Origin of the sequence: Klebsiella quasivariicola (assembly GCF_002269255.1) — a bacterium.
GTDB classification, from domain to species: Bacteria; Pseudomonadota; Gammaproteobacteria; order Enterobacterales; family Enterobacteriaceae; genus Klebsiella; species Klebsiella quasivariicola.
Map to the genome: position 1 here is coordinate 1,032,283 of NZ_CP022823.1, position 114,895 is coordinate 1,147,177.

General features: G+C 58.3%; 102 protein-coding genes, 3 tRNA genes and 4 pseudogenes (2 of these 109 running past the window's edge). 60 read left to right on the forward strand and 49 right to left on the reverse strand.

Annotation, left to right across the window (positions count from 1 at the left end):
- From tssL to B8P98_RS05245, 6 genes are all read right to left on the reverse strand, one after another.
- A protein-coding gene (tssL, locus tag B8P98_RS05220) for a type VI secretion system protein TssL, short form (protein WP_025713296.1) crosses the window boundary here: on the reverse strand, positions 1–621 show its 5' portion. It extends 45 nt beyond the left edge of the window; 621 of the gene's 666 nt are visible here — the first part of the coding sequence; its start codon is at positions 619–621; its stop codon lies beyond the left edge, outside the window.
- The gene (gene tssK / locus B8P98_RS05225) at positions 618–1,958 is read right to left on the reverse strand and encodes a type VI secretion system baseplate subunit TssK (protein WP_080897079.1); all 1,341 of its coding nucleotides are present in this window, start codon (positions 1,956–1,958) and stop codon (positions 618–620) included. Before tssK ends, tssL begins: the two co-directional genes overlap by 4 nt.
- Before the next feature lies 1 nt (position 1,959).
- Positions 1,960–2,208 carry a hypothetical protein gene (locus tag B8P98_RS05230; RefSeq protein WP_080897080.1) on the reverse strand — a complete coding sequence of 83 codons (249 nt, stop codon included), beginning with the start codon at positions 2,206–2,208 and terminating at the stop codon, positions 1,960–1,962.
- A gap of 1,246 nt (positions 2,209–3,454) precedes the next feature.
- Positions 3,455–3,531: transfer RNA gene (locus B8P98_RS05235), tRNA-Met, on the reverse strand.
- Positions 3,532–3,563: 32 nt separating this feature from the next.
- Positions 3,564–3,640 (reverse strand) — tRNA-Met (locus B8P98_RS05240).
- Between the two features lie 32 nt (positions 3,641–3,672).
- Positions 3,673–3,749, reverse strand: a tRNA-Met gene (locus B8P98_RS05245).
- Between the two features lie 210 nt (positions 3,750–3,959).
- Here B8P98_RS05245 and mltA point away from each other — a divergent pair.
- Positions 3,960–5,057 carry a murein transglycosylase A gene (gene mltA / locus B8P98_RS05250; RefSeq protein ID WP_008806279.1) on the forward strand — a complete coding sequence of 366 codons (1,098 nt, stop codon included), beginning with the start codon at positions 3,960–3,962 and terminating at the stop codon, positions 5,055–5,057.
- 87 nt (positions 5,058–5,144) lie between these two features.
- Positions 5,145–5,954: a tRNA cyclic N6-threonylcarbamoyladenosine(37) synthase TcdA gene (tcdA, locus tag B8P98_RS05255; RefSeq protein WP_025713293.1), complete on the forward strand. Its 810-nt coding sequence runs from the start codon at positions 5,145–5,147 to the stop codon at positions 5,952–5,954.
- Positions 5,955–6,095: 141 nt separating this feature from the next.
- Here the strand turns inward: tcdA and csdE are convergent, their stop codons facing one another.
- Positions 6,096–6,533 (reverse strand): cysteine desulfurase sulfur acceptor subunit CsdE, encoded by a 438-nt coding sequence (csdE, locus tag B8P98_RS05260; protein WP_095032801.1) that lies wholly within the window; start codon positions 6,531–6,533, stop codon positions 6,096–6,098.
- Positions 6,533–7,738, reverse strand: coding sequence for a cysteine desulfurase CsdA (csdA, locus tag B8P98_RS05265; protein WP_095032802.1), 1,206 nt, complete (start codon positions 7,736–7,738; stop codon positions 6,533–6,535). The genes csdE and csdA overlap by 1 nt, the downstream gene beginning before the upstream one ends.
- Before the next feature lie 197 nt (positions 7,739–7,935).
- Here csdA and B8P98_RS05270 point away from each other — a divergent pair, with 197 nt between their 5' ends.
- The 4 genes from B8P98_RS05270 (at position 7,936) to rlmM (ending at position 10,937) form a co-directional block, all read left to right on the forward strand.
- A complete protein-coding gene (locus B8P98_RS05270; RefSeq protein WP_002915549.1) occupies positions 7,936–8,160 on the forward strand; it encodes a YgdI/YgdR family lipoprotein in 225 nt (74 codons plus the stop codon).
- A 351-nt stretch (positions 8,161–8,511) separates the two neighbouring features.
- Positions 8,512–9,429, forward strand: coding sequence for a glycine cleavage system transcriptional regulator GcvA (gene gcvA / locus B8P98_RS05275; RefSeq protein ID WP_002915545.1), 918 nt, complete (start codon positions 8,512–8,514; stop codon positions 9,427–9,429).
- A gap of 19 nt (positions 9,430–9,448) precedes the next feature.
- Positions 9,449–9,844 carry a DUF423 domain-containing protein gene (locus B8P98_RS05280; protein WP_002915543.1) on the forward strand — a complete coding sequence of 132 codons (396 nt, stop codon included), beginning with the start codon at positions 9,449–9,451 and terminating at the stop codon, positions 9,842–9,844.
- Entirely contained in the window at positions 9,837–10,937 is a 1,101-nt protein-coding gene (gene rlmM / locus B8P98_RS05285) for a 23S rRNA (cytidine(2498)-2'-O)-methyltransferase RlmM (protein ID WP_095032803.1), read from the forward strand. The genes B8P98_RS05280 and rlmM overlap by 8 nt, the downstream gene beginning before the upstream one ends.
- A gap of 49 nt (positions 10,938–10,986) precedes the next feature.
- Here rlmM and fucR read toward each other — a convergent pair whose 3' ends face one another.
- The 5 genes from fucR to fucP all read right to left on the reverse strand — a co-directional run bounded on the left by fucR (position 10,987) and on the right by fucP (position 16,824).
- Positions 10,987–11,697: an L-fucose operon activator gene (fucR, locus tag B8P98_RS05290; RefSeq protein ID WP_025713289.1), complete on the reverse strand. Its 711-nt coding sequence runs from the start codon at positions 11,695–11,697 to the stop codon at positions 10,987–10,989.
- 58 nt (positions 11,698–11,755) lie between these two features.
- Positions 11,756–12,178 (reverse strand): L-fucose mutarotase, encoded by a 423-nt coding sequence (gene fucU / locus B8P98_RS05295; protein WP_025713288.1) that lies wholly within the window; start codon positions 12,176–12,178, stop codon positions 11,756–11,758.
- Positions 12,171–13,598: an L-fuculokinase gene (fucK, locus tag B8P98_RS05300; RefSeq protein ID WP_095032804.1), complete on the reverse strand. Its 1,428-nt coding sequence runs from the start codon at positions 13,596–13,598 to the stop codon at positions 12,171–12,173. Before fucK ends, fucU begins: the two co-directional genes overlap by 8 nt.
- A 107-nt stretch (positions 13,599–13,705) precedes the next feature.
- Entirely contained in the window at positions 13,706–15,481 is a 1,776-nt protein-coding gene (gene fucI, locus B8P98_RS05305) for an L-fucose isomerase (protein WP_087804608.1), read from the reverse strand.
- A gap of 32 nt (positions 15,482–15,513) precedes the next feature.
- Positions 15,514–16,824 carry an L-fucose:H+ symporter permease gene (gene fucP, locus B8P98_RS05310; protein WP_095032805.1) on the reverse strand — a complete coding sequence of 437 codons (1,311 nt, stop codon included), beginning with the start codon at positions 16,822–16,824 and terminating at the stop codon, positions 15,514–15,516.
- 566 nt (positions 16,825–17,390) lie between these two features.
- Here fucP and fucA point away from each other — a divergent pair.
- Together fucA and fucO are read left to right on the forward strand one after the other, a co-directional pair.
- Positions 17,391–18,038, forward strand: coding sequence for an L-fuculose-phosphate aldolase (fucA, locus tag B8P98_RS05315; protein WP_080924677.1), 648 nt, complete (start codon positions 17,391–17,393; stop codon positions 18,036–18,038).
- Between the two features lie 27 nt (positions 18,039–18,065).
- The gene (fucO, locus tag B8P98_RS05320; protein ID WP_025713284.1) at positions 18,066–19,214 is read left to right on the forward strand and encodes a lactaldehyde reductase; all 1,149 of its coding nucleotides are present in this window, start codon (positions 18,066–18,068) and stop codon (positions 19,212–19,214) included.
- Positions 19,215–19,283: 69 nt separating this feature from the next.
- On the opposite strand, the gene xni is transcribed toward fucO, so the two are convergent.
- Positions 19,284–20,039 (reverse strand): flap endonuclease Xni, encoded by a 756-nt coding sequence (gene xni, locus B8P98_RS05325; RefSeq protein WP_025713283.1) that lies wholly within the window; start codon positions 20,037–20,039, stop codon positions 19,284–19,286.
- 96 nt (positions 20,040–20,135) lie between these two features.
- Entirely contained in the window at positions 20,136–22,079 is a 1,944-nt protein-coding gene (locus B8P98_RS05330; protein ID WP_025713282.1) for a sigma-54-dependent Fis family transcriptional regulator, read from the reverse strand.
- A 77-nt stretch (positions 22,080–22,156) separates the two neighbouring features.
- Here B8P98_RS05330 and B8P98_RS30705 point away from each other — a divergent pair, with 77 nt between their 5' ends.
- The 9 genes from B8P98_RS30705 (at position 22,157) to B8P98_RS05375 (ending at position 31,885) form a co-directional block, all read left to right on the forward strand.
- Positions 22,157–22,273 carry a hypothetical protein gene (locus B8P98_RS30705; protein ID WP_167382644.1) on the forward strand — a complete coding sequence of 39 codons (117 nt, stop codon included), beginning with the start codon at positions 22,157–22,159 and terminating at the stop codon, positions 22,271–22,273.
- A 77-nt stretch (positions 22,274–22,350) separates the two neighbouring features.
- Positions 22,351–23,523: an FMNH2-dependent alkanesulfonate monooxygenase gene (ssuD, locus tag B8P98_RS05335; RefSeq protein WP_008806267.1), complete on the forward strand. Its 1,173-nt coding sequence runs from the start codon at positions 22,351–22,353 to the stop codon at positions 23,521–23,523.
- Between the two features lie 46 nt (positions 23,524–23,569).
- Positions 23,570–24,967: an FAD/NAD(P)-binding protein gene (locus B8P98_RS05340; RefSeq protein ID WP_095032806.1), complete on the forward strand. Its 1,398-nt coding sequence runs from the start codon at positions 23,570–23,572 to the stop codon at positions 24,965–24,967.
- A 73-nt stretch (positions 24,968–25,040) separates the two neighbouring features.
- Entirely contained in the window at positions 25,041–26,447 is a 1,407-nt protein-coding gene (locus B8P98_RS05345) for an LLM class flavin-dependent oxidoreductase (RefSeq protein WP_012540717.1), read from the forward strand.
- Positions 26,444–27,466: a methionine ABC transporter ATP-binding protein gene (locus B8P98_RS05350; protein WP_080897087.1), complete on the forward strand. Its 1,023-nt coding sequence runs from the start codon at positions 26,444–26,446 to the stop codon at positions 27,464–27,466. Before B8P98_RS05345 ends, B8P98_RS05350 begins: the two co-directional genes overlap by 4 nt.
- Positions 27,463–28,161 carry a methionine ABC transporter permease gene (locus B8P98_RS05355; RefSeq protein ID WP_008806263.1) on the forward strand — a complete coding sequence of 233 codons (699 nt, stop codon included), beginning with the start codon at positions 27,463–27,465 and terminating at the stop codon, positions 28,159–28,161. Before B8P98_RS05350 ends, B8P98_RS05355 begins: the two co-directional genes overlap by 4 nt.
- Positions 28,158–29,036, forward strand: coding sequence for a MetQ/NlpA family ABC transporter substrate-binding protein (locus B8P98_RS05360; RefSeq protein ID WP_002915265.1), 879 nt, complete (start codon positions 28,158–28,160; stop codon positions 29,034–29,036). Before B8P98_RS05355 ends, B8P98_RS05360 begins: the two co-directional genes overlap by 4 nt.
- Positions 29,037–29,229: 193 nt before the next feature.
- A complete protein-coding gene (locus tag B8P98_RS05370; RefSeq protein ID WP_004181124.1) occupies positions 29,230–30,651 on the forward strand; it encodes an MFS transporter in 1,422 nt (473 codons plus the stop codon).
- A 10-nt stretch (positions 30,652–30,661) separates the two neighbouring features.
- The gene (locus tag B8P98_RS05375; RefSeq protein ID WP_025714655.1) at positions 30,662–31,885 is read left to right on the forward strand and encodes an acyl-CoA dehydrogenase family protein; all 1,224 of its coding nucleotides are present in this window, start codon (positions 30,662–30,664) and stop codon (positions 31,883–31,885) included.
- A gap of 44 nt (positions 31,886–31,929) precedes the next feature.
- On the opposite strand, the gene B8P98_RS05380 is transcribed toward B8P98_RS05375, so the two are convergent.
- The 5 genes from B8P98_RS05380 to queF all read right to left on the reverse strand — a co-directional run bounded on the left by B8P98_RS05380 (position 31,930) and on the right by queF (position 38,564).
- On the reverse strand, positions 31,930–32,871 hold the full coding sequence (locus B8P98_RS05380) for an aliphatic sulfonate ABC transporter substrate-binding protein (RefSeq protein WP_025714653.1): 942 nt from the start codon (positions 32,869–32,871) through the stop codon (positions 31,930–31,932).
- A gap of 137 nt (positions 32,872–33,008) precedes the next feature.
- Positions 33,009–34,376, reverse strand: a complete 1,368-nt coding sequence (locus B8P98_RS05385; protein ID WP_025714652.1) for an L-serine ammonia-lyase — start codon at positions 34,374–34,376, stop codon at positions 33,009–33,011.
- Between the two features lie 65 nt (positions 34,377–34,441).
- Entirely contained in the window at positions 34,442–35,731 is a 1,290-nt protein-coding gene (locus B8P98_RS05390; protein ID WP_025713707.1) for an HAAAP family serine/threonine permease, read from the reverse strand.
- 508 nt (positions 35,732–36,239) lie between these two features.
- On the reverse strand, positions 36,240–37,607 hold the full coding sequence (gene ppnN, locus B8P98_RS05395) for a nucleotide 5'-monophosphate nucleosidase PpnN (protein ID WP_008806258.1): 1,368 nt from the start codon (positions 37,605–37,607) through the stop codon (positions 36,240–36,242).
- Between the two features lie 111 nt (positions 37,608–37,718).
- On the reverse strand, positions 37,719–38,564 hold the full coding sequence (queF, locus tag B8P98_RS05400) for an NADPH-dependent 7-cyano-7-deazaguanine reductase QueF (RefSeq protein WP_025713708.1): 846 nt from the start codon (positions 38,562–38,564) through the stop codon (positions 37,719–37,721).
- Positions 38,565–38,632: 68 nt separating this feature from the next.
- On the opposite strand from queF, the gene syd reads away from it, so the two are divergent.
- The 8 genes from syd (at position 38,633) to B8P98_RS05440 (ending at position 47,120) form a co-directional block, all read left to right on the forward strand.
- Positions 38,633–39,178 carry a SecY-interacting protein gene (gene syd / locus B8P98_RS05405; RefSeq protein WP_025713709.1) on the forward strand — a complete coding sequence of 182 codons (546 nt, stop codon included), beginning with the start codon at positions 38,633–38,635 and terminating at the stop codon, positions 39,176–39,178.
- A 632-nt stretch (positions 39,179–39,810) separates the two neighbouring features.
- Complete coding sequence (locus B8P98_RS05410) at positions 39,811–40,140, forward strand: YqcC family protein (RefSeq protein WP_025713710.1); 330 nt, start codon at positions 39,811–39,813, stop codon at positions 40,138–40,140.
- The gene (gene truC, locus B8P98_RS05415) at positions 40,140–40,934 is read left to right on the forward strand and encodes a tRNA pseudouridine(65) synthase TruC (protein WP_025713711.1); all 795 of its coding nucleotides are present in this window, start codon (positions 40,140–40,142) and stop codon (positions 40,932–40,934) included. The genes B8P98_RS05410 and truC overlap by 1 nt, the downstream gene beginning before the upstream one ends.
- 4 nt (positions 40,935–40,938) lie before the next feature.
- Complete coding sequence (locus B8P98_RS05420; protein ID WP_025713712.1) at positions 40,939–41,382, forward strand: flavodoxin; 444 nt, start codon at positions 40,939–40,941, stop codon at positions 41,380–41,382.
- Positions 41,383–41,853: 471 nt separating this feature from the next.
- A complete protein-coding gene (locus tag B8P98_RS05425; protein ID WP_025713713.1) occupies positions 41,854–43,206 on the forward strand; it encodes an MFS transporter in 1,353 nt (450 codons plus the stop codon).
- Between the two features lie 2 nt (positions 43,207–43,208).
- A complete protein-coding gene (locus tag B8P98_RS05430; RefSeq protein ID WP_025713714.1) occupies positions 43,209–44,549 on the forward strand; it encodes an enolase C-terminal domain-like protein in 1,341 nt (446 codons plus the stop codon).
- 18 nt (positions 44,550–44,567) lie between these two features.
- Positions 44,568–45,908, forward strand: a complete 1,341-nt coding sequence (gudD, locus tag B8P98_RS05435) for a glucarate dehydratase (RefSeq protein WP_025713715.1) — start codon at positions 44,568–44,570, stop codon at positions 45,906–45,908.
- Positions 45,909–45,980: 72 nt separating this feature from the next.
- On the forward strand, positions 45,981–47,120 hold the full coding sequence (locus B8P98_RS05440) for a glycerate kinase (protein ID WP_025713716.1): 1,140 nt from the start codon (positions 45,981–45,983) through the stop codon (positions 47,118–47,120).
- 588 nt (positions 47,121–47,708) lie between these two features.
- Here the strand turns inward: B8P98_RS05440 and barA are convergent.
- Entirely contained in the window at positions 47,709–50,459 is a 2,751-nt protein-coding gene (barA, locus tag B8P98_RS05450; RefSeq protein WP_025713717.1) for a two-component sensor histidine kinase BarA, read from the reverse strand.
- 112 nt (positions 50,460–50,571) lie between these two features.
- Here barA and rlmD point away from each other — a divergent pair, with 112 nt between their 5' ends.
- The 5 genes from rlmD to eno all read left to right on the forward strand — a co-directional run bounded on the left by rlmD (position 50,572) and on the right by eno (position 58,435).
- Positions 50,572–51,876: a 23S rRNA (uracil(1939)-C(5))-methyltransferase RlmD gene (gene rlmD, locus B8P98_RS05455; protein ID WP_080897098.1), complete on the forward strand. Its 1,305-nt coding sequence runs from the start codon at positions 50,572–50,574 to the stop codon at positions 51,874–51,876.
- Between the two features lie 121 nt (positions 51,877–51,997).
- Positions 51,998–54,235, forward strand: coding sequence for a GTP diphosphokinase (gene relA / locus B8P98_RS05460; RefSeq protein ID WP_025713719.1), 2,238 nt, complete (start codon positions 51,998–52,000; stop codon positions 54,233–54,235).
- A 111-nt stretch (positions 54,236–54,346) separates the two neighbouring features.
- Entirely contained in the window at positions 54,347–55,138 is a 792-nt protein-coding gene (mazG, locus tag B8P98_RS05465) for a nucleoside triphosphate pyrophosphohydrolase (protein WP_025713720.1), read from the forward strand.
- 279 nt (positions 55,139–55,417) lie between these two features.
- Positions 55,418–57,055, forward strand: a complete 1,638-nt coding sequence (pyrG, locus tag B8P98_RS05470) for a glutamine hydrolyzing CTP synthase (RefSeq protein ID WP_023290827.1) — start codon at positions 55,418–55,420, stop codon at positions 57,053–57,055.
- An 81-nt stretch (positions 57,056–57,136) separates the two neighbouring features.
- A complete protein-coding gene (gene eno, locus B8P98_RS05475; RefSeq protein ID WP_025713721.1) occupies positions 57,137–58,435 on the forward strand; it encodes a phosphopyruvate hydratase in 1,299 nt (432 codons plus the stop codon).
- Positions 58,436–58,498: 63 nt separating this feature from the next.
- Here eno and B8P98_RS05480 read toward each other — a convergent pair whose 3' ends face one another.
- Positions 58,499–59,608 carry an SDR family oxidoreductase gene (locus tag B8P98_RS05480; RefSeq protein WP_025712850.1) on the reverse strand — a complete coding sequence of 370 codons (1,110 nt, stop codon included), beginning with the start codon at positions 59,606–59,608 and terminating at the stop codon, positions 58,499–58,501.
- A 469-nt stretch (positions 59,609–60,077) separates the two neighbouring features.
- Between B8P98_RS05480 and queE the strand changes: the two genes are divergently transcribed.
- A complete protein-coding gene (gene queE, locus B8P98_RS05485; protein WP_004205582.1) occupies positions 60,078–60,749 on the forward strand; it encodes a 7-carboxy-7-deazaguanine synthase QueE in 672 nt (223 codons plus the stop codon).
- A gap of 39 nt (positions 60,750–60,788) precedes the next feature.
- On the opposite strand, the gene B8P98_RS05490 is transcribed toward queE, so the two are convergent.
- Together B8P98_RS05490 and B8P98_RS05495 are read right to left on the reverse strand one after the other, a co-directional pair.
- The gene (locus B8P98_RS05490; RefSeq protein ID WP_025712848.1) at positions 60,789–62,267 is read right to left on the reverse strand and encodes an FGGY-family carbohydrate kinase; all 1,479 of its coding nucleotides are present in this window, start codon (positions 62,265–62,267) and stop codon (positions 60,789–60,791) included.
- Positions 62,268–62,293: 26 nt separating this feature from the next.
- The gene (locus tag B8P98_RS05495) at positions 62,294–63,592 is read right to left on the reverse strand and encodes an MFS transporter (RefSeq protein ID WP_025712847.1); all 1,299 of its coding nucleotides are present in this window, start codon (positions 63,590–63,592) and stop codon (positions 62,294–62,296) included.
- 445 nt (positions 63,593–64,037) lie between these two features.
- Here B8P98_RS05495 and B8P98_RS05500 point away from each other — a divergent pair, with 445 nt between their 5' ends.
- From B8P98_RS05500 to B8P98_RS05520, 5 genes are all read left to right on the forward strand, one after another.
- Positions 64,038–64,823, forward strand: a complete 786-nt coding sequence (locus tag B8P98_RS05500; protein WP_025712846.1) for an SDR family oxidoreductase — start codon at positions 64,038–64,040, stop codon at positions 64,821–64,823.
- 59 nt (positions 64,824–64,882) lie between these two features.
- Positions 64,883–66,337, forward strand: coding sequence for an FAD-binding oxidoreductase (locus B8P98_RS05505; RefSeq protein WP_080897100.1), 1,455 nt, complete (start codon positions 64,883–64,885; stop codon positions 66,335–66,337).
- Positions 66,338–66,450: 113 nt separating this feature from the next.
- Complete coding sequence (locus tag B8P98_RS05510; RefSeq protein ID WP_095032807.1) at positions 66,451–67,872, forward strand: MFS transporter; 1,422 nt, start codon at positions 66,451–66,453, stop codon at positions 67,870–67,872.
- Entirely contained in the window at positions 67,850–68,632 is a 783-nt protein-coding gene (locus B8P98_RS05515; RefSeq protein ID WP_025712843.1) for an adenine nucleotide alpha hydrolase family protein, read from the forward strand. Before B8P98_RS05510 ends, B8P98_RS05515 begins: the two co-directional genes overlap by 23 nt.
- On the forward strand, positions 68,629–69,486 hold the full coding sequence (locus B8P98_RS05520; RefSeq protein ID WP_025712842.1) for an electron transfer flavoprotein subunit alpha/FixB family protein: 858 nt from the start codon (positions 68,629–68,631) through the stop codon (positions 69,484–69,486). The genes B8P98_RS05515 and B8P98_RS05520 overlap by 4 nt, the downstream gene beginning before the upstream one ends.
- Before the next feature lie 85 nt (positions 69,487–69,571).
- Here B8P98_RS05520 and B8P98_RS05525 read toward each other — a convergent pair whose 3' ends face one another.
- The 4 genes from B8P98_RS05525 to queD all read right to left on the reverse strand — a co-directional run bounded on the left by B8P98_RS05525 (position 69,572) and on the right by queD (position 72,137).
- A complete protein-coding gene (locus tag B8P98_RS05525) occupies positions 69,572–70,147 on the reverse strand; it encodes a glycerol-3-phosphate responsive antiterminator (RefSeq protein ID WP_025712841.1) in 576 nt (191 codons plus the stop codon).
- A 21-nt stretch (positions 70,148–70,168) separates the two neighbouring features.
- Positions 70,169–70,429, reverse strand: coding sequence for a ferredoxin family protein (locus B8P98_RS05530; protein ID WP_025712840.1), 261 nt, complete (start codon positions 70,427–70,429; stop codon positions 70,169–70,171).
- Positions 70,420–71,691 (reverse strand): FAD-dependent oxidoreductase, encoded by a 1,272-nt coding sequence (locus tag B8P98_RS05535; RefSeq protein ID WP_025712839.1) that lies wholly within the window; start codon positions 71,689–71,691, stop codon positions 70,420–70,422. Before B8P98_RS05535 ends, B8P98_RS05530 begins: the two co-directional genes overlap by 10 nt.
- Positions 71,692–71,771: 80 nt before the next feature.
- Positions 71,772–72,137 carry a 6-carboxytetrahydropterin synthase QueD gene (gene queD / locus B8P98_RS05540; RefSeq protein ID WP_165931770.1) on the reverse strand — a complete coding sequence of 122 codons (366 nt, stop codon included), beginning with the start codon at positions 72,135–72,137 and terminating at the stop codon, positions 71,772–71,774.
- Between the two features lie 316 nt (positions 72,138–72,453).
- Here queD and cysJ point away from each other — a divergent pair, with 316 nt between their 5' ends.
- The 3 genes from cysJ (at position 72,454) to cysH (ending at position 76,798) form a co-directional block, all read left to right on the forward strand.
- Positions 72,454–74,253, forward strand: a complete 1,800-nt coding sequence (gene cysJ, locus B8P98_RS05545; RefSeq protein WP_025712837.1) for an NADPH-dependent assimilatory sulfite reductase flavoprotein subunit — start codon at positions 72,454–72,456, stop codon at positions 74,251–74,253.
- Positions 74,253–75,965: an assimilatory sulfite reductase (NADPH) hemoprotein subunit gene (gene cysI, locus B8P98_RS05550; RefSeq protein WP_080924668.1), complete on the forward strand. Its 1,713-nt coding sequence runs from the start codon at positions 74,253–74,255 to the stop codon at positions 75,963–75,965. The genes cysJ and cysI overlap by 1 nt, the downstream gene beginning before the upstream one ends.
- A gap of 98 nt (positions 75,966–76,063) precedes the next feature.
- A complete protein-coding gene (gene cysH / locus B8P98_RS05555) occupies positions 76,064–76,798 on the forward strand; it encodes a phosphoadenosine phosphosulfate reductase (protein WP_080897103.1) in 735 nt (244 codons plus the stop codon).
- A 72-nt stretch (positions 76,799–76,870) separates the two neighbouring features.
- On the opposite strand, the gene B8P98_RS05560 is transcribed toward cysH, so the two are convergent.
- Positions 76,871–77,917, reverse strand: coding sequence for an aminopeptidase (locus B8P98_RS05560; RefSeq protein ID WP_095032808.1), 1,047 nt, complete (start codon positions 77,915–77,917; stop codon positions 76,871–76,873).
- Positions 77,918–78,163: 246 nt separating this feature from the next.
- On the opposite strand from B8P98_RS05560, the gene cysG reads away from it, so the two are divergent.
- The 13 genes from cysG (at position 78,164) to rpoS (ending at position 89,395) form a co-directional block, all read left to right on the forward strand.
- Positions 78,164–79,570: a siroheme synthase CysG gene (cysG, locus tag B8P98_RS05565; protein WP_162494494.1), complete on the forward strand. Its 1,407-nt coding sequence runs from the start codon at positions 78,164–78,166 to the stop codon at positions 79,568–79,570.
- Between the two features lie 9 nt (positions 79,571–79,579).
- Entirely contained in the window at positions 79,580–80,488 is a 909-nt protein-coding gene (gene cysD / locus B8P98_RS05570) for a sulfate adenylyltransferase subunit CysD (RefSeq protein ID WP_002915160.1), read from the forward strand.
- A gap of 9 nt (positions 80,489–80,497) precedes the next feature.
- Positions 80,498–81,925, forward strand: coding sequence for a sulfate adenylyltransferase subunit CysN (cysN, locus tag B8P98_RS05575; protein ID WP_025712822.1), 1,428 nt, complete (start codon positions 80,498–80,500; stop codon positions 81,923–81,925).
- On the forward strand, positions 81,925–82,530 hold the full coding sequence (gene cysC / locus B8P98_RS05580; RefSeq protein ID WP_002915158.1) for an adenylyl-sulfate kinase: 606 nt from the start codon (positions 81,925–81,927) through the stop codon (positions 82,528–82,530). Before cysN ends, cysC begins: the two co-directional genes overlap by 1 nt.
- 50 nt (positions 82,531–82,580) lie before the next feature.
- Positions 82,581–82,907, forward strand: coding sequence for a DUF3561 family protein (locus B8P98_RS05585; protein ID WP_008806224.1), 327 nt, complete (start codon positions 82,581–82,583; stop codon positions 82,905–82,907).
- A 140-nt stretch (positions 82,908–83,047) separates the two neighbouring features.
- On the forward strand, positions 83,048–83,365 hold the full coding sequence (gene ftsB, locus B8P98_RS05590; RefSeq protein ID WP_002915156.1) for a cell division protein FtsB: 318 nt from the start codon (positions 83,048–83,050) through the stop codon (positions 83,363–83,365).
- Positions 83,366–83,384: 19 nt separating this feature from the next.
- On the forward strand, positions 83,385–84,095 hold the full coding sequence (gene ispD, locus B8P98_RS05595) for a 2-C-methyl-D-erythritol 4-phosphate cytidylyltransferase (RefSeq protein WP_025712820.1): 711 nt from the start codon (positions 83,385–83,387) through the stop codon (positions 84,093–84,095).
- Positions 84,095–84,574 (forward strand): 2-C-methyl-D-erythritol 2,4-cyclodiphosphate synthase, encoded by a 480-nt coding sequence (ispF, locus tag B8P98_RS05600; protein WP_004181093.1) that lies wholly within the window; start codon positions 84,095–84,097, stop codon positions 84,572–84,574. The genes ispD and ispF overlap by 1 nt, the downstream gene beginning before the upstream one ends.
- Positions 84,571–85,620, forward strand: a complete 1,050-nt coding sequence (truD, locus tag B8P98_RS05605; RefSeq protein ID WP_025712819.1) for a tRNA pseudouridine(13) synthase TruD — start codon at positions 84,571–84,573, stop codon at positions 85,618–85,620. The genes ispF and truD overlap by 4 nt, the downstream gene beginning before the upstream one ends.
- Positions 85,601–86,362, forward strand: a complete 762-nt coding sequence (gene surE, locus B8P98_RS05610; protein WP_080924666.1) for a 5'/3'-nucleotidase SurE — start codon at positions 85,601–85,603, stop codon at positions 86,360–86,362. The genes truD and surE overlap by 20 nt, the downstream gene beginning before the upstream one ends.
- Positions 86,356–86,982 carry a protein-L-isoaspartate(D-aspartate) O-methyltransferase gene (locus B8P98_RS05615; RefSeq protein ID WP_002915108.1) on the forward strand — a complete coding sequence of 209 codons (627 nt, stop codon included), beginning with the start codon at positions 86,356–86,358 and terminating at the stop codon, positions 86,980–86,982. The genes surE and B8P98_RS05615 overlap by 7 nt, the downstream gene beginning before the upstream one ends.
- A 125-nt stretch (positions 86,983–87,107) precedes the next feature.
- Positions 87,108–88,244: a murein hydrolase activator NlpD gene (nlpD, locus tag B8P98_RS05620; RefSeq protein WP_025712818.1), complete on the forward strand. Its 1,137-nt coding sequence runs from the start codon at positions 87,108–87,110 to the stop codon at positions 88,242–88,244.
- Between the two features lie 158 nt (positions 88,245–88,402).
- Positions 88,403–89,395 carry an RNA polymerase sigma factor RpoS gene (rpoS, locus tag B8P98_RS05625; RefSeq protein ID WP_002915106.1) on the forward strand — a complete coding sequence of 331 codons (993 nt, stop codon included), beginning with the start codon at positions 88,403–88,405 and terminating at the stop codon, positions 89,393–89,395.
- 52 nt (positions 89,396–89,447) lie between these two features.
- Here the strand turns inward: rpoS and B8P98_RS05630 are convergent, their stop codons facing one another.
- Both B8P98_RS05630 and B8P98_RS05635 read right to left on the reverse strand, forming a co-directional pair.
- Positions 89,448–89,825: a hypothetical protein gene (locus tag B8P98_RS05630; RefSeq protein WP_025712817.1), complete on the reverse strand. Its 378-nt coding sequence runs from the start codon at positions 89,823–89,825 to the stop codon at positions 89,448–89,450.
- Complete coding sequence (locus B8P98_RS05635; RefSeq protein WP_095032809.1) at positions 89,822–91,024, reverse strand: MFS transporter; 1,203 nt, start codon at positions 91,022–91,024, stop codon at positions 89,822–89,824. The genes B8P98_RS05630 and B8P98_RS05635 overlap by 4 nt, the downstream gene beginning before the upstream one ends.
- 108 nt (positions 91,025–91,132) lie before the next feature.
- On the opposite strand from B8P98_RS05635, the gene B8P98_RS05640 reads away from it, so the two are divergent.
- The gene (locus tag B8P98_RS05640) at positions 91,133–92,020 is read left to right on the forward strand and encodes a LysR family transcriptional regulator (RefSeq protein WP_095032810.1); all 888 of its coding nucleotides are present in this window, start codon (positions 91,133–91,135) and stop codon (positions 92,018–92,020) included.
- Between the two features lie 8 nt (positions 92,021–92,028).
- Here the strand turns inward: B8P98_RS05640 and B8P98_RS05645 are convergent, their stop codons facing one another.
- Positions 92,029–92,436 carry a MarR family winged helix-turn-helix transcriptional regulator gene (locus tag B8P98_RS05645; RefSeq protein WP_008806213.1) on the reverse strand — a complete coding sequence of 136 codons (408 nt, stop codon included), beginning with the start codon at positions 92,434–92,436 and terminating at the stop codon, positions 92,029–92,031.
- A 174-nt stretch (positions 92,437–92,610) separates the two neighbouring features.
- On the opposite strand from B8P98_RS05645, the pseudogene B8P98_RS05650 reads away from it, so the two are divergent.
- The 4 genes and pseudogenes from B8P98_RS05650 (at position 92,611) to B8P98_RS05670 (ending at position 95,331) form a co-directional block, all read left to right on the forward strand.
- A pseudogene (locus B8P98_RS05650) lies at positions 92,611–93,166 on the forward strand (UbiX family flavin prenyltransferase).
- Positions 93,166–94,593 carry a non-oxidative hydroxyarylic acid decarboxylases subunit C gene (locus B8P98_RS05655; protein ID WP_095032811.1) on the forward strand — a complete coding sequence of 476 codons (1,428 nt, stop codon included), beginning with the start codon at positions 93,166–93,168 and terminating at the stop codon, positions 94,591–94,593. Before B8P98_RS05650 ends, B8P98_RS05655 begins: the two are co-directional and overlap by 1 nt.
- A gap of 10 nt (positions 94,594–94,603) precedes the next feature.
- Positions 94,604–94,840 carry a non-oxidative hydroxyarylic acid decarboxylases subunit D gene (locus tag B8P98_RS05660; protein WP_095032812.1) on the forward strand — a complete coding sequence of 79 codons (237 nt, stop codon included), beginning with the start codon at positions 94,604–94,606 and terminating at the stop codon, positions 94,838–94,840.
- A 338-nt stretch (positions 94,841–95,178) separates the two neighbouring features.
- Positions 95,179–95,331 (forward strand): Hok/Gef family protein, encoded by a 153-nt coding sequence (locus B8P98_RS05670; RefSeq protein WP_002915097.1) that lies wholly within the window; start codon positions 95,179–95,181, stop codon positions 95,329–95,331.
- Positions 95,332–95,447: 116 nt separating this feature from the next.
- On the opposite strand, the gene mutS is transcribed toward B8P98_RS05670, so the two are convergent.
- The 9 genes and pseudogenes from mutS to B8P98_RS05715 all read right to left on the reverse strand — a co-directional run bounded on the left by mutS (position 95,448) and on the right by B8P98_RS05715 (position 105,134).
- Positions 95,448–98,009: a DNA mismatch repair protein MutS gene (mutS, locus tag B8P98_RS05675; protein ID WP_004151059.1), complete on the reverse strand. Its 2,562-nt coding sequence runs from the start codon at positions 98,007–98,009 to the stop codon at positions 95,448–95,450.
- A gap of 268 nt (positions 98,010–98,277) precedes the next feature.
- Positions 98,278–98,625, reverse strand: coding sequence for a DUF1493 family protein (locus B8P98_RS05680; protein WP_025712810.1), 348 nt, complete (start codon positions 98,623–98,625; stop codon positions 98,278–98,280).
- A pseudogene (locus tag B8P98_RS31550) lies at positions 98,622–98,743 on the reverse strand (STM2901 family protein); the annotation flags it as partial. The gene B8P98_RS05680 and the pseudogene B8P98_RS31550, both read right to left, overlap by 4 nt.
- Positions 98,743–98,811 (reverse strand): annotated as a pseudogene (locus B8P98_RS05690) (type VI secretion system tube protein Hcp); the annotation flags it as partial. The pseudogenes B8P98_RS31550 and B8P98_RS05690, both read right to left, overlap by 1 nt.
- A 280-nt stretch (positions 98,812–99,091) precedes the next feature.
- Positions 99,092–99,871 (reverse strand): heme ABC transporter ATP-binding protein, encoded by a 780-nt coding sequence (locus tag B8P98_RS05695; RefSeq protein ID WP_080897116.1) that lies wholly within the window; start codon positions 99,869–99,871, stop codon positions 99,092–99,094.
- Positions 99,864–100,859: a FecCD family ABC transporter permease gene (locus B8P98_RS05700; protein ID WP_025712808.1), complete on the reverse strand. Its 996-nt coding sequence runs from the start codon at positions 100,857–100,859 to the stop codon at positions 99,864–99,866. Before B8P98_RS05700 ends, B8P98_RS05695 begins: the two co-directional genes overlap by 8 nt.
- The gene (locus tag B8P98_RS05705; RefSeq protein ID WP_095032813.1) at positions 100,859–101,677 is read right to left on the reverse strand and encodes a heme/hemin ABC transporter substrate-binding protein; all 819 of its coding nucleotides are present in this window, start codon (positions 101,675–101,677) and stop codon (positions 100,859–100,861) included. The genes B8P98_RS05700 and B8P98_RS05705 overlap by 1 nt, the downstream gene beginning before the upstream one ends.
- Positions 101,674–102,705, reverse strand: coding sequence for a hemin-degrading factor (locus B8P98_RS05710; RefSeq protein WP_095032814.1), 1,032 nt, complete (start codon positions 102,703–102,705; stop codon positions 101,674–101,676). Before B8P98_RS05710 ends, B8P98_RS05705 begins: the two co-directional genes overlap by 4 nt.
- A 72-nt stretch (positions 102,706–102,777) precedes the next feature.
- Positions 102,778–105,134, reverse strand: a pseudogene (locus tag B8P98_RS05715) (TonB-dependent receptor domain-containing protein).
- 215 nt (positions 105,135–105,349) lie between these two features.
- Between B8P98_RS05715 and B8P98_RS05720 the strand changes: the two are divergent.
- Complete coding sequence (locus B8P98_RS05720) at positions 105,350–105,643, forward strand: Rdx family protein (RefSeq protein WP_080897120.1); 294 nt, start codon at positions 105,350–105,352, stop codon at positions 105,641–105,643.
- 41 nt (positions 105,644–105,684) lie between these two features.
- Here B8P98_RS05720 and B8P98_RS05725 read toward each other — a convergent pair whose 3' ends face one another.
- Positions 105,685–107,394 (reverse strand): thiamine pyrophosphate-requiring protein, encoded by a 1,710-nt coding sequence (locus B8P98_RS05725; RefSeq protein WP_025712803.1) that lies wholly within the window; start codon positions 107,392–107,394, stop codon positions 105,685–105,687.
- Between the two features lie 35 nt (positions 107,395–107,429).
- Complete coding sequence (locus tag B8P98_RS05730) at positions 107,430–108,371, reverse strand: AEC family transporter (protein ID WP_080924664.1); 942 nt, start codon at positions 108,369–108,371, stop codon at positions 107,430–107,432.
- Positions 108,372–108,555: 184 nt separating this feature from the next.
- Between B8P98_RS05730 and B8P98_RS05735 the strand changes: the two genes are divergently transcribed.
- Both B8P98_RS05735 and B8P98_RS05740 read left to right on the forward strand, forming a co-directional pair.
- Positions 108,556–109,443, forward strand: coding sequence for a LysR substrate-binding domain-containing protein (locus tag B8P98_RS05735; protein ID WP_009308492.1), 888 nt, complete (start codon positions 108,556–108,558; stop codon positions 109,441–109,443).
- Between the two features lie 67 nt (positions 109,444–109,510).
- Positions 109,511–109,852, forward strand: coding sequence for a nitrous oxide-stimulated promoter family protein (locus B8P98_RS05740; protein ID WP_009308491.1), 342 nt, complete (start codon positions 109,511–109,513; stop codon positions 109,850–109,852).
- Positions 109,853–109,911: 59 nt separating this feature from the next.
- On the opposite strand, the gene B8P98_RS05745 is transcribed toward B8P98_RS05740, so the two are convergent.
- The 6 genes from B8P98_RS05745 to B8P98_RS05770 form a co-directional block, all read right to left on the reverse strand.
- Positions 109,912–110,766 carry a metal ABC transporter permease gene (locus B8P98_RS05745; RefSeq protein ID WP_009308490.1) on the reverse strand — a complete coding sequence of 285 codons (855 nt, stop codon included), beginning with the start codon at positions 110,764–110,766 and terminating at the stop codon, positions 109,912–109,914.
- A complete protein-coding gene (gene sitC, locus B8P98_RS05750; RefSeq protein WP_025712802.1) occupies positions 110,760–111,608 on the reverse strand; it encodes an iron/manganese ABC transporter permease subunit SitC in 849 nt (282 codons plus the stop codon). The genes B8P98_RS05745 and sitC overlap by 7 nt, the downstream gene beginning before the upstream one ends.
- The gene (locus tag B8P98_RS05755) at positions 111,605–112,426 is read right to left on the reverse strand and encodes a manganese/iron ABC transporter ATP-binding protein (protein WP_025712801.1); all 822 of its coding nucleotides are present in this window, start codon (positions 112,424–112,426) and stop codon (positions 111,605–111,607) included. Before B8P98_RS05755 ends, sitC begins: the two co-directional genes overlap by 4 nt.
- Positions 112,423–113,340 carry a metal ABC transporter substrate-binding protein gene (locus B8P98_RS05760; protein WP_025712800.1) on the reverse strand — a complete coding sequence of 306 codons (918 nt, stop codon included), beginning with the start codon at positions 113,338–113,340 and terminating at the stop codon, positions 112,423–112,425. The genes B8P98_RS05755 and B8P98_RS05760 overlap by 4 nt, the downstream gene beginning before the upstream one ends.
- 181 nt (positions 113,341–113,521) lie before the next feature.
- The gene (locus B8P98_RS05765; protein WP_025712799.1) at positions 113,522–114,484 is read right to left on the reverse strand and encodes a LacI family DNA-binding transcriptional regulator; all 963 of its coding nucleotides are present in this window, start codon (positions 114,482–114,484) and stop codon (positions 113,522–113,524) included.
- 56 nt (positions 114,485–114,540) lie between these two features.
- On the reverse strand, positions 114,541–114,895 hold the final stretch of the coding sequence (locus B8P98_RS05770; protein ID WP_009308485.1) for an ROK family protein. 560 nt of this gene lie beyond the right edge of the window; the window shows 355 of its 915 coding nt (coding positions 561–915); its start codon lies off the right edge, out of view; it ends in the stop codon at positions 114,541–114,543.

Sequence of the window (114,895 nt, forward strand, 5' to 3'; positions counted from 1 at the left end):
CCAGCTATGCAACCCCCACCAGACGCCAACCAGCACAAGCATTAGCAGTAGCAGCCAGCAAAAAGGAGACTGCCACAGGTAATGCTGACGCCTGGTCAAAGGCACATTCAGCACTGCCGAATCTTCTTGCACCCTGAATGGCTCAACCCGCTTGCTGAACATCGCAATGAGATGCTGCCGTTCATCAGATTCGGGGTCCTGATAGCGCCCGCGAAACCCCAGCAACAGCACGCGATGAAAACAGGTCAGGACCGCCGACGTGGGGGCTGGCTCCTGTAAAACCCGCTTCATACGCTCATACAGTAGTTCGCCGGCCTGAAGGGTATTGAAAAAATGCGACTGGAGAGGGTTTTTTAGCCAGACCATCTGGCCATCATCCATCCCGTCCCGGCTGAGAACGGTTTCGTCCAGCAGCGCGCACTGAGCGTAAGTGATATGTTCTATGTCCTGCTGGCTGAATCCGGCCGCTGTCAGACGCTCGCGTACCCCTTCCACCTGCTGCAGACAATGGCGATATAGTTCCTGTCCGTGTCTTGCAGAAGTGCCCTGACGCAGTTCCACCACCGTCAGAAAGGTGTCGCGAAGTAGTACGTCAATGTCGATTTTCCGTTCCTGTGTCATGACCGCAGTACCGCAAAAAGCTCGGGTTTCAGATCGCCCAGCGTACCCGGCGCGTAAATCATGCAGCACCCGGCATCCAGCATGGCTTTAGCCGGAGCGCTCTGCATATCCAGCGCAAAATACTGATTCTCCAGCCGTAATGGCAATGCAGCCGGAACCTGCGTCAGCGGAACAACAGGCACACCGTTCAGCGCAACATTAACCAACAACGTAACGTCATCCGGCGCCCCGATTTTGCAGAGCCGTGGTAACTGTTGCAGAACGACGTGCGTCGGCAGCGAGGAGCGAACAGAAAGGTAAAAATCCGCCTCTTCCCGCAGGCGTGGATCGTGAAGTTCGGCTTTCCAGCGGTTGCCGGGAAGGGATTCCAGCTCGAGCGCAATCACCCGCGACGGCAGGCTGGCTTCGAGCAGTTCGCTGAGCAGGGTAAAAAGCGGCGGAAAAACGGAGGATGGAGCATCATGGACATATGCGGGAATGGCGCTCACGTTGTGTTCAAGGGAAAAGGTCAGCAACGCGCCGGCCAGACGAGCCAGTTCGCGCCAGACGAGTTCAGGATGGATGCTCGGATACCGTAAAAAATCACTTAGAACCGGTTCAGCGCTGTTCAACGCATTGAGTAACCAGAACAGGGACACATCCGCTACCGCGAAGTCCGCCATACGCTGATTGCTTTCCCGGCGCAGGGCCATCAGACGCCGGCACTTCGCCTGTAGCTGCAACAGCAACGTATCCAGTCGCTCCACCAGACCAGTATGTGCGCTGAGGGCAAGCAGCGGCGGGATGTAGCTTTCATCCTGAGACCAGTTACCCTGACCATTCCGCGTCAGACGTGCAAGCGGGCAGGTGATGTAATCCTGATTGTTATCATGGGCGAAACGCAATGACAGCGCATGGCATTCAACGGCCATTTCTTCACTGTCGCTGCCATAAATATCCTGTACTTTATGCCATTCCTGACGATAACGCAGGGGTCTTTCAGTATGCTTTTCCTGTCCCAGATTACCGCCATTCGCATGTTCCAGCGGTAACGCCAGGACAACTATTGCCGTATTTTCCACCGCCAGAGTATGTAAATCACAAGCCAGAGGCAGCGCATCGGAAACGTCGGAGTCGATCAACGAGCCATCTGAAAAACGCAGGCGCAGGGTACGTAATTTTAACTTCCCTAACGCCAGCGCTTCTCTGTCAAACTCGACTCTCGCCACACCCCATGGATGACGGATACCCAGCTGTGCAATGCTGTTGTTACTGTACGTTTCCCAGCGGGCCTGCTGCTGAAACTGTTGTGAGGACAGGAACGTTCCCTCAGCCCATAGTGGTCGATGAATTTTCATACTACACCACCGCCCGGTCAGGTTTTTGCTTTTGGCATTTGAGAAACCTGAGACCGTGCCAGCGTGACTTAACGTGCTGGACGTCTGGCTGATGCATAACCACATCCTCCGCAGATTTCGCCAGACAGGAAAGTGGAGTATGGATAGCTGCCTTCAGATGTATTTTTTTAAACAACGACTGATAAATGCCGCCTGATCCCATCATTGTTGACATAGCCGCAGATGAAGAAATATGTTCCTTTGCAGACATCAAAATTTCCCTTTTGAAACTTTTATCCGGTTTTGCCCAATGACTTTCCCAGGCGTGCAGGTTAACCCCTCTCCTGTAACGACATTCTTGTTAATTCTTCCATCGCTCCAGGTTCAGTCATTGCGTTAGTGAAGTCGTTTTGGTTTAAATTAAGGCCAATTATTGGGGCTATAGTTAATAAATGTCTGGTGGACACTACAATCCCTGGCGGAGAGAAGATGTAGAGGTAACTTCACATTCATGGCACTTCCTGTTTTCAGGCCCGGCTTTATGTTAAAGCGAGTTTCGGGAGCATCGTTTAGAAATTTTTTAGCCATGTTGCTTCTCCCTGTCTAACTAACCCCTGTTTAAGTATCTGACCTTGATCCAATTTAACAGTTAAATAAAGCGGGGTGCAATGTGGTCAGTGTCTGAAAGATCGTTATTATTACTACTATAAATAATTTGGCTCGTATCCTAAGATAGTTTTATTTATATGAAGTTTCTCAATTTATTGACCATCAAGGGCAATCTGCTTGGTTATGGATAAGTATAAGCATAAAATACCGATAAACGATCGCGTAATAATATCGCAACGCCACTTTTTCGGAATAAATAAAAGCTTCTTTAATAAATAATATTTTTGTTGTGAATGATTTGGTGGCAAAAAGTTCGACTGTCTACTGAGAGATTAGTGAAGTACAGAAGGGGAGAGGATGGAATTAATACCATAATTTAAAACAATCAGAAGAAGCTCTGGTATCCAAAATATAACATTTGCATCAATTATCATGATTTGTTCAGTAATGAAAGTATGATGTTGACTTATAATGAAAGCTATCATAGATACATTATCTCAATTAAATCCTGTTTGTTGCAGTGCCCTGTCTGGCAAGATAACCACCGAAATATAATAATTATATCAAGTCTGCTATCTTCATTCTTGTTGCCAGAGGCCGATTACAAACGCAAAGCTAACGGTAGTTCCGGGAATTTAGTCCTTTTATTGCGCAAAATTCAAAATGAGTGGATTAAGCAAGTGGCTTTTAGCCGTACACTCATTTGTCCACGCATTATCTGTGGATCTCCTGAGAGATACAGGGAAGTATAAAAAGACGTTGATAAATTGCGGTTTCTTGTATTTCAGGGGCTGTTACGGATGACATAAAGCAAATCGGCGAGGGGGCGGCAATGGCCGTTCCCGTTTTCGGCAGAGGTTTTGTCGGCGACAGAAACAAAAAAACACCCTTGAGGGTGTTTATGATGTTGGTTGCGGGGGCCGGATTTGAACCGACGACCTTCGGGTTATGAGCCCGACGAGCTACCAGGCTGCTCCACCCCGCGTCACCGTACTGCTTCACATTGTCAAATTTGATTGGTTGCGGGGGCCGGATTTGAACCGACGACCTTCGGGTTATGAGCCCGACGAGCTACCAGGCTGCTCCACCCCGCGTCACCGTACTGCTTCACATTGTCAAATTTGATTGGTTGCGGGGGCCGGATTTGAACCGACGACCTTCGGGTTATGAGCCCGACGAGCTACCAGGCTGCTCCACCCCGCGTCCGTGGAAGCGCACTATACTCCGCTAGCGAGATGATGCAACCTTTTTTCGACCAAATCGACATTTTTGTAAGAATTGGCTTATAAAACGCCACGTTGTGGTGTTTTTTTACACAGATCTGTGCCATCGATGAGATCGCGCATTTCAATAGCCCCGGCGCTTTGTTATCTTCAACACGCACTAAGGCTTCGCAGCAAAAGATGAGACACCATGAAAGGACGTTGGGCAAAATATGTAGCGACGGGGGCAATGCTGGCCATGCTCGCCGCCTGTTCCTCAAAACCGACCGACCGCGGTCAGCAATATAGCGATGGCAAGTTCACCCAGCCGTTTTCACTGGTAAACCAGCCGGATGCCGTCGGGGCGCCGATCAACGCTGGCGACTTCTCCGAGCAGGTCAATCAAATTCGTAACGCCTCGCCGCGCCTCTATAACAGCCAGAGCAACGTCTATAACGCGCTGCAGGAGTGGCTGCGCGCCGGCGGCGACACGCGCACGCTGCGCCAGTTTGGTATTGACGCCTGGCAGATGCAGGGCACCGACAACTATGGCAACGTCCAGTTTACCGGCTACTACACGCCGGTAGTGCAGGCGCGCCACACCCGTCAGGGCGAATTCCAGTACCCCATTTACCGGATGCCGCCGAAGCGCGGTAAGCTACCGTCCCGCGCCAGCATTTATGCCGGCGCGCTGAGCGATAACTATGTGCTGGCGTACAGCAATTCGCTGATGGATAACTTTATCATGGACGTGCAGGGCAGCGGTTATATCGACTTTGGCGATGGTTCGCCGCTCAACTTCTTTAGCTATGCCGGGAAAAACGGCTGGCCTTATCGCAGCATCGGCAAAGTGCTGATCGACCGCGGGGAAGTGAAGAAAGAAGATATGTCGATGCAGGCGATCCGCGAGTGGGGTGAAAAACACAGCGAAGCGGAAGTGCGCGAACTGCTGGAGCAGAACCCGTCGTTCGTGTTCTTTAAACCGCAGTCTTTCGCGCCGGTGAAAGGCGCCAGCGCCGTGCCGCTGATCGGCCGCGCCTCGGTGGCCTCCGACCGGTCGATTATTCCGCCGGGAACCACCTTGCTGGCCGAGGTGCCTCTGCTGGATAATAACGGCAAGTTTAACGGCCAGTACGAGCTGCGCCTGATGGTCGCCCTCGACGTCGGCGGGGCCATCAAAGGCCAGCATTTCGACATCTATCAGGGCATTGGGCCTGACGCAGGCCACCGTGCCGGCTGGTATAACCACTACGGCCGCGTCTGGGTGCTGAAAAACGCCCCGGGCGCGGGGAATGTTTTTAGCGGCTAACACCCCTGGCCGTGCCTGTTGACCAGGGCGCCCGGATGACGCCGCTTGCGGCGGCCTCCGGGCGCTGTCATTTTGTTCTGAGGTTCTATGTCTGTTGTAATCAGCGATGCCTGGCGCCAGCGTTTTGGCGGTACGGCACGTTTATATGGTGAAAAAGCGCTGCAATGTTTTGCCGACGCCCACGTCTGCGTGGTCGGGATCGGCGGGGTCGGCTCGTGGGCGGCGGAAGCGCTGGCGCGAACCGGCATCGGGGCGATCACCCTTATCGATATGGACGATGTCTGCGTCACCAACACCAATCGTCAGATCCACGCCCTCAGCGGCAACGTCGGGCTGGCGAAAGCGGAAGTGATGGCGGAACGTATTCGTCTTATCAACCCGGAGTGTCGGGTGACGGTGGTGGATGATTTCGTGACCCCGGAAAACGTGGCGGAATATCTTGGCGTCGGCTTTAGCTATGTTATCGACGCGATCGATAGCGTCCGGCCGAAAGCGGCGCTTATCGCCTGGTGTCGCCGCTACAAGGTGCCGCTGGTTACTACCGGCGGGGCGGGTGGCCAGACTGACCCAACGCAGATCCAGGTCGCCGACCTGGCGAAGACCATCCAGGATCCGCTGGCGGCCAAACTGCGCGAGCGGCTGAAAAGCCAGTTTGGGGTGGTGAAAAACAGCAAAGGCAAGCTCGGCGTGGACTGCGTCTTCTCTACCGAAGCGCTGGTCTACCCGCAGGCGGACGGTAGCGTCTGCGCAATGAAGAGCACGGCGGAAGGGCCGAAGCGGATGGACTGCGCTTCCGGTTTTGGCGCGGCCACCATGGTGACCGCGACCTTCGGGTTTGTCGCGGTATCGCATGCGCTGAAGAAAATGCTGGCGAAGGCGGAGCGGCAGACGACGTAAATTCCCGGGTCGCGGCGCAGGCGCCTTACCCGGTCTACAGAGCAATTCCCCGGAGGCGGCGCTGCGCACCTGTCCGGGCGACAAAACTGCATGAGCCCGTAGCCCGGGCAAGGCGCATCAAGCGCCGCCCCCGGGATGAGCTTAAACCTCAACCTCGCGGGCGGCGGCAAGCACCGCCTCGCTCAGCGCATTCAGGCCCTGGCTGCGCGAGGCGCTGAGCTGACCGCGCAGTCCCAGCTCGTCGAACAGCGCCAGCGGATCCTGCGCCAGGATCCCGGCGCGGGTTTTTCCTTCCACGGCGGTTAAAAGTACCGCCAGCAGACCGCGCACAATCCGTCCTTCGCTGTCGCCAAAGAAGTGCAGCCTGCCCCCGGCGTCCTCCTCATAGCCCAGCCAGACTCGGTTCTCACACCCGGCAATCTCATGGGCCTGCGCTTTGCGCTCATCGGTCAGCGTCGGCAGCTTTTTGCCCAATAAAATCAGCTGCCGATATTTATCCTCCCACTGGTTCAGCGGGGCGAAGGTCTGGCGCAGCGTGGCGTCGGTAATGGTCGTGCCGAAGGGGTGCAGGGTCGTCATTAATCCACCAAAATTTCCAGGGCGCGATCCACCGCGTGGACCAGCGCTGCAACATCGTCTTGGGTATTGTAGGGGGCGAAAGAGGCCCGCAGCGTGCCGCTGACTCCTAAAGCCGCCAGCAGCGGCTGGGCGCAGTGCTGCCCGGCGCGAAGGGCAATGCCGGACTCCGCCAGCAGCGTCACCAGATCGCTGTGATGAATACCCGCAAATTCAAAGGCCAGCAGGCTTGACTGCTGGCAGCGGAAAGAGCGGAAGCCCGGCCGTTTCGCCAGCGCCTCTTCCGCCAGGCTCGCCAGGCTGCGGCTCCAGTTTTCCGCCTGGCCGATATCGCTCTGCGCCAGCCACTCCAGCGCGGCGCTGAGGCCGATAACCCCGGCGACATTCGGCGTACCGGCCTCGAGGCCATAGGGGGCCGGCTGCGGCGTAAAGCCGTCAAAGCTGACCTCGGCGATCATCTTCCCGCCGCCGAGCCAGGGCGACATCGCCGCCAGCAGTTCGCTTTTGCCGTACAGGGCACCGATCCCGGTCGGGCCATACAGCTTATGGCCGGAAAAGGCGTAAAAATCGATATCCAGCGCCTGCACGTCCGCGGGGAAATGTACCGCCCCCTGCGCGCCGTCGACCATCACCACCATCCCGGCGGCGTGAGCAAGGCGGATGGCCTGAGCCAGGTCCGGGCAGCCGCCGGTGACGTTGGACATCTGGCCGATGGCCAGCACCCGGCTGCGCGGGGTGATGAGCGCGCTGAGGCTGGCGATATCCGGCAGGCGGTCGGCGCCGAGCGGCAGCTTGACCACTCTGGCGCCGGTTTGCCCGGCCACCATCAGCCAGGGCACGAGGTTGGCATGATGCTCGGCTTCGCTAACGAGAATTTCATCGCCAGGCTGCAGGCGCGGCCGGACGTAGCTCTGCGCCACCATATTGATGGCCTCGGTGGTCCCCCGCGTCCAGACGATATCTTTGCCGGAGGGGGCGTTCAGCCACGCCGCCACGCGCTCGCGGGCCGCCTCATAGCGCTCGGTCAGCCGCTGGGCGGCGGCGAATTGACTGCGGTGGACGTTGCCGGCGCTCAGGCGATAAAACTGGTCGCTGGCGTCGATCACCGCCTGCGGTTTGAGCGCCGTCGCCGCGCTGTCGAGATAGACGCCGGCATCGGCCAGAGCCGGAAACTGCGCGCGAAAGTGCGCAGGGTTGAATGCGTTCATGGAATTCCTCGTATCAATACCGCGATCGTCGCGCAATTTGTCGGGCGTGACAAGGCCTCTGCCACCTGTGGAATTGTCCGAATGTGACTCCATGTCGGTCAAAGAGGGTTATGCTGAAAAGTGTTGGGTTTGTGTTTTAACCTATTACTTAACGAGTTACGAATAGTATAAATAGCCGTAAGGAGAGAAGAATGAAAATGACTAAGGCCGCTGCGATTATCTCTGCCTGTATGCTGACTTTAGGCCTGAGCGCCTGTTCCTCTAACTATGTGATGCATACCAATGACGGGCGCACCATCGTTACCGACGGGAAACCGCAAACCGATAATGACACGGGCATGATCTCGTATAAAGACGCGTGGGGCAACAAACAGCAGATCAATCGCTCTGACGTGAAACAGCTGGGTGAGCTGGACGAGTAAGGCAGTAAAAAGGCAAAAAAAAGCACCGCATGTTGCGGTGCTACATTAAATCACTATGGACAGACAGGGTAAATGTACAGGAAGTGAAAAGGGGTAGCTTTGCTACCAGGGTCTGCAAAGACAGACCAATTGCAAACACAACAACACAACATCACAACCGTAAGCCAAAAGCTTGATGGAACACGCATTCCAAAAAAAGCTTCTCGTTCCGGCTCAGGAAGTGCCGCCACTATAGGTATTTGCTGGTAGAACCTCAACGGACAATTTATAATGGCTCAGATAAAAAAAACTAATAGGTTAATCATTGTTTCCTATTTGTTAAATTGAGTTAACATCTAAGCCAGAATAACCATGTCGAAGCGATTACCACCTCTGAATGCATTACGTGTTTTTGATGCAGCCGCACGTCATCTCAGCTTCACTCGGGCAGCCGATGAGCTTTTTGTGACGCAGGCCGCAGTCAGCCATCAAATCAAGTCTCTCGAGGATTTTCTGGGCCTTAAGCTGTTCCGTCGGCGCAATCGTTCGCTGCTGTTAACGGAAGAAGGGCAGAGCTATTTTCAGGATATTAAAGAGATTTTTTCGCAACTGACGGAAGCGACGCGTAAACTGCAGGCGCGCAGCGCCAAAGGGGCATTAACGGTCAGTTTATTGCCAAGTTTCGCCATTCAGTGGCTGGTGCCAAGACTCACAAGCTTTAACTCAGCTTATCCGGGAATCGACGTCAGGATCCAGGCAGTGGACCGTCAGGAGGATAAGCTGGCGGACGATGTCGATGTGGCGATTTTTTACGGCCGCGGCAACTGGCCGGGCCTGCGTGTGGAAAAATTGTACGCCGAATATCTGCTGCCGGTCTGTTCCCCGCTCTTGCTCACCGGCGACAAAGCATTGAAAACGCCTGCCGATCTGGCGCAACATACCCTGCTTCACGATGCGTCCCGCCGCGACTGGCAAACTTATACCCGTCAGCTTGGTCTAAGCCATATTAATGTGCAGCAGGGGCCGATTTTCAGCCATAGCGCGATGGTGCTGCAGGCGGCCATTCACGGGCAGGGCGTGGCGCTGGCCAACAACGTGATGGCGCAGTCCGAAATTGAAGCCGGTCGCCTGGTGTGTCCGTTTAATGATGTTCTGGTCAGTAAGAATGCGTTTTACCTTGTTTGCCATGACAGTCAGGCAGAACTGGGTAAAATAGCCGCTTTCCGGCAGTGGATCCTGGCGAAAGCGGCAAGTGAACAAGAAAAATTCCGCTTTCGTTATGAACAATAATTACTTGTAGGGTAACAACATGACCAGCCGTTTTATGCTGATATTCGCCGCGATTAGCGGCTTTATCTTTGTGGCTCTGGGCGCCTTTGGCGCGCATGTATTAAGTCAATCGCTTGGCGCGGCGGAGATGGCCTGGATCCATACCGGCCTGGAATATCAGGCCTTCCATACCCTGGCGATTTTTGGTCTGGCGGTGGCGATGCAGCGTCGGATCAGTATCTGGTTCTACTGGAGCAGCGTTTTTCTGGCGTTAGGGACCGTGCTGTTCAGCGGCAGCCTCTACTGCCTGGCGCTCTCTCATTTACGCCTGTGGGCGTTCGTGACCCCGGTGGGCGGCGTAAGCTTCCTCGCCGGTTGGGTTTTAATGTTAATTGGTGCAATTCGTCTGAAACGTAAGGGCGTTGTTCATGAATAAGGTTGTCCTCTATTGTCGCCCTGGGTTTGAGAAAGAGTGCGCAGCAGAAATTACCGATAAGGCGGCCCGCCTTGAGGTGTTTGGTTTTGCCCGGGTCAAAGAAGACTCTGGCTATGTAATTTTTGAAGGTTATCAGCAGGATGACGGCGAGATACTGGTGCGCGATCTGCCGTTCAGCTCGCTGATTTTTGCCCGCCAGATGTTCGTGGTCGGCGAACTGCTGCGCGATCTGCCGCCGGAGGATCGCATCACGCCGATCGTCGGCATGCTGCAGGGCGTGGTGGAGAAGGGTGGCGAGCTGCGTGTGGAAGTGGCGGATACCAACGAAAGCAAAGAGCTGATGAAGTTCTGCCGCAAGTTTACGGTGCCGCTGCGTGCGGCGCTGCGCGAGGCGGGCGTGCTGACCAACTATGAAACGCCAAAGCGACCGGTGGTGCATGTGTTCTTTATCGCACCCGGCTGCTGCTATACCGGCTACTCATACAGCAACAACAACTCACCGTTCTATATGGGCATTCCGCGGCTGAAGTTTCCGTCCGACGCCCCGAGCCGTTCCACCCTCAAGCTGGAAGAGGCGTTCCACGTCTTTATTCCGGCGGACGAGTGGGACGAGCGTCTGGCGAACGGCATGTATGCCGTCGATCTCGGCGCCTGCCCGGGCGGCTGGACCTATCAGCTGGTGAAGCGCAACATGTGGGTCTCTTCGGTCGATAACGGCCCGATGGCCCAGAGCCTGATGGACACCGGCCAGGTGACCTGGCTGCGCGAAGACGGCTTCCGCTATCGTCCGAACCGCAACAACATCTCGTGGATGGTCTGCGATATGGTGGAGAAACCGGCGAAGGTGGCGGCGCTGATGGCGCAGTGGCTGGTCAACGGCTGGTGCCGGGAGACCATCTTCAACCTCAAGCTGCCGATGAAAAAGCGCTATGAAGAGGTGTCGCAGAATCTGGCCTATATTCAGGCCCAGCTGGACGAGCACGGCATCAACGCCCAGATCCAGGCGCGTCAGCTGTATCACGATCGTGAAGAGGTGACCGTTCACGTGCGTCGCCTGTGGGCCGCCGTCGGCGGACGTCGCGACGAGCGCTAATCCCTCCCCCCTCAGGCCGGAGACGCATGCGCGTCCTCCGGCCTTCCCCTTAAGGCTGCGGCGCATCCGACACAATATGCGTCACGTCATCCAGATGACCAATCCTCGCCTCGCCGGAGCGGTTGAATTTGCTTTTGTCGATCAGCAGCAGCGACTGCGCCGCGCGCTTAAGCAGGATCGATTTAAAGTCGGCATTGAACGCATTGGAGTCCCACAGTGCGCCCTGTGAATCGATGCCTTCGCAGGAAAAAATAAACAGATCGATCTCCAGCGATTTCAGCTGGGAAATCAGCGCCGGGTTAACGTAGCAGCCATATTTCCGCTGCAGAGTGCCGCCAGAGCAGGTGAGCGCGATCTGGTCGCGTTTGGCCAGCTCCTGGCAGATGGGCTGGCTGTTGGTAAAGACGTGCAGCGGGCGGTCCGGCAGCTGGCGGGCGAGATACCAGCAGGTGGAGCTGGCATCGAGGGCGATCACCATCCCTTCGTCAATCCAGGCCAGCGCTTCACGGGCGATATCGGCTTTATGCGCGTAATGGCTTTTCAGGCGCATGTGGAAAGGGTCACCGCTGTCCTGGCTGCGCTGGTGGATCACTTTGGCCCGGCCGTGGTTGCGCAGCACTTTGCCCTGTGCCTGCAGCTCGCTCAGATCGCGGCGAATGGTTTCCCTGCTGACGTTGAGCTGTTTTGACAAGGTTTCGGTGGTCAGGCTGCTGTGGGTGATCAGGAGATCGACGATCGCCTGCTGGCGGGCTGCTTTCATTTATTCTCATCCCATCATTAATTGAGCGTCTGCATCAGGCAGACGCTCCGGCATGAGATTACGGCGTGACTCCTTTTTTTAAAAGGATATTTCCGTACTTAGCGCACTCTCCTGTGATAACGATCGCAAAGGCTTTTTGCGCCCGGTCGTAGAAGGCAAAGCGGTCAATCCGCACGATATCCGGGCAGGGCGCCTGCACCGAGAGCGCCTGCCGATAGCGCTGTTCCACCGTCGGGTCGAGCGCATCGCCTTCGACGGCGGCCATCATCACCAGCGGCGGCGCGTAGCTGTCTAACTCGAACAGCGGGATAATCGCCTGCAGCAGATCGCTGACCCGCAGGCCATCGGCGCGGATCACCTGCGGCCCCATGCTGTGCGCCGGGAAATGGGCATCGGAAAAAATGATTTCATCCCCATGGCCCATTTCGGCCAGCACTTTCAGCAGTTCCGGCGATATCAGCGGGGAAATAGTTTTAAGCATCTCGGGTTTCCTCTGTTAATTCAGGTTCAGTTTGCGGCCAGAAATAGCGGTAGCGGTACGCGACCTGCGCTCTGGCCTGCTCCGGGGAAGAGAACTCGCCCACGCCATACCAGCCAAACATCGCCGCGCCGGCTACCGTGGTTTCGGCATCGTCGAGAACTTTGACCGGTATCCCGAGTCGGTTGGCCTTGATCTGGTTCCACAGCGCGTTGCGGCTGCCGCCGCCGACCAGCAGTAGCTCTTGCGCCCGGAAACGGCCGATTTTTTCCAGGGTTTGCAGATGCTGCGCCAGCTGATCGCTTAACCCCTCCAGCGCGGCGCGGTAAAAATGGCCGCGGGTGGTGTTAAGCGTGACGCCCTGCCAGCCGGCGTGCTGGCTGGCGAGCAGGTCGCACTGCATCCTGACGCCCTGGGCGCCGGGCGGGATCGCCTGCGCTTCGTTAATCAGCGTCTGCCACGGGGTGTCAGCGCTCCACAGCAGTTTGCGCACCCATTCGAGCACGCCGGAGGCCAGCCACTGCATCCCCGGGTTATAGCGGCCCGGCTGGCTGTCCAGTTCGCAGGTGGAGCCGCTGTAGTCACAGAGCAGCGAGGTGTCGACCTGCGCGCTGCGCACCATCAGGATCTCCCAGGTCCCGGAGGAGAGCACCGGCTCATCCTGCCCGGCGCCGGCGCCAAACAGGGCGAACTGGGTATCATGCCCGGCCGAGATAACCGGGATCCCGACGGGAAGGCCCAGCAGCGCAGCGGCCTCCGGCAGCAGGGCGCCGATCGGCTGGCCTGCTTCAACCAGCCGCGGAAACAGGCGGCGCGGCAGGCCGGTCGCCTGCAGGATTGGCGCGCTGAAATCGCGCTGCCGGAGATCGAGCATCTGGCTGGTGCCCGCCATGGTGAGGTCGGTGGTGAACTCCCCGGTCAGCCGGTGGTTGATCAGCGATGAAATAAACAGCCAGGCATGGGCCTGCGCCAGCAGCTGCGGGTGGTTCTCTTTCAGCCAGATCAGCTTATACAGGGTGTTGAACGCAAAGGCGCCGACGCCGGCAATCTGCTGCAGCTGGCGCGCGGGCATATACTGGCGGATATTCTCCATCACCGCCGCGGTGCGCGGGCATTTCCAGCTGATGATTGGATACAGCAGGGCACCCTGCTCATCCACCAGCGCGCCATCGACGCCAAAGGTCGTGACGGTAATACCGCGCACCGTGCAGGAGGCCAGCTGGTCGTGGATCTGCCGACAGCAGTCGGCAAAGCGCTGCATAATGGCCTCCAGCGACCACTGGTGCCAGTCGCTGTTCTCCGCCGGGATGTCGCTGGCGTTCGCCGTTGCGGCGCGGGCGATAATGTTTCCCTGTCGGTCAACGGCCATCGCCCGCACGTTGGTGGCGCCGCAGTCGAGGACCAGGATAACGTCTTGCTTCATAGTGACTCCCGAAACAACATTGCCGGATGGCGCAGCGCTTATCCGGCCTACAGACCGCGCGCATCTGTAGGACCGGTAAGCCTGCGCCTCCGGGCAAAACCAACCTGTTAACGCTTATACAGCGGCCCGTAGTTCTGGCAGGCGCGGTAGTCCTGGCCTTCGATATCCATGCCGTGCGCGGCCCAGGCGGAAGGGCGGTAGATTTTCGCCGCTTCCACGTTGTGCATGCAGACCGGAATGCGCAGCATGGCGGCGAGGGTAATGAAATCCGCGCCAACGTGGCCGATGGTCAGCACACCGTGGTTGGCGCCCCAGTTGGCCATCACCGAGTACACATCGCTGAACGGGCCCTCGCCGGTCAGGCGTGGGGCAAACCAGGTGGTGGGCCAGGTGGAGTTGGTGCGGGCGTCGAGCTGGTCGTGCATCGCTTTGGGCAGCGCCACGCTCCAGCCTTCGGCAATTTGCAGCACCGGCCCCAGACCTTTGATGATGTTCACCCGGGTCATGGTGAACGGCACGCCGCCTTCGGTCAGGAAGCGGGAAGAGAAGCCGCCGCCGCGGAAGTATTCGTGGATCGCCGGGCACCATTCGGTCGCTGCGAGGCAGGCATCCGCCTCGTTCTGCTCAATCTCCCAGTGAGGTTTCATCGTCGGGTTGCCCTGCGCGTCGCGCTGCTGGCAGGAGCCGTCCAGCGCCGCAGAGCCGGAGTTAATCAGGTGAATGATGCCGTGCTCCGCCCGCCCGGTGAGCGGCTGCCCGGTGACCCGCTCCACGGCATCCGGCGACCAGTAGGTGCGCACGTCGGCAAACACCTGGGCGGTGCCGGTGAGCTGGTGACCCATCAGCATGGCCACGCCGTTGAGGCTGTCGTTTTCGGTAGCGACGACAAACGGCTCGCGCACCCCGTTCCAGTCAAAAGAGCTGTTGAGCAACGCTTCGGCGGTATCGCCATTGGGGTATTGATCGGTCCAGTGGCGCTGACCCTGGAAACCGGCGGCGATGGCGTTATAGCCCAGCGACTCCTCCACCAGCCCTTTTTCCGCCAGCTTCGGGTTGCCCTGCATCATGTCGCGGATGCACATCGCCATCAGCAGGCTCTCTTTGAGCACCGCGCGGCTCTGCGTTTCATTGCGCTTATACTGCTCGGCGTTCTGATCTTCACCATAGCGGAAGTGTTTATCCGCCCACGCCAGCGCCATCTCCAGCTCGGTTTCATCATAGATTTTCTGATCGATTCGCCGGCGCAGCTCCGTCATGTCGACAGCCTGCACCTTCATGCCGAGCCAGGATTCAAAGAAATTGTGGTCGACGATGGAGCCGGCGATGCCCATTGAGACGCCGCCCAGCGACAGATAGCTTTTCCCTTTCATGCTGGCGACCGCCAGGCCGGCGCGCGCGAAGCGCAACAGCTTCTCTTCGACGTCCGCCGGGATCGAGGTGTCATCGGCATCCTGCACGTCATGCCCGTAGATGGAGAACGCCGGGATCCCTTTCTGGCTATGGGCCGCCAGCGCGGCGGCCAGATAGACCGCCCCCGGACGCTCGGTGCCGTTAAAGCCCCAGATGGCCTTCGGGCGCAGCGGATCCATGTCGATGGTTTCGCTGCCGTAGCACCAGCAGGGGGTGACGGTGATGGTGACGCCGACGTTCTGGCTGCTGAATTTCTCTTCACAGGCAGCCGACTCGGCCATGCCGGCGATACAGGTATCGGCAATCACACACTCCACCCGGGCGCCGCAGGCGTGGCGCAGTTTCTCGCTAATAAGCGCGGCGGTGGCTTTCGCCATGTTCATGGTTTGCGCTTCCAGCGACTCGCGGACTCCCATGCGACGACCATCGATTACCGGACGAATACCGATCTTCGGTAAGCTGATTTTTTTCATTACAGATCCCTCAGGTTATGCGGATAACAGGTTTAGTTCGTCGCCGCTTGTGAACGGAAACGGGCAAAAATAAAGATGATGGCGAAGCACAGCGCCGGGACCAGTTCGGCGGTCGGAATATTGCCGGCGGCGTCGCTGACAAAGCCCATCACCGGGGTGACGATCCCGCCGCCGATAATGGTCATGACGATAAATGACGAGCCATATTTGGTGTCCTGGCCCAGATGCTTAATCCCCAGCGAGAAGATGGTGGGGTACTGAATGGACATAAAGGCGCTGCACAGGGTCAGGGCCAGCAGGCCGACGTGGCCGCCGCTGAAGGCGGAGAGCAAGCAGAGCAGCATGGCGATAAGCGCATAGATAGCGAGCACGTTATGCGGCGCAAAGCGGCGGATAAGCCAGGTGCCGGTAAAACGGCCGATAAAGAAGCAGACCATGGTGCCGGTCAGGTAGTTGGCGGCGAAACCGGCCGTCATGCCCGGGATCTCTTCGATAGCGTAGCGAATCAGATAGCTCCAGCAGGCGGTTTGCGCGCCGACGTAGCAGAACTGGGCCAGCACCGCCCAGCGCCAGTGACGGATGCGCATCAGGCGCGTCAGCGAGGCGAAAAAAGTACTCTGCGCGCTATCGCTGTGGTCATCACTTTGCAGGGACGGGAAACGGGTGCAGACGATCAGCAAGGCGACCAGCAGGACGATAGCCACGATAATCATATAGGGGGTTTGTACCGACAGGACCAGACTGTGTTTCCAGGCGCTGAGCTGTTCCGGCGTCATTTTATCCAGCACCTCCTGCGGCTGATGCGGGACGTTAGACAAAATAAGACTCTGGCCAAATACCACGGCAATAATGGCGCCAAACGAGTTAAAGGTCTGGGCCAGATTAAGGCGGAAGTGACCGCCGCTTTCCGGACCGAGGACGGTGACAAACGGGTTGGCCGCCGTTTCCAGACAGCCAAGCCCGGCGGCGATAATAAACAATCCAATCAGAAATAAGGTGTAATTCATCACTTCGGCCGCAGGCCAGAACAGCGCGGCGCCGCAGGCATATAAAAACAGGCCGGTAAGAATGCCGGCTTTATAGCTGAATTTCTTCATCAGCATCCCGGCGGGGATGGGAATTATAAAATAGCCAAAATAAAAAGCTGACTGGATTAATCCAGCCTGAAAATTAGTCAGGGTAAAGGCCTGTTGAAATTGTGGTAATAAAATATCATTCAGATTATTAGCCACGGCCCACAGGAAAAAGAGAGAGCATAGCAGAGCAAACGGAATAATGTAGCTCTTACTCTGCCCGCTCTCCATCGCGCGGTAACTTTTCTTTGGTATCGTTGTGTTTCCCATAGCGTCCTCATCAGTTCATAAGCATTTACAACAGCATGCAGGGCGCAGTCTGGTGCTGCAGCAGACCGCAAAATTAAGTGAGCTCAGGTGACGCGCCAGTGAGTGAAATGAAAGTCACGGCGGAACTCATGGCTTCATTTTCAAATAAAAAATGCCTGTTAATATGATGATGGTCACACTTAACGTGCTGTGGACCATTTTATGTGATAATTGTCACTTTAATTTTTCAAAAATACTGACCGTTTGAGGAAATAAATTCACAAAACCACAACGCTAATGACCGAATGAATATATATCGCGGAAAACGGGCAAATGTTACCAGAAAATAAAATGCCCGCTTGATGAAATATTATTAAGAACGGGCATTTTAAACGCTCTCTTAACGGACGTAATTCAACTTTCCATGACGGAATTATTGACGTGGTTCACAAATTGTCGCTATGAGAATTCCCCTGTGAGTATTCCGGCTGAAGATGGAGAGCATTATTCAACCTATCCCACGGTAGCCGCCGCTATTTTGATTGCCCTGCCGTTGACGGATGATGAGTCGCCAAAAGAGGAAAACAATGGAAAGAAACAGACTGGCCCGGCAGATTATCGATACCTGCCTGGAAATGACCCGCCTGGGGTTAAATCAGGGGACCGCCGGCAATGTCAGCGTGCGCTATCAGGGGGGGATGCTGATCACCCCTACCGGCATCCCGTATGAAAAACTGACGGAAGACAAGATCGTCTTTATTGATGCCGACGGCCAGCATGAGCAGGGAAAACTGCCCTCCAGCGAATGGCGTTTTCATCAGGCGGCCTACCAGACGCGACCCGATGCCCAGGCGGTGGTCCATAATCACGCCGTTCATTGTACCGCGGTGTCGATCCTCAACCGGCCGATCCCGGCCATCCACTATATGATCGCCGCGGCCGGCGGGAATTCGATCCCCTGCGCGCCCTATGCCACCTTCGGCACCCGCGAACTGTCTGAGCATGTCGCGGTGGCGCTGAAGCACCGCAAAGCCACGCTGTTGCAGCATCACGGCCTGATCGCCTGCGAGGCCAGCCTGGAAAAAGCGCTGTGGCTGGCGCACGAAGTGGAAGTCCTGGCCCAGCTCTACCTCAGCACCCTGGCGATTAGCGACCCGGTGCCGGTGCTGGATGACGAGGCGATCGCCATCGTGCTGGAGAAGTTCAAAACCTACGGATTACGTATTGAAGAGTGATGCCGCAACGCTAACAGGAGAGACGTGATGGCAAACAGAATGATCCTCAACGAAACGGCATGGTTTGGCCGGGGGGCGATAAACGCATTAACCGATGAAGTGGCGCGGCGCGGCTATCGCAAGGCATTGATCGTCACCGACAGCACCCTCGCCCGGTGCGGCGTGGTGGCGAAAGTCACTGACAAACTGGATGCCGCCGGGCTGGCATGGGATATGTTCAGCGACGTTATCCCTAACCCGACCATTGCCGTGGTCCAGCAGGGGCTGCAGGCCTTTCAGCGCAGCGGGGCGGATTACCTGATCGCCATCGGCGGCGGTTCGCCGCAGGATACCTGTAAGGCGATCGGTATTATTCAGCGTAACCCGGAATTCGCCGATGTCCGTAGCCTCGAGGGACTGTCGCCCACCCGTCAGCCCAGCGTGCCGATCTTCGCGGTGCCGACCACCGCGGGTACCGCGGCGGAGGTGACGATTAACTATGTCATCACCGATGAAGAACAGCGGCGCAAGTTCGTCTGTGTCGACCCGCATGACATTCCGCAGGTGGCCTTTATCGATGCCGATATGATGGACGCCATGCCGCCGGCGCTGAAGGCGGCCACCGGCGTGGACGCCCTGACGCACGCTATCGAAGGCTATCTCACCCGCGGCGCCTGGGCTTTGACCGATGCGCTGCACCTCAAGGCCATCGAGATCATTGCCGGGGCGCTGCGCGGCTCGGTTGCCGGAGACCCCGGGGCGGGCGAAGCCATGGCGCTCGGCCAGTATGTGGCGGGGATGGGATTTTCCAACGTCGGCCTCGGGCTGGTACACGGCATGGCGCATCCGCTCGGCGCTTTTTACAACACGCCGCACGGCGTGGCGAATGCCATCCTGCTGCCACACGTGATGCGCTTTAATGCTGAGGCGACGGGGGAAAAATATCGCGACATCGCCCGGGCGATGGGCGTCAGGGTGGAAGCGTTAAGCCTGACTGCCGCGCGCCAGGCGGCAGTGGAGGCGGTCTGCCAGCTAAACCGGGACGTCGGTATTCCCGGCCATCTGCGCGAGGTGGGCGTCAGGAAAGAGGATATTCCGGCGCTGGCGCAGGCGGCGCTGGAGGATGTGTGTACCGGCGGCAACCCGCGCGAGGCGAGCCTGGCCGATATCGTCGGGTTATATCAGGCGGCCTGGTGATTGCCTGGCCCGGGTAAAGCAGGCAGTGCCGGAGCCGTTAGCCTTTAGCGGCGCACCTCCTGGCGAGGGTTAGCGCGTCAGCCGCAGCTGCTGCAGATTGCCATCCAGCTGTAAATCGGTCTGCAGGCGGGCCACTTCCCGGCAGGTGAACGCCATCTCCTGATGCGCGGCCAGCTTTTTGCGCCACTTCTCCGGGACCTCGGCCAGACGGGCGTACAGTCCTTCCAGGTCCTGAAACTCGTTCAACAGCTGGGCGGCGCTTTTGGGGCCAATGCCCGCCACGCCCGGCACTTTCGAGCTGCTGATCCCCGCCAGCCCCCAGTAATCCGCCAGCTGCTCCGGGGTGACGCCGAACTCGCTGGCGATGAAGGGCGCGTCCAGCCAGCGTTTCTGAAAGTAGTCGCGGATACGGATGGTGGGCGACAGCAGCTGACAGTAGCCTTTGTCGGTAGAGACGATGGTGGCCTGATGGCCCGCCTGGGCCACCTTCACCGCCAGGGTGGCGGCGAGGTCGTCCGCTTCGCTGCCCGGCGAGGCCCAGCAGCGGATCCCCCGCTGTTCGAAAGCGACCCGCAGCGCTGGCATCTCGGCCACCAGCGTCTCCGGCATCGGCGCGCGGCCGGCTTTGTACTCCGGCAGGCGCTGGTGACGCCAGCCGTGGGCGCGATCCTCATCATCGAACACCGCCACCGCATGGGTGGGCTGACTGTGGACGATCAGCTGCTCCAGCGCATGCAGGCAGGTATCGACGCAGGGCGAACCCTGCACCGCGTGGATGCGGCGGATCAGATTTAACGCGTCGACGATTAACAGATGAACAGCCACAGATACCCCCTTATTCTCAGCGCCTTTAGGGTAACATCGCCATCGGATCGAGGCTATCTGCGCCTGAACAATCAGGAAGATAACGCGCAAATTTCGCTAACTGACCGCCATCAGCGGGCTGACAACCCCCGGCGCGGGTTCGCCATACCACACCGCTTCGCGCACCGGGACCGGTTTGGCGATAAGTCCAAGGGCGTAAAAGCGATCGGCGATGGTCTGCTGGGCGCGGATCACCGACAGATCCATCGGCCGCGGGCGATGGCTGCGGCGGGCGAGGGCCATGCTCAGCGACCGGGCGTCGATCCCCAGCTCTGCCGAGAGTAAGCGGGCCGCTTCGCCGCGATGCGAGTCGATAAACTGCCCGGTGTGGGTCAGCTCCGTCAGCAGGCGGCGCATGATATCGCCATGCTGAGCGAGATAGTCCCGTCGCGAGAGATAAAACTGATGGTTGTTGACCCGGCCTTCGCCGCTGGCGACCACCCGCAGCTCGCCAGTGTGTTCGGCGTCGCTGAGCAGCGGATCCCACATCATCCAGGCGTCAACCGCCAGGTAGTCGCTGGCGGTCAGCGGGTATTTCGGCGGGGTATAGACCACCCGCACGTCGTTCAGCCCCAGACCGGCGTCCTCGAGGATCTGCAGCAGCAGCCAGTGGACATTCGACCCTTTATTGAGGGCGATGCGTTTGCCGCGCAGATCGCTGAGCTGGCGGATGTCGCTCTCCTGCGGGACGACCATCGCCACGCTGCGCGGCGCCGGCGGCTCCCACGCCACGTACATCAGTTCGCTGTTGCTGGCCTGGGCGAACACCGGCGGCGCTTCCCCGGTGGTGCCAAAGTCGATTTCGTTGCAGGCGAGGGCGTGGAGGAGCTGCGGTCCGGCAGGAAACTCACTCCACAGCACGTTGACGCCGAGGCTGGCGAAGGCGGTTTCCAGACTCTGGCGGGCTTTCAGGATCCCGAGGCTGCCGAAGCGCTGGTAGCCAATGCGCAGTTCGCGATCGGCCCCGGCCGCGCTGGCGAACGCCCGCGGCGGGGAAGGGGGACGGCGGCGGCTTTTGATCAGCCCGAGGTTAGCGAGCTGGGTGCGCAAGGTATGCCGACTGATCCCCAGCAGCGCGGCCGCCTGGCTCTGGTTATCGTCGCAATGCGTCATGGCGTGACGAATCAGGGCGCTGGTTACCCGCTGCCATACCGGCTCGCCGGGAAGTGCCAGCTGGTGGCGGATAAAGTCGTCCAGCTCGTGGTCGCTCGCCGGCGCCGGGGCGTCATTGAGCGTCGCCAGACGCAACTGGGCGGGGCTTATCTCCTCTTCTTTACTGAGGAGCACCGCGTTGTGCAGGGTGTTTTCCAGCTCGCGAATATTGCCCGGCCACGAATAGTCCATCAGCCGGGCCAGTGATTCCGGCGCCAGACGCAGGGTTGGCCGCCCGAGGCGCCGGGCGTAGAGCGATAAAAAGTGGTGCGCCAGCAGCGGGATATCCTGCCGACGCTGGCGCAGCGGCGGCAGCGGCACCACCGCGATATTCAGCCGATAGTAGAGATCCTCGCGAAAGCGGCGCTCGCGGATCGCCTGGGCCAGGTCGACGTGGGTGGCGGCAATGACCCGGACGTTCACTTTAATCGCTTTGCGCGAGCCGACGCGGGTAATTTCACGCTCCTGCAGCACCCTCAGCAGTTTGACCTGCAGCGGCAGGCTTAATTCGCCGATCTCGTCCAGCAGCAGCGTTCCCCCTTCCGCGGCTTCAAACCAGCCGGGCTGTCCCTGCTGCGCGCCGGTGAAGGCGCCTTTCTCGTGACCGAACAGTTCAGCCTCGGCGAGGCTCTCGGTCAGCGCGCCGCAGTTGACTGCCAGAAACGGCTGCTGGCGGCGGGCGCTGTGGTGATGGAGATAGCGGGCCACCACCTCTTTGCCGGTGCCGGTTTCGCCCACGATCAAGACGGTGGCCTCCGTCGGCGCAAGTTTGTCCAGCAGGCTCTGAAAAGCCTTCGACGCCGGGTCGATCAGCGCAGGAGCGGTGGATGGGGATTCTGGGTTCAGCATAGCGGGCCTCCGGTCATTGACGCCCTGAACTTATCCTGCGGCGGCGACGGAAGCCAGAGGGGGAAGACCCGCAGCTGTTGCAAATGCGCCAGCGGATGCGCGGCGGCTGCGCGATTTGCAACAGCGCGGCGCGACGAGAATATTTCCAGTGCCTTGATTTAAAAAGATTAATTTTTTATTCACCATTGGCATGAATATCGCTAACACTCATATAACCAAATTAAAACATCTCTTCGATAAATATCGGATATGGTTATATAGGAAATAGATAATGACGCAGCAAGCTCCCGACAAGATCAATGTCTTCTGGTTCTTACCTACCCATGGTGATGGCCGCTATCTGGGCACCACCGAGGGGGGACGCCCGGTCGATTTACCTTATCTGCAGCAGGTGGCGCTGGCGGCCGACAGCCTGGGCTACTACGGCGTGCTGATCCCCACCGGTAAAAGCTGTGAAGATTCGTGGCTGGTGGCCTCGGCGCTGGCGCCGTTGACCCGTCGTCTGCGCTATCTGGTGGCGGTCAGGCCGGGCCTGCAGCCGCCGACGCTGGCGGCGCGGATGGCGGCCACCCTAGACCGTTTATCGGAAGGTCGGCTGCTGATCAACGTCGTCACCGGCGGCGACCCGGTGGAAAACAAAGGCGACGGTATCTTCCTCAGCCACAGCGAGCGCTATCAGGTGACCCGCGAATTTCTCGATGTTTACACCCGCCTGCTGCGTGGGGAAAAAGTGGACTATCACGGCGAGCATATTCACGTGGAAGGCGCTGAGGTGCTGTTCCCGCCGGTACAGGAGAATGGCCCGCCGCTCTATTTCGGCGGCTCTTCTGAGGCGGCCATCGATGTGGCGGCCGAGCAGATCGACAGCTATCTGACCTGGGGCGAACCCCCGGAACTGGTGGCGGAAAAGCTGGCGGTGGTGCGTGAGCGCGCCGCGGCCCGCGGACGTACTCTGCAGTACGGCATTCGTCTGCATGTGATTGTGCGCGAAACGGAAGAGGAGGCATGGGCCGCCGCCGACCGGCTGATCGCCCATCTTGACGACGATACCATCGCTCAGGCGCAAAAGATCTTCGCCCGCATGGACTCGGCCGGCCAGGCGCGAATGAGCGCCCTGCATCAGGGGTCGCGCGACAATCTGCGCATTGCGCCCAATCTGTGGGCTGGCGTCGGACTGGTGCGCGGCGGCGCGGGGACCGCGCTGGTGGGTAATCCGCAGCAGGTGGCGGAACGTATCCGCGAATATCAGGCGCTCGGCATCAGCAACTTTATCTTCTCCGGCTACCCGCATCTGGAAGAAGCGCACCGCTTTGCCGAGCTGGTGATGCCTCTGCTGCCGCTGGAAAACGCGGCCTCGTCGAAGGCGCGCAGCGTGAACACCGGTCCGTTTGGCGAAACCATCGGCGGCGATAAGCGCCCGGTGCGCCAGGTCAGCGCCAGCTGATGGCCCGGAGCGCGACCATGAGACAGCATACCGGAGGAGGGCTGCGATGAGTGCAGAACCGCATATCGTGATTATCGGCGGCGGCTTCAGCGGCGCGGCGGTGGCGATTAAGCTGCTGCGCCTGGCGCCGAACGGAGTGCGCGTGACGCTGCTGGAGCCGCGCCAGTTCCCCGGCGCCGGGGTGGCCTATTCCACCGCGGAGCCGACGCACCGGATTAACGTCCCGGCCGCCCGCATGCAGCTGGCCGGCGACGAAGAGGGCGCCTTTGATCGCTGGTACCGCCATCAGCCGGCTTTTGCCGCTGATGCTCAGGCCCTGCGTCCGGACGGGTCCGTCTATCCCCAGCGCGGCCAGTTTGGTCGCTATGTGGCACAACGTTTCGCCGATGCCGCGGCGTCCAGCGGCGGACGGCTTCGCCACCTGCGCGATCGGGCGCTCGCTTTTCATCAGGGGACGGTGACCACCGACGGCGGCCTGCAGCTGAAGGCCGACCTGCTGGTGCTGGCGATCAGCCATCCACCGCCTTCGCTGCCGGCCCAGGCCGAAGCCTGGCGTCATCATCCGGCGCTGATTGCCAACCCGTGGCAGCCCGGCGCGCTCGACGCCATCGCCCCGCATGCCCGGGTGGCGGTGATGGGCACCGGATTAACCATGGCCGATACGGTGGCGACGCTGGACCGGCTGGGCCACCGCGGCAGTATCGTCGCCTTTTCGCGCCACGGCCTGCTGTCGCGCGGCAACCTTAGCGGCGCGGGGGCAACCTGGACCGGCGACTATCAGCAGGGCAGCCTGCGCCAGCGCCTGCGTCAGATCCGCCTCGACGTCGCCTGTGCGGCGCAGCAGGGGCTGAGCTGGCAGGTGGTGCTGGATGCGGTTCGTCAGCAGGGGCAGCAGATCTGGCAGGCGCTCAGCGTCGCCGATCGCCAGCGTTTTCTGCGTCATCTGCGCCATTACTGGGATGTCCACCGCTACCGCGTGGCGCCGCAGGTTGCCGAGGTGCTGGAGGCGCGCCAGCGCACGGGCAGTCTGCAGGTGCAGGCGGCCAGGCTACTTTCGATGAGCGGTGAAGGCGAAACGCTGCATCTGACGCTGGCGCGGCGCGGCGGCGGTGTGCAGACGCTGAGTGTCGATCACCTGATCCTGACCACCGGACCCGCACACCGCGCCCTGACCGACAGCCAGCCATTTTTACAGGACCTCGCCCGCCGCGGCCTGATTCGCGCCGATGCCCTCGGCATGGGCCTGGAGGTGGACAGCCGTTCCCGGGCAGTGGCTGAAGCGCACGTTAAAGCGCTGCCGGTGCTGGTGGCCGGTCCGGCCGCCCGCGGGCGTTTTGGCGAACTGATGGGCCTGCCGCAGGTAGCCGACCATGCCGCTGACGTGGCTGCGCAAGCATTACTCACGCTCGGGATCCCGCAGGACTCCCGATGTCCAGCGTACTGAATACCTCCCTTTATTTTCCCTGATTCATTTTGCCGCGTGCACCCCGGCGACGGGCCGCGCTATGGAGATTGCTATGTCATCACAACGTGAAATTCGTCTTAACGCTTTCGATATGAACTGCGTCGGCCATCAGTCGCCGGGCCTGTGGGCGCATCCCCGGGATCGCTCCTGGCAGTATAAAGATCTGGAGTACTGGGTGGATCTGGCGCGGCTGCTGGAGCGCGGCAAGTTCGACGGGCTGTTTATCGCCGACGTGCTGGGGATCTACGACGTGCTGAACGGCAGCGGCGACGCGGCGATCCGCCAGGCGACGCAGGTCCCGGTCAACGATCCGCTGGCCCTGATCACCCCGATGGCGCTGGTGACGGAGCATCTGGGCTTCGGCCTGACCGCCTCGCTGTCGTTTGAGCATCCTTACCCCTTCGCTCGTCGTCTGTCGACGCTCGATCATCTGACCAAAGGGCGGGTGGGCTGGAATATCGTCACCTCCTATCTGGAGAGCGGGGCGCGCAATATCGGCCAGCAGACTCAGACCGATCATGACACCCGCTATGACTATGCCGATGAGTATTTGCAGGTGATCTACAAACTGCTGGAGGGAAGCTGGGAGGACGGGGCGGTGCTGCGCGACAGAGAGCGGAAGATCTTCAGCGATCCGCGGAAAATCCATCCCATTAACCATCAGGGACAGTTCTTTTCCGTGCCGGGGATCCACCTCTGCGAGCCATCCCCGCAGCGCACGCCGGTGCTGTATCAGGCGGGGGCGTCCAGCCGCGGCAAACAGTTCGCCGCCGGCCATGCCGAATGCGTCTTCGTAGCAGCGCCGTCGAAGGTGCTGCTGAAGAAGACGGTGGCGGATATTCGCCGCCGGGCAGTTGAGGCGGGGCGAGATCCGCACAGCATCCTGATCTTCAACCTGCAGACGGTGATTGTCGGCGACACCGACCGCGAGGCGCAGGCGAAGTGGCAGGAATATAAGCAGTACGTCAGCTATGAAGGCGCGCTGGCGCTGCTCTCCGGCTGGACGGGGATCGATTTCGGCCAGTATCAGCCGGATCAGGTGCTGAAGTATCTGCACACCAACGCCATTCAGTCGGCGGTGGAGGCCTTTTCCACTGCGGACCCGAACCGGCAGTGGACGGTGCAGGCCCTGGCCGATTGGGCGGGGATCGGCGGCTTCGGTCCGCTGGTGGTTGGCAGCGCGCAAACCGTGGCGGACGAACTGCAGTCCTGGGTCGAAGAGACGGACGTCGATGGCTTTAACCTCGCCTATGCCGTCACTCACGAAACCTTCCGCGACGTCGTCGAGCTGCTGGTGCCTGAGCTGCAAAAGCGCGGCGTCTTTAAGCAGGAGTACCGCGAGGGGACCCTGCGCGAAAAACTGTTCGGCGCCGGCCCGCGTCTGGCCGCGCCTCACCCGGGCGCCAGCTACCGCCGCGATGCGCGCACGGCGGCATCGGTAGAGGAGAAGGTGACATGATCGCTATCGATGACCTGCATAAAAGTTACCGCACGGCGGATGGCCGGCTCAGCGCGGTGCTGAAAGGGCTGTCGCTGCAGGTGCCTGAGCGCTCCATCACCGCGGTGGTGGGGCCGAGCGGCGCCGGTAAATCAACCCTGGCGCGCTGCATCAGCCTGCTGGAGCAACCGGACAGCGGCAGCATTCGTATCAATGGTCAGGACCTGTCGGCGCTGTCCGGCGAGGCGCTGCGCCGGGAGCGGCGGGCGATTGGCACCGTTTTCCAGTCTTCGGCGCTGTTGAGCCGCAGGACCGCCTGGGAGAATGTCGCCCTGCCGCTGGCGTGGCTTGGTGTGGTGGAGCGCGATATTAAAGCGCGGGTCGGCGAGCTGCTGGAGAGCGTCGGCCTGAGCCACAAAGCCGATGCCTGGCCGGCTCAGCTTTCCGGCGGCCAGCGCCAGCGGATCGGCATTGCCCGCGCGCTGGCGCTGCGCCCGTCGGTTCTGCTGGCGGATGAAGCCACTTCCGGCCTCGATCCCCAGGCCACGGCCTCGGTGCTGTCCCTGCTCAAGCGACTGCGTGATGAGTACCAGCTGGCGATCGTCCTGATCACCCATGAAATGGACGCCGTGCGCTCGGCGGCGGATGCGGTGGCGGAGATCCGCGACGGGACGATCGTCCAGTACGGGCGGATCGAAGATCTGCTGGCGCGTCCCGATTCCCTGCTCGGCCAGCAGCTGTTGCCGCTGACGCCGGCGGCTACGGCCCACAGCGATCTGCTGCTGCGGCTGAGCTACCGCTGGGATGTGCCGGTGGCCACCGACTGGATCAGCCGCCTGAGCCAGCAGTGGGCGCTGCAGATCGATCTTCTTGGCGGCCACGTCGAGGTGATCAATGGTCGGCTGGCCGGTCGCCTGCAGGCCGGAGTGCGCTTTCAGGGCGAACGCCTGTCGCCCGCGCGACTGCAGGGCCTGCTGGCGCAGCTCGGCATTACGGCGGAGATCCTCGACAGCGCGCCGTTGCTCAGGGAGGCGGTATGAAACCGACAGTCATCAGCCAGGATACCCCCTGGGGCGAAATCCCTTCGCTGCTGCTCCCCGCCTATGGCGAAACCTGGCTGATGGTGGCCATTGTGATGCTGTTTGTCGTCACGCTGGGAGGGCTGGTGGGGGTGGTGTTGTTTAATGCCTCGCCGCGGGGCTTATTTCCGCACGCGCTGCTGTACCGGCTGCTGAACTGGGTGGTCAATATGGGACGTTCGCTGCCGTTTCTGGTGCTGATGGCCGCGATTATCCCGTTCACCTACTGGCTGACCGGAACCACGATTGGCATCCCTGCCGCGGTGGTACCGATGATCGCCGCCGGCGTCCCGTTCTTTGGCCGTCTGGTGGAGAACGCGCTGCGCGAGCTGCCGGCGGAGGTCACCGCGGTGGGGGTCGTCTGCGGCGGGTCGCGCTGGCAAATCATTGCCAGCGCGCAGCTCAGTGAAGCCTTGCCCGCGCTGGTGGCGGCGGTGACGCTAAACCTGGTCTCGATGATCGAGTATTCGGCTATCGCCGGGACCATCGGCGCCGGCGGCATCGGCTACCTGGCCGTGGTGTACGGCTATCAGCGCTTCGACAACCACATCATGATCGCGACAATCGTCGCCCTGATCGCCACGATCCAGTTGATTCAATTTTTGGGTGACCGTCTGGTCAACCGTTTACGCCACACGCAGGGGAACCTTGTATGACAACAGAGCAATTTGAGTTACGTAAAGCGCGGCGCTGGCCCTGGCTGGCGGCGCTGGCGGTGATTATCCTGCTCGCCATCGCCTTCTGGTGGTGGCGGGGACATACCCAAAGCCAGCAGGTGGTCTTCGGCAGCACGTTAAAAATTCACTACGAGCCGGCGATGGCCGGCGAGCAGCGGATCATTGAGTATATTAATCAGCATATTGCGCCCGATTACGGTCTGAAACTGGAGGCGGTGGGGGTGCAGGATCCGGTCCAGGCTGACCGCGCGGTAGCGGAAGGACAGTATGCCGGGACGATCTATCAGCATCAGTGGTGGCTTAAACAGGTGGTGGACGCTAACGGCTTTGCGTTGTCGACCACGGTGCCGGTGTTCCAGTGGGCGTTTGGCATCTATTCCGACCGCTACTCGTCGGTACAGGCGTTGCCCAACGGCGCGACCATTGTCGTGCCTGACGATGGCGCCAATCAGGGGCAGGCCCTGTGGCTGCTCCAGCGCATTGGGTTGATCTCGCTCGACCCGGCGGTGGAGCCGCGCACGGCGAAGCTGAAAAATATTGTCGGTAACCCGCATCAGTTTGTCTTTAAAGAGCTGGATCTGCTGACCATGCCGCGGGCGTTAAATTCGGTGGATGCCGCCATCGGCTATGTCTCGCAATTTGACGCCGGGAAAGTGCCGCGTGAGAAAGGCATATTATTCCCGCCGGCGCCGCGCACCTTTGCTTCGCAATTAGTGATTGGTACACCGTATTTATCGCAGGAAAATATCGTCAAATTAAAACAGGCTTTTTCTGACCCGCGGATCCAGACGTGGTTAAAAACCACCGATGACCCGCTGGTAAAAGACGTATTAGTTCCAGTGTCCGCGGAATAAGCGTCCTGCACGACGTCTCTTTTCGTTGTTATTTATTTCCCTTGAGGATGCGCGAAAGCGCGTCCTTTTTGTGCTGATAATATTTATTAACTTATTGAATATATTGATTTTTATAGAATGATTTGTTGTTTTGATTCTCGCCGCGCGCGGTCTATAACCGCTAATGACCTGCACAAAATAATAAGGTGAAAAAATGAGTACATTACCAGTGGATAATCCCGGTATCGCTTCGGTACCGGTCAGTAGCGTCGGGGATGTGGCGCGGCTAATTAATTCCGGCAAGGAACAAGCGAAATATGCGCGGATGATTGTCTTCCTCGCGCTGGGGGGCGTTTTTCTCGACGCATATGACTTAACCACGCTCTCTTACGGTATTGATGACGTTGTACGTGAATTTCAGCTTTCACCGCTGCTGACCGGCCTGGTGACTTCTTCCATTATGGTCGGGACCATCGTCGGCAATATTATCGGCGGCTGGCTGACCGATAAATATGGTCGCTATTCGGTCTTTATGGCCGATATGTTCTTTTTCGTGATTTCGGCTATCGCCGCCGGGCTGGCGCCGAACGTCTGGGTGTTGATTGGCGCCCGCTTCCTGATGGGCATCGGCGTTGGCATCGACCTGCCGGTGGCGATGTCCTATCTGGCCGAGTTTTCCCGCTTTGCCGGCAAAGGCAACAAAGCGGCTCGCCTCGCGGCGTGGTGCCCGATGTGGTACGCCGCCTCAACCGTCTGCTTTCTCATTATCTTCGGCCTCTATTTCCTGCTGCCGCAGGAGCATCTGGACTGGCTGTGGCGCGCCTCCCTGCTGTTCGGCGCCGTCCCGGCACTGCTGATTATTGCCGTCCGCAGCCGGTTTATGAATGAATCCCCGCTGTGGGCGGCGAACCAGGGCGATCTGACCTCTGCGGTGCGTATTTTACGCGACTCCTGGGGGATCCATGCCCATGAGGTTCCGGCGGCGAAGCCGGCGCCAGCGCCGAAAGTGAGCTTCCGCGTGCTGTTCGAAAAACCCTACCGCGAGCGGACTATCGTCGCCGGGGTGATGAATATCTGTATCTCCTTCGAGTACACGGCGATTGCCTTTTTCCTGCCGTCAATTCTTGCCCAGTTCCTTGGGGCTGGCGTCTTCGAAACCATTTCGGCATCGCTGGGGCTGAACGCCCTGTTTGCTTTTACCGGCGGGCTGCTCGGTATGCATCTGGCGTGGAAATATCCTTCGCGTCATGTGGCGATAGCCGGCTTCGCCCTGCAGTTTGTGGCGCTGATTGTGCTGGCGCTGGTGGGGCAACCGCACGCGACGGCAGGTATCGTGCTGGCTATCGCGATGCTGGGGCTGTGGCTGTTCGCCGAAGGGTTTGGCCCGGGGGCGCAGCTGATGATCTACCCGGCGCTCTCCTATCCCACCGCCATCCGTGCCACCGGAGTCGGCTTCAGCCGGGCGCTCTCCGGGATCGGCAGCGCGCTGGCGCTGTTTATTCTGCCGCTGCTGCAGGCCTCGCTTGGCACGCAGATGTTCTGGGTGGTCTCGCTTGCCGCCATTATTCCCATTTTCTTCCTGCTGGCGGTCCGTCATGAACCGACGCGAGAAGATATCGACGCAATCCATGAATAAGGAACCAAAGATGACCTTACTCTCCACAGGCACCGATTATGACGCGCTGGCGGCCGCCTTCCGCCCGATATTCACCCGTATCGCCCAGGGCGCTGCGGAGCGCGAACAGCAGCGCATTCTGCCCGATGAGCCGATCCGCTGGCTGAAGGAAGCGGGCTTCGGCACGCTGCGTATCCCGCGCGAGAAGGGCGGCTGGGGCGCTTCGCTGCCGCAGCTCAGCGCGCTGCTGATCGAGCTGGCGCAAGCGGACTCTAACCTGCCGCAGGCCCTGCGCGCGCACTTTGCTTTTGTGGAAGATCAGCTTAATCAGCCGGATTCCGCCGGGCGCGACCGCTGGTTTCGTCGTTTCCTCGACGGCGAGCTGGTGGGCAGCGGCTGGACGGAGATCGGCGCGGTTAAGCTGGGCGAGGTGAACACCCGGGTGACGCCGGCAGAGGAGGGCTGGCGTCTCGATGGCGAGAAGTTTTACAGCACCGGCGCGCTGTACGCCGACTGGATCGATGTGTTTGCCCGGCGCAGTGATACCGCCGGCGACGTGATAGCCCTGGTCAGCACCCAGCAGACCGGCGTGGTGCGGGAAGATGACTGGGATGGCTTTGGCCAGCGGCTGACCGGCAGCGGAACCACCCGCTTTACCGGCGCCCGGGTGGAAACCGAACATGTTTATGATTTTGCCCGGCGTTTTCGCTATCAGACCGCCTTCTACCAGCATGTGCTGCTGGCGACCCTCGCGGGCATTGGCCTGGCGGTTGAGCGGGATGCGGCGCAGGGCGTCAAACAGCGCTCCCGGATGTACAGCCACGGTAACGCCGCCGTGCCGCGCGATGACGCTCAGGTGCTGCAGGTCGTTGGGCAGATCAGCAGCTGGGCATGGGCGACCCGGGCCGCGGTCCTGCAGGCCGCGGAATCGCTGCAGCAGGCCTATATAGTGCACGCCAGCGACGACGACGCGCTGATCGCCCGGCGTAACCAGCTGGCGGAAGTGGAAGCGGCGCAGGCGCAGGTGATCGCCAGCGACTGGATCCCGCGGGCGGCGACGGAGCTGTTTAATGCCCTCGGAGCGTCGGATACGCGAACCCGCCTGGCGCTGGATCGCCACTGGCGCAATGCGCGGACGGTCGCCTCGCATAATCCGGTGATCTATAAGGCACGCAATATCGGAAACTGGTTGGTGAACGGTGAAGCGCCCACCTTTATCTGGCAGATTGGCAATGGTGAGAAAACGGCGGGGTAAGCCCATCGGCGGCGGGGGCGCAATGCCTCCCGCCGCCGGGAAAATTAAGGTTTATCCAGCGACCAGGTGGCGCTGCGCACGTCGACTTTTACCGGCAGCAGGCCGATGCGCGTAAAGGTATCCGCCAGCGCCTGCTGTTCGTTATACACCGCCGGCGTCATGCGTTCGGCACCATAGGGCAGGCGGGCCAGGGTCTTCAGCCAGATGGCTTTATCCAGCCCGGTTGAGGTTGACAGCAGCCCGGCGGCTTCGTCCTGATGGCTGTTCGCCCACGCGCTGAGTTTACCCAGCTCATCCACCACCTGCTTTGCTGTCTCCGGATAAGTATCCGCAAACTTACGGCTGGCGAGATAGAAGGTGTAGTGCGGCACCAGCCCCTCGGCATTGCGGATCTGCCGGGCTTTCGCGTTGGTTTCCACTTCTGCGAGGAACGGATCCCAGATCACCCATGCATCAATCGCCCCGCGCTGGAACGCGGCGCGGGCGTCCGCCGGCGGCAGGTAGACCGGGGTGATGTCTTTATAGCTGAGGCCCGCTTTTTCCAGTGCGGCAACCAGCAGGTAGTTGACGTCAGACCCCTTGTTCAATCCCACGCGCTTGCCTTTCAGGTCGGCCACGCTGCGGATTGCCGACTGTTCAGGCACCACAATCGCTTCCGTTTTCGGGTTGGCGGGGGAATGGGCAAGGTAGACCAGATCGGCTTGCGCCGCCTGGGCAAAGGCCGGAGGCGCATCGCCGGTGGCGGCCAGATCGATACTACCGACGTTCAGCCCCTCCAGCATTTGCGGCCCGGCGGGGAATTCGACCCAGCGTACGGCAATGCCCTGTTTTTTCAGGCTCTCATCCAGGGTGCCGCGATACTTCAGCAGCGCGAAGATATTCGCCTTTTGATAGCCGATGTTGACGGTTTCCGGCGCTTTGGCCAGCGCAGAGGTAGAGAGGGCGGCGAGGACCAGCAGCCAGGCGGGGCGGAATCGGTTGGACATTGTCTGTTCTCCTTAGCGTTTTGCGTAAGGTAACAAACAGCGCTTATAACCATTAAATAACTAAAATTTTATTGATATAACCAAAGTGGTGGTTCAGGGCGATGACCCGACACGCCGAGGCGTGCCGGGTACGAGGATTAATCGCAGGCGACGATCTTCATCGCCAGGCCACCGCGAGAGGTTTCCCGGTACTTGGCGTTCATGTCTTTACCGGTTTCGTACATGGTCTCGATCACTTTATCGAGGCAGACGCGCGGCTCGCTGGTCCGGCGCAGCGCCATTCGTGCGGCGTTGACCGCTTTCACGGCGGCGATAGCGTTGCGTTCGATGCAGGGCACCTGCACCTGGCCGGCAACCGGGTCGCAGGTCAGGCCGAGGTTATGCTCCATGGCGATCTCTGCCGCGATGCACACCTGACCCGGGCTACCGCCCAGCAGTTCCGCCAGACCGGCTGCCGCCATCGAGCAGGCGACACCCACTTCACCCTGGCAGCCGACTTCGGCACCGGAGATGGAGGCGTTCATCTTATACAGCGAACCGATGGCGCTGGCGACCAGCATATAGCGGGCCAGGGAGTTGCTGTTCACCTTGCGGATAAACTTGTCGTAGTAGGCCAGCACCGCCGGCACGATACCGCAGGCGCCGTTGGTCGGCGCGGTTACCACCCGGCCACCGGCGGCGTTCTCTTCATTCACCGCCAGGGCGAACATATTGATCCAGTCGACCACCGCCATGGGATCGCTGTTGGTGGTGTCCTGGCTCACCAGCATGCGGCGCAGCGCGGCGGCGCGGCGCGGGACGCGGAGTTTGCCCGGCAGGACCCCTTCGGTGGTGATGCCGCGCTCAATACCGGCGCTCATCACTTCCCATACTGCGGCGAAGTGTTGCTCAAGGGCTTCTTTGCTGTGCAGCGCCAGTTCGTTCTGCATCATCAGGCCGGAGAGCGACAGCCCGGTTTCACGGCAGTGACGCTGCAGGTCGGCGGCGTTTTTGTAAGGGTAAGGAACGGCAACCGGCGCCTCGGTAGTCTGGCCAAAGTGCTCCTCATCGACGATAAAGCCGCCGCCGATAGAGTAATACGTCTGGCTGTAGAGCACTTTGTCGCCGGCCAGGGCGGTGATGCGCATGCCATTCTCATGCAGCGACAGATTGTCGGCATGGAAATTCATGCACTGATCCACCGGGAAGTCCACTTCGTGCTGACCGTTGGCCAGCATCAGGCGGCCATGGGTATTAACGTCCTGAATAAAGCCCGGAATGGCGTCGATGTCGACGGTATCCGGCAGGTTGCCGGCGAGTCCCATGATAATCGCGATATCGGTATGGTGGCCTTTACCGGTCAGGGAGAGGGAGCCGTAGACGTCGACGACGACTTTGCTGACGTCGGCCAGCAGGCCGCGCGCGATCAGGTCGTCAGTGAATTGTTTGCCCGCTTTCATCGGTCCAACGGTATGGGAGCTGGAAGGGCCAATGCCGATTTTAAAGATATCGAATACGCTGATCATATGTATTCCCGTGCTGTCGGAAAGCGCGCCGCCGTAAAGCGGCGCGGGGGGAGGCGTTGAATGAATTAGCTGAACAGCGAGTAGAAAATCGCGGAGATGGCAATCAGGCCCATAATCACCACGAAGACGTTGCTGATATGGCCGCTGTATTTACGCATCGCCGGCACTTTCTGAATCGCGTACATCGGCATCAGGAACAGGATCATCGCGATAATCGGGCCGCCCAGTGTCTCGATCATCCCGAGGATGCTCGGGTTCAGGGTTGCCACAATCCAGGTGGTGATCAGCATGAACAGCGCGGTCAGCTTGTTCAGTTTGTTGATTTCAATCGATTTGCCTTTACTGCGCAGGGATTTAATCACCATGCCGTTAAAGCCTTCGCGGGCACCCAGATAGTGGCCGAGGAAGGATTTAGTGATGGCGATCATCGCGATGATCGGTGCCATCCAGGCGATAACCGGCGCGTTAAAGTGGTTTGCCAGGTAAGACAGAATCGAGATGTTCTGTTCTTTCGCTGCGGCGAGGTCAGCCGGAGAGAGGCTCAGGACGCAGCTGAAGACGAAGAACATCACGGTCAGCACCATCATGATGTGCGCGCGAGCGAGGATGCTGGAGCATTTCTTCTCAGCGCCTTCGCCGTACTCTTCACGTTTGGCTACCGCGAAGGAAGAGATGATCGGCGAGTGGTTGAAGGAGAAGACCATCACCGGGATCGCCAGCCACAGGGTCATCAGCAGGCCGTTGCCGGTAACGGAAGCGCCGCTCAGGGAGAGCGTCTCCAGCGCCGCGCCGTTCCACTGCGGGATCAGATACAGAGCCAGCACCATCAGCGCGATAACGAACGGGAACACCAGCACGCTCATCGCTTTCACAATCATCTGCTCACCGAAACGCACGATGGTCATCATGCCGACGATCAGGATCAACGACAGAATGGCGCGCGGCGGCGGCGTCATGTGCAGCTGATGCGCCATGAAGGTTTCGACGGTGTTAGTGATCGCCACGCTGTAAACCAGCAGGATCGGGTAGATAGCGAAGAAGTAGAGCAGGGTAATCAGCTTACCTGCGCCCACGCCGAAGTGTTCTTCCACCACTTCGGTGATGTCTTCGCCCGGGTTTTTCCCGGAGAGGACGAAACGGGTCATGCCGCGGTGAGCGAAGAAGGTCATCGGGAAGGCCAGAATCGCCATGATAATCAGGGGGATCATGCCGCCGACGCCGGCGTTGATCGGCAGGAACAAGACGCCCGCGCCAATCGCTGTACCGTACAGGCCCAGCATCCACATGGTGTCGGTTTTACGCCATCCGCTGCGGGTTTCGCCCGAAACGATGGTGCTGGTTTGAGTGGTTTCCATCTGTATCTCCTGGAGGAATCAACAAAATCTAATGAATAAATACAATTGCGTAACACGAAATTCGTTTAATTACGGTCTTTTTAGAAATTTTCTCCGTAATAATTGGGCCGGAAAGATACATTTATATGGTTTATGCATCAGTGATCGCGATCTCAAATGCAATAATCCACTTTCAATGTGCGTATTTTTAGTCCAACAGCCTGTTTTTGGTGATCAGCCAGCGATTTGTGGCGCGCAGGCTACCATTTGCAGCATATGAGATAAAAGCGTAGCGGCGTAATAACGAGGGATTTACTGTAAAAAAGAGAAGCAGTCGACGTTTTTGCGCTTAAAACCATTTTTTACAGTGATAATTGTCGCAGTTTTTACAAACGCAAACGTTTGGCTATGTAAAAAAATTCCAGGTATTTGATGGGTAACAGAAAGCTTTTTGGCGCGTTCTGGAAGCCAGAGGAGGAGGGCCCGCCGGGGCAGACATCAGGCGATGCCCCGGCGGGAAAGCAGAAGATCAGGCGATGATTTCGTAGCAGGGAATATAGGCGGTGCCGCCCGGGAGCTTCATGCGGTGCTGGGCGACGAAGCCCTGCAGCAGATCGTCCATACGGCGCATCATCTCCGGATCGCCGTGGAGTTTGTAAGGACCGTACTGCTCAATGGCCTGGATACCCACCTCTTTGACGTTCCCCGCGACAATGCCGGAGAAGGCGCGACGCAGGTCGGCGGCCAGCACTTCCACCGGCTGGTCCGGAGAGAGTTTGAGATTGGCCATGTTCTCGTGGGTCGGATCAAACGGCATCTGCAGGTCCGGCGAAATGCGAATCGACCAGTTGAAGCTGTAGGCGTCATCGGTCTCGCGACGGCTCTCTTTCACCAGCGGCATCGCTTTTTTCATCTGCCGCGCCACTTCCGCCGGATCGTCGATGATGATCCGGTAGTGGCGACGAGCGGATTCGCCCAGAGTATGGGTGATAAACTCGTCCAGTACGCGGAAATAGTCGGCACTCTCTTTCGGTCCGGTGAGGATCAGCGGCAGCACCTGCGCTTTATTCTCCGGATGCATCAGAATGCCCAGCAGATAGAGCAGCTCTTCGGCGGTGCCGACGCCGCCCGGGAAGATAATGATCCCGTGGGCGATGCGCACGAAGGCTTCCAGACGCTTTTCGATATCCGGCATGATGATCAGCTCATTGACCAGCGGGTTTGGCGGTTCCGCGGCGATAATGGACGGCTCGGTCATGCCGATAAAGCGGCTGTCTTTGTAGCGCTGCTGCGCATGGCCAACGGCGGCGCCTTTCATCGGCGCTTCCATCGCGCCAGGCCCGCAGCCGGTGCAGATGTTCAGTTCCCGCAGACCCAGCTGCGTACCGACACGGCGGGCGTAGAGGTACTCGTTCTCGTTGATCGAGTGGCCGCCCCAGCAGACGATCATGTTCGGCGCTTCGCCGACGTGCAGCGCGCGGGCGTTGCGCAGGATCGAGAATACCAGGTTGGTAATATGGACCGAGCTTTCCAGATCGAGGTTCGGGAAGCGAACCGTATTGTGGATCTGGCCGTAAACGAACAGGATATCGCGCAGCACGGCGAACAGGTTGGCCTGCAGGGAACGGATGATGCGCCCGTCAACGAAGGCCTCCTCCGGCGGGTTGATCAGTTCCAGCTTCACGCCGCGTTCGCGACGCAGCACGTTAATATCGAAATTTTCAAAACGGGAGAGCAGCTCCTTGCTGTTATCGGTCAGGCTCCCCGAGTTGAGCACCGCAAGCGAGCAGTTGCGAAAGAGTTGATACAGGTCACTGCTGGCGGTGCGCTTAAGCATATCCACTTCCAGCTGCGACAGCATATCCATTGAACCAAGCGGGCTAACATGTGTAATCAAGTGAACTCCTTACAGGACGCTTATCGTCTTCCTGAGATTACAATAGCCCTGTGAACCGCGTTTCCACAACCTTGCGCGCGTCTAAACGCACGCAAATTGTGAAATTGTTTATTATTGTCGGGCGAGGCGGCCGGTGGCAGGGGAAAAGTCGCCGTTGCTGCGCCAGGGGTTAATATCCAGCCCGCCGCGTCGCGTGTAGCGCGCGTAAACGGAAAGCGATTCCGGCTGGCAGAAACGAAGAATATCGTTAAAGATGCGTTCGACGCACTGCTCATGGAATTCGTTATGGTGGCGGAATGAGACCAGATAGCGCAGCAGCTGCTCGCGGTCGATTTTTGCCCCTCGATACTGGATCTGCACCGAGCCCCAGTCCGGCTGATGGGTGATAAGACAATTGGATTTCAGCAGGTGGCTGACCAGCGTCTCTTCCACGATTTTGCCGCTGGCGGCGCCCTGCAGGTAGTCGGCGCTGAACTGATAGTTATCGATCTCGATATCCTGATCGTCGATGCAGGTGCCGTGCAGATGGGCGATCGGCTGGCCTTCCAGTTCATCCAGTCGATACAGCGACACCTTGACTTCACCCTGCGCGCAGGCGCTCAGATCGCGAGTCAGCGTCTCTGCAACGTCCTGCCAGCTGGCGAAACGGGTCTGGTTAAAGCTGTTGAGATAGAGCTTAAAGCTTTTCGACTCCACCAGATTAACGCTGGTATCAGGCAGCTCGACGTGGCCGACGGCCACCTGCGGCAGACCTTTGGCGTTGAGCCAGGAGAGTTCGTACAGCGTCCAGATATCGGCGCCGTGAAAGGGCAGGTTATCGGCATGCAGGCCCAGCGGGTCGCGATTGAGGCTACGCGGGACGCCCTGCAACAGCGAGGCGTCATAGGTATCGCGGTAATCGGTTGATTTACCGAGCGTCAGGCCGGCGAGCGCCTGATGATTATCGTAAGAAGACATGTTTCACCATAGTAAAGCGGGTACACTATCTTCCCAGTGTATCCTGTCTAACGTGAAGAGAGAAACCGGTGGACCATCAGACCGCAGAAGCGCTACGCGCTTTTACCCAACGTTATTGCGCCGCCTGGCAACAGCAGCGTAACAGTCTGCCGCGCAGCGAAGAGCTTTACGGCATCCCGTCGCCTTGCGTCGTCGATACCGAGGCTGAGGCTGTTTTCTGGCAGCCGCAGCCGTTTACGCTGGCGCAAAATATCAGCGCAGTTGAACGCGCCCTGGATATTGTGGTACAACAGCCGCTTCATTCTTATTATACCACTCAGTTTGCCGGCGATATGACCGGCCGGTTTGCCGGCGAAACGCTGACGCTGTTGCAGACCTGGAGTGAAGAGGATTTCCAGCGGGTGCAGGAAAACTTAATCGGGCACCTGGTGGTACAGAAGCGGCTGAAGCTGGCGCCGACGCTGTTTATCGCGACCCTCGAGAGTGAACTGGATGTGATTTCCGTCTGTAATCTCAGCGGCGAGGTGATCAAAGAGACCCTCGGCACCGCCAAACGCATTACCCTTTCTCCCTCGCTTGCGAGTTTCCTCAACCAGCTTGAGCCGGTTCTGTAAGCCAGTCTGCTTAGTCATTTGTGAGAGATCTCTTACAAAACCTGTAAGAGATCGTCATCATTTAAGGCAAATTTAATCCACCCTTTTTTTAGTAAGTTATTGGTATTGAATTAGATCTTAATTTTTTCGTCCTTTTGAGTGGGGACTAATCTTAAGAGATTGTCTCAAGAAGGGTTGTAAGACGAGGCAGAATCAGTGATCCTATGTCTGTCGACAGGGAGTCGCGAAATGAAGCGAACATCAGGATGATGGCGCTTCTGCAGGACCCGCCAGGATGGCGTTGCAAGGACAGGCTTCAGGATGAAGCAAGGATAACGCAGGATCGCGTAATGGACACCTCCAGGATGGAGAAAGAGAGCCGCTCAGGATGAACGGTGGATCAGGAAGATCGGGACAAACTTAAGGATAAGTCATTTCGCATCGGGGTGGTGTGAAAGCAGGATGCACTTGTTTAAGGATGAACGTGGTCAGGAGACCTTAGGAAAAGTTTTCAAGGACGAGCAGGGAGCACCAATGTAGCGGGACTGCTGCAAAACGAACCGGGAGCACTGTTTATACAGTGCTCCCTTTTTTTATTTCTCCTGCGGATTTGCTATCCTGCGCGCGGTTTTTAACTCATCGAGGTTTTCCCCATGACTCTTCACGATAGCGTGCGCGATCGTCTGCGCGCCATTGAAGCCCTGCTGCGCGAAACAGAGCACTGGCAGGAGACGGCGCCGGACAACAGCGCCTTCGCCAGCGATAAGCCGTTTTGCCTGGATACCCTGGAGCCGCTGGAGTGGCTGCAGTGGGTCCTGATCCCGCGTATGCACCAGCTGCTGGAGAGCGGTCAGCCATTGCCGCAAAATTTTGCCGTTGCGCCTTATTACGAGATGGCGCTGGATCAGGCGCACCCGGTTCGCGAATCCATGCTGGCAGAACTTCTGCTGTTAGATGCGCTGTTTGCCGGTGAGCAGGCCTGATGCTGGAGATTATCTACCAGGACGACTGGCTGGTGGCGGTCAACAAACCGTCGGGCTGGCTGGTCCATCGCAGCTGGCTCGATCGCGACGAGAAAGTGGTGGTGATGCAGACTGTGCGCGACCAGATTGGCCAGCACGTTTTTACCGCTCACCGCCTCGACCGGCCCACCTCCGGCGTGCTGCTGATGGGGCTGTCGAGCGAGGCGGGCCGCCTGCTGGCGCAGCAGTTTGAACAGCACCAGATCCAGAAGCGCTACCATGCGATCGTCCGCGGCTGGTTGATGGAAGAAGCGCTGCTGGATTACCCGCTGGTGGAAGAGCTGGATAAAATCGCCGATAAATTTGCTCGTGAGAACAAAGATCCGCAGCCGGCGGTGACCCACTACCGTGGCCTGGCGACGGTGGAGATGCCGGTGGCGACCGGGCGTTATCCCACCACGCGCTACGGGCTGGTGGAACTGGAGCCGAAAACCGGCCGCAAGCACCAGCTGCGCCGCCATCTGGCCCACCTGCGGCACCCGATCCTCGGCGACAGCAAGCACGGCGATCTGCGGCAAAACCGCAGCGCCGCGGAACATTTCGGCTGTCACCGCCTGATGCTGCACGCCAGCGAACTGTCGTTAACCCACCCTTTTACCGGCGAGCCGCTGACGTTGCGCGCCGGTTTTGACGATGTCTGGATGCGCGCGCTGTCGCAGTTTGGCTGGCGCGGGCTTCTCCCGCTAAATGAAAGGGTTGAGTTTGCCGACGACTGCGGTCAGGATGAAGAGAATAAGGTCAATCCAGGGAGATAATAGCATGGCGGAAGTCGGAATTTTTGTCGGCACCATGTATGGCAACTCGCTGCTGGTCGCGGAAGAAGCAGAAACCATTCTGAGCGGGCTGGGGCATAAAGCGACAGTATTTGAAGACCCGGAAGTGAAAGACTGGGAATCTTATACGGGGAAATATGTGCTGGTGGTCACCTCCACGACCGGGCAGGGCGACCTGCCGGACAGCATCGTTCCCCTGTATGAGGGGATCAAAGATATGTATCAACCCCATCTGCGCTACGGCATTATCGCGCTGGGCGACAGCACCTATGCTAACTTTTGCGGCGGTGGCCTGAAGTTCGATCAACTGCTGCAGGAGCAGGGCGCGAAACGCATCGGCGAGATGCTGCAGATTGACGCCAGCGAAGATCCGGAGCCGGAAGGCGTTTCCAATCCATGGGTTGAGCAGTGGGCCACCCTGCTTGAATAAAAGCGCTGCCCTCTCCCTACGCAGAGGGCGCCCTTTCCACACGTCGCGGCCAGATACGCAGACGCAGAAATTGTAGCGCTTTCCGCGCACCACGCCTTTAGGCAAACGCCACAATATCCCTAGCAATATCATGGGCTAAGCCAGCCAGTTTCACCGGGTCAAGAGAGGCATTTCACACTCCGGCCCTTTTTACCGCGCTTTTGGCCGCAGGCGGCGCTGGTTTTTCATTTCCGTGAACTTCCCCCCATTCTTTCAGGCATACGCCATAAACCGCCTGCTATGGCGGCAAAAAAGCTGTGTAGATGCACGGTGAGCCGCGAAGTGCCTCTTCATATACTGCTCCAGCCAGTGATAAATGCAGTGCCAGATATAACGACAACTATCAAAACACGACCACGTCATTCTGATTACCCTACAGGTTGTGCTGTTCAGAATGAACGTAGCTAAACGCTATGATTCAGGAGTACAACAATGAGTTCATTAAGTCAGGCGGCGACGGCGGCTGAAAAGCGCACCAACGCCCGCTACTGGATAGTGGTGATGCTGTTTATCGTCACCTCTTTTAACTATGGCGACCGGGCGACGCTGTCGATCGCCGGTTCGGAAATGGCCAAAGATATTGGCCTCGATCCTGTTGGCATGGGTTATGTGTTCTCTGCCTTCTCATGGGCTTATGTCATCGGCCAGATCCCGGGCGGGTGGTTGCTTGACCGCTTCGGCTCCAAGCGCGTCTATTTCTGGTCGATCTTCATCTGGTCGGTGTTTACTCTGCTGCAGGGCTTCGTCGACATCTTTAGCGGCTTTGGCATTATCGTTGCGCTGTTTACCCTGCGCTTCCTCGTCGGCCTTGCCGAATCGCCGTCATTCCCCGGCAACAGTCGGATCGTCGCCGCCTGGTTCCCGGCACAGGAGAGGGGAACGGCGGTATCGATTTTTAACTCCGCTCAGTACTTTGCCACCGTTATCTTCGCCCCGATCATGGGCTGGCTGACGCATGAGGTGGGCTGGTCACACGTCTTCTTCTTTATGGGCGGGCTGGGGATTGTGATTAGCCTGGTGTGGTTGAAGGTGATCCACGATCCGAACAACCATCCGGGCGTGAACAAGAAGGAGCTGGAATATATTGCCCAGGGCGGGGCGCTGATCAACATGGATCAAAAAGGTAGCGCGCAGAAAGTACCGTTCAGCGTCAAAATGGGTCAGATCAAGCAACTGATCGGATCGCGGATGATGGTTGGGATCTATATCGGTCAGTACTGTATCAACGCCTTAACCTACTTCTTTATCACCTGGTTCCCGGTTTACCTGGTGCAGGCGCGCGGCATGTCGATCCTCAAAGCGGGCTTTGTCGCATCCATTCCGGCAGTGTGCGGTTTTGTCGGCGGGGTGTTGGGGGGGGTCATTTCCGACTGGTTAATGCGCCGTACCGGCTCGCTGAATATTGCGCGCAAAACGCCGATCGTGCTGGGCATGCTGTTGTCCATGACCATGCTGATGTGTAATTACGTGAATGTGGAATGGATGATCATCGGCTTTATGGCGATGGCCTTCTTTGGTAAAGGCATCGGCGCGCTCGGCTGGGCGGTGATGGCGGATACCGCGCCGAAAGAGATTAGCGGCCTGTCCGGCGGTCTGTTCAACATGTTTGGCAATATCTCCGGTATCGTCACCCCGATCGCCATCGGCTATATCGTTGGCACCACCGGCTCGTTCAACGGCGCGCTGATTTACGTCGGCATTCATGCCCTGGTGGCAGTACTGAGCTACCTGGTGCTGGTGGGCGATATCAAGCGTATCGAACTGAAACCTGTAGCGGAACGTTAATCATGACTACCCAATCCAGCCCGATTATTACTGAGATGAAGGTCATTCCGGTGGCCGGCCAGGACAGTATGCTGCTGAACATCGGTGGGGCCCATAACGCCTGGTTTACCCGCAATATCGTGGTATTGACCGATAACGCCGGTCACACCGGCGTTGGCGAAGCCCCCGGCGGAGAGGTTATTTACCAGACGCTGCTGGCGGCGATCCCGCAGGTGGTGGGGCAGGAAGTTGCCCGACTCAATCGCGTGGTGCAGCAGGTGCACAAAGGCAATCAGGCGGCGGATTTCGACACCTTTGGCAAAGGGGCGTGGACCTTCGAACTGAAGGTTAACGCCGTGGCGGCGCTGGAAGCGGCGCTGCTCGACCTGCTCGGCCAGGTGCTGAAGGTGCCGGTCTGCGAGCTGCTGGGGCCGGGTAAGCAGCGTGATGCCGTCACCGTGCTGGGCTATCTGTTCTATATTGGCGATCGACAGAAAACCGACCTTGGCTATCTGGACCACACGCCGGGCGATCATGAATGGTACCGCCTGCGCCATCAGCAGGCGCTGAGCAGCGAGGCGGTGGTGCGTCTGGCGGAAGCCGCGCAGGATCGCTATGGCTTCAAAGATTTTAAGCTCAAGGGCGGCGTGCTGCCCGGCGAGCAGGAGATCGATACCGCCCGGGCGCTGAAAAAGCGCTTTCCGGACGCGCGTATCACCGTCGACCCTAACGGCGCCTGGTTGCTGGATGAGGCCATCGCGCTGTGCAAAGGGTTGCAGGATGTTTTGACTTACGCCGAAGATCCGTGCGGCGCCGAGCAGGGATTTTCCGGTCGGGAAGTGATGGCCGAGTTCCGCCGCGCCACCGGGCTGCCGGTCGCCACCAATATGATCGCCACCAACTGGCGCGAAATGGGCCATGCGGTGATGCTCAACGCCGTCGATATCCCGCTGGCGGACCCGCACTTCTGGACGCTCTCCGGGGCGGTACGGGTCGCGCAGCTGTGCGATGACTGGGGGCTGACCTGGGGCTGCCATTCCAACAACCACTTTGATATTTCCCTGGCGATGTTTACCCATGTCGGCGCTGCCGCGCCGGGTAACCCCACCGCCATTGATACCCACTGGATCTGGCAGGAGGGCGACGCGCGCCTGACCAAAAATCCGCTGCAGATTGTGAACGGTAATATCGCCGTACCCGACGCGCCGGGACTCGGCGTGGAACTTGACTGGGAGCAGGTGCGTAAAGCCCATGAGGCCTATAAAGCGCTGCCGGGCGGCGCGCGCAACGACGCGGGCCCGATGCAGTACCTGATCCCCGGCTGGACTTTCGACCGCAAACGTCCCGTTTTCGGCCGTCACTAATTAAAAAAGGATGATGCTATGACGACTTTTACTTCAACGCCTGTTGTCACCGCTATGCAGGTGATCCCGGTTGCCGGCCATGACAGCATGCTGATGAACCTGAGCGGGGCGCACGCGCCGTACTTCACCCGCAATATCGTAATTATCAAAGATAACGCCGGCCATACCGGCGTCGGTGAAATTCCGGGAGGCGAAAAAATTCGCCAGACGCTGGAAGACGCGATTCCGCTGGTGGTGGGTAAAACGCTGGGTGAGTATAAAAACGTGCTCGGCGCGGTACGCAACCAGTTTGCCGACCGCGACGCCGGCGGCCGCGGCCTGCAGACCTTTGACCTGCGTACCACCATTCACGTGGTAACCGGGATTGAAGCCGCGCTGCTGGACCTGCTGGGCCAGCACCTTGGCGTCAATGTCGCCTCGCTGCTCGGTGATGGCCAGCAGCGCAGCGAAGTCGAAATGCTGGGCTATCTGTTCTTTATCGGTAATCGCCACGCGACGCCACTGGCCTACCAGAGCCAGCCGGACGAGCAGTGTGAGTGGTATCGCCTGCGCCATGAAGAGGCGATGACGCCGGATGCGGTGGTCCGCCTCGCGGAAGCGGCGTATGAAAAATACGGCTTCAATGACTTTAAGCTGAAGGGCGGCGTGCTGGCGGGTTTTGAAGAAGCAGAGGCGATCAGCGCCCTGGCGAAGCGCTTCCCGAATGCCCGCGTGACCCTCGACCCGAACGGCGCCTGGTTGCTGGAGGAAGCCATTCAGATTGGTAAACAGCTCAAAGGCGTGCTGGCCTATGCGGAGGATCCGTGCGGCGCTGAACAGGGGTTCTCCGGGCGTGAAGTGATGGCTGAGTTCCGTCGCGCGACAGGCCTGCCGACCGCGACCAATATGATCGCCACCGACTGGCGGCAGATGGGTCATACCTTATCCCTGCAGTCGGTGGATATCCCGCTGGCGGACCCGCATTTCTGGACCATGCAGGGGTCGGTGCGTGTGGCGCAGATGTGCCATGAGTTCGGCCTGACCTGGGGCTCACACTCCAATAACCACTTCGACGTGTCGCTGGCAATGTTCACCCACGTCGCGGCAGCGGCGCCGGGCAAGATCACCGCTATCGATACCCACTGGATCTGGCAGGAGGGTAACCAGCGTCTGACCAAACAGCCTTTTGAAATCAAAGGCGGTATGGTGCAGGTTCCGAGCACGCCGGGCCTGGGGGTTGAGCTGGATATGGACCGCGTAATGCAGGCAAATGAGCTATATAAGAAACATGGTCTTGGCGCCCGCGACGATGCGATGGCGATGCAGTACCTGATCCCGGGCTGGACCTTTGACAACAAGCGTCCCTGCATGGTGCGCTAAATGGCCGCCGGCCTCTGCGGGGGCCGGCATTGCGCGACAGCACCAGGGGTTAGCTCAGAGTAAGGACTGCACATGAAGATAGTGATCGCACCGGATTCCTGGAAGGAGAGCCTGAGCGCGCTGGAAGTGGCCAGTGCCATAGAACAAGGCTTTCGCGAGATTTATCCTGACGCGGAATACGTCAAGCTGCCGGTTGCCGACGGTGGTGAAGGAACGGTGGAAGCCATGGTGGCGGCGACCGGCGGGCATCAGGTTCCGCTGACGGTTACCGGGCCGCTGGGTAAGCCGGTTGAGGCATTTTATGGGCTGTCCGGCGATCGCCAGTGCGCCTTTATCGAAATGGCGGCAGCCAGCGGGCTGGAGAGCGTTCCCCCGGCGCAGCGCAACCCGTTGCTGACTACTTCCTGGGGCACCGGGGAGCTGATCCGCCATGCGCTGGACGCCGGGGTAAGACAGATCATTATTGGCATCGGCGGCAGCGCCACGAATGACGGCGGCGCTGGCATGGTGCAGGCGCTGGGAGCGAAACTGTTGACCGCTGACGGGCAGCAAATCGCCTCCGGAGGCGGCGCGCTGGAGACGCTGGCGCGTATCGACCTTAGCGAACTCGATCCGCGGCTGACAGATTGCCAGATTGACGTCGCCTGCGATGTCACCAACCCGTTGACCGGCCCGCAGGGGGCCAGCGCGGTGTTCGGCCCGCAAAAAGGGGCGACGACGCAGATGATCGACCGCCTCGACAGCGGTCTACAGCATTATGCCCGGATCATCGCCCGTGATTTGGATATCGACGTGCTGGGCCTTGAGGGCGGCGGCGCGGCGGGGGGCATGGGGGCTGCGCTGTACGCCTTTTGCGGTGCTCAGCTGCGCCCGGGTATTGAGATCGTCGCCGATGCGTTGCAGCTGGCCGCGCGGGTAGCGGATGCTGATTTAGTGATCACCGGCGAAGGGCGTATCGATAGCCAGACGATCCACGGCAAGGTGCCGGTGGGGGTGGCGAAGGTGGCGAAGCGTTTTAATGTTCCGGTGATCGGGATTGCCGGCAGCCTTACCGCCGATGTTGGCGTCGTGCATCAGCACGGGCTGGATGCGGTATTTAGCGTGTTGTATACCCTTTGTACCCTCGATGAAGCGCTGGCCAATGCCGCCGCCAACCTGCGGATGACGGCACGTAACGTCGCCGCGGTTTTGCAGATAGGCGGTAAGCGGTAACCCGGCTGGCGCAGTGGTATTTGTAGTCCGGATAAGGTGCGTAGCACCGCGATCCGGGAACCGTCCCCGGTGGCGCTTACGCTTACCGGGGCTACCAGCCGAGTTCCGGACCGTAACACCGCGATCCGGGAACCGTCCCCGGTGGCGCTTACGCTTATCGCGGCTACCAGCCGAGTACCGGACCGTAGCACCGCGATCCGGGAACCGTCCCCGGTGGCGCTTGCGCTTACCGGGGCTACCAACCGAGTACCGGACCGTAACACTGCGATCCGGGAACCGTCCCCGGTGGCGCTTACGCTTACCGGGGCTACCAACCGAGTACCGGACCGTAACACTGCGATCCGGGAACCGTCCCCGGTGGCGCTTGCGCTTACCGGGGCTACCAACCGAGTACCGGACCGTAGCACCGCGATCCGGGAACCGTCCCCGGTGCGCTTACGCTTACCGGGGCTACCAACCGAGTACAGGACCGTAACACTGCGATCTGGGAACCGTCCCCGGTGGCGCTTGCGCTTACCGGGGCTACCAACCGAGTACCGGACCGTAGGGCGTAGCCCGGATGAGGCGCGTAGCGCCGCTATCCGGGGTTTACACACCCATTCGGCACGCTTCGCGAGCTACATTATCCATCTCATCTAACAGCTCAAGCAGCTCCGGCTCCAGATCCTCGGCGGCGGTGCCCGACCGCAGCTGACTCTCCAGAGTGTGGCACAGCTTTTTCAGCCGCGGCACGCCGCTATAGCTGCAACTGCCGTGCAGTTTGTGGATCAGATCCACCAGACCTTCCGGCTGTTCGCCAACCAGCTGCTCTTCTACTTTATTTCGCACCTCCGGCATAAAGGCGATCAGCATCTGCAGCATCTCCCGCGCCAGATCCGGCTTCATGGCCGCCTGACGCAGCGCCAGTTGCCAGTCGAGCGTCTGGTTATGGTCGATAACCGGCTCGGCAGGCGGTAGCGTCGCCGGGATGACGTTATGCAGGCCGGGCTGATAGCGCAGCAGCAGTGCGTGCAGTTTCTCTTCTTCAATCGGCTTCGCCAGATAATCGTTCATGCCGGCGCTCAGTAACTTCTCGCGCTGGCCCTCCAGAGCGTGCGCGGTGACTGCAATAACCGGGGTTTGCTGATGATGCGACAGATGATGAATCAGCTCGCAGGCGCGGATGCCGTCCATATCCGGCATCTGAATATCCATCAGGATCAGATCCATCTGCAGCCGCTTGGCCTGGTCCACGGCCTGCTGGCCGCTGTCGCAGAGGATCACCTGCTGCACGAGGTCGTCCAGCAGGGCGCCAATTAGCTTCAGGTTAGCCGGATTATCGTCCACGGCCATGACGGTCATCGGCAGCTTATGGCTGTCGGCCTGCGTCAACGGTGCGGAAGCGGGCGCATGATTGGTGGCCACCAGCGCTGGTAGCAGACGGGTGGTGGTGAGTGGTTTCAACAGGCAGGCGGCGACGCCATCGCGCTTCAGGGCTTCCGCGCTGACCTGGGCATGACATGGCAGAGCGAGCAGCACGTTGTCAGACATCGCGCAGGCTTTGACTAATTTTTCCCGGTGCGGCGATAAATCGCGCATTGAGACCGGAATACCGACCAGCAAAATGTCGTACTGCGCTTCCGCCAGCGAGGAGAAGGTAGGGCTATAAACCACCTCCAGCGGCGTGGCGGCCAGCATTTCCAGCGTACACTGGGCCGCCGTCGCGTTGGCCTCCACATAGGCCAGACGCTTGCCCGCCAGCCCGTCGGTGTTCAGCATATCCGGAATGGCGTTCGGGTTGAGATCGAGGCTGATATGGAACCAGAAGGTGGAACCACGGTTTGGCTGGCTGTGGAATGAGATATCGCCGCCCATCTCTTTGACCAGACGCTGGGTGATCACCAGCCCAAGTCCGGTGCCGCCGTGGCGGCGTGAAATGCTGGCATCGGCCTGACGGAAGGCCTGGAACAGGCGGGACTGGTCGCGCTCGGGGATACCGATACCGGTATCGTGGATCTGAATTTCGATCTGCACCCGCGAGTTACTGATGGCCCGCTGCTCCACCAGCACGTCGATATTGCCGTGCTCGGTAAATTTGATGGCGTTGCCCACCAGGTTGGTCACAATCTGCTGCAGACGCAGCGGATCGCCGATGACGTTATCCGGCACATTGTTCTTAATGTTCAGCGTTAGCTCCAGCCCCTTATCGTGTGCGGAATGCGCCAGCAGGGTGACCACTTCATCAAGCGAGGTGCGCAGCAGGAACGGAATGCTCTCCAGGATCAGCTTCCCGGCCTCCAGTTTGGAAAAGTCGAGCACATCGTTGATGATCGCCAGCAGATTGTTGGCCGAACGTTCGATGGTGGTCAGGTGGTCGCGCTGTGTGGCATTGAGATCGGTTTTCAGCGTCAGACGGGTAAAGCCAATCACCCCGTTGAGCGGAGTACGCAGTTCGTGGGACATATTGGCCAGGAACTCCGATTTAATGCGCGCCGCCTCCTGGGCGCGCTTTTTCGCGAGGTCCAGCTCGACGTTCTGGATCTCCATCTGCTCAAGCGTTTCCCGCAGATCGGAGGTCGCCTGGTCGACGTTGTGCTGCATCTCTTCATGGTAGGCCGCCAGCGACATGGCCATCGAGTTAATGCCATTTTTCAGCATATCCAGTTCGCCGAGCATAAAGCCCTCGACGCGGCTGTCCAGCTGTCCGCGGCGGATGCGGTCAACGGTATTGACCATATTGCGGATAGGGCCGGTGACGTCGCGCATCAGGCGCCAGCCGAAGATCAGCGCGATGCCGATGCAGAACAGCATCATCACACTGGAGATGAAAATTTCTTTGTACTGCTGGAGACGGACCGATTTCAGATCCAGCTCTAGTGCGACATAGCCCAGCATATTGCCCGGCATTTTGGCGTCAGATTCGGGGGATTCATCCGGCGAATAGCTTTCCGAGACGATCGGCGTGCGCAGGATCATCATGTCGCCATCGCGGATGACGCTGAGATGACGGGGGAACGCCTCGCCTTTCGGGATCTGGAGTTCGCTGGGATTCAGATGGTAATTGGAGGTGACAAATAAGCGGTTATGCGAATCGTACACCGAGATGGCCCGCACGATCTCCGAGTGACGACGATGCAGAACGCTGATCAGCTGGCCGATGGATTCGCGGTTTTGCAAATTCATGCCATATTCGCTGGAGACCGCCAGTGGTTCGATAATACTGGCGCCGGCGTCCTCCAGCTGGCGTTGCAGGTCGTTGTAACGATGAGCAACAAAGAAAATACTGAGCAACAGCCCTATCAGGACGGTTGGCGCCAGAATCAGAATCATCATGCGAGCACGCAGGCTGTAGTTGGTCATGCGGTTCCATTATGGGAGAATATAGACATCATCGTTCGGTGCGCGTCGGTGCGCCTCGCGGCGCTGTCGCTCTGAACGAGCTCGTTTTATTTGATTGAGACAACTCTCTACGATGGCGCAATTCTACTCTGCAAAACGGCGTGTGACGACGCGCCAGATCATAACCGTTACAGTCAATGACCTCGATCCCTTTGGTCAGGGCGTTGCCCGCCACCAGGGAAAAGCGCTGTTTGTCGGCGGCGTGCTGCCGCAGGAGCAGGCCGAGGTGGTGCTGGTGGAAGACAAAAAACAGTACGCCCGCGCCGAGGTAAAACGCCGTCTAACCGACAGCCCCGAGCGCCAGGCGCCGCGCTGCCCGCATTTTGGCGTCTGCGGCGGCTGCCAACAGCAGCACGCCAGCGTTTCGCTTCAGCAGCAAAGTAAACGCGCTGCGCTGGCGCGACTGATGAAGCGCGAGGTGGATGACGTCATCGCCGGCGCGCCGTGGGGCTACCGCCGTCGCGCGCGCTTGAGCTTGAATTATCAGCCAAAGACCCAACAATTGCAGATGGGTTTTCGCCAGGCTAACGCCAAAGCGATCGTCGATGTGGTGCAATGCCCTGTTTTGGTGCCCCAACTTGAGGCATTGCTGCCCGCGGTGCGCGAGTGCTTAAGCGCGCTGAGCGCATTACGCCACCTCGGCCACGTCGAGCTGGTGCAGGCGGATAACGGCCCACTGATGGTGCTGCGTCATACCGCTGTGCTGCCGGCGGCAGACAGGGAAAAACTGGAACGCTTTTCGCAAACTCACGGTCTTTCTCTGTACCTCGCGCCGCAAAGCGAGATACTTGAACATATTCACGGTGAAGCGCCATGGTATACCTCAGACGGACTACGCTTAGTGTTCAGTCCGCGGGATTTTATCCAGGTCAACGACGGCGTGAATCAGCAGATGGTGCGTACTGCGCTGGAGTGGCTGGATCTGCAGCCGGAAGACCGGGTCCTGGATCTGTTCTGCGGGATGGGGAATTTTACCCTGCCTCTGGCGACCCGCGCCGCCCATGTGGTGGGGGTGGAAGGGGTCCCGGCGCTGGTGGCAAAGGGGCGGGAAAACGCCGCCCTCAATGGTTTATCAAATGTCACCTTCTTCCATGAAAATCTGGAAGAAGACGTCACCCGTCAGGCCTGGGCGAAGCACGGCTTTGATAAAGTGCTGCTGGACCCGGCCCGCGCCGGCGCGCCGGGCGTAATGCCGCATATTATAAAAATGGCACCGCGACGGGTGGTGTATGTTTCCTGCAACCCGGCGACGCTGGCGCGAGACAGCGAAACCCTGTTGCAGGCTGGATATCAGATTCAACGCCTGGCGATGCTGGATATGTTCCCGCATACCGGTCATCTGGAATCAATAGTGTTGTTTGAGCGCAGGCTTACATAAGGTCATTCACAACGTCGCAGAAGAGCCACCCTGGCCATGAATGCTGACGCGACCTGCAGGATGACATGTAGAAAGTTGAGGCTTGCCGACTTCGGCAGGCCGGTCCCTTAAGGAGAGGACAATGGTTGCGGTAAGAAGTGCACATCTTAATAAAGCTGGTGAATTTGACCCGAAGAAATGGATCGCGAGTCTGGGAATTTCCAGCCAGCAGTCGTGTGAGCGCTTAGCCGAAACCTGGGATTATTGTCGCGAAAAAACGCAAGGACACCCGCAGGCGGACCTGCTGCTGTGGCGGGGCGTCGAAATGGTGGAGATCCTGTCCACCCTGAGTATGGACATCGATACGCTGCGCGCGGCGCTGCTGTTCCCGCTGGCCGACGGCGAAGTCGTCAGCGAAGAGGTCATGCAGGATACCGTGGGGAAATCGGTGGTGACCCTGATTCACGGGGTGCGGGACATGGCCGCAATCCGCCAGCTGAAAGCCACCCATACCGACTCGGTCTCTTCCGAGCAGGTGGATAATATTCGCCGCATGCTGCTGGCGATGGTTGACGATTTCCGCTGCGTGGTCATCAAACTCGCTGAGCGTATCGCGCATCTGCGCGAGGTCAAGGATGCGCCGGAAGATGAGCGCGTGCTGGCGGCGAAAGAGTGCACCAATATCTATGCCCCCCTGGCGAACCGCTTAGGTATTGGCCAGCTGAAGTGGGAGCTGGAAGACTACTGCTTCCGCTATTTGCACCCGGCGGAATATAAGCGCATCGCCAAACTACTCCACGAACGCCGTATCGACCGCGAGCATTACATCGACGAGTTCGTCGGCCACCTGCGTTCAGAGATGAAAGCCGAAGGGGTCAAGGCGGAGGTCTATGGCCGGCCGAAGCACATCTACAGCATCTGGCGCAAAATGCAGAAAAAACACCTCGCTTTCGACGAACTGTTTGACGTTCGCGCGGTGCGTATTGTGGCTGAGCGTTTGCAGGATTGCTATGCCGCGCTGGGGATCGTCCATACCCACTACCGCCATCTGCCGGATGAGTTCGACGACTACGTGGCCAACCCGAAACCTAACGGTTACCAGTCTATCCATACCGTGGTGCTGGGGCCGAGCGGCAAGACGGTGGAGATTCAAATCCGCACCCGGCAGATGCATGAAGATGCCGAGCTGGGCGTGGCCGCGCACTGGAAGTACAAAGAGGGCGCGGGAGCGGGCACCGGCGGTGGCCGCGGCTATGAGGACCGTATCGCCTGGCTGCGCAAGCTGATTGCCTGGCAGGAAGAGATGGCCGACTCCGGCGAAATGCTCGACGAAGTGCGCAGCCAGGTTTTCGACGACCGGGTGTATGTCTTTACGCCGAAAGGCGACGTGGTGGACCTGCCGGCAGGGTCGACGCCGCTCGACTTTGCCTACCATATTCACAGCGACGTTGGGCATCGCTGCATTGGCGCCAAAATTGGCGGCCGCATCGTGCCGTTCACCTACCAGCTGCAGATGGGCGATCAGATCGAAATTATTACCCAGAAGCAGCCGAACCCGAGCCGTGACTGGCTGAACCCTAACCTCGGCTACGTAACCACCAGCCGCGGACGCTCGAAGATCCACGCCTGGTTCCGTAAACAGGACCGCGACAAGAATATTCTCGCCGGTCGGCAGATCCTCGACGACGAGCTGGAGCATCTGGGCATCAGCCTGAAGGATGCGGAAAAGCACCTGCTGCCGCGCTATAACTTCAACGAGCTTGATGAACTGCTGGCGGCCATCGGCGGCGGCGATATCCGTCTCAACCAAATGGTCAATTTCCTGCAGGCGCAGTTCAACAAGCCGAGCGCCGCCGAGCAGGATGCGGCCGCGCTGAAGCAACTGCAGCAGAAAACCTACGCGCCGCAGAGCCGCACCAAGGACAATGGCCGGGTGGTGGTGGAAGGGGTGGGCAACCTGATGCACCATATTGCCCGCTGCTGCCAGCCGATCCCGGGCGACGAAATCGTCGGCTTTATCACCCAGGGGCGCGGGATTTCCGTGCATCGCGCCGACTGCGATCAGCTGGCTGAACTGCAGTCGCATGCCCCGGAGCGCATCGTCGATGCGGTATGGGGCGAAAGCTACTCGGCAGGCTACTCGCTGGTGGTCAGAGTGGAGGCGAACGATCGCAGCGGTTTATTGCGCGATATCACCACTATCCTCGCCAATGAGAAGGTGAACGTGCTGGGCGTCGCCAGCCGCAGCGATACCCGTCAGCAGCTGGCAACCATCGATATGACCATCGAGATTTACAACCTGCAGGTGCTGGGCCGGGTGCTCGGTAAGCTTAACCAGGTGCCGGATGTGATCGACGCGCGCCGTCTGCACGGCGGTTAATTCGTCTGTAGGCCGGATAAGGCGAAGCCGCCATCCGGCAATTTCGCAACGTCGGATAAGGTCGAAACGCCTTATCCGGCCGACTATTTTTTACATTTCCAGGATCCTCACATGACCCAAATCGACCGCTTGCTCGGCATCATGCGCCGCCTGCGCGACCCGGAAAACGGCTGCCCGTGGGATAAAGAGCAGACTTTCGCCACCATTGCCCCGTATACCCTCGAAGAAACCTATGAAGTGCTGGACGCCATTTCGCGAGAGGATTTTGATGACCTGCGCGGTGAGCTGGGCGATCTGCTGTTCCAGGTGGTGTTCTATGCGCAAATGGCGCAGGAAGAGGGACGCTTTAACTTTGACGATATCTGCGCCGCCATCAGCGACAAGCTGGAGCGTCGCCATCCCCATATTTTCGCTGATGCTACCGCAGGCAACAGCAGTGAAGTCCTGGCGCGCTGGGAGCAAATCAAAAGCGCCGAGCGGGCGGAAAAAGCCCAGCATTCGGCACTGGACGATATTCCCCATAGCCTGCCGGCGCTGATGCGCGCGCATAAAATCCAGCGCCGCTGCTCGGCGGTCGGTTTCGACTGGACCTCGCTGGGACCGGTGCTCGACAAAGTGCATGAAGAAATTGATGAAGTGATGCATGAGGCGCAGCAGGCGGTGGTGGATGAAGCAAAACTGGAAGAGGAAGTGGGCGATCTGCTGTTTGCCACGGTTAATTTATCCCGCCATTTAGGCGTTAAAGCCGAGGTGGCGCTGCAGAAAGCGAACCTTAAATTTGAGCGCCGCTTCCGTGAAGTCGAGCGCATTGTCGCCGCCCGCGGCCTGGAAATGACCGGCGTCGACCTCGATACCATGGAAGAAGTGTGGCAGGAAGTAAAACGCCAGGAAACTGATCTCTAACGAGTTTTCGTGATCAAGCGCGATTTGTGTGATTTTATAAATAACAAGCGCTTGATTTACGTCAAAAACATTTCGCCAAAAGCGTCTATTTTCTCTTTCCGTTATGTCGTTGAAACACCATGTAGCCTGCCTCTTCGAGTTGTTCGAGTCGCAACACAGGTGCAACTTGAAGAACGAAGGGGAGGGGAGAATGAAAGTTTGTGGCGTCACGCATGTTCGGGTATACTACTTTCCCGTCCTGGTTATTCCATCGTTTTACCCTAACTTCTCAGGTTCAGCATGACAACGAACTATATTTTTGTGACCGGCGGGGTCGTATCCTCTCTGGGTAAAGGCATTGCCGCAGCCTCCCTGGCAGCCATTCTTGAAGCCCGTGGTCTCAACGTGACCATCATGAAACTGGATCCGTATATCAACGTCGATCCGGGTACCATGAGCCCAATCCAGCATGGGGAAGTGTTCGTTACTGAAGACGGCGCAGAAACCGATCTGGACCTGGGCCACTATGAGCGTTTCATCCGCACCAAGATGACGCGCCGCAATAACTTCACCACCGGCCGTATCTACTCCGACGTACTGCGCAAAGAGCGCCGTGGCGACTACCTGGGCGCGACCGTTCAGGTTATCCCGCACATTACCAACGCGATCAAAGAGCGCGTACTGGCGGGCGGCGAAGGCCATGACGTCGTACTGGTGGAAATCGGCGGTACCGTAGGCGATATCGAATCCCTGCCGTTCCTTGAAGCCATTCGTCAGATGGCGGTAGAGATCGGCCGTGAGCATACTCTGTTTATGCACCTGACGCTGGTGCCGTACATGGCCGCCGCGGGCGAAGTCAAAACCAAGCCGACTCAGCACTCCGTAAAAGAGCTGCTCTCCATCGGTATCCAGCCTGACATCCTGATCTGCCGCTCCGATCGTGCGGTTCCGGCCAACGAACGAGCGAAAATTGCTTTGTTCTGTAACGTTCCGGAAAAGGCTGTTATTTCTCTGAAAGACGTCGATTCCATTTATAAAATTCCGGGCCTGTTGAAATCTCAGGGGCTGGACGATTATATTTGTAAACGATTCAGCTTAACTTGTCCGGAAGCAAACCTGGCCGAATGGGAACAGGTAATCTATGAAGAAGCCAATCCGGCAGGCGAAGTCACCATTGGTATGGTCGGTAAGTACATTGAACTGCCGGATGCCTACAAGTCGGTGATTGAAGCGCTGAAACACGGTGGTCTGAAAAACCGCGTGACAGTCAACATCAAGCTGATCGATTCGCAAGATGTGGAAACGCGCGGCGTCGAAATCCTTAAGGATTTAGATGCTATCCTTATCCCGGGCGGCTTCGGCTACCGCGGTGTGGAAGGTAAGATCGCCACCGCGCGCTATGCGCGTGAAAACAATATTCCTTATCTGGGCATTTGCCTGGGTATGCAGGTTGCGCTGATTGAGTTTGCGCGCAACGTAGCGGGTATGGAAAACGCCAACTCGACGGAATTTGTGCCAGACTGTAAATACCCGGTTGTGGCCCTGATTACCGAATGGCGTGACGAAGATGGCAACGTCGAAGTCCGCTCTGAGAAGAGCGATCTGGGCGGCACCATGCGCCTGGGCGCACAGCAGTGCCAGCTGGATGATGATTCTCTGGTACGCCAGCTGTACGGCGAGCCGACTATCACCGAGCGCCATCGTCACCGCTACGAAGTCAACAACATGTTGTTGAAACCGATTGAAGCTGCCGGTCTGCGCGTTGCGGGCCGTTCCGGGGATGATCAGTTGGTCGAGATCATCGAAGTGCCGAACCATCCGTGGTTTGTGGCCTGCCAGTTCCACCCGGAGTTTACTTCGACGCCGCGTGATGGACACCCGCTGTTTGCCGGCTTTGTGAAAGCCGCGAGCGAGTACCAGAAACGCCAGGCGAAGTAAAAAGAGTTAGAACGGCAATGCACCCATTTGGGTGCATTGTTTGTCTGGAGTTTTAGTTTAACTTGTACTGAGGAAAACCTAATGTCCAAAATCGTTAAAGTCATCGGTCGTGAAATCATCGACTCCCGTGGTAACCCGACTGTTGAAGCCGAAGTACACCTGGAAGGTGGTTTCGTCGGTATGGCAGCTGCTCCGTCAGGTGCTTCTACTGGTTCCCGCGAAGCGCTGGAACTGCGCGATGGCGACAAATCCCGTTTCCTGGGTAAAGGCGTAACCAAAGCTGTTGCTGCGGTAAACGGCCCGATCGCTCAGGCAATCCTGGGCAAAGATGCCAAAGATCAGGCTGGCATCGACAAGATCATGATCGACCTGGACGGTACTGAAAACAAATCTAACTTCGGTGCGAACGCTATCCTGGCTGTTTCTCTGGCGAACGCCAAAGCAGCTGCAGCGTCCAAAGGCCTGCCGCTGTACGCGCACATCGCGGAACTGAACGGCACTCCGGGCAAATACTCCATGCCGGTTCCGATGATGAACATCATCAACGGCGGTGAGCACGCTGACAACAACGTCGACATCCAGGAATTCATGATTCAGCCGGTTGGCGCGCCGACCCTGAAAGAAGCAGTACGTATGGGTTCTGAAGTGTTCCATCACCTGGCGAAAGTGCTGAAGTCCAAAGGCATGAACACTGCTGTGGGTGACGAAGGCGGCTACGCGCCGAACCTGGGTTCTAACGCCGAAGCACTGGCTGTTATCGCTGAAGCGGTGAAAGCTGCTGGCTACGAGCTGGGCAAAGACATCACCCTGGCGATGGACTGTGCAGCATCTGAATTCTACAAAGACGGTAAATACGTTCTGGCTGGCGAAGGCAACAAAGCGTTCACCTCCGAAGAATTCACTCACTTCCTGGAAGAGCTGACCAAACAGTATCCGATCGTTTCCATCGAAGATGGCCTGGACGAATCTGACTGGGACGGTTTCGCATACCAGACCAAAGTCCTGGGCGACAAAATCCAGCTGGTTGGTGACGACCTGTTCGTAACCAACACCAAGATCCTGAAAGAAGGCATCGAAAAAGGCATCGCTAACTCCATCCTGATCAAATTCAACCAGATCGGTTCTCTGACCGAAACTCTGGCTGCAATCAAGATGGCGAAAGACGCTGGCTACACCGCTGTCATCTCTCACCGTTCTGGCGAAACTGAAGACGCAACCATCGCTGACCTGGCTGTTGGTACCGCTGCAGGCCAGATCAAAACTGGTTCTATGAGCCGTTCTGACCGCGTTGCTAAATACAACCAGCTGATTCGTATCGAAGAAGCGCTGGGTGAGCAAGCGCCGTTCAACGGTCGTAAAGAGATCAAAGGCCAGGCGTAATCCTGTCTTTGTGAAATAATAATGCCAGCCTCAGGGCTGGCATTTTTTTTACCTCGTTGGCCATTATTTGAAATCGACGGCCATTTGCTGGGGGATCGACAGCCCGCGAGTGGTTTCCACGCAGCGGTCAATGTAATCCGTAAAACGCGGTGGTTTTGGCATTCCCATACTCAGCAGCTTGTCGTTGCTAAAGCGCACATTCAGCGTGGCGAAGGCGCCATATAAACGCATGGCTTTCAGCATCAGACGTTCGTTGCAGGGGCCAAAAATTCCTTTCAGTTCACGACGCATTTTGACCAGCGCCTCATAGCTCACCTGAGCGTACTTATCCCCTACCGGCGCCTGCTCCAGGGCCTGGGCCATCGCCCGATCGATTTCGGCAAACTTCACGCTATTCTCCTCGCCGGCAGAGATATGCACCACCTCGCCGTGGGCCAGCGGCTGGTTAAGCAGCATCAGCAGGGCGTCGGCGCAGTAGTCCACCGGGATGACATCGATGCGGTCCTCCATGGAACATAAAAATTTCTGCAGCATCAGGCCCATGCTGAATACCCAGAAAATACTGCTGGAAGGCCGGCAGCCATGATGAGTATGGCCCACCACGATAGAAGGGCGGGCAATGACCAGCGGCAGCGTAGGGCAGTGCTGCTGCATCAACTGCTCGATGGTTGATTTCGAGTGGGTGTATTCCACCAGGTGCTCAGCGCGTTGCCGGAATTCCGCGCTTTCGGCGACCAGTGAATCGGGCTCAGGCGAGCAGGACATCGCCGTGCCGACGTGTAGAAAACGCTGTAAACCCTTCACCTGCGCCATGCGTTGCGCCAGGCGCAGCGTTCCTTCAACATTGACCTTCCAGATGAGCGGGTTATTGCCAAACGAGGCGACAGCGGCGCAGTTGAGGACGTGCGTCACCTGCTCGAGGCGCGGATCGTTTAGAAATGATTGCGGAGAGGCGAGATCGCCCAGCAGGATATGCTGCGGGCCCAGCATTGCCAGTTTCTCTTCGGCAATGTTGAACTTTCGCATGTTCTCTTTGACCCGCTCAAGGCCTGCTTCGGGGCTATCGGCACGCACCAGCAACAGCAGATCTGACTGGCTTTGCTGAGGGAGTATTTTCTCTAACGCCGCGCCACCCAGAAACCCGGTAACGCCGGTAATGAATAATGTGGTCATTAACGCTATCTCATTATGGTTGGTCTGCGGGATTCTAGGAGGGCTAAAGTAAACAACGATTAAATAAAAAAGGGGCGCCATTCGCCCTTTATTAAGGCCAGTTTAAGCTTATTATCGCGGGCGAATTGATTTCGACTTCAGGACCAGGGGGATAATTCATTCTTTCGTGTATCAATTTGTATAACTATGAATTTTAACCATTTTTAATTTTGCTATTATTTCTGTTGTTTTAATTTCAATGCCGCAAATAACACTTCCTGTTACATATTTTCCAACGGCGATGCAGAGATAAAGTATTTCAATGCTTACCACGCTAATAAATATTCCTGACTGTAAAATCGGCGCTATTAATCCATCATATTGTGACTTGGGTATTGGCGGCGAGGAAAAGCCGGATCGCAGCACATGACAAGACCTGGGCAGCAAAATCTGCAATAATGGGCGTTTATCACCCTAAACAGAGATGACTATGCAGTACCCGATTAACGAGATGTTCCAGACCCTGCAAGGCGAGGGTTACTTCACCGGCGTGCCTGCCATTTTTATTCGTCTGCAGGGATGCCCGGTAGGATGCGCGTGGTGCGACACCAAGCATACCTGGGACAAACTGGCCGATCGGGAAGTGTCGTTGTTCAGTATCCTGGCGAAAACCAAAGAGAGCGACAAGTGGGGCCCGGCGAGCAGCGAGGATCTACTGGCGATTATTGGGCGTCAGGGGTGGACTGCCCGTCACGTGGTCATCACCGGCGGTGAACCCTGCATTCACGATTTAACGCCGTTAACTTCGCTTCTGGAACAAAACGGTTTTAGCTGTCAGATTGAAACCAGCGGCACCCATGAAGTGCTTTGCAGCCACAACACCTGGGTGACGGTTTCCCCGAAGGTCAACATGCGCGGCGGATATGATGTGCTGTCTCAGGCCCTGCAGCGTGCGGATGAGATCAAACATCCGGTAGGACGCGTTCGCGACATCGAAGCGCTGGACGAACTATTGGAAACGCTGAGCGATGACAAACCGCGGATCATCGCCCTGCAGCCGATCAGCCAGAAAGAAGACGCGACGCGTCTGTGTATCGACACCTGTATCGCTCGCAACTGGCGCCTGTCTATGCAGACGCACAAGTATCTGAATATTGCTTAGCTGTTTCGCCGGGTGGTCAATCGCCACCCGGCGTAGCGGTTACGCGTTCGACCAGCTTTGAATCGCATCAGTGTTTTCCAGATTCCCGTGGATGACTTGATATGATTTCTTCAAAATGACATCGGTATATTGCGTTAACTCTCTGAAAATCCCCTTATTTAAGGCCTCATAGCGCATTGCGTTTTGTGCAACAGGCATAAATACATCTTTTACCCGGACCATATTTTTGATGGCCACCTCGTAGGAAGGATACAGACCCAATCCTACCGCGGTGTTGATCGCGGCCCCCAGACTTGCGCAGCCGTTAATAGCGTTGCGCCGCGCCGGAAGGTTGAACACATCGGCAAAGATTTGCATAAACAGGTCACTGTTCGACCCTCCGCCGGTAATGATGATGTGTTTAGCGAAGTGGTTCATTTCATTGCACATGTTGTCGTAGTTGTTTTTCAACGTCAGGGCGACGCTCTCCAGAATGGAGCGGTAAATCCAGGCATAGTCCATACTGGAATCAAAACCGATCATAATACCGCGCTTGTAGGGTTCCCACGGGTTGGTTAGCCAGTCCAGCACGGTCATCAGGCCGTTACAGCCCGGCGGTACCGTTGAGGCTTTTTTATTGAGCAAATCTTCCGCTGAGAGCCCCTGCGTTTTAGCATCCTGAAGCAGGGATTCACCCAGCATGTCCCGCAGCCAGCTGACCGTCCACATCCCCTTACGAATGCCGTATCCTTCATACAGCAGCGTTTCCGGAATAGAGGACATAATAGGCCAGTACGCCACGGGATCCTTCGGCAGATGCTTACCGTTCATCATCAGGGCGATATAGGTGCCTAATGAGATAACCGCTGTATCGTCATCCAGAAGCCCAGCGCCCAGCGCTTCGACCGGCTTATCACTGGTGGTGCAGACCACGGGCAACCCAGCCGGGAAACCGGTGGCGAGAGCGGCTTGTTCGGTAAGATGGCCTAAGATTGTTCCCGGCATCTGTACATCAAAAAGCATGTGACGCGGGATATTAAACTTCTTCATTACCTCGTCATCGTCACTCCATGACCAGGTTTTATAATCAACGGGCCACTGACCAAAGTAGTTGGCGATATTGTCTTTAAACTCGCCGGTTAAGCGGTGCGACAGATAGCCTGAAAATGAGGTGACCCAGGCGACATCGGGGTTGGTATGTTCATAAGGCCGGGTAACGCGGGCGTCCTGCCAGCTGATTAACGGCTCTGCTGGCGTGCCATCGGCTTTAAGCAACGCGCGGCAGCAGCGGATGGAGCCGAGCCCGATACCGACAATATCTTCTCTGTTGCCCGCAAACTGACTCATCAGATCTTTTCCGGCAAAACATAAAGAAGTCCATAAGTCATCGTCAGGATGTTCGGCTGTATTAGCATCCGGGGTGTGCATTGGTTGCAACAGGCCTTTTCCCTCACAAACTATATTGCCCTGCAGATCGTACATCACGACTTTGGTGCTTTGGCTCCCGCCATCAATACCAATGATGTATTTATTTGACATTGTTATTCTCCTTTAAATTTTACCCATCACTCGCCAGTCGTTTCCGCGGCCAGCGAGGTTTTGTTTTCTGGTGCGGCGTCGGCGCTGCGTATTTTCCTGAACAGCAGGAAGGTAAAGAGGATCACCATGCACAGCGCGGCCAGGCCCATCAGCCACATATTGCGATAGGCGTCTTCGGCAGGGAGGGTATCCTGCCAGTGGCCAACAATCGGATAGACAAAGACGTCGGGTAGAAAACCAATGACCGAGCAAATACCAACGGTGGTTCCCATAATGTAGTTAGGGGTTCTTGCTTCGCCGGGGCACGCCCAGTAAAGCCCGCGCGAGGCGTAGCAGGTAAAGCCCAGCAGCAGGATCAGGCCGATCCCCATAGCGACGGATTGCGGATGAGAGTTGGTCGCCAGCAGCGCGATAAGCGCCAACACCCCAACGATAGACAGCAGCTGAATGACGCGGGTTGGTGATTTCACTTTGCTATACGTCGTGATAATGCCGCCCAGCGGGCCACAGATGGCACGGAAGATTTTATTAATGACAATCCCCATATAGCTCGCGGCCACCAGCGACATACCGTACATTTCGGTCAGATAGTTGGTGGAGTAGCTGAGGATGGCATAGATGGTAAAGACGCCAAAAATCACCATGCTGCAGTACCAGGTCGTACTGATGCGCAGGACGGCGAGAATGTCGCTTAGCTGAAACGCTTTTTTCTCTTCTTTCGCGGCGTCGCTGTGCTGAGGGGCATCGCTGACGAAGAACCAGCACAGTATTCCCAACAGAATATAAACCACGCTGTAGATAATGATTACCGCCTTCAGGCTATTACTGTCGTCGGGGATGAAGCGGGAAAATATCCACATGGTAAATACCGCCAACGACATCACACCCACGCCGCGGAGTCCTTCCATCCAGCCCATGATTTTTCCCTGTTCGCTATGGTCGCCAAGTAGCGAAGCGGCTTTAATTGACACCGACCACAGCATCAGAATCGTGGTGATAGCGAAGGCGACTTGAATGCAAAGCATGACCCACAGCGGCGGATAAGTTGCCATTAAGAAACCGAGAAGACCGGTAATAACCATGGCCGAAGTAATCATTTTGCGATGGGAAAATTTATCAGCAATAACGCCGCTGGGCGCGTAAAGAATAATGGCGGCAATGCCAAATGTGCTCATAATTAAGCCAATTTCGGTATTGCTGAATCCCATAAATTTAGCCATGGGAATCTGGTAGATGTATCTTAAATAGGCAAGATCAAAGCTGACACCACCGCTAAAGCTAATAATGGCAAGGGTTATCCAACGGCGATATGAAGTCTGTTGCATATCGTAATCTCATTTTAAATATACCCTTGATACTTCACGTTGCTGATGCGTTGGCTGCGTTTACTCACCCGAATCACTTACTACAGTAAGCTCATTGGGATTCGTTAACTTGCCGCCGTCCTGCAACTCGAATTATTTGGGGTATAGACGAAAAAAAGAGAAAAGTAAACCGCCTTGTTCAGGTGGATTACTTTTCTCTGGTCTCTAGTAATTGAGATTAGAAATAGCATGGCGGCGTGGATTTTAGTGTGAGAGTAATCACGATTCATAATTTTAAGCGCATTTGTGATGTGAAATAGTCATCTGTGATTGCGATCACATTAGAGGCTTAAGCACTATGCTAAAAATTACTCCAGTTACCAGAGACAATGAGAAAGGTGACTTCCCTCTCGCAGGGGAAGTTGCCTTTCTTTTTTTTTTGCCTAAAGGAATTTGGAGCCAAACTATGTCGATCGAATCTCTTGATGCATTCTCAATGAATTTCTTCTCACTACAAGGTAAAACGGCGATAGTCACCGGGGGGAATAGTGGATTAGGGCAGGCCTTTGCGATGGCGCTGGCAAAAGCAGGTGCCAACTTATTTATCCCAAGTTTTGTTAAGGATAACGGCGAAACCAGGGAACTCATTGAAAAGCAGGGTGTTGAGGTTGAATTCATGCAGGTGGATATCACCGAAAAAGGTGCGCCTGGAAAGATTATCGCTGCCTGCTGCGAGCGTTTCGGTACGGTGGATATTCTGGTCAATAACGCCGGGATTTGTAAACTGAATAAAGTACTGGACTTCGGCCGTGCGGACTGGGATCCGATGATTGATGTTAACCTGACGGCAGCTTTCGAACTCAGTTATGAAGCAGCTAAAATTATGATCCCGCAAAAGAGTGGGAAGATTATTAATATTTGCTCTTTGTTTTCATTTCTCGGCGGGCAATGGTCTCCGGCTTATTCAGCAACCAAACATGCGCTTGCCGGTTTCACCAAAGCCTATTGCGATGAGTTAGGGCAATATAATATTCAGGTTAATGGTATTGCTCCGGGGTATTACGCAACGGATATTACGTTAGCGACCCGCAGTAATCCTGAGACGAATCAGCGGGTGCTGGACCATATTCCGGCTAATCGTTGGGGTGATACACAGGACTTAATGGGGGCTGCAATATTTTTAGCCAGTCAGGCATCAAATTATGTTAACGGTCATCTGTTAGTTGTCGATGGTGGTTATCTGGTGCGTTAATTTATAACCGGTGGTTTCTGTTTTTATTATTCCGAATTAATTATCAGGAAGGAATGACTATGTCTTTATCCCGTGAAGCAATTGTTGACCAGTTAAAAGAAATTGTCGGTGTTGACCGCGTTATTACTGATGAAACAGTTTTAAAACGAAACAGCATCGACCGCTTTCGTAAATATGCTGATATTCATGGCGTCTTTACTTTGCCGTTGCCTGCAGCGGTCGTTAAGTTAGGTTCCACCGAAGACGTTTCTAACGTGTTGGCGTTTATGAACCAGCATAAGATCAATGGGGTTCCTCGCACTGGCGCATCGGCAACCGAAGGTGGCCTGGAAACCGTGGTTGAGAATTCCGTGGTGCTGGACGGTGCCGGGATGAATCAAATCCTGAATATCGATATTGAAAACATGCAGGCAACCGCGCAGTGCGGCGTACCGCTGGAAGTGCTGGAAAATGCGCTGCGGGCGAAAGGTTACACCACCGGGCATTCGCCGCAGTCCAAACCGCTGGCGCAAATGGGGGGGCTGGTGGCCACCCGCAGCATTGGTCAATTCTCCACGCTATATGGCGCAATTGAAGACATGGTTGTAGGGCTTGAGGCCGTGCTGGCGGATGGTACCGTCACCCGCATCAAAAACGTCCCGCGTCGTGCCGCCGGGCCGGACATTCGCCACATCATCATCGGCAACGAAGGCGCACTGTGCTATATCACTGAAGTGACAGTGAAAATCTTTAAATATACCCCGGAGAATAACCTGTTCTACGGCTATATCCTCGACGACATGAAGGTTGGGTTCAACATCCTGCGTGAAGTGATGGTCGAAGGGTATCGCCCGTCAATTGCCCGTCTGTATGATGCAGAAGATGGTACTCAGCACTTTACTCATTTTGCCGACGGCAAATGCGTACTGATCTTTATGGCGGAGGGCAATCCGCTGATCGCCAAAGCGACCGGGGAGGGTATTGCGGAAATCGTGGCGCGTTACCCCCAATGCCAGCGCGTGGACAGCAAGCTGATCGAGAACTGGTTTAATCACCTGAACTGGGGCCCGGAAAAAGTGGCCGCCGAGCGCGTGCAGATCCTGAAAACCGGCAATATGGGCTTTACGACAGAAGTGTCGGGCTGCTGGAGCTGCATCCACGAAATCTATGAAAGTGTGATCCGCCGTATTCGTAGCGAATTCCCGCACGCTGACGACATTACCATGCTGGGCGGCCACTCCTCTCACAGCTATATCAATGGTACCAACATGTACTTTGTGTATGACTACAACGTGGTCGGGTGCAAGCCGGAAGAGGAAATTGATAAGTATCACAACCCGCTGAACAAGATCATCTGCGAAGAGACGATTCGCCTCGGCGGCTCCATGGTACATCACCACGGAATTGGTAAACATCGCGTTCACTGGAGCAAGCTGGAACACGGTAGCGCGTGGCCGCTGCTGGAAGGGCTCAAAAAGCAGTTCGATCCCAACGGTATCATGAATACCGGAACGATTTACCCGATTGAGAAGTAGCTAGTTATACGCAAAATCATTCGCGTTGTATCAAGGCGGCAAGTGAATAAGTCTCCAGGAGCGTACAAAAGTACGTGACTGGGGCTTATGAACGTAGCCAACGAAGTGGCAGCGTGAAGGATGATGCGTATAAGCGGCTTCTCAATTGGGAAGCCACTCTTTTACCGGACCATGAAGGGGAAGAAATGAACACTTCACCGGTGCGAATGGATGATTTACCGCTCAACGGTTTTCACTGCCGTATTGCCGCGCTGACTTTCGGCGCGCATTTGGTTGATGGTTATGTCCTCGGCGTTATTGGTTACGCCATCATTCAACTGACCCCCGCCATGCAGCTGACGCCGTTAATGGCGGGCATGATTGGCGGTGCGGCGCTGCTGGGGCTTTTTATCGGCAGCCTCATTCTGGGCTGGGTTTCGGATCACATTGGTCGGCAGAAAATTTTCAATTTTAGTTTTATGTTGATTACCGTCGCTTCATTTCTGCAGTTTTTCGCTACCACACCCGAACAGCTCATTGGCTTACGCATACTGATAGGGATTGGCCTGGGGGGCGATTACTCCGTGGGCCACACGCTGCTGGCTGAATTTGCACCACGCCGACATAGAGGGATTTTGCTCGGCGCATTCAGCGTGGTGTGGACCGTTGGTTATGTGCTGGCAAGTCTGGCTGGTCATCATTTTATTAGCGAAAACCCGGATGCCTGGCGATGGTTGCTGGCCTCGTCGGCTTTGCCGGCGCTACTGATCACACTGCTGCGCTGGGGAACGCCTGAATCGCCGCGCTGGCTAATGCGTCAGGGAAGGTTTGCCGAAGCGCATGCCGTGGTGCACCGCTGTTTTGGTATGCACGTACAATTGGGTGATGAAGTAACAAAAGAAACGAATAAACAGATCAGCACCCTGTTCTCATCGCGCTACTGGCGGCGCACCGCATTTAATAGCATCTTTTTTGTCTGTCTGGTCATTCCCTGGTTTGTTATTTACACCTGGCTTCCGACTATCGCTGAGACCATTGGCCTCGAAGACGCGCTTACCGCCAGCCTGCTGCTGAACGTGCTACTGATCGTGGGTGCGCTGTTGGGCCTGGTTTTAACTCATCTGCTGGCCCATCGCCATTTCTTATTAGGCAGCTTTCTGCTGCTTGCGGCGACTTTACTCGTGATGGCCTGCTTACCTCCTGGTAGTCACTGGACGCTGCTGCTTTTTGTTCTGTTCAGCACCACGATTTCGGCCGTCAGCAATCTGGTGGGGATCTTACCGGCGGAAAGCTTCCCCACCGACATTCGTTCGCTGGGCGTGGGATTTGCCACTGCCATGAGCCGTCTCGGCGCCGCGATCAGCACTGGCCTGCTGCCCTGGATCCTTGCGCAGTGGGGGATGACCGTCACCCTACTGCTTTTGTCGGGCATATTACTGATGGGCTTCACGGTGACCTGGCTATGGGCGCCAGAGACTAAAGCGCTGCCGCTGGTGGCGGCCGGAAGTGGAGATAAAAGACAAGGAGGTACCAATGAACATTCTATTGGCGTTTAAAGCCGAGCCGGACGCTGGCATGCTGGCGGAAAAGGACTGGCAGGCCGCTACGCAGGATCTCTGCGGGCCAGATGTTTCGCTATTGCGCTGCGCCATCGGTGCCGATGAGCAGGCCGCCGCCGCGCTGCTGCTGGCCCAGCGTAATGCGGGCTGTGAGATGACGTTGACCGCATTAAGCATTGGCGATGAACGCGCGCTGCACTGGCTACGCTACTTTGCCGCGTTAGGGTTTGAGCAGCCGGTTCTGCTGGAAGCCGCGGGGGATTTACGTTTTGCACCGGCGTTTATTGCCCGACACATTGTCGACTGGCAGCGTCAATACGCTCATGAACTGATTGTAACCGGCTGTCAGAGCGCTGAAGGACAGAATAGCCAGACACCGTTTTTGCTGGCGGAAATGCTGAACTGGCCTTGTTTTACTCAGGTTGAACGATTCACTCTTGAGCCACCTTTTGTTGTTGTCGAGCAGCGGACGACATCGGGTATCCGGCGCTGTCGGGTTCGGTTACCGGCGGTGATCGCGGTCAGGCAGTGTGGCGACGTCGCGCTGCCGGTTCCCGGTATGCGCCAGCGTCTGGCGGCGGCAAAGGCGGAAATAGTACGCCAGGAGGTGGCTTTAGACGCGACGCCGGCCATTAAATGCGTGCGTCTGACCCGCCCTGAACAGCGGCGCAATGCGGTGATCATCGACGGGGCAACGGCACAGGCGAAAGCGAGGGCGCTATGGGAGAACTATCTGCGGGAGAGGATGCAGCCATGAAGATAGCAATGGTAATGGCAAGCGGCGATAGCGCAGCGATGTATCACTGGCTGATGAGCGCCAACCTCGCAGCGGCAGAGCTGGAGTGCTGGATTATCGATGGCGAACCGGCGGTGGCTGAACCGGTCCTTGCTGCGCTGGCCACCCAGTGGCAGCAAACACCGGTTGATATGTTGCTGTTTTCTCCGGGAATGGCCGGTGATGAGCTGGCGACACGGCTGGCCTGGCGTCTGCAGGGAGGGAGCGTATGTCAGGTGCTGTCAGTGAATACGCAGGAAGGTTGGGTCACAAAGTCGCATTGGGGGAATGCGTTAATAGCGACGCTGGACGTGGCGGCCAGGCCACTTTGCCTGTCCCTGGCGCGCCAGCCAAGGGTTACTATCTCCGCCGCTCTTCCGGACAAACTGCCGGTACGCTACCTCCTCATACCGGCAGCCCGGCCTGACTGGCTGGCCAGCGTTGAAAACCTCGAACATTCTGGCGGCCATCCTCTGCAGACAGCAACTCAGGTGCTGGTTGTCGGGCAGGGGGAACCGCATATCAATGCTGACGGCATCGCGGCGCTGGCGCGACGTCTCGGGATGGAGGTTGGCTATAGCCGCGCGCGAGTGATGAATGGCGGTTATGATGTGGAACGTCTGATTGGTATATCAGGTCATCTGCTGGCGCCGGATGTCTGCATCGTGGCGGGAGCATCAGGCGCGGCGGCGCTGATGACGGGAGTCAGAGATAGCCGGTTTATTGTGGCGATTAATCGTGACGCCAGCGCACCGGTATTTGCCCAGGCGGATGTCGGCATTGTCGATGACTGGCCGACAGTACTTGAAGCGCTGGTCGCCTGTGCAGAGACATAATTTCGGATGGCGGCCGGCCTGCAGGGGTGTGCGATTTGTAGGCCCGGTAAGGCGTTAGCCGCCACCGGGCAGAACGCTGTATAGCTCAACTAAGCTGCTTCGCTAATTTCCAGACTGCGGTGTTGGTGGTCGACAGTGCCGCCACGCCGGCGTTCATTGCATTACGCGCATCTTCTTCGTCACAGACCAGCCCACCGGCGATCAGCGGCTGGCGAATTTTCTCCGTGACCCAGCCCAGCACCTTCGGCATACAGCCGGGAAGGATTTCAACGCAGTCTGGATTCGATTGCGCCACCTGCTTGTCAATATTGTGAAAAGAGATGGAGTCGACGATAAACAGGCGATGAATGCAGAAAAACCCTTCCGCTCTGGCCGCTTTGAGCATTGGCGCTTTGGTGCTGATGATGCCGTCCGCTTCGGTAACCAGCTTTAAAAACTGAATGACGATCTCTTTATTGGACGCTCCCTCCAGCAGGTCGACGTGAATAAACGCGTACTTACCGGCATTTTTGATTTTTTTTACGATGTTGCTGATGGTGCAGATATTGCCATACAGCACGGAGATAAACTGGCACTCGGAATCGATGGCTAATTGCAGGCTGGCGTTATCTTTCACGGCTGCAATAACCGGATTTTGTTTTAGCAGGTGGAGCAGGGGCATGGTGTATCCTTCGTCGTTTTATTACCCAAAGCGGAATGTAATACCAAATCCAGACTCAGGATAGCGCCATTCTTTCAGCGTTGCTTCATCACAGAGCAGTCGACAGGTGCCACACTCCAGACAGCCGCGGTAGTCGACACGCAACTCGCCTTCGGCTGTTCGCGTGAAGAGCCCGGCGGGGCAGGCTTTGACGAGGAGTTCAGCGATTTCCTCGTTCGGCGATGTGGACGGAACAATATGTGCGCTGTCGGCAGGGCGCCAGACGTTGCGGGCTACAGACATCGTAAACTCCTGAGCAGATCGCCTGCCAGAGGGCGCAGGCCGTGACGGCGAAGATGACGCCAGACTACCTGGCGCAGGGGTGGAACGGGGCGCTCACCCTGTTGCCACAGTTCGCGGGAGATATCCGCCATCAACGCCGGCCAACGGCGATACCAGCCGGGGCGTTGTAATAGCGCGGGTATGTGCTGGTAGCGCTGAAGAACCTCCCACAGCAGACTGCGCTCAATCTCCTGGCGATACTGTGGAAACAAGTCTTGCGGCGCGCTTTGCTGGCAGGCCCGAATCAAGGTTTGCGCCGCCGCCTGCGCGCCGATTAGCGCCATATCCATGCCGCGCACGGTAAAACCGGTATTTATACAGGTACGCAGGGCGTCGCCAACCAGCAGCCAGCCTTCTCCTGCATACTGTTCGGGCATGCTATGCAGGCCGCCTTCAGGCACCAGATGTGCGCCATACTCCAGGGTTTCACTGCCGCGCAGCAGTGGCCGCAGGGCCGGGTGTGCTTTGAGATGTTCCAGCAGATCGGCGGCCGGGATGGGCCCTTTTCCCAGCGACGCGAGCGGGCAAACGATACCGAATGAGAGGGTATCCTGATTGGTATAGAGGAATGCGCCGCCGGGGAAATCTCCGCAAACGCCGCCGGTGAAAAGTATCGCGGCACCTTCGTTATCCGTAAGATGGAAGCGATCCTCCAGCGTTTTTTGCTCCAGCGACAGGACCGCTTTAATGCCCAACGCCATGGCGGAGGGGGACGGACGGGGAAGTAAACCCTCACGCTCGGCCAGCACGCTGTTCGCCCCTTCAGCCACCACCACGTAACGGGCGCGCAGGATGTCTTTATCGCAAATCACACCGCAAACACGGTTATTTTCACGATGCAGCGCCTCCACCGTCGCGCCGGTAATACACTGGACACCTTCGGCTTCGGCCTGGCTGACAAACCATGGGTCAAAGCGGGCGCGTAGTACGCTCCAGGAATCGCCGTTGGGCTGCAGGCTGGAGTACATCGTGGCGCCATGGTCGGTTAACAGGGCCAGACTTTCGTGGGTGATGCGGCGTTCAAGCGGTGCGGAGCGTTGAAAATGAGGAAGGAGTTCGGCGAGCGCATGGCAATACAGCCGCCCTCCCGATAGATTTTTACTGCCGGGAAGTTCGCCGCGTTCAAGCAGCAGAACGGAAAGCCCGGCCCGCGCGCAGCGTAAAGCACAGGCGGTGCCCGCTATTCCTGCACCGATAATTATAATATCAAAATCGTCTGCCATTTTGCGTCCCAGATATCCAGAACGCATAAGCTAACATATCGTTATTTAAGGAATATTGACCGCCAACACAAACGCTTTAATCACTCGCCGCGATAGACGCAGCCGGCGGTGCAGGTCTCTTTGACCATCACCGCGCTCAGCAGCGGCACCTGCGGTTTCATTTGATCCCAAATCCATTTGGCCAGCACTTCGCTGGTAGGGTTCTCCAGTCCTGGAATATCGTTCAGGTAATAGTGGTCTAAACGATCGTAGGTCGGTTTAAACGCGGCTTTCAGCTCGGCGAAATCCATGATCCACCCGGTATGGGGATCGACTTCACCGGTGATCTCCAGACGCACCATAAAGGAGTGGCCATGCAGGCGACCGCATTTGTGTCCCTGCGGGACGTGCGGCAGGTGGTGGGCGGCTTCGAAGGTGAAATCTTTAAACAGCGTGGTGGACATCATTGACTCTCAACAGGACGAAAAAAACCGCCGTAGGGTACCGGAAAGTACATTTTTTCGCATTAACTAAAACGGCCCTGAACAGAAAATGGACACATTTATCCGGGTTATGAGAATTAACTTATTATATTTCATATGGTTATTTAATCGATTTTGTTGTTAATAACTACAACTAAAACAGGTTAGTCCATTTGGTTATTTATTATTTCCATCCCTTCTTTAATTGTTACTATGCCCGCCGTTAACCTTCTATTCTCTTCTGTTTTTGTCGCGCTGACAGGGTGCGAATAACAGCTTTGCTTACTGGAACAAACGACGCATGACGACACAGGCCCCACCTTCCAATTTGCTGCCGCTCAACCCGGAGCAACTGGCGCGCCTACAGGCGGCCACCACTGACTTCACGCCCACTCAGCTCGCCTGGGTGTCTGGTTATTTCTGGGGCGTGCTGAATCAGCAGTCCGGCGCGGCAGTAGCCGCTTCCGCCCCGGCCGCCGAAGTGCCGACGATCACGCTGATTTCCGCCTCGCAAACCGGTAACGCCCGCCGCGTCGCCGAAGCGTTGCGTGACGATCTGCTGGCAGCGAAGCTGAACGTGAAGCTGGTGAATGCAGGCGATTATAAATTCAAACAAATTGCTGCTGAAAAACTGCTGGTGGTGGTGACCTCCACTCAGGGGGAAGGCGAGCCGCCGGAAGAAGCCGTCGCATTGCATAAGTTCCTGTTCTCGAAAAAAGCGCCGAAACTGGACGGGACCGCGTTCGCCGTCTTTGGCCTCGGCGATACTTCTTATGAATTCTTCTGCCAGTCCGGCAAAGATTTCGACAACAAGCTGGCCGAGCTCGGCGCGGAACGCCTGCTCGATCGCGTCGACGCCGACGTTGAATATCAGGCCGCGGCCGCGGAATGGCGCGCGCGCGTGGTTGAGGTGCTGAAGGCGCGTGCGCCGGTTGCGGCACCTGCGCAGCTGGCCACCAGCGGCGTAGTGAATGATATTCACACCAGCCCATATACCAAAGAAGCGCCCCTGACGGCGACCCTGTCGGTCAACCAGAAAATCACCGGCCGTGATTCAGAAAAAGATGTACGCCATATCGAGATTGACCTTGGTGATTCCGGTCTGCGCTACCAGCCGGGCGACGCGCTGGGCGTCTGGTACCAGAACGATCCTCAGCTGGTCAAAGAGCTGGTGGAACTGCTGTGGCTCAAGGGCGACGAGCCGGTCACCGTTGAGGGTAAAACCCTGCCGCTGGCGGAAGCCCTGCAGTGGCATTTTGAGCTGACGGTCAACACCGCCACTATCGTCGAGAACTACGCCACTCTGACCCGCAGCGAGTCGCTGCTGCCGCTGGTGGGCGATAAAGCTCAGCTGCAGCAGTATGCCGCCGCGACGCCGATCGTCGATATGGTCCGTTTCTCCCCGGCGCAGCTGGACGCCGAAGCGTTAATCGGTCTGCTGCGCCCGCTGACGCCGCGCCTGTACTCCATTGCCTCCTCGCAGGCGGAAGTGGAGAGTGAAGTGCATGTCACCGTGGGCGTGGTGCGCTATGAAATTGAAGGCCGCGCCCGGGCTGGCGGCGCCTCCAGCTTCCTCGCCGATCGCGTGGAAGAGGATGGCGAAGTCCGCGTCTTTATCGAACATAATGATAACTTCCGGCTGCCGGCTAACCCGGAGACGCCGGTGATCATGATTGGCCCGGGCACCGGTATTGCACCGTTCCGCGCCTTTATGCAACAGCGCGCTGCGGACGGAGCGCAAGGCAAGAACTGGTTGTTCTTCGGCAACCCGCACTTCACCGAAGATTTCCTCTATCAGGTGGAGTGGCAGAGCTATGTGAAGGAAGGTCTGCTGACCCGTATCGATCTGGCCTGGTCCCGCGATCAACAACAAAAAGTCTATGTACAGGACAAACTGCGCGAGCAGGGGGCCGAGCTGTGGCGCTGGATCAATGACGGCGCCCATATTTATGTCTGCGGCGACGCCAATCGTATGGCGAAAGACGTGGAGCATACGTTATTGGAAGTGATTGCCGAATACGGCGCGATGGACGCCGAAGCGGCGGACGAATTTTTAAGTGAGCTGCGCGTTGAGCGCCGTTATCAGCGAGATGTCTACTAATGAGCGAAAAACATCCGGGGCCTTTAGTGGTCGAAGGTAAACTGACCGATGCCGAGCGCATGAAGCTCGAGAGCAACTACCTGCGCGGCACCATTGCGGAAGATTTAAACGACGGTCTGACCGGCGGTTTTAAAGGCGACAACTTCCTGCTGATCCGTTTCCACGGCATGTACCAGCAGGACGATCGCGATATCCGCGCGGAGCGCGCCGCCCAGAAGCTGGAGCCGCGCCATGCGATGCTGCTGCGCTGCCGTCTGCCGGGCGGAGTGATCACCACCACCCAGTGGAAGGCGATCGATAAGTTTGCCGCGGACAACACCATTTACGGCAGTATTCGCCTGACTAACCGGCAGACTTTCCAGTTCCACGGTATTCTGAAAAAGAACGTGAAGCCGGTACATCAGATGCTGCACTCGGTGGGACTGGACGCGCTGGCCACCGCCAACGATATGAACCGTAACGTGCTGTGCACCTCCAACCCGTACGAATCGCAGCTGCACGCTGAGGCCTACGAGTGGGCGAAAAAGATCTCCGAGCATCTGCTGCCGCGTACCCGCGCTTATGCCGAGATCTGGCTGGATCAGAAAAAGGTCGCTACTACCGACGAAGAGCCGATCCTCGGTCAGACCTATCTGCCGCGTAAGTTTAAAACCACGGTGGTGATCCCGCCGCAGAACGATATCGATCTGCACGCCAACGACATGAACTTTGTGGCGATCGCCGAAAACGGCAAGCTGGTGGGCTTTAACCTGCTGGTGGGCGGCGGCCTCTCTATCGAACACGGCAACAAGAAAACCTACGCCCGCACGGCGAGCGAATTTGGTTATCTGCCGCTGGAGCATACGCTGGCGGTGGCGGAAGCGGTCGTGACCACTCAGCGTGACTGGGGCAACCGTACCGACCGTAAGAATGCGAAAACCAAGTACACCCTTGAGCGCGTCGGTGTTGAAACCTTCAAGGCGGAAGTGGAGCGTCGGGCAGGGATTAAGTTTGAGCCAATCCGCCCGTACGAATTCACCGGCCGCGGCGACCGCATCGGCTGGGTGAAGGGCATTGATGATAAATGGCACCTGACGCTGTTTATTGAAAACGGCCGCATTCTCGATTACCCGGGGCGTCCGCTGAAAACTGGCCTGCTGGAGATTGCTAAGATCCATCAAGGCGAATTCCGCATCACCGCCAACCAGAACCTGATCGTCGCCAGCGTACCGGAAGATCAGAAGGCGCGGATCGAGAAGCTGGCGCGGGATCATGGTCTGATGAATGCCGTCACCCCGCAGCGTGAAAACTCGATGGCCTGTGTCTCCTTCCCGACCTGCCCGCTGGCGATGGCGGAAGCCGAGCGTTTCCTGCCGTCGTTTATCGACAAAGTGGAAGGGGTAATGAGCAAGCACGGCGTGAGCGATGAGCATATCGTCACCCGCGTCACCGGCTGCCCGAACGGCTGCGGCCGCGCGATGCTGGCGGAAGTGGGGCTGGTGGGCAAAGCGCCGGGTCGCTACAACCTGCACCTTGGCGGTAACCGCAGCGGCACCCGCATCCCGCGGATGTACCGTGAGAATATTACCGAGTCGGAAATTCTCGACTCGCTGGACGAACTGGTAGGGCGCTGGGCGAAAGAGCGTGAAGCGGGTGAAGGCTTCGGCGACTTTACGGTGCGTGCGGGCATCATTCGCCCGGTGCTCGACCCAGCCCGCGATTTCTGGGAATAACATCCTGGTGCCCGGTGGCGCTTCGCTAACCGGGTCGACAAAACCCGTAGGCCGGGCAAACGTAGTGCCGCCCGGCAAAACTGGCAAACGAGGTTCATATGTCCGTACTCGATCTAAACGCGCTTAATGCATTGCCGAAAGTTGAACGCATCCTGGCGCTGGCGGAGACCAATGCGACGCTGGAGAAGCTCAGCGCCGAAGAACGCGTCGCGTGGGCACTGGAAAATCTGCCTGGCGAGTATGCTTTATCTTCCAGCTTTGGCATTCAGGCGGCGGTGAGTCTGCACCTGGTCAACCAGCTGCGCCCGGATATTCCGGTGATCCTCACCGATACCGGCTATCTGTTTCCGGAAACCTATCAGTTTATTGACGAGCTGACGGACAAGCTCAAACTGAACCTGAAAGTCTACCGCGCGGCGGAAAGCGCGGCCTGGCAGGAGGCGCGCTACGGCAAGCTGTGGGAGCAGGGCGTTGAGGGCATTGAGAAATACAATGAGATCAACAAAGTCGAGCCGATGAACCGGGCGCTGAAAGAGCTCAACACCCAGACCTGGTTCGCCGGTCTGCGCCGCGAGCAGTCAGGCAGCCGGGCTACGCTTCCGGTGCTGGCGGTCCAGCGCGGGGTGTTCAAGGTGCTGCCGATCATCGACTGGGACAACCGGACGGTGTATCAGTATCTGCAAAAACACGGGCTGAAGTACCATCCGCTGTGGGATCAGGGTTATCTGTCGGTAGGCGATACCCACACCACCCGCAAATGGGAGCCAGGCATGGCAGAAGAAGAGACCCGGTTCTTTGGCCTTAAACGCGAGTGCGGGTTGCACGAGGGTTAAGCTGTTAGCGCTTTCTTCGGGTGATAATTCAAGAAGAACACGCGGGTGATACCGCGCGTTCTTTTGTGCGTATCAGCTTTTCTTCTCCACCTTCGCCAGCTCTTTCACCAGCGGCAGCATCACTTTCACTACTTCGCGTCCGCGGTGTTCGATGCGCCCCGGCAGCGCGTTGTCGAGATACTGCTGATTATCAAGCTGCACGTTGTGCCAGCTGTTACCGTCCGGGAAGGCGCGGGATTTCTGCCGCTGTTGATAGCCATCTTTTTTGCCGAGTGACCAGTTAGTCGCCTCGACCGACAGCACCGGGATCCCGGCGTTGTCAAAGACGCTGGCGTCATTGCAGCAGCTGGTGCCCTTCGGGTAATCCGGATTCAGTCCTGGATTGGTGTAGGCGGCAATGCCCTTGCTGCGGGCAATAGCCAGCGCGCGGTCGCGGGTCAGCTTGCGCACCGAGTCCGGCGTGCGGCGGCCGCTGTTGAAGTAAAGCTTATCGCCGACCACCAGATTATCGAGGTTGATCACCAGCAGCGTATTTTTCTTTTCCGCCTCGCTCATGCGCTGCAGCAAATTTTGCGCCCCGAGACGGCCTTCCTCTTCGCCGCTGGTGGCGATAAAGCGAATGCCATAGCGGGTGGGGACGTTTTGTAAATGCTCCGCCAGCTCCAGCAATACGCCGAGCCCCATCGCGTTGTCATCGATACCCTGCAGCGTCAGGCCGCCGAGGTTGTTTTCCACGTCTTTATCGCTCTGCGGCGCATAGGTGTCGAGGTGAGCCATGATAATAATCTGCTGGCGCACCTTGCCTTCATGGGCGGCGATCACCGTACTGCCGGTGGCGTTATGCCAGTTCTTACGCTGATTGTTATCGGTATAGATGTAGCGGGTATTGAAGCTGCGCACGTCGCTCTGATAACCCATCTGGGCGAACTGCTGGCGGAGGTACTCGGCTGACAACATCTCGGCTGGTGTTCCGGTCATTCGTCCCGGGAAGACGGTGGCGATATGACGGGCCTGGCTACTGGCGGTGTCGCCCAGCGCGCTGAATGCGGGGGCGGCGGCGAAAACAAAACCGGTGCCGAGCGCCACAGGAAGCAGACGGCGGCACAACGCGGAAAACATAAGGGGTCCTTACACGAACAAGACAATTTGACGCGTACAGTATGAAACTGTGACCGCGGTTAAACAATTTCAATTGCTCTTAAATAGCGGAAAAATAGCGCGTTAAGCACTTTTTGATATTTGTATTTCCATAGCGTTATTCCTTTGCGTCACAACTCATTCCATTTCGTAATTTCATTTGCTCTCAGGCGCACCCTATAGTCGCAGTATCGCTGATTGTAAGAGAGTTGTTGCGCCGTGGATTACTTGCCCCTTTTTGCCGAACTGAAACAAAGGCCCGTGCTGGTGATCGGCGGCGATGAGATTGCTGAACGCAAGATTAAATTCCTGCTGCGCGCTCAGGCACAGGTACAGGTGGTCGCCGGGACGCTCTCTCCGGCGCTGGCCGATCTGGCGGCGCGCCAGGCGCTTAGCTGGCGGGCGACGGAATTTAGCGAGTCGCTGGTGGATGATGTCTTTCTGGTGATTGCGGCCACGGAGGATGAGGCGCTTAATCAGCGGGTGTTTGCGGCGGCTAACGCGCGCTACCGGCTGGTCAACGTGGTGGATAACCAGGCGCTGTGCTCGTTTGTCTTCCCTTCTATCGTCGACCGTTCGCCGCTGCTGGTGGCGATCTCCTCCAGCGGCAAAGCGCCGGTGCTGTCGCGTATTCTGCGCGAGAAAATTGAAGCGCTACTGCCGACGAACCTCGGGCGGCTGGCGGAATCGGCGAGCTACTGGCGCAACCATCTGAAAACCCGTCTGACGACCACCGAAGCGCGTCGCCGCTTCTGGGAACGCGTCTTTACCGGCCGCTTTGCCAGCCTGATGGTGGCGGGCAATCATGCGGAGGCGGAAAAGGCGCTGCAGGATGAGCTGGATAAGCCCGAACGCGAGACGGGAGAAATTATTCTGGTGGGCGCCGGGCCGGGCGATGCCGGGCTGCTGACCCTTCGTGGTCTGCAGGCGATCCAGCAGGCGGACGTGGTTTTCCACGACCATCTGGTGACCCCGCCGGTTCTCGAGCTGGTGCGCCGTGATGCCGAGCTGATCTGTGTCGGCAAACGCGCCGGCGAGCACTCGGTGCCGCAGCATGAAACCAATCAGCTGCTGGTGGCGGCGGCGAAGGCAGGGAAAACCGTCGTGCGTCTGAAGGGCGGGGATCCGTTTATTTTTGGCCGCGGCGCAGAAGAGCTGCAGGCTGCCGCCGAAGCGGGGATCCCGTTCCAGGTGGTGCCTGGCGTCACTGCTGCTGCCGGGGCGACGGCCTACGCCGGTATTCCGCTGACCCATCGCGACTATGCGCAAAGCGCCGTCTTTGTCACCGGCCACTACAAGCCGGACAGCGCCCCCTTCGACTGGTCGCTGCTGGCGAAGAGCCAACAAACGCTGGCGATCTACATGGGCACCATGAAGGCGGCGGAAATCAGCGCGCAGTTGATCGCCCACGGTCGCGACAGCGCTACGCCGGTCGCGGTGATTTCCCGCGGTACCCGCGACGATCAGCAGACGATAACCGGCACATTGCAACAACTCGAACACCTGGCGAAAGACGCCCCGATGCCCGCCCTGCTGGTGGTCGGCGAAGTGGTGCAGCTGCATCAGCAGCTCGCCTGGTTTCAACATACATCATCCGCCGAGGGGTTTAACGCTTCGGTGGTCAATCTGGCTTAAGGAACGGTTATGGACCAAAAACGACTCACTCACCTGCGGCAACTGGAGGCGGAAAGCATCCATATTATTCGTGAGGTGGCCGCCGAATTTTCTAACCCGGTGATGATGTACTCCATCGGGAAAGATTCCAGCGTAATGCTGCATCTGGCGCGCAAAGCGTTTTATCCGGGAACCCTGCCGTTCCCGCTGCTGCACGTCGATACCGGCTGGAAATTCCGTGAGATGTATGAGTTCCGCGACCGTACTGCTAAAGCCTACGGCTGTGAGCTGCTGGTGCATAAAAACCCGGAAGGGGTGGCGATGGGCATCAACCCGTTTGTCCACGGCAGCGCTAAGCATACCGATATCATGAAAACGGAAGGCCTGAAGCAGGCGCTGAACAAATACGGCTTTGACGCCGCGTTCGGCGGCGCGCGTCGCGACGAAGAGAAATCCCGCGCGAAAGAGCGCATCTACTCCTTCCGCGACCGCTTCCACCGCTGGGACCCGAAAAATCAGCGTCCGGAGCTGTGGCACAACTACAACGGCCAGATTAACAAAGGCGAAAGCATCCGCGTCTTCCCGCTCTCCAACTGGACTGAGCTGGATATCTGGCAGTACATCTATCTGGAAAATATTGAAATCGTGCCGCTGTATCTGGCCGCTGAGCGCCCGGTGCTGGAGCGCGACGGTATGCTGATGATGATCGATGACGACCGTATCGATCTGCAGCCGGGCGAAGTGATTGAAAAACGGATGGTGCGTTTCCGTACCCTCGGCTGCTGGCCGCTGACCGGCGCGGTGGAGTCTGAAGCGCAGACGCTGCCGGAAATTATTGAAGAGATGCTGGTATCGACCACCAGCGAACGTCAGGGGCGCGTCATTGACCGCGACCAGGCCGGCTCGATGGAGCTGAAGAAACGTCAGGGGTATTTCTAAGGAGCCGCCATGAACACCACAATTGCCCAACAAATTGCCAACGAAGGCGGCGTAGAAGCTTACCTGCACGCGCAACAGCACAAGAGCCTGCTGCGTTTTCTGACCTGCGGCAGCGTCGATGACGGCAAAAGCACCTTAATTGGCCGCCTGCTGCACGATACCCGTCAGATCTATGAAGATCAGCTCTCTTCGCTGCACAACGACAGCAAGCGTCACGGCACCCAGGGCGAAAAGCTGGACCTGGCGCTGCTGGTGGACGGCCTGCAGGCCGAGCGCGAGCAGGGCATCACTATCGATGTCGCCTACCGCTATTTCTCAACCGAAAAACGCAAATTTATCATCGCCGACACCCCGGGGCACGAGCAGTACACGCGCAATATGGCCACCGGCGCGTCCACCTGCGACCTGGCGATCCTGCTGATCGATGCGCGCAAAGGCGTGCTCGACCAGACCCGCCGTCACAGTTTTATCTCTACGCTGCTGGGCATTAAGCACCTGGTGGTGGCGGTCAACAAAATGGATCTCGTCGAGTTTAGCGAAGCGCGCTTCAACGAGATCCGGGAAGATTATCTGACCTTCGCCGAGCAGCTGCCGGGCAACCTTGATATCCGCTTTGTGCCGCTGTCGGCGCTGGAAGGCGATAACGTCGCCAGCCAGAGCGCGAATATGCCGTGGTACAGCGGCCCGACGCTGCTGGAAGTTCTCGAAACCGTGGAGATCCAGCGGGTGGTCGAGAGCCAGCCGCTGCGCTTCCCGGTGCAGTATGTTAACCGTCCGAACCTCGATTTCCGTGGCTTCTCCGGCACGGTCGCCTCCGGTACGGTTACCGTTGGCCAGCGTCTGAAGGTGCTGCCGTCGGGCGTCGAATCGAGCGTGGCGCGTATCGTCACCTTTGACGGCGACCTGCAGGAAGCCGCCGCCGGCGAAGCCATTACCCTTGTGCTGAAAGATGAAATCGACATCAGCCGCGGCGACCTGCTGGTTGACGCGCAAGCCTCGCTGCCGGCGGTGCAAAGCGCCAGCATCGACGTGGTGTGGATGGCCGAGCAGCCGCTGACCCCGGGCCAGAGCTACGACATTAAAATTGCCGGCAAGAAGACTCGCGCTCGCGTCGACGCTATCCGCTACCAGGTCGATATTAACAACCTGACCCAGCGTGAAGTCGAGTCTCTGCCGCTGAACGGCATTGGGCTGGTGGATCTAACCTTTGACGAACCTTTAGTGCTGGATCCGTATCAGCAAAACCCGGTGACCGGCGGGCTTATCTTTATCGATCGCCTGACCAACGTCACCGTGGGCGCCGGGATGGTCAACGAGCCGCACCTGCAGGCGCCGACGTCGACATCGCAGTACAGCGCCTTCGAGCTGGAGCTGAATCAGCTGATCCGCAAACACTTCCCGCACTGGGACGCCCGCGACCTGCTGGGAGGCAAATAATGGCCCAGCATGACGAAAACGTCGTCTGGCATGCCCACCCTGTGACCCAGCAGCAGCGGGAGCAGCATCACGGCCATCGCGGCGTGGTGCTGTGGTTTACCGGCCTTTCGGGGTCGGGTAAATCCACTGTCGCCGGGGCGCTGGAGGAGGCGCTGCATGAGCGCGGCGTCAGCACCTATCTGCTGGATGGCGACAACGTGCGCCATGGCCTGTGCAGCGACCTGGGATTCAGCGATGAGGATCGCAAAGAGAACATTCGCCGCGTTGGTGAAGTGGCCAGGCTGATGGTCGATGCCGGGCTGGTTGTATTGACGGCATTTATATCTCCGCACCGTGCGGAACGGCAGATGGTGCGCGAGCGCCTCGGGGAAGGACGCTTTATCGAAGTGTTCGTCGATACCCCGCTGGCCATCTGCGAGGCGCGGGATCCGAAAGGATTGTACAAGAAGGCGCGGGCAGGGGAATTACGCAATTTCACCGGCATAGACTCGGTCTATGAGGCTCCGGAAAAGGCGGAAATTCATCTGGATGGTGAACAATTGGTAACAAATTTGGTGCACCAACTATTAGACCTGCTGCAACAGAGCGATATTATCAGATCCTGAAACGGCAGCGGCATCGAGGGGTGCCGGTTGCCCGGTCTACAGGATTCGATATGCGCAATACCCAGAACCTCAGTATTATTCGTTCAGAACCGCCTCCGGCGATCGGCGACGAGACCACCTGGTCTCTGTCGGGCGCTGCCGTGGGCTTTATTTCATGGCTGCTGGCGCTGGGTATTCCCTTCCTTCTCTATGGCAGTAATACGCTCTTCTTCCTCCTTTACACCTGGCCGTTCTTCCTGGCGTTGATGCCGGTGGCGGTAGTGGTCGGTATTGCGCTGCACTCTCTGCTCAATGGCAAGCTGCTCTATAGCGCCAGCGCGACCATCCTGACCGTCGGGCTGATGTTTGCGCTACTCTTCCTCTGGCTGTTGGGATAACCCGTTTCCGGGATGAATCAAGCATGGGTATCGGCAGCAAAAATATGGTACAGTCCCCGCGTTACGCGGCATCGTCCGCGCGCCCCGGTAGCGTACCCGGGCGAGTTTTGGGATGATGATGCCGTTTTTCAGGGGGCAGGATGGGTAAACTAACGCTGCTATTATTAGCTTTGCTGGTCTGGCTACAGTATTCGCTGTGGTTCGGTAAAAACGGCCTGCATGACTACACGCGGGTTAACGACGACGTCACCGCCCAGCAGGCGACTAACGCCAAACTAAAAGCACGCAACGATCAGCTGTTTGCCGAAATTGACGACCTCAACGGCGGGCAGGAGGCGATCGAGGAGCGTGCGCGCAATGAACTCAGCATGACCCGCCCGGGCGAAACCTTCTATCGTCTGGTACCGGATGCGTCTAAACGCAATCAGGCATCGGGGCAACAGCAGAACAATCGATAACCAGGCCCAGGATTACAACATGGCAGCCACTTTTCCGGGCGTTTGCGCCGTGGTGCCGGCAGCCGGTTTTGGCCGCCGCATGCAAACGGAATGCCCGAAACAATATCTCTCAATCGGTAACAAAACGATTCTCGAACACGCGGTCGCCGCGCTGCTGGCGGATGCGCGCGTCCAGCGCGTGGTCATTGCCGTCAGCCCCGGCGATCGGCGCTTCAGCCAGCTACCGCTGGCGCAGCACCCGCAAATTACCGTCGTCGATGGCGGCGCCGAGCGCGCCGATTCCGTGCTCGCGGGCCTGCAGGCGTTGCCGGAGGCGCAGTGGGTGCTGGTGCATGACGCCGCGCGCCCCTGCCTGCATCAGGACGACCTCAGCCGCCTGCTGGCGCTCTGCGAAACCAGCCGCGTCGGCGGTATCCTCGCGGCGCCGGTGCGCGACACCATGAAGCGCGCCGAGCCGGGTAAAACCGCCATCGCCCATACCGTCGATCGCAATGACCTGTGGCATGCGCTGACGCCGCAATTTTTCCCTCGCGAGCTGCTGGTGGATTGCCTCACCCGGGCGCTGAACGAGGGGGCGACCATCACCGATGAAGCCTCGGCGCTGGAGTACTGCGGCTTCCATCCGCAGCTGGTCGCCGGTCGCGCGGATAATATTAAAGTGACGCGCCCGGAAGACCTGGCGCTGGCAGAATTTTACCTCACCCGTTCCCGACACCAGGAGAAAGCTTAATGCGAATTGGACATGGTTTTGACGTACACGCTTTTGGCGGTGAAGGCCCAATCATTATTGGCGGGGTACGCATTCCTTATGAAAAAGGGCTGCTGGCCCACTCCGACGGCGACGTCGCGCTGCATGCGCTGACCGACGCGCTGCTGGGCGCCGCGGCGCTCGGCGATATCGGCAAGCTGTTCCCCGATACCGACCCGGCGTTTAAAGGCGCTGATAGCCGCGAACTGCTGCGCGAAGCATGGCGCCGCATTCAGGCCAAAGGCTATACGCTCGGCAACGTCGACGTCACCATTATCGCCCAGGCGCCGAAGATGTTGCCGCATATTCCGCAGATGCGCGTCTTTATCGCTGAAGATCTCGGCTGCCATATGGACGACGTCAACGTAAAAGCGACCACCACCGAGAAGCTCGGCTTCACCGGTCGCGGGGAAGGGATCGCCTGCGAAGCGGTCGCGCTGCTGCGTAAGGCCGACAAATGATCGCTTTTGACCAACTGACCTGGCTGCACGGCAAGCCGCAGAGCAGCGGGTTGCTGAAAGCCAACCCGGAAGATTTTCTGGTGGTGGAAGATTTGGGCTTCGCCCCGGATGGCGAAGGCGAACATGTGCTAGTGCGGATCCTGAAAAACGGCTGCAACACGCGCTTTGTCGCCGACGCGCTGGCGAAATTCCTCAAGATCCACGCGCGGGAAGTGAGCTTCGCCGGGCAGAAAGATAAGCACGCGGTCACCGAGCAGTGGCTGTGCGCCCGGGTGCCCGGCAAAGAGATGCCGGACCTGAGCAAATTTCAGCTCGAGGGCTGCCAGGTACTGGAATATGCCCGCCATAAGCGTAAGCTGCGTTTAGGCGCGCTGAAAGGCAACCAGTTTACCGTGATCCTGCGCGAGATTAGCGATCGGCAGGACGTGGAGACGCGTCTGCAGGCCATCGCTGAACGGGGCGTGCCGAACTATTTTGGCGCGCAGCGCTTCGGCATTGGCGGCAGCAACCTGCAGGGCGCGCTGCGCTGGGCGGAGAGCGGCGCGCCGGTGCGCGATCGCAATAAGCGCAGTTTTTGGTTGTCGGCGGCCCGCAGCGCGTTGTTTAATCAGCAAGTCAGTATTAGATTAAAAAAAACGGAATTTAATCAGGTTGTTGATGGCGATGCGCTACAATTAGCGGGGCGTGGGAGCTGGTTTGTCGTCACACCGGAAGAACGAGAGGTTTCGCAGGCGCGGGTGCATAACCGCGAGCTGATGATCACGGCTGCGCTGCCGGGCAGCGGCGACTGGGGCAGCCAGCGCGATGCGCTGGCTTTCGAGCAGGCCGCTATCGCCGAGGAAACCGCGTTGCAGGCGCTGCTGGTACGGGAGAAAGTCGAGGCGGCGCGCCGGGCGATGCTCCTCTATCCACAGCAGCTTAGCTGGAACTGGTGGGATGACGTAACCGTTGAACTGCGTTTCTGGCTGCCGGCGGGCAGCTTCGCCACCAGCGTGGTCAGGGAGCTTATCAATACAACGGGTGACTATGCGAATATTGCTGAGTAACGATGACGGGATCCATGCGCCGGGGATACAGACCCTGGCGAAGGCCTTAAGGGAGTTTGCCGAGGTCCAGGTGGTTGCACCCGATCGTAACCGCAGCGGGGCCTCAAATTCGCTGACGCTGGAATCATCCCTGCGTACATTTACCTATGAAAATGGCGACATCGCCGTGCAGATGGGGACACCGACGGACTGCGTCTACCTGGGCGTGAACGCGCTGATGCGCCCGCGTCCGGACATCGTCGTTTCCGGAATTAATGCCGGCCCCAACCTGGGCGATGACGTCATCTATTCCGGTACCGTGGCCGCGGCGATGGAGGGGCGTCATCTGGGGTTCCCTGCGCTGGCCGTGTCGCTCAACGGCTACCAACATTATGACACCGCGGCGGCGGTAACCTGCACTCTCCTGCGCGGCCTCAGCCGCGAACCGCTACGTACCGGGCGGATCCTCAACGTCAATGTCCCGGACTTGCCCCTTGATCAGATCAAAGGCATCCGCGTGACCCGCTGCGGCAACCGTCACCCGGCGGACCAGGTGATCCCGCAAAAAGATCCGCGCGGCAATACCCTGTACTGGATTGGCCCGCCGGGCGATAAGCGTGATGCCGGGCCGGGTACCGATTTTGCGGCAGTGGATGAAGGCTATGTTTCCGTGACGCCATTGCACGTCGATTTAACCGCCCATCAGGCGCATGAGGTGGTCACCGATTGGTTGGAACGTGTCGGGGTTGACGGGCAATGGTAAGTAAACGTGTTGAAAGTTTGTTGAATCAACTGCGCACGCAGGGCATCGTCGATGAGCGTGTCCTCGAGGCGATCGCGCTTGTCCCGCGCGAAAAGTTTGTTGATGAAGCCTTTGAACATAAAGCGTGGGAAAACACCGCGCTGCCGATTGGCCAGGGGCAGACCATCTCCCAGCCGTACATGGTGGCGCGGATGACCGAGCTGCTGACGCTGACGCCGGAATCGCGCGTACTGGAGATCGGCACCGGTTCCGGCTACCAGACGGCAATTCTGGCGCACCTGGTGCATCACGTTTGCTCGGTAGAGCGAATTAAGAGTTTACAGTGGCAGGCGCGTCGTCGCCTGAAACAACTTGATTTACATAATGTTTCAACCCGTCATGGCGATGGGTGGCAGGGTTGGCAGGCGCGGGCGCCGTTTGATGCCATTATTGTGACGGCGGCGCCGCCGGAAATACCGACCGCGCTGCTGGCGCAGCTGGATGATGACGGCGTGCTGGTGCTGCCGGTCGGCGAAGAGCATCAGTTTCTCAAACGGATCCGTCGCCGGGGCAACGAATTTATCATTGATACCGTCGAGGCCGTTCGCTTTGTTCCTCTGGTGAAGGGGGAGCTGGCCTGAGACCCGGATTATTCCAGGTTTTTTTTGCCTGACTTTAGGCGTAGGGTGGACACATTTTTCAGTGTCCTGGCCGGGCGCCGCCCGGTAAGCAAGATATTGGCAGTTAACATATTCCTGGGGGATAAATGAGCGCGGGAAGCACCAAATTTACCGTTAGCCGTATTGCGGCTCTTTCACTGGTTTCACTCTGGCTGGCCGGATGTAGCAATACCAATAATCCGCCGGCGCCGGTCAGCTCTGCCGGCGGTGCCGCCTCTTCCAGCACCAACTCCGGCATGTTGATTACGCCGCCATCCTCCGGCGTGAAGTCCGCTCCACAGGCACAGCCGATCCAGCCGGTGCAGACCCAGACCATTCAGCCGCAGCCGACGCCGATGGCCCAGGAGCCCGTGCAGACGGTAAATGGCCGGATTGTTTACAACCGCAAATATGGCGATATTCCGAAAGGTAGCTATACCGGCGGCAGTACCTATACGGTAAAACGCGGTGACACACTGTTCTATATCGCCTGGGTCACTGGCAACGATTTCCGCGATCTGGCGCAACGCAACAACGTCCCGGCCCCGTACGCGTTGAACGTCGGTCAGGTGCTGCAGGTCGGCAATGCGGCAGGTCAGCCGATCACCGGTGAAAACGCCGTTTCTCAGGCCAGTGCAAGAGCGAGCGGCGGTGCGACGGCCAGCACAACTTCTGCACAAAAATCCACCGCGGTGGTTGCTTCACAACCGACTATTACGTATTCTGAATCTTCAGGTGAACAGAGTGCTACCAAGATGTTGCCTAATAATAAACCAGCGACCACAACCACAACGGTTGTCGCGCCGGTAACGGCACCCACAACGGTGAGCACAACCCAGCCGACTGCAAGCAGTACGTCAACCAGTTCGCCGATCTCATCATGGCGCTGGCCGACTGATGGCAAAGTTATCGAGAACTTTAGTGGCGCGGAAGGCGGCAATAAAGGTATCGACATTGCAGGCAGTAAGGGACAGGCTATTGTCGCGACCGCCGATGGGCGCGTCGTCTATGCCGGTAACGCACTGCGCGGCTACGGTAATCTTATTATCATCAAACACAACGATGATTACCTGAGTGCCTACGCTCATAACGATACCATGCTGGTTCGGGAGCAACAGGAAGTCAAAGCGGGGCAGAAAATCGCTACCATGGGTAGCACCGGAACCAGCTCAACAAGATTACATTTTGAAATTCGTTACAAGGGGAAATCCGTCAACCCGCTGCAGTACTTACCGCAGCGATAATTTGGCAAAGTACGGATAAGCGAAGCATCAGCTAACAGGCGCCAGGGCGGTGTCTATGCGCCTCTCACCGAGAGGAGTAGGGGAAATCGTCCAGGCGTCTTTTGTTGATGTGCCGTGGAAGGTGCTTTGCTCAGGGATCACGGGTAGGAGCCACCTTTATGAGTCAGAATACGCTGAAAGTTCATGATTTAAATGAAGACGCGGAATTTGATGAGAACGGAATTGAGGTTTTCGACGAGAAGGCCTTAGTAGAAGAGGAACCCAGTGATAGCGATCTGGCTGAGGAAGAGCTACTGTCGCAAGGCGCAACACAACGCGTACTTGACGCCACTCAGCTTTATCTTGGAGAGATTGGTTATTCCCCACTGCTGACCGCGGAAGAGGAAGTCTATTTCGCGCGTCGCGCACTGCGTGGTGATGTCGCTTCACGCCGTCGCATGATTGAAAGTAACCTGCGTCTGGTGGTGAAGATTGCCCGTCGTTACAGCAATCGCGGTCTGGCTCTGCTGGATCTGATTGAAGAAGGTAACCTCGGCCTGATCCGCGCCGTTGAAAAGTTTGACCCGGAACGTGGGTTCCGTTTTTCGACCTATGCGACCTGGTGGATCCGCCAGACGATTGAACGGGCCATTATGAACCAAACCCGTACCATTCGTTTGCCTATCCACATTGTTAAAGAGCTGAACGTCTATCTTCGTACCGCGCGCGAGTTGTCCCATAAGCTGGACCACGAGCCTAGCGCGGAAGAGATTGCCGAACAGCTGGACAAACCGGTCGATGACGTCAGCCGTATGCTGCGTCTGAACGAACGCATCACCTCTGTGGATACGCCGCTGGGTGGCGATTCAGAAAAAGCGCTGCTGGACATTCTGGCCGATGAGAAAGAGAACGGCCCGGAAGATACCACGCAGGACGATGATATGAAGCAAAGCATCGTTAAATGGCTGTTCGAACTGAATGCCAAGCAGCGTGAAGTTCTGGCGCGTCGTTTTGGTCTGCTGGGCTATGAAGCAGCTACGCTGGAGGATGTGGGCCGTGAAATTGGCCTGACCCGCGAGCGCGTGCGTCAGATCCAGGTGGAAGGCCTGCGTCGCCTGCGGGAAATTCTGCAGGGGCAGGGGCTGAATATCGAAGCGCTCTTCCGCGAATAAGACGTTTTCTCTCAAAAAGGCCCCCTCGAAAGTCGGGGCCTTTTTCTTTGCGCTAGCCGAGGCGGGTCTCCTGCAGATGGCGCCAGACAATTTTCCCTTCCGCTTGCTGAAAAACCGCCGTCGACCAGCGTACATTTTTACTGCCATCCGCCAGCGTTTGGCTTTCACGGTATAGCACTGCGGCGCCGTCGTGCCACTCGCTGATGATTGCCATCCGATCCACGACGATGTGTAACCCCGGACGGCTGCCGCCGGCGTGGTGGAAAAAGTGGCTCACCGTCGGGTGATCCATCTTCTCGCCGCTCAGGGGGATCATGGTGAATTCGGCGGCAAAACGTGTCATCAGCGCCTGCGCGCTTCCTTCTCCCTGACCTAACCAGCGTTCGATAAGAACATGGGCATCAAGGACTTCCTGCAGATAAGGATTCATGATTTCTCCAGCGTAGTGTGCAGGCGATGGACAATCGCCCGATTATTCAGCCGCAGGCAAAACGGCAGCGGCAACAGGGTAATGACGGCGGCGCTGATAAATACCGCCTGCCAGGCACAGGCCGGCGGGTATACCTTCAGCAGCAGGGCGAGCAGCGCGCTGCCGGCAAAGAAGCTGAGCTGGCGGTTAAGATTCCACAGCGCGCTGGCGTCAGGCATCTCTTCGGCAGGCGTATGCAGGAAGGCACTGCTTTGTGCGGTGCTGCTGCATAAGCTGCCGCCGCCGCCCATCAGCGTAAAGGCGAGAATTAACAGCGTCAGCGGGCTGTGCGCATCGATCTTCAGCAGCAACAGGATCCCCGCCGCCTGAAGCAGGCAGCCGATGACTACCAGCGGCCGTGGCCCGAAGCGGTTGAAATACCTGCCGGTAAAGGTGATGGCGGCAAACGAGGCCAGCGACCATGGCGCCATCAGGGCACCGATTGCCCCCGGCGCCATCCCGGTGACGCGTTGCAGGTAGAACATCCCCACCACATTGACACCAATAAACATCCCCGGTACGCAGAGGTAGATCAGCATCGCGAAGCGTAGCAGGGGATCGGCCAGCAGCGACAGCGGGAGAAAGCGAGTCGGGCGAACCGGACCGGGGCTGTCGTTTAGCCATCGCACTGCCAGCGCAAAGGTTAGCAGAGCGACAGGCAGACTGGCGAAAAAGACCCAGCGCCAGCTGAATGCCTGGACTAACAAACCGCCGATCGCCGGCGAGCAGGCCGGCGCCAGCAGGCCGACCAGCATCACCGCCGCCGACAGTTTCGCCCGCTCATGCGGCTGATACAGCGGCCAGGTCAGCGCCTGGCCGAGGGGGATTAACAGCCCGCCGCCCATCCCCTGCAGCGTCCGCCATAAAATGAGTTCGCCGAGGCTGTTGGCAAGTCCTGCCGCTAGCGCGCCGAGGCTGAACAGCCCCAGCGAGAGTAAAAACAGCCGTTTCGCCCCCCAGCGCTGGCTAAGCCAGGCGCTGAACGGGACGAATGCCGTGAGTCCGAGAATATAGGCATTGCTGACCCACGCCAGCTGCGAAACCGATACTGCCAGCGCGCGACCGATCGCCGGAAAGGCGATGCTGGCGATGAACATGTTGATTAAATCAAGAAAAAAGCCGAACAGAAAAACGGTGGCAACGCGGTGGCGATAGGTCATGGTTCACTCCCTCAGACAGGCGGCTACTGTAATCCCGCTGCAGCGCAGGATAAACGGGGCTAATCGGGATATACTGTCTGATTATTTTTGACAATCATCCGGACGACGATGCTAAATCTTCAGCGCGTAACCATGTTTATCGCCGTGGTGGACGCCGGCAGTTTCACCCAGGCCGCCGCGGCGCTGGGGCAGACTAAAGCCGTGGTCAGTTTTAACGTGCGGCAACTGGAAAATGAGCTTGGGGTAACGCTCCTGTTGCGTTCGACGCGGCGTCTGCGGCTCACTGACGCCGGGGCGTTGTTCTATCAGCGCGGGGTGGCGCTGCTGAACGCGGCGGAAAATCTACAGGATGAGGTGCGGGCCAGCCATAGCGGCTTAAGCGGGGAGCTGCGGATCACCACCACGCCGGAGTATGGCGCGCAGGTTATTATTCCGGCGCTGGCCGCGTTTGCCCGACGTCATCCGGCGCTGCGGGTGCGCCACGTCTCCTCCTCCCATCATGCAGACCTTATTTCAGAACGATTTGATGTGGCGATACGCCTTGGGACGCTGGCCGATTCCCGCTATCGGGCGACGCGAATAGCCAGTTTCGCGATCCTGCCCGTCGCCTCCCCGGCCTGGCTGGCAAGCCATCCGGTGCAGACGCTGTCCGATCTGGCGCAAGCTGACTGGATTATTCATGAGCGTCTGCCGGCGCCGCTGCGCTGGCAGCTGCGAACGGATCACCAGACAGCGGTGGATTTCGCGATAGCCCGCGCGCCGCGTTTTTCAGCCGACAGCGCTACGGCGTTGATGAGCTTTGCGTTGGCCGGATGCGGTGTTGCCTTGCTGCCGGCGTGGCTGGTAGCCGAAAAAGTGGCGCAGCGGGAACTGGTGTCGCTTCTGCCGGAATACCACTTCCCACAGCAGGGCGTGTATGCTCTTTATCCCGACGCGCAGCATTTGCCGACCCGGGTGCGGGCGTTTATTGACTTCCTGCGCGAGAAGGGCGGTTAAGCGCCCGCTCAGGGCGCCATCATTTTGCGCACCAGCCGGGTGAACTGTTCACGTTCGCCATCGCTCAGGCGGCCGAGAAACTCGTCATCGATCTCATTGCCCTGCGGAATCGAACGGTTAAGCAACGCCTCGCCTTGTTCGGTCAGATAGACAAAACGGCGGCGTTTATCGGCGGGATCGTGTTCCCGGCGCACCAGGCCGCGCGCCTCCATCCGGCTGAGCATCTCCGCCAGCGTGGCCTTGGTACTGACCGCCGCTTCAATCAGCACGACCTGCTCAATACCCGGCTGCTCCGCTACCGAGCGCATCACCGCATACTGAGGTTTAGTCAGGTCCGGTAACGCCTGCTGCCAGCGGGCGGTATGTTGTTGAAAAAGTTGGCGCAGCAGGTGAAATGCTTCGTTTCGTAACTCCATGAATACTCCGTAACAAAACTGTCACCTCTATGATAGCCGTTCGTACGCCATTTTATACCCTTTCTGCGTTTTTGATTAAAAATGCGCACGTATACGAACGATCTTGTCATCCCCGTCCGGAGAGGGTAATTTAAATATAAAGTTCGTGTACGAACAAAATGAGTGAGGTCTGGAATGAAACTGATTATTGGGATGACGGGGGCCACCGGGGCTCCGCTTGGGGTGGCATTGCTGCAGGCGCTACGTGATATGCCGGAGGTGGAAACCCACCTGGTGATGTCGAAATGGGCCAAAACCACCATCGAGCTGGAAACGCCCTGGACAGCGCGCGAAGTGGCCGCGCTGGCGGACTTTTCCCACAGCCCGGCAGACCAGGCCGCCACCATCTCTTCCGGTTCATTTCGTACCGACGGCATGATCGTTATTCCCTGCAGTATGAAAACGCTGGCAGGCATTCGCGCGGGTTATGCCGAAGGGCTGGTGGGCCGCGCGGCGGACGTGGTGCTCAAAGAGGGGCGCAAGCTGGTGCTGGTCCCGCGGGAAATGCCGCTCAGCACGATCCATCTGGAGAACATGCTGGCGCTGTCGCGCATGGGCGTGGCGATGGTGCCGCCGATGCCGGCTTACTACAACCACCCGGGTGCTGGATCAGTTTGGCCTCGACTATCACAAAGCGCGCCGCTGGAACGGCTTGCGCACGGCAGAACAATTTGCACAGGAGATCGAATAATGGCTTTTGATGATTTGCGCAGCTTTTTGCAGGCGCTGGATGACCAGGGACAACTGCTGAAAATCAGTGAAGAGGTGAACGCTGAGCCCGATCTGGCGGCGGCCGCCAATGCGACCGGACGCATCGGCGACGGCGCCCCGGCGCTGTGGTTCGATAATATTCGCGGCTTTACCGACGCCCGCGTGACGATGAACACCATCGGCTCGTGGCAGAACCATGCCATCTCGCTGGGCCTGCCGCCCAACACGCCGGTGAAAAAGCAGATTGATGAATTCATTCGCCGCTGGGATAACTTCCCGGTGACGCCAGAGCGTCGCGCCAACCCGGCCTGGGCGGAAAACACCGTGGATGGCGATGATATCAACCTGTTCGATATTCTGCCGCTGTTTCGCCTCAACGATGGCGACGGTGGTTTCTACCTTGATAAAGCGTGCGTGGTGTCCCGCGATCCGCTGGATAAAGATAACTTCGGCAAGCAGAACGTCGGCATCTACCGTATGGAAGTGAAGGGCAAGCGTAAGCTCGGCCTGCAGCCAGTACCGATGCACGATATTGCGCTGCATCTGCATAAAGCGGAAGAGCGCGGCGAGGATCTGCCGATTGCGATCACCCTCGGTAACGATCCGATCATCACCCTGATGGGCGCTACGCCGCTGAAATACGATCAGTCTGAATATGAGATGGCTGGCGCGCTGCGCGAAAGTCCATATCCGATCGCCACCGCACCGCTGACCGGTTTTGATGTGCCGTGGGGTTCGGAAGTGATCCTCGAAGGGGTAATCGAAGGGCGCAAACGTGAAGTCGAAGGGCCGTTTGGCGAGTTTACCGGTCACTACTCCGGCTGTCGTAACATGACGGTGGTACGTATCGATAAAGTCTCGTATCGCACGAAACCGATTTTTGAATCTCTCTATCTTGGCATGCCGTGGACCGAAATTGACTACCTGATGGGCCCGGTGACCTGCGTACCACTGTATCAGCAGCTGAAAGCGGATTTCCCGGAAGTGCAGGCGGTCAACGCCATGTACACCCATGGTCTGCTGGCAATTATCTCCACTAAAAAACGCTACGGCGGCTTTGCCCGTGCAGTGGGGATGCGGGCGATGACCACCCCGCACGGCCTTGGCTACGTGAAGATGGTGATCATGGTCGATGAAGACGTGGATCCGTTCAACCTGCCGCAGGTGATGTGGGCGCTCTCCTCGAAGGTCAATCCGGCGGGGGACCTGGTACAGTTGCCGAACATGTCGGTGCTGGAGCTCGATCCGGGTTCAAGTCCGGCGGGGATCACCGACAAACTGATTATCGACGCCACCACCCCGGTTGCGCCGGACCTTCGCGGCCACTACAGCCAGCCGGTGCAGGATCTGCCGGAAACCAAAGCCTGGGCTGAAAAACTGACCGCTATGCTGGCCAACCGTAAATAAGGAGAAGAAGATGATTTGTCCACGTTGCGCCGATGAAAAAATTGAAGTCATGGCGACATCGCCGGTGAAAGGGGTCTGGACCGTGTATCAGTGCCAGCACTGCCTTTATACCTGGCGAAATACCGAGCCACTGCGCCGCACCAGTCGCGAACACTATCCGGAAGCGTTCCGCATGACGCAGAAAGATATTGATGAGGCGCCGCAGGTGCCGCACGTACCGCCGCTATTGTCGGAAGATAAGCGTTAATGAAAGGGGCCCGCTAAGTCGGGCCTTTTTATATTTAGTACAATTATGGAAGCTATTTTTTCATTAAATTAAAAAAATTACGCGAAGGGTTAATATACTGGGGTGACTTTGCGAGTCTGCTTCCAGATTATTATAAAAACAGCCTGGTTTAATAATCACTGATAATTTTCTGACCCTCGCGAGTATAGAATAGCGGCGGGTGCTTGAGGCTGTCTGGCCTTGAGCATTACCAGGACCCCAGACAGACGAAAGCCCCAGGAGATATTTCTATCAACTGAGGCTAGCGAATGAACATAGACAATTCAGATGTTAGTCTCTTCTTTGCAGGGAGGCAAGATATGCTGACAAAATATGCCCTTGTGGCAATCATCGTACTCTGTATTACGGTACTGGGATTTACGCTGTTGGTGCACAGCTCACTGTGCGAGCTGAGTATTAAAGAGCGTAATATTGAGTTTAAAGCTGTTCTCGCTTACGAATCGAAGAAGTAGCATCCGCGCGGGGGCAACCCCGCGTATGGATTGTCAGGACGCATCCTCTTGCACCCATTTTATTTGCTAAAACGGCAGCGCTTCGCAGCGCTGCCGTTTTTCACCTTAATGCCTGACTAGACCAGACTTTTCAGACGGTAGATCCACTCCAGCGCCTGACGCGGTGTCAGGGAATCGGGATCAAGATTCTCCAGCGCCTCAACCGCAGGTGAGGTCTCTTCCGGGGCGGCGAGCAACGACATCTGCGTGCCGTCGACCTGGGTAGCCGCCGCGTTGGGCGAGATACTCTCCAGCTCGCGCAGTTTCTGCCGCGCGCGCTTGATCACCTCTTTCGGCACCCCCGCCAGCGCGGCAACCGCCAGGCCATAGCTCTTGCTGGCCGCGCCGTCCTGTACGCTATGCATAAAGGCGATGGTGTCGCCGTGCTCCAGCGCGTCGAGGTGCACGTTGGCTACACCTTCCATTTTCTCCGGCAGCTGGGTGAGCTCGAAGTAGTGGGTAGCGAACAGCGTCAGCGCCTTGATCTTATTCGCCAGATTTTCCGCACAGGCCCACGCCAGCGACAGACCGTCGTAGGTGGACGTGCCGCGGCCAATCTCATCCATCAGCACCAGACTATGCTCGGTGGCGTTGTGCAGAATATTGGCAGTTTCAGTCATCTCCACCATAAAGGTCGAGCGGCCGCTGGCCAGGTCATCCGCCGCGCCGACGCGAGTAAAGATGCGATCGATTGGCCCGATCTCGACCTTCTGCGCCGGGACGTAGCTGCCAATATAGGCCAGCAGCGCAATCAGCGCGGTCTGGCGCATATAGGTACTTTTACCCCCCATGTTCGGCCCGGTGATGATCAGCATCCGCCGCTGCGGCGCCAGCTGTAGCGGGTTAGCGATAAACGGCTCTTTCAGCACCTGCTCGACCACCGGATGACGGCCTTCGCTGATGCGAATGCCTGGCTTATCGCTAAAGGTCGGGCAGCAGTAGTTCAGGGTTTCCGCGCGTTCCGCCAGGTTGACCAGCACGTCCAGCTCGGCCAGTGCGCTGGCGCTGGTTTGCAGGTCGGCGAGATGCGGCAGCAGCAGGTCGAACAGCTCGTCATAAAGCTGTTTTTCCAGCGCCAGCGCTTTGCCCTTGGAGGTCAGCACCTTATCTTCATACTCCTTCAGCTCAGGAATAATGTAGCGTTCGGCGTTTTTCAGCGTCTGGCGGCGCACGTAGTGGATCGGCGCGAGGTGGCTCTGGCCGCGGCTGATCTGGATGTAGTAGCCGTGGACGGCGTTGTAGCCGACCTTCAGGGTATCGAGGCCCAGCCGCTCGCGCTCGCGGATCTCCAGCTTATCGAGATAATCGGTAGCGCCATCGGCCAGCGCCCGCCACTCATCCAGCTCTTCGCTGTAGCCCGGAGCGATGACCCCGCCATCGCGGACCAGCACCGGCGGGGCGTCGATCACCGCGCGCTCCAGCAGTTCGCGCAGTTCGGTGAACTCGCCCATTTTCTCGCGCAATTTTTGCACCGGCTGACTGTCAACGTCGGCCAGCAGCTCACGCAGCAGAGGCAGTTGTTGCAGGGCATGACGCATGCGGGCAAGATCGCGCGGCCGGGCGGTACGCAGCGCCAGACGCGCCAGAATACGCTCCAGATCGCCGACCTGGCGCAGCACCGGCTGCAGCTCGGTATAGCGCTCCTGCAGCGCGCCGATGGTCTGCTGGCGCTCTACCAGTACCGCCGTGTCGCGGACCGGCATATGCAGCCAGCGTTTGAGCATCCGGCTACCCATTGGCGTCACTGTACAGTCGAGTACCGAGGCCAGGGTGTTGTCGGTGCCGCCGGCGAGATTCTGGGTGATCTCGAGGTTACGGCGGGTGGCGGCATCCATAATGATGCTGTCCTGCTGGCGTTCCATGGTGATGGAGCGGATATGCGGCAGCGAGGTACGCTGGGTGTCTTTAACATACTGCAGCAGGCAGCCGGCGGCGCACAGGCCGCGCGGGGCGTTTTCCACACCGAAACCAACCAGATCGCGGGTGCCGAACTGCAGGTTGAGCTGCTGGCGCGCGGTATCGATTTCAAATTCCCATAGCGGGCGACGGCGCAGGCCGCGGCGGCCTTCAATCAGCGACGACTCAGCGAAATCTTCCGCATACAGCAGCTCTGCCGGATTAGTACGCTGCAGCTCTGCCGCCATGGTTTCACGATCGGCCGGTTCGCTCAGGCGAAAGCGCCCGGAGCTGATATCCAGCGTCGCGTAGCCGAAGCCTTTGCTGTCCTGCCAGATAGCGGCCAGCAGATTGTCCTGACGCTCCTGCAGCAGCGCTTCATCGCTGATGGTGCCCGGCGTAACGATACGCACCACCTTACGCTCAACCGGCCCCTTGGTGGTGGCCGGGTCGCCAATCTGTTCGCAAATGGCCACCGACTCGCCCTGATTGACCAGTTTGGCGAGGTAGTTCTCTACGGCGTGGTGGGGGATGCCGGCCATGGGTATCGGTTCGCCCGCGGAGGCGCCGCGCTTGGTCAGCGAGATATCGAGCAGCTGCGACGCGCGTTTTGCATCGTCATAAAACAGCTCGTAAAAATCCCCCATCCGGTAAAACAGCAGAATGTCAGGATGTTGCGCCTTCAGCTTGAGATACTGCTGCATCATCGGCGTGTGGGCGTCGAGATTGTCAATTGTGCTCATGGGGTGTTATCCAGATCCCTGATTTTAAATGGCTGCGATTTTGTTGTTTTCGTCGTTATCACATGGATGAGACATAATAACGGAGATGGGCAGGAGAGGGAAACGGACGAAAGCACGCGGCGCGATCCGGATTCCAGTTGCAGAGGGGGCGGGGTATCGTCACAGTGGTTGAATCACCGCCACGCGATCGTTTTCATGCATTACGTTCGCCGTCGATGTTGTTCTGCCTTCTGGCCGCAGACCTCGTTACGACAACGGCTTGTGGTTGCTAGTCGTAAAGCCATTTACCTGCTTTTGCTGATTCGGCAAACATTTTGATGGTTAAAGGTTTACGCGTTTTTTCTACATCTTCTCGTTTTACTTTAAACCACCGAGTTAGCATTGGAGTATTCTCCCAAGGGAAATAACACGACCATTTAACACGGGAAAGATCAACATTAAATTTTTGTTCAAATTTATTTAAAGCGTCATGCAGATCGTCGCCGGGAGCATCAAATAAGTCATAATCAAGTTCCAATGGGATTTCTTTCCAATTTTTATCTAAACGGGTTGAGATCTCATCTTTAAACAAGTCTAAAACCTGATCTTGAATGCTTTTCATTAAAAGGATGTCTATTGTATACGGTCTTTGGGGCGAGCTATTGGTTTGTATTTTCGTGAGTTTTTCTTTAAGCTTGATAAATTGAGTTTACAAGTCTTATCCAACCTAACCACGGAATATAACGGGCGATAACACATCACAACCACCTTTGATTAGTGCCCCACCGTCGTCGTATATCCACATATTACCTGGAATAGCCATGCTTCTTCTTTCCTCTATTATCATTAGTAAGAAAAACAGTGTATCGAGTTGATTAAGCGCAGTAAATAATCAATGTGTCGTTTTTGGATTAATAGGGGAAATATCTTCTCTGTAATGATGGTTTATATTTAAAAATAGCTGTCGTAAATATTTCATTGGGTTATTACGCCATTGGTATAGATTTTAAATATAAATGACCCTCAATAATATAATGCAGGCAATTATTGCCAGAAAGCGTAAGCGCGGCGCGATCCGGATTCCAGTTGCGCCGCGCGGGGGGTTACGGCGCCAGATAAACCTGAGGGGCGGCGTTGTCCGGGTGCTGGGCGAGGCGGACATCCGCCCCGTACCAGCGATGGATAACCGGCTGCTGGATCACCTCCTGCGGCGTGCCCTGGGCAACCAGATTTCCCCGGTTCAGCAGCAGAATGCGGTCGGCCCACAGGGCGGCGAGGTTAAGGTCATGCAGCACCACGCAAACATGCAGTTGCCCGCCGGCGGTGAGCCGTTTGAGCAAACGCAGCAGGTGCTGCTGATAGTAAAGGTCCAGCGCCGAGGTGGGCTCATCGAGAAACAGCCAGCCCTGCGGCGCGCCGTCGCGCCATAGCTGCGCCAGACAGCGGGCCAGCTGTACCCGCTGCTGCTCGCCGCCGGAGAGGCCGGGATAGCGGCGACCGGCAAGGCCATCGCAGCCGGTGACGGCCATCACCGCCGCCAGCACCGCCGGATCCGCCGTCGCGCCCCACGGTGAGCGTCCCATGGCAATGACCGTTTCCACCGTCCAGTCGGCCTGCAGGGCCGTTCGCTGTAGCATGACCGCCCGCCGGCGCGACAGCGCCTCGGGGGACCAGGCCTCCAGCGGCTTGCCTGCAAGATGGCGGGTGCCGCTGTCCGGCGTCAGATAGCCGGTCAACAGGCGCAGCAGAGTGGATTTCCCGGCGCCGTTCGGCCCGATAAGCGCCGTCATCTCGCCGCCGCGCAGCGCGACGGAGACGTTGTCGATAATCTGTCGTTTACCAAGGTGAAGTGACAGCCCCTGGGCGCAGTATGCATTAACCATGTCTGGAGTTCTCCCGACGAAAGACCAGCCACAGAAACCAGGGGGCGCCCAGCAGGCTGGTGAGCAGACCGACCGGTATCTCCGCCGGCGCCGCCACGGTGCGGGCCAGGGTGTCGGCCAGCAGAAGCAGGATCGCGCCGGCCAGCAGCGAGCCGGGGATCAGTCCGCGATGGTCCGGTCCCAGCCACAGGCGCATCAGGTGCGGCACCACCAGGCCGATAAAGCCGATGACTCCGCTGATGGCCACCGCGGCGGCCACCAGCACCGCGCTGCACAGCAGCAGCCAGCGCTGGAGCGCCCGCACGTTGACCCCGAGATAGTGCGCCTCTTCATCGCCAAGCTGCAGCAGATTGAGGCGGGATGCCATCCACCACACCGCCAGCGCCGCCGGGATAATCAAGGTCGCGGCCACCAGCAGCGTCGGCCATTCGGCCTGGCCCAGACTGCCCATTCCCCACAGCGACAGCTGGCGCAGCTGGGCGTCATTGCTCAGCCAGGACAGGACGCCGACCAGCGCGCCGCACAGCGCGTTGATGGCGATCCCCACCAGCAGCAGGCGCGACAGCGAACCCTCCTCCGCCCGACTGAGGATGAAAATCACCACCATCACCGCCAGGCTGCCAATAAACGCCGCCAGCATCGGCATATACAGGGCGATCAGCCCCGCAGCGGAGAACGGGAGCACCAGCCAGCTGGCCACCGCCAGCGCGGCGCCGCTGCTGATGCCCAGCAGACCCGGGTCGGCAAGCGGGTTGCGAAACAGCCCCTGCATCACGCAGCCGGAGAGGGCCAGCGCCGCGCCCACCAGCAGGGCCAGCAGCACCCGCGGCAGCCGGATGGTCAGCCAGATGTGGCGCAGCACCTCATCCCCGGAAGGCAGCAGGTTGATCAGCGGCAAGCGCATGGCGCCGAGGGTGGTGGCGAACAGCGTCAGGGAGACCAGCAGCAGGGTCATCACCAGCAAACGGTGGGCGATGGCAGGGGGCATCAGGGCAACTGCTCCGCTTTGTTCCGCAGGGCGATTATCGCCTGCGGCGTGCGCGGCGCGAAGCCGAGCAGGGCCATGTCGTCGATCGTCAGCAGCTGTTTATGACGCCCTGCCGGGGTCTGCGCCAGGCCGGGCAGTTTCCACAGCCCGGCTTCGCCGCCCATCCCTTTGAGACCATCCGCGGAGATCACCACCAGATCCGCCTGGCTGGCGGCCACCCCCTCCTGCGACATGGCGCGATAGTGATCGAACCCCTGCATCGCGTTCTGCAGTCCGGCGGCGCGAATGGCGCCATCGGCCGCGGTGTGCTGTCCGGCCACCAGGGTATTCATTCCGCCATGGCTGAGAATAAATAGCACCCGTTTGGCGGCAGGGCGCGTGGGAATGGCGGCGATCTGCTGCTGGAGCTGCTGGCGCAGCGCGTCGCCCGCCGTCGTTTTGTCTAACGCGTCGGCAATGACCGCCACTTTGTTATCGATCGCGGACAGACTTTCGCCGCCCGGCACGTTAACCACCTTCACCCCTCTCGCCTGTATCTTGTGTAAAACCAGCGAGGGCTGCGCCTGCGCGCTGGCCAGTACCAGCTGCGGGCGTAACGCGAGGATCCCCTCAGCGTTCAGCTGTCGCAGGTAGCCGACGTCCGGCAGCTTCTGCGCGGCGACAGGCCAGGTGCTGGTGCTGTCCCGCGCCACCAGGCTCTGTTCCGCGCCGAGAGCATAGACGATCTCAGTGACATCTCCGCCGAGGGTGACGAGCCGCTCAACGGCGGCGTGGCTCAGCAACGGGAAGACGATGAGAAGCAGTAACCAGCGCATCATGCCGGCAGTCCTTCACGGGTCAGACGGTCTACCTGCTGGCGCCATTGTGCCTGCTCGGGGTGGCCCTCGCTGCGCTGGCCATAGAGCTGGGCAATCTGGGTGCCGTCTTTGGCGAACAGTTCGACGCTGGTGACGTGTCCGTCCGAGGTCGGCTTGCGGGTCACCCACACTTCATCGATGCTCTCCTCGCGCAGATGCAGGGTAAAGGTGGTATTGAAAATATTCAGCCAGCCGCGCATGGGGGCCAGCTTTTCCAGGGCGCCGGTGAAGATCTGCACGCAGCCGCGATTGCCGACGAAAATCATGATTTCATTACCTTCCTGGCGCACCGTCTCCAGCAGCGACGGCAGCGCATGGCGATCAACGCGGCAGGCGAGGTCGTCGCTCACCAGACGGAAAGCCTGCTGGCGGGAAAGCTGATATTTACGCAGCAGGCCGAAGAACTGGTGAACGTCGGTCATCGCGCGCCAGTCGTTCTCCAGGGCGGCACCGTCGGCGGTGTCGGCATATTTCACCGGCTCCAGCGGACGCAGGGCCAGCGGTGCCGGTACCGCCACCCGATGTTCCGCGATCAGGGTGTCCCAGGCCGCCATGTCGGTCTGCGCGGTCGCATAGACCTTCAGCAGGGCATCGCCGTGGTGGTCGAAGAACTGGATGCTCTGACGGCCATTGTCGTTTAGATGGAACGCGCTGGCCCACTGGCTGAGGAACAGGCGCAGGTCGAGCGCGCGCGGGTTCAGCACCAGCCCGGCGTGGCCGCTGAGGTGCTGGTGCGTGAACTGGCCCACTTGCTCATGCACGGCATACTCGTTGCGGCAGATGCATTTGGTTTCGCCGACGCGCTCCAGGTCGGCAATCAGCGCCCGAGCGTCATCGCTCAGGCGTACGGCATCGTGGCCGAGGCGGGCGGCGGTCAGCTCGGCTTCGCTGACCCCCATTTCCGCGGCGATATCGCGGGCATATTTCGCGGGGCTGGTCGCTTTGGCGGCCTGGTAGCGCTGCCACAGGTCAGGGTGGGCATTGGGCATAATCATATCCTTACTCGACGATGAATATCCCCGGCCGTTGGGCCGGGGGCAGGTGCGTTATTATTCGGGCAATCAGAAGTCGACGTTGACGCCCAGCTGCCAGGTACGGCCCGGCATCACCGCCAGCGCTTTATCGTTGGCGTCCTGGTTGGTGCCGGTCTCGATATTGCGGCTGCTCAGGTAATCCCAGTATTTACGATCGGTGAGGTTGTAGACCCCGCCATTGAGGCGCACGTTTTTCGCCACCTGCCAGTACGCGGTCCAGTCCAGCATGCCGTAGCCCGGCACGCGCATATAGTCGCTGCTGGCATCGGTGATGGCGGATCCGCTGTTGCTGTAGCTTTCGCGGTTGGTGGCGGTCGCCTGTTTCCCTTTGACAAAAGTTGCCGTCAGGGCGGTGCCGTAGCGTTTCGCCGGATCGTCCCAGGCCACGCCGACGATGGCTTTCATCGGCGCCACGCTGTCGAGGTCGACGTATTTATCGCCGCTGTAGCTGGATTTCGATTTCCCTTCGCTATAGCCGAGGGCGAGGGTGGCGCTCAGACCGTCCACCTGCTCATACCAGGTGCCAAAATTAAATTTAGTGCTGATTTCACCGCCGTAGATATAGGCTTTATCGCGGTTTTCCGCCTGATAAATGGTGTAGATGTTCGACGGCACGTTGGTGAACTGGCCCGGATTATTGGCGCGGGTATAGCGGGTATAGGCGATAAAGTTCTTATAGCTGTTGTAGAACAGCGCGGTGCGCAGGGTGATGCCTTCGGTGACTTCCCCCTTCAGCCCCCACTCGAGATTATCGCTGGTTTCCGTCTTCAGATCGGTATTGCCGATCAGGGCATATTGCTGGCTGCCGGCGTAGCTGGAGCCGAGGTTCCAGGAGCCATACAACTGGCTGGCGTTGGGGAACTGCGCGCCGCGCTGGTACTGCAGGTAGGTCATCAGCCGCGGCGTAATGTCGTACTGGAAGGTCAACGACGGCAGCACCTGGGTATCGCTGTTTTTGCCATACAGATTCGCTACCGACGACTCGGTCAGCACGCTGCTGTTGGCGGCAAGGTCGGACAGATTTTCCGGCTTAGTCGATTGATGCACCACGCGCACGCCGGGAATAATCGCGAAGTTGTGGCTATCGAGATCGAAGTTGATCTTATCCTGGACAAAGCCGCCGAGGGTGTAGCTGCGGCTGTCTGCTTCCGGCTGCATAATCTCGCTGTAAACGCTGGGGATCGGCGACTGGCTAAACGGCCGCTGGGTTTTGGTCGTGCTGGCGTTGAAGCCAGCGCTCAGATCGTGGCGGCCCAGGGTTTTCGCCAGCGCGGTCTGCAGGCCCCAGGTGTCGGTGTCGTAGTTGGAGTTCACCGTCTGCATGCGGCGGGTGACGCTGTCCGGCATATAAGTCCAGTCATGGGCTTCAGTATGCTGGTAGTAGATTTTCGTGGAGACGCTGTCGAGGTAGTCGTTCATCGGCGTCCAGTCATCCTTCAGGCTCAGGCCCCAGCGCCGGGTCTGGCTGGTCTGGTTGGCGGTGCCGATGGTGCTGTTGCCGCTGGAGTCCCAGCTATCGTAGTGGGTGTGGTTGGTTTTATGGTAATAGTCGAAGGTGCTGGTCAGCTTGTGCTCATCGTTAGGCTGCCAGATCCCGGAGGCCAGAAAGGCATCGGAGTGCCAGTTCGCCGGGTAGGCATCGACGGTGCCGCTGTTGTTTTCGGTTTCCTGGCCGTCACGGCGGCTGTAGACCAAAATTCCGCGCAGGAACTCATCGCCGCCGGCGACGGTCACCCCGTTGTGCCAGCTGCGATCCGCAGAGTCGTAGCCGCTGCGGTAGCCGAAGGCGCTGGTCTTGCCCGGGCGCAGGTAATCATCCGCCGATTTCGGGCGGAAAGAGACATTCCGGCGCTGTTGGCCGTTTCCGTCGAGGTGGCACCGGACTGAATATCCACGCTGCCGTACATATACGGGTCGATATAATCGCGGCCGATGCCGAAGGTGTTGAGGCCAGCACGGCCGACGTAGCCGCGGCCGGTGGCGTTGGGCTGGGCGATGCCGTCCACGTCGATGCCGACGCGGTTGCTCTCCATGCCGCGAATGTTGTAGCCGGTGTAGCCGCCGCGGTCGAAGCCGCTTTTGCCGTTGCCGGAGCCGCCGCTGGCGCCAGTGGCGCTGATGAGCGGCTCATAGCGCATGATCGAGCCGAAATCGTTAGCGCCTTTATCCTCCAGCTCCCGGGCGCTGATGCTGTGTTCGCTACCGGCTTTCTGTACCGGTGCGGGAGCGGTGACGGTCATTTGTTCCGAGGTGTCATCCACTGCCTCGCCGCTAACGGTGGAAGTATCTGCTGCGACGGCAGAAGTCTGATAAATTGCTGCAAGCAAAGAGGTCACCAGCAGGCGTTTTTTACACCATGCTGCTGACGGAGTCGATGTGTACATAGTCGCCACGCCTTGATCGTTATTAGTATCGGCTCACGCGTTACTTCCAGTGTTGCAGGTTGCTCCGTCTTTTCCGTTGCGGATGCGGTCTTACTCCATTTGTTGATTGCGAATGGTAATGATAGGCATTATCGTTTGCAATAAAATATTGATGTATTCCTCATTTAAACTGCACTTTGTTTACACTTTGCCCTTTCAGACTTAGCGAGACGACGATGAATTCAAAAGCGGCTATCACCATCACCTACTGTTCCCAGTGCAACTGGATGCTGCGCGCCAGCTGGATGGCGCAGGAGCTGTTACATACCTTCAGCACCGATATCGCCTCGGTGACGCTGGTGCCGGGGACCGGCGGGATCTTCACTATTGATATCGACGGCCAGCAGATTTGGGAGCGTAAGCAGGATGGTGGATTTCCGGATGCGGCAGAGCTAAAACGCCGGGTGCGCGATGTCTGCTTCCCGGAGAAGCCGCTGGGCCATGTGGAGAAAGCTGACCGGCAGGAATGAGGATGCCTCTCCGGACGGCAAACGCCCGGAGAGGGGAGTTTCTAGCGGGCTAACTGTACGTCAACCAGCACGCTTTGTCGGCGGGTGCGGATGAGGGAGACCGCTTCTTCCAGCACGCCGGGGAGATCTTCGGCCCGGGAAACCGACAGGGCCGCCGCGCGGCTGGAGGCGGCAATGGCGGCGAAATCCGGCGAGGTGGTAAAAGCGGTGGCCGGGATGGTCTCAGCCTGGGCTGCGTAGCCGTCCGGGTAGAGCGCTTTGGTGCCGCCCGCGACGGCGCCCCATCCGCTATTATTCCCGATCACGACGAGCACGGGGAGCTTCATCACTTCGGCAATATGGTGGCAGACCGCAGGGTTGGCGAACAGGTACGACCCGTCGCCGACGGCGGCAATAATCAGCTCTTCCCGGCGCGCAAGCTGCAGCCCCAGCGCGATGGGCAGGGCTTCGCCCAGGCCGCCGGCCAGCGCCTCCTGGTAATAGCTCTCGGCGTGGGTCAGCCCGGCGAACTGCGGCAGCGTGGTCAGTTCAGAGACGATCCGGCCGTGATGCTGATTGGCCAGATGGCCGAGGCAGTAGCTGAGCCAGGGTTTGGTAATGGCCCCGGTCTGGCTGGTATGCAAGAGCGCATCGCGCTGGTTTTTCTGTTGCTGGATCCGATGGAGAGTATATGCCGCCCGCTCCGCCACATGCTGCTGGCGGGCGGCCTGCAACGGATGGAGAGCCTCTTCCAGCAGGCCAAAGACTTCGTCGGTCTCGCCCGCCAGGTTGATGTCCGCGCGATAGCCGCGCACCGGATAGCGGGAAAAGAGCGGGTCGGGGCCCATCTGGATCACCGTGCAGTCCCGGCGACAGTCGCCCTCGGCGATCATCCACGGCGCCTGCGAGTCGACCACCAGAATGACATCGGCGTCGGCAAGCCAGGCGCTGGGGTCGGCCCCGGCGAGCAGGGGATTATCGGCGCTCAGGGTGACTTCGGTGCCCCAGTATTCCACCAGCGGGATCGCCCATTCGCGCACCAGACTATCGAGGCGCGCAAAGCCTTCCGCCGTTCGGGCGCCGCGCTGGGCGAAGATGACGGGATGTCTGGCGCGGGCTATTGCTTCGGCCGCCCGGGCGATGTCTTCCCGGGTAGGCGCATAGCGGACCGGTTGTTGTGCAGGGCCAGCCTGCAGCGCGGCTTCATCGATGGCAAAGGTTTCGCACAGCGGTTCACGCGGTAAGCTCAGGTAGACCGGCCCTTTCGGCAGGGAGCTGGCAATCGCCCAGGCCCGATCGACATGCTCGCCGATCTGATCGGCCAGCCGCAGTTCAAAATCCCACTTCACCGATTCACGAATGAGCGCCGCCTGGTCGCGCATCTCCTGGCCGTAGCCAATCGGCGTATTGCGGCAGCCGAAGTGGGAATGTTCGCTTATCGGCGTGCGGCCGCCAAAAATCAGCACCGGAATATTGCTGTTCGCCAGATTGATGACGCCGCAGGCGGCGTTGGCTAACCCGACGTTGGTGTGAACCATCACCGCCTGTACCTTACCGGTGCCAAGGTAGTAGCCGTGCGCCATGCCGATGGCGGCGTTTTCATGCGGGCAGATCACCAGTTCGGGCACTTTTTGCCCGGTCGCCCGGGCCTTTGCCCAGGCTTCAATCACCGGCGGATAATCGGTGCCCGAGTTAATAAAAATATACGCCACGTCCAGCGCCTGTAGCCGATGCAGTAACAGTTCAGCAGCCGATAATGTGATAGAGGCCATATTCTCTCCGTATTCACGCGATGTTATCGCGGTAATTAAAAGGTTAAGAAAATAAATCCACCCATCGTAATGATGGAGGCAATAATACTCAGCGCCATCGTCGAGGCCATTTCCTGCTCGCCGGTTTTATACTGCATGGCAATAATTATCGCGATGGAACCCACCGGGATCGCCATCGTCAATACCACTTCCTTGATTTGCTCCATGGTGAAGCCCATTTTCAATAAAATGAGATAACAGGCGCCGGGAACCAGAATATTGCGGGCGATAACCGTGATAATGGTGGCGGTGGTAATAACAATGCTGCGCGTATAGAGCACGATACCGGCGGCAAACAGCGCCAATCCGCCAGAAGCTTTGCCCAGCAGACCCAGCGACATCGAGATAGTCTCCGGAATATGGATATCCGCTAGCACGATGAGCAGGGCGATAACCGGTGACCAGACCACAGGTTGTTTAATGGCGTTTATCACCCGTGTGCCAAAGGAGATATGCTGGCTTTTATCGCCGGTGGCGACCGACATCAGTATCATCACCAGCGGCAGCTGGAAAACGTTTTGCGTAATACTGGAAACGGTAATTAAAGATGCGCTGACGGTGCCGAATAAAAAGGCCAGCACTGACGTGCCAATGAAAGGGACTGCCGGTGAACCGATAGCCAGCGCTTGCAAGGTGCTGAGGGCGAGATTGCGTCGAAACAGATAGCGGGCAGCTAATAACGGAATAACGAAACTGAGGATCAACGCCAGGATAATGGCTACAGCGACCGGGCCCATGGTCATGACGATGTGTCGCGGCGTCATCACCATATTGCTGAAAATACTCAGCGGTAATGCATAGAGCATCACAATTTTATTGATGTCTCCCGCCTGTTGCCAGTTAAAGTCTTTTCGTTTACCGCTTATATAGCCGATGATGACGGTAATGATAACCGGTAATATAGCGCCTGAAATTAATAGAATATTGTTCTGTGTCATGGTGATATATTCTCATTATAAATTATCTTCGGGTCAGAAATGTGTTTTGCCGCGCGTGGTGAGGTAAATAAATCCCTTTGAAGCATGCGTTCCGGTGATTTTCGAGCGTATTGATAGTGACAGTTATTCGCTAAAACAAGCCGCAGGGGAAATGTAAAAACCGTTTGTTCAATGAGTAAATATCATGCCAATGAAATTTAAGCAGATTCAGGCGTTTATTACCGTCGCTCACGAAGGCAATATGACCCTGGCTGCGGAGAAAATGGGGATCACCCAGTCGGGACTGAGCCGGCTGCTATTGAGCCTGGAAGCGGACCTGAGCGCGACGTTATTCGAAAGACATAAGCATGGTATGGCGTTGAGCGAGTACGGTAGCGCCTTTTTACCCTATGCGATGACGATGCTGAATACCGAACAAAAAGCTCGTGAGGAGATTGAGCTTATCCGCGGCGCCGGGAAAGGCATCCTGCGGATTGGCTGCGTTTCCAGCCTGCTGACCAGCCATTTCATCGATAAACTGGCGGTTTTCCATCAGCGCCATCCCCAAATCCATCTGCGCATCGTCGATCGCATAGACTCCGAGCTGTTTAAATTATTGCTGATGCACGATATCGATATCGCCCTCTGCGGCCCCTTACCGCATGATGAGAAAATCGTGGTGCGCGGCAAAATCAACTGGCAGGACCGGATCTGCATCGTCGCCAGGCAGCACCATCCGCTGCATCAGGCGGCAGACGTCACTCTGGAGGCGATGCTGGACTATCCGTGGATCATGCCGCCGCCGTTAAGTACCCCGATGAACATCCTTGAGGATATCTTCCGCGCCCATCAGCTACCCTGTCCGCAGCCGGTTATCGAGTGCGCATCCTCCTCGGCCATTAAGGCCTTTCTGTGCGAAAGCGATCTGTTAACCTCGATGCCAGCCCCGGTTTACCGGCATGAAGAAGCGCTGGGTCTGCTACGCCCGCTTGAGGTTGAGGGCAGCGTCTTTATCCGCGATTTCTACGCCTACAGCCATTTCGGGGTGCTTTCCGGGGCGGCCTTACAGCTGATCCAGCATCTGAAGCAGTGAGTCTGGTCGGGTATGGACATTAAGGTGTAGAATAAATGCATCTTAAAAACAGACGAAAGGCGGGGAGATGGGGAAGCGTATCGAACGGGAAAAGATGACGATTCAGCGGATGATTGCCCTCTACCAGCGGCGCTGTCCCGAGGCGCTGGCCAATAATGATCACTATCAGGCGCTGAACGCCTACGCCGACAAGCGCCTTGATAAATGCGTGTTTGGCGAGAACAAACCGGCCTGCAAGCAGTGTCCGGTACATTGCTACCAGCCGGCGAAGCGCGAAGAGATGAAGCAGATTATGCGCTGGGCCGGGCCGCGGATGCTCTGGCGCCACCCGATCCTCACTATTCGCCATCTGCTGGACGACAGGCGCCCGGTGCCGGCGCTGCCGGAAAAATACCGACCGAAAAAATAGCGGCCTTTCCCTGGTCAGCGCGGCGCGTAGCCGGGCGACAAGTCGGCCCCGGTAAGGCATTAGCCGCCACCGGGGATGATTGCTGAAGTTTTCTGTTTCTGGCTATCCCGAATTGTGCTTGCCACAAAGGCGACCACAAACAGCGCGGTAAACAGCACCACGATCGTCGGCGCCGGCGCGCTGTCGAGATAAAACGCCAGCCACACCCCTCCCGCCGAGCAGCCGATGGCCACCGCTACCGCCAGCAGCAGGGCGTGGATAAAGCGTCTCACCAGCAGAAGCGCGATCGCTCCGGGAGCAATCAGCAGCGAAATCGACAAAATAATCCCCACCGACTGCAGCGTCGCGACGATGGTCAGGGCGATCATGCACAGCAGGCCGTAGTGCAGCAGTCCGCCGCGCAGGCCGCTGGCTTTGGCCTGCGTCGGGTCAAAGGCGTGCAGCAAAAAATCGCGCCATTTAAGGCCGATAATCAGCGCAATCACCAGCGCGATAGCCGCCGTCTGACCAATATCGCGAAGGGATATCCCCAGCATATCGCCGAACAGGATATGGTCGAGATGCACATCGGACTGGATCGCCACGTACAGCACCAGCCCGCCGCCAAACATGCCGGAGAAGACAATTCCCATAATGGTATCGCGCTTAAGGCGGCTGTTATCGTCGAGAAAACCGGTCGTCACGGCGCACAACAGCCCGGCGATAAACGCGCCGATGGCGAAAGGAATGCCAAGGATGTAGGCCAGCACCACGCCCGGAAAGACCGCGTGGCTCATGGCGTCGCCCATTAGCGCCCAGCCTTTGAGCACCAGAAACACCGACAGTAGCGCGCAGGGCACGGCCACGATGATCGATACCGCTATCGCATTGACCATAAAAGGAAACTGGAACGGGGCCAGGAACAGATTCAGCATGTGGCCTCCCTGGCGCGACGGCGGTTGGCCAGCAGGCCGTGCTTCGGCGCGAAGATAAAGGTGATGAGGAACAACAGCGTTTGCGCGACCACGATAATGCCGCCGGTGGCGCCGTCGAGATAGTAACTGAGCCAGGCGCCGAAGAAACTGGTCACACTGCCGATAGCCACGGCGATGGCCAGCAGGCGCGGAAAGCGGTCGGTTAACAGCCACGCGGTGGCCCCGGGAGTCACCACCAGGCAGATGACCAGAAACGCGCCGACGGTCTGCAGCGCCGCCACGGTGCAGGCGGCCAGCAGGGTAAAGAACAGCAGCTTCAGGCCGCGGGTGTTCAGGCCAATCGAGCGGGCGTGGTTTTCATCAAAGAAGGTCACCATCAGGTCTTTCCATTTCAGCAACAGGATCGCCATCGAGATAAAGCCGATCGCCGCCAGCTGGATAATATCCTCCGGGGCGATGGCCAGAATGTTGCCGAGGATAATGGTCTGAATATTCACCGACGTCGGATTCAGCGACACCATAAACAGCCCGATCCCGAAGAAGGAGGAGAAGATCAGGCCGATAATGGCATCCTCTTTCAGCCGCGACCGCTGCTGCAAAAACAGCATGCTGCCCGCCGCCAGACCGCCGGAGAGAAACGCGCCGAGCGCGAAAGGCAGGCCGAGCATATAGGCCCCGGCGACGCCTGGCACAATCGCGTGGGAGAGGGCGTCGCCAATCAACGACCAGCCTTTGAGCATCAGGTAGCAGGAGAGAAAGGCGCAGACGCCGCCTACCAGCGCCGACACCCACATCGCATTGAGCATATAGTGATAGCCAAACGGCTCCAGCAGCCAGCTCATTGCGGGCCTCCCGCCGCGCGCCGGCTGATAAACGGCCGTTCGTCATCGGTGATAATCTGCGCTTCCCCGCCGGTCAGGGCGACGTGGCGCAGCACGCCGCTGAAAGCCCGCTCCAGATTCTCGGCGGTGAAGGTGGTTTCCGTCGGGCCGCTGGCCAGCACGGTGCCTTTTACCATCACCGTATAATCGCAATATTCACTCACTGACCCGAGGTTATGGGTGGAGACCAGCATGGTACAACCCTCAGCGCGGAGTTCGCGCAGCAGGCTGATGATGCGCGCTTCGGTCTGCACATCGACGCCGGTGAAAGGCTCATCCAGCAGGATCACCTGACCCTGCTGAGCGATGGCGCGGGCAAGGAAAACGCGCTTTTTCTGCCCGCCGGAGAGCTCGCCAATTTGCCGATGGCGGTACTCGCTCATGCCCACGCGGGCCAGCGCGGCATCGACAATCTCGCGATCGCGCGGCTTTGCCCGCCGCAGCCAGCCCATATGGCCGTAGCGGCCCATCATCACCACATCCTCCACCAGCACCGGGAAGGACCAGTCCACCTCTTCCGACTGCGGGACATAGGCGACCAGGTTCTGGCGCAGCGCGCGGTTGACCGGCTGGCCGAGTATGGCGATCTCGCCGCGGCCGACGCGCACAAAGCCCATCAGCGCTTTAAACAGTGTGGATTTACCCGAGCCGTTAACGCCCACCAGCGCGGCAATGGAGCCGCGCGGTACGCTGAAGGAGGCGTCGCGCAGGGCAGTGTGGCCGTTACGCCAGGTGACGGTGAGCTGGTCGACATACAGACCCGCTTGCACTGCATTCATGGCTGCTTCCTCATCCCGTCCTGGATACCGTTAACGATGGTTTCTGTGGTGACGCGCAGCAGGTCGAGCCAGGTCGGCACCGGACCGTCGGCGGCGCTCAGCGAATCGACATACAGCACGCCGCCGTAGTGGGCCCCGGCTTCGCGCGCCACCTGACGCGCCGGTTTATCGGAGATGGTGCTTTCGCTGAAGATGGTCGGGATGCGTTCTTTCTTCATGGTGTCGATAACCTTGCGCACCTGTTGCGGAGTGCCCTGCTGGTCGGCATTGATCGGCCACAGATACAGTTCGCGCAGACCATAGTCGCGGGCCAGATAGGAGAAGGCCCCCTCGCTGGTGACCAGCCAGCGCTTATCCGCCGGCAGTTGCGCCAGTCTGGCCTGCAGCGGCGCCATGGTCTGGCGGATCTTTTCTTTATAGGCCTCAGCGTTACGGCGATAGGTGTCGGCGTGAGGCGGATCGTATTTCACCAGCGCATCGCGAATATTATCGACATAGATCAGGGCGTTATCTGCCGACATCCAGGCATGGGGATTGGGCTTCCCGCTATAGGGTCCTGCGCTGATGCCCATCGGCTGGATCCCGTCGCTGACCACCACCTCCGGAACGCCCTGTAAGTGCTGATAGAAGCGGGCAAACCACCGTTCGAGATTAAGCCCATTGCTGAGGATTAGCTGCGCCCCCTGCGCGCGTTTGATATCGCCTGGCGTGGGCTGGTAATCATGGATCTCTGCGCCCGGTTTGGTGATGGAGCTGACGTCGGCGGCATCGCCCGCCACGTTCTGCGCCATATCGGCGATAACCGTGAAGGTGGTGATAACCCTGAATTTCTCCTGCGCGGTGGCCGGCGCCGCGGCCAGCAGAGCCAGCGCGCTGGCCAGCAGCAATGATTTCAGCGGTGTCAGGTGTTGCATAGGATCCCTCGCAATGGTGTGGTTAATTTCCCAGCGGTTATAGCCATTGCTATGTTATATAGCACAAGCTATTTATAAATGAAAATAATTCTTATTTGCATGCTTGGGTAATAATGAGCCGGGAAACGAAAGCGACAAGAAAGGGGGAGATAAGGCTGGCCCGGCGCGAACCGGGCGGAGATCAGGCGATATCGGCGACCGACTGGCGCGGGATCAGGCGGCCAGCCAGCGAGCGGCCCTCGGCGGTGAAGGTTGGCCGGTCGTCAATCAGGCTGCGAATACGCTGAATACAGTTTTCCAGCAGCGCCTCCAGTGGCCAGGAGATGCAGGTCAGCGGCGGATAGAGCAGCGAGGCGAGGGGGGAATCCTCAAGGCTCAGCAGGGAAACCTCCTGCGGGACGGCGATGGTGAATTCGCGCAGCAGGCGCATCGCCTCGGCCGCATAGCGGTCGCGTTTAACGATAATGACCGAGTATTTACTGAAGCTGTTAATTAAGGTCAGCAGCGCCTGCTCGACGTCATCGTTGGCCGTCAGCACCAGCTGGCGGTTAAAAGGAATGGAGTAGTTCTGCAGGACGTTGCGGTAGCCTTCCAGCATCTGGCGGCTGGCATCGTCGCTGTCGCTGTCCACCAGCAGGGCGATGTTGCGGTGTCCCTTGCCAATCACATAGCGGCAGGCGCTTTCAGTGGCGAAGGCGAAGTCATAGCCCTGGCTGTTGCTCCCGGCGACGCCGAAGCGGTCGAAGGCGATAACGTTGCGCGGCGCGTCGGCGGCAACGGCGCCCAGCACCACCACCGCCACGCACTGGCGCTGCAGATCGTCGATTACCGCCGCCTGCTCTACCGGGTCGCTGACGTACTGGACCAGCAGGCTTTTATTCAGCCCTTTCAGCGCCTGAGAGAGCAGCGGCAGCAGACGCGCGCCGTGGCTTTCGTCCTGCGCGGAAATCACCAGACCAACATGGCTGGATGTCTGACTGGCGAGGTTTTGCGCGGCAAAGCTCGGGCGATAGTTGAGTTCTTCAACGGCCCGCAGCACAGCTTCCCGGCTCTCTTCGCGCACGCCCCGGGTGCCGGTCAGCACGCGGGAAACCGTCGCTCTTGAGACATTCGCTAATCTTGAAACATCATCAATCGTTGGCATGGCTTTTTCTGTCTGGACATTTTCGCCTAGCTTAACATACCTGCTGAAAAAAGTGTCTACCGCCGCCCGTCCGCAGCGCTGGCCAGCCGGGGCAGCCAGGCCGCGCCGCGCACGCCGCTGGCGTCGCCGAAGCGGGCCGGTTTGATCTGCGTACGACAGCTGTCGGAGAAGATCCACGGCACGATGGCGGCAGGCAGATCGCGATAGATCTGGCTGACGTTGGACAGACCGCCGCCCAGCACAATCACCTGCGGGTCGAGAATATTGATCACCGACGCCAGGCTGCGGGCAAAGGCGTCGATAAAATGGCGCCAGTGGGCCAGTGCGCGCGGATCGCCGTTTTGCGCCGCGGCGATAATGGCTTCCGCACGCGCCTGTTCCCCATAGCGGCGGGCGAAGCCGGTGCCGGAG

Excerpts from the sequence above, each read along its gene's own strand:
- tssK (WP_080897079.1), bottom strand. The coding sequence starts at position 1,958 with ATGAAAATTCATCGACCACTATGGGCTGAGGGAACGTTCCTGTCCTCA.
- B8P98_RS05230 (WP_080897080.1), bottom strand. The coding sequence starts at position 2,208 with ATGTCTGCAAAGGAACATATTTCTTCATCTGCGGCTATGTCAACAATG.
- mltA (WP_008806279.1), top strand. The coding sequence starts at position 3,960 with ATGAAAGGACGTTGGGCAAAATATGTAGCGACGGGGGCAATGCTGGCC.
- tcdA (WP_025713293.1), top strand. The coding sequence starts at position 5,145 with ATGTCTGTTGTAATCAGCGATGCCTGGCGCCAGCGTTTTGGCGGTACG.
- csdE (WP_095032801.1), bottom strand. The coding sequence starts at position 6,533 with ATGACGACCCTGCACCCCTTCGGCACGACCATTACCGACGCCACGCTG.
- csdA (WP_095032802.1), bottom strand. The coding sequence starts at position 7,738 with ATGAACGCATTCAACCCTGCGCACTTTCGCGCGCAGTTTCCGGCTCTG.
- B8P98_RS05270 (WP_002915549.1), top strand. The coding sequence starts at position 7,936 with ATGACTAAGGCCGCTGCGATTATCTCTGCCTGTATGCTGACTTTAGGC.
- gcvA (WP_002915545.1), top strand. The coding sequence starts at position 8,512 with ATGTCGAAGCGATTACCACCTCTGAATGCATTACGTGTTTTTGATGCA.
- B8P98_RS05280 (WP_002915543.1), top strand. The coding sequence starts at position 9,449 with ATGACCAGCCGTTTTATGCTGATATTCGCCGCGATTAGCGGCTTTATC.
- rlmM (WP_095032803.1), top strand. The coding sequence starts at position 9,837 with ATGAATAAGGTTGTCCTCTATTGTCGCCCTGGGTTTGAGAAAGAGTGC.
- fucR (WP_025713289.1), bottom strand. The coding sequence starts at position 11,697 with ATGAAAGCAGCCCGCCAGCAGGCGATCGTCGATCTCCTGATCACCCAC.
- fucU (WP_025713288.1), bottom strand. The coding sequence starts at position 12,178 with ATGCTTAAAACTATTTCCCCGCTGATATCGCCGGAACTGCTGAAAGTG.
- fucK (WP_095032804.1), bottom strand. The coding sequence starts at position 13,598 with ATGAAGCAAGACGTTATCCTGGTCCTCGACTGCGGCGCCACCAACGTG.
- fucI (WP_087804608.1), bottom strand. The coding sequence starts at position 15,481 with ATGAAAAAAATCAGCTTACCGAAGATCGGTATTCGTCCGGTAATCGAT.
- fucP (WP_095032805.1), bottom strand. The coding sequence starts at position 16,824 with ATGGGAAACACAACGATACCAAAGAAAAGTTACCGCGCGATGGAGAGC.
- fucA (WP_080924677.1), top strand. The coding sequence starts at position 17,391 with ATGGAAAGAAACAGACTGGCCCGGCAGATTATCGATACCTGCCTGGAA.
- fucO (WP_025713284.1), top strand. The coding sequence starts at position 18,066 with ATGGCAAACAGAATGATCCTCAACGAAACGGCATGGTTTGGCCGGGGG.
- B8P98_RS05330 (WP_025713282.1), bottom strand. The coding sequence starts at position 22,079 with ATGCTGAACCCAGAATCCCCATCCACCGCTCCTGCGCTGATCGACCCG.
- ssuD (WP_008806267.1), top strand. The coding sequence starts at position 22,351 with ATGACGCAGCAAGCTCCCGACAAGATCAATGTCTTCTGGTTCTTACCT.
- B8P98_RS05340 (WP_095032806.1), top strand. The coding sequence starts at position 23,570 with ATGAGTGCAGAACCGCATATCGTGATTATCGGCGGCGGCTTCAGCGGC.
- B8P98_RS05345 (WP_012540717.1), top strand. The coding sequence starts at position 25,041 with ATGTCATCACAACGTGAAATTCGTCTTAACGCTTTCGATATGAACTGC.
- B8P98_RS05350 (WP_080897087.1), top strand. The coding sequence starts at position 26,444 with ATGATCGCTATCGATGACCTGCATAAAAGTTACCGCACGGCGGATGGC.
- B8P98_RS05355 (WP_008806263.1), top strand. The coding sequence starts at position 27,463 with ATGAAACCGACAGTCATCAGCCAGGATACCCCCTGGGGCGAAATCCCT.
- B8P98_RS05360 (WP_002915265.1), top strand. The coding sequence starts at position 28,158 with ATGACAACAGAGCAATTTGAGTTACGTAAAGCGCGGCGCTGGCCCTGG.
- B8P98_RS05370 (WP_004181124.1), top strand. The coding sequence starts at position 29,230 with ATGAGTACATTACCAGTGGATAATCCCGGTATCGCTTCGGTACCGGTC.
- B8P98_RS05375 (WP_025714655.1), top strand. The coding sequence starts at position 30,662 with ATGACCTTACTCTCCACAGGCACCGATTATGACGCGCTGGCGGCCGCC.
- B8P98_RS05380 (WP_025714653.1), bottom strand. The coding sequence starts at position 32,871 with ATGTCCAACCGATTCCGCCCCGCCTGGCTGCTGGTCCTCGCCGCCCTC.
- B8P98_RS05385 (WP_025714652.1), bottom strand. The coding sequence starts at position 34,376 with ATGATCAGCGTATTCGATATCTTTAAAATCGGCATTGGCCCTTCCAGC.
- B8P98_RS05390 (WP_025713707.1), bottom strand. The coding sequence starts at position 35,731 with ATGGAAACCACTCAAACCAGCACCATCGTTTCGGGCGAAACCCGCAGC.
- queF (WP_025713708.1), bottom strand. The coding sequence starts at position 38,564 with ATGTCTTCTTACGATAATCATCAGGCGCTCGCCGGCCTGACGCTCGGT.
- B8P98_RS05410 (WP_025713710.1), top strand. The coding sequence starts at position 39,811 with ATGACTCTTCACGATAGCGTGCGCGATCGTCTGCGCGCCATTGAAGCC.
- truC (WP_025713711.1), top strand. The coding sequence starts at position 40,140 with ATGCTGGAGATTATCTACCAGGACGACTGGCTGGTGGCGGTCAACAAA.
- B8P98_RS05420 (WP_025713712.1), top strand. The coding sequence starts at position 40,939 with ATGGCGGAAGTCGGAATTTTTGTCGGCACCATGTATGGCAACTCGCTG.
- B8P98_RS05425 (WP_025713713.1), top strand. The coding sequence starts at position 41,854 with ATGAGTTCATTAAGTCAGGCGGCGACGGCGGCTGAAAAGCGCACCAAC.
- B8P98_RS05430 (WP_025713714.1), top strand. The coding sequence starts at position 43,209 with ATGACTACCCAATCCAGCCCGATTATTACTGAGATGAAGGTCATTCCG.
- gudD (WP_025713715.1), top strand. The coding sequence starts at position 44,568 with ATGACGACTTTTACTTCAACGCCTGTTGTCACCGCTATGCAGGTGATC.
- B8P98_RS05440 (WP_025713716.1), top strand. The coding sequence starts at position 45,981 with ATGAAGATAGTGATCGCACCGGATTCCTGGAAGGAGAGCCTGAGCGCG.
- barA (WP_025713717.1), bottom strand. The coding sequence starts at position 50,459 with ATGACCAACTACAGCCTGCGTGCTCGCATGATGATTCTGATTCTGGCG.
- rlmD (WP_080897098.1), top strand. The coding sequence starts at position 50,572 with ATGGCGCAATTCTACTCTGCAAAACGGCGTGTGACGACGCGCCAGATC.
- relA (WP_025713719.1), top strand. The coding sequence starts at position 51,998 with ATGGTTGCGGTAAGAAGTGCACATCTTAATAAAGCTGGTGAATTTGAC.
- mazG (WP_025713720.1), top strand. The coding sequence starts at position 54,347 with ATGACCCAAATCGACCGCTTGCTCGGCATCATGCGCCGCCTGCGCGAC.
- pyrG (WP_023290827.1), top strand. The coding sequence starts at position 55,418 with ATGACAACGAACTATATTTTTGTGACCGGCGGGGTCGTATCCTCTCTG.
- eno (WP_025713721.1), top strand. The coding sequence starts at position 57,137 with ATGTCCAAAATCGTTAAAGTCATCGGTCGTGAAATCATCGACTCCCGT.
- B8P98_RS05480 (WP_025712850.1), bottom strand. The coding sequence starts at position 59,608 with ATGACCACATTATTCATTACCGGCGTTACCGGGTTTCTGGGTGGCGCG.
- queE (WP_004205582.1), top strand. The coding sequence starts at position 60,078 with ATGCAGTACCCGATTAACGAGATGTTCCAGACCCTGCAAGGCGAGGGT.
- B8P98_RS05490 (WP_025712848.1), bottom strand. The coding sequence starts at position 62,267 with ATGTCAAATAAATACATCATTGGTATTGATGGCGGGAGCCAAAGCACC.
- B8P98_RS05495 (WP_025712847.1), bottom strand. The coding sequence starts at position 63,592 with ATGCAACAGACTTCATATCGCCGTTGGATAACCCTTGCCATTATTAGC.
- B8P98_RS05500 (WP_025712846.1), top strand. The coding sequence starts at position 64,038 with ATGTCGATCGAATCTCTTGATGCATTCTCAATGAATTTCTTCTCACTA.
- B8P98_RS05505 (WP_080897100.1), top strand. The coding sequence starts at position 64,883 with ATGTCTTTATCCCGTGAAGCAATTGTTGACCAGTTAAAAGAAATTGTC.
- B8P98_RS05515 (WP_025712843.1), top strand. The coding sequence starts at position 67,850 with ATGAACATTCTATTGGCGTTTAAAGCCGAGCCGGACGCTGGCATGCTG.
- B8P98_RS05520 (WP_025712842.1), top strand. The coding sequence starts at position 68,629 with ATGAAGATAGCAATGGTAATGGCAAGCGGCGATAGCGCAGCGATGTAT.
- B8P98_RS05525 (WP_025712841.1), bottom strand. The coding sequence starts at position 70,147 with ATGCCCCTGCTCCACCTGCTAAAACAAAATCCGGTTATTGCAGCCGTG.
- B8P98_RS05530 (WP_025712840.1), bottom strand. The coding sequence starts at position 70,429 with ATGTCTGTAGCCCGCAACGTCTGGCGCCCTGCCGACAGCGCACATATT.
- B8P98_RS05535 (WP_025712839.1), bottom strand. The coding sequence starts at position 71,691 with ATGGCAGACGATTTTGATATTATAATTATCGGTGCAGGAATAGCGGGC.
- queD (WP_165931770.1), bottom strand. The coding sequence starts at position 72,137 with ATGATGTCCACCACGCTGTTTAAAGATTTCACCTTCGAAGCCGCCCAC.
- cysJ (WP_025712837.1), top strand. The coding sequence starts at position 72,454 with ATGACGACACAGGCCCCACCTTCCAATTTGCTGCCGCTCAACCCGGAG.
- cysI (WP_080924668.1), top strand. The coding sequence starts at position 74,253 with ATGAGCGAAAAACATCCGGGGCCTTTAGTGGTCGAAGGTAAACTGACC.
- cysH (WP_080897103.1), top strand. The coding sequence starts at position 76,064 with ATGTCCGTACTCGATCTAAACGCGCTTAATGCATTGCCGAAAGTTGAA.
- B8P98_RS05560 (WP_095032808.1), bottom strand. The coding sequence starts at position 77,917 with ATGTTTTCCGCGTTGTGCCGCCGTCTGCTTCCTGTGGCGCTCGGCACC.
- cysD (WP_002915160.1), top strand. The coding sequence starts at position 79,580 with ATGGACCAAAAACGACTCACTCACCTGCGGCAACTGGAGGCGGAAAGC.
- cysN (WP_025712822.1), top strand. The coding sequence starts at position 80,498 with ATGAACACCACAATTGCCCAACAAATTGCCAACGAAGGCGGCGTAGAA.
- cysC (WP_002915158.1), top strand. The coding sequence starts at position 81,925 with ATGGCCCAGCATGACGAAAACGTCGTCTGGCATGCCCACCCTGTGACC.
- B8P98_RS05585 (WP_008806224.1), top strand. The coding sequence starts at position 82,581 with ATGCGCAATACCCAGAACCTCAGTATTATTCGTTCAGAACCGCCTCCG.
- ftsB (WP_002915156.1), top strand. The coding sequence starts at position 83,048 with ATGGGTAAACTAACGCTGCTATTATTAGCTTTGCTGGTCTGGCTACAG.
- ispD (WP_025712820.1), top strand. The coding sequence starts at position 83,385 with ATGGCAGCCACTTTTCCGGGCGTTTGCGCCGTGGTGCCGGCAGCCGGT.
- ispF (WP_004181093.1), top strand. The coding sequence starts at position 84,095 with ATGCGAATTGGACATGGTTTTGACGTACACGCTTTTGGCGGTGAAGGC.
- truD (WP_025712819.1), top strand. The coding sequence starts at position 84,571 with ATGATCGCTTTTGACCAACTGACCTGGCTGCACGGCAAGCCGCAGAGC.
- surE (WP_080924666.1), top strand. The coding sequence starts at position 85,601 with ATGCGAATATTGCTGAGTAACGATGACGGGATCCATGCGCCGGGGATA.
- B8P98_RS05615 (WP_002915108.1), top strand. The coding sequence starts at position 86,356 with ATGGTAAGTAAACGTGTTGAAAGTTTGTTGAATCAACTGCGCACGCAG.
- nlpD (WP_025712818.1), top strand. The coding sequence starts at position 87,108 with ATGAGCGCGGGAAGCACCAAATTTACCGTTAGCCGTATTGCGGCTCTT.
- rpoS (WP_002915106.1), top strand. The coding sequence starts at position 88,403 with ATGAGTCAGAATACGCTGAAAGTTCATGATTTAAATGAAGACGCGGAA.
- B8P98_RS05630 (WP_025712817.1), bottom strand. The coding sequence starts at position 89,825 with ATGAATCCTTATCTGCAGGAAGTCCTTGATGCCCATGTTCTTATCGAA.
- B8P98_RS05635 (WP_095032809.1), bottom strand. The coding sequence starts at position 91,024 with ATGACCTATCGCCACCGCGTTGCCACCGTTTTTCTGTTCGGCTTTTTT.
- B8P98_RS05640 (WP_095032810.1), top strand. The coding sequence starts at position 91,133 with ATGCTAAATCTTCAGCGCGTAACCATGTTTATCGCCGTGGTGGACGCC.
- B8P98_RS05645 (WP_008806213.1), bottom strand. The coding sequence starts at position 92,436 with ATGGAGTTACGAAACGAAGCATTTCACCTGCTGCGCCAACTTTTTCAA.
- B8P98_RS05655 (WP_095032811.1), top strand. The coding sequence starts at position 93,166 with ATGGCTTTTGATGATTTGCGCAGCTTTTTGCAGGCGCTGGATGACCAG.
- B8P98_RS05660 (WP_095032812.1), top strand. The coding sequence starts at position 94,604 with ATGATTTGTCCACGTTGCGCCGATGAAAAAATTGAAGTCATGGCGACA.
- B8P98_RS05670 (WP_002915097.1), top strand. The coding sequence starts at position 95,179 with ATGCTGACAAAATATGCCCTTGTGGCAATCATCGTACTCTGTATTACG.
- mutS (WP_004151059.1), bottom strand. The coding sequence starts at position 98,009 with ATGAGCACAATTGACAATCTCGACGCCCACACGCCGATGATGCAGCAG.
- B8P98_RS05695 (WP_080897116.1), bottom strand. The coding sequence starts at position 99,871 with ATGGTTAATGCATACTGCGCCCAGGGGCTGTCACTTCACCTTGGTAAA.
- B8P98_RS05700 (WP_025712808.1), bottom strand. The coding sequence starts at position 100,859 with ATGCCCCCTGCCATCGCCCACCGTTTGCTGGTGATGACCCTGCTGCTG.
- B8P98_RS05705 (WP_095032813.1), bottom strand. The coding sequence starts at position 101,677 with ATGATGCGCTGGTTACTGCTTCTCATCGTCTTCCCGTTGCTGAGCCAC.
- B8P98_RS05710 (WP_095032814.1), bottom strand. The coding sequence starts at position 102,705 with ATGCCCAATGCCCACCCTGACCTGTGGCAGCGCTACCAGGCCGCCAAA.
- B8P98_RS05720 (WP_080897120.1), top strand. The coding sequence starts at position 105,350 with ATGAATTCAAAAGCGGCTATCACCATCACCTACTGTTCCCAGTGCAAC.
- B8P98_RS05725 (WP_025712803.1), bottom strand. The coding sequence starts at position 107,394 with ATGGCCTCTATCACATTATCGGCTGCTGAACTGTTACTGCATCGGCTA.
- B8P98_RS05730 (WP_080924664.1), bottom strand. The coding sequence starts at position 108,371 with ATGACACAGAACAATATTCTATTAATTTCAGGCGCTATATTACCGGTT.
- B8P98_RS05735 (WP_009308492.1), top strand. The coding sequence starts at position 108,556 with ATGCCAATGAAATTTAAGCAGATTCAGGCGTTTATTACCGTCGCTCAC.
- B8P98_RS05740 (WP_009308491.1), top strand. The coding sequence starts at position 109,511 with ATGGGGAAGCGTATCGAACGGGAAAAGATGACGATTCAGCGGATGATT.
- B8P98_RS05745 (WP_009308490.1), bottom strand. The coding sequence starts at position 110,766 with ATGCTGAATCTGTTCCTGGCCCCGTTCCAGTTTCCTTTTATGGTCAAT.
- sitC (WP_025712802.1), bottom strand. The coding sequence starts at position 111,608 with ATGAGCTGGCTGCTGGAGCCGTTTGGCTATCACTATATGCTCAATGCG.
- B8P98_RS05755 (WP_025712801.1), bottom strand. The coding sequence starts at position 112,426 with ATGAATGCAGTGCAAGCGGGTCTGTATGTCGACCAGCTCACCGTCACC.
- B8P98_RS05760 (WP_025712800.1), bottom strand. The coding sequence starts at position 113,340 with ATGCAACACCTGACACCGCTGAAATCATTGCTGCTGGCCAGCGCGCTG.
- B8P98_RS05765 (WP_025712799.1), bottom strand. The coding sequence starts at position 114,484 with ATGCCAACGATTGATGATGTTTCAAGATTAGCGAATGTCTCAAGAGCG.